At 62.5% G+C, this 112,121-nt stretch carries 106 protein-coding genes, 2 tRNA genes and 1 CRISPR repeat array (2 of these 109 running past the window's edge); of the genes, 58 read left to right on the forward strand and 50 right to left on the reverse strand.

The annotated features are described in order from the left end of the window. From Q7P63_02150 to Q7P63_02160, 3 genes are all read right to left on the reverse strand, one after another. Positions 1–2,385 carry the 5' portion of a hypothetical protein gene (locus Q7P63_02150; protein ID MDP0498878.1) on the reverse strand. 1,254 nt of this gene lie to the left of the window's left edge, so the window shows 2,385 of its 3,639 coding nt (coding positions 1–2,385); the start codon lies at positions 2,383–2,385; its stop codon lies beyond the left edge, outside the window. Between the two features lie 639 nt (positions 2,386–3,024). Further along, a complete protein-coding gene (locus Q7P63_02155; protein MDP0498879.1) occupies positions 3,025–3,294 on the reverse strand; it encodes an HPr family phosphocarrier protein in 270 nt (89 codons plus the stop codon). A 93-nt stretch (positions 3,295–3,387) separates the two neighbouring features. Next, on the reverse strand, positions 3,388–5,172 hold the full coding sequence (locus Q7P63_02160; GenBank protein ID MDP0498880.1) for an ABC transporter ATP-binding protein: 1,785 nt from the start codon (positions 5,170–5,172) through the stop codon (positions 3,388–3,390). A 136-nt stretch (positions 5,173–5,308) separates the two neighbouring features. Between Q7P63_02160 and Q7P63_02165 the strand changes: the two genes are divergently transcribed. Further along, the gene (locus Q7P63_02165; protein ID MDP0498881.1) at positions 5,309–5,668 is read left to right on the forward strand and encodes a hypothetical protein; all 360 of its coding nucleotides are present in this window, start codon (positions 5,309–5,311) and stop codon (positions 5,666–5,668) included. Between the two features lie 219 nt (positions 5,669–5,887). On the opposite strand, the gene Q7P63_02170 is transcribed toward Q7P63_02165, so the two are convergent. The 5 genes from Q7P63_02170 to Q7P63_02190 form a co-directional block, all read right to left on the reverse strand. Then, positions 5,888–6,760 carry a tetratricopeptide repeat protein gene (locus tag Q7P63_02170; protein ID MDP0498882.1) on the reverse strand — a complete coding sequence of 291 codons (873 nt, stop codon included), beginning with the start codon at positions 6,758–6,760 and terminating at the stop codon, positions 5,888–5,890. Between the two features lie 97 nt (positions 6,761–6,857). Beyond that, positions 6,858–8,051: an AAA family ATPase gene (locus Q7P63_02175; GenBank protein ID MDP0498883.1), complete on the reverse strand. Its 1,194-nt coding sequence runs from the start codon at positions 8,049–8,051 to the stop codon at positions 6,858–6,860. Positions 8,052–8,104: 53 nt separating this feature from the next. After that, the gene (locus tag Q7P63_02180; GenBank protein ID MDP0498884.1) at positions 8,105–9,169 is read right to left on the reverse strand and encodes a phosphate acyltransferase; all 1,065 of its coding nucleotides are present in this window, start codon (positions 9,167–9,169) and stop codon (positions 8,105–8,107) included. A 147-nt stretch (positions 9,170–9,316) separates the two neighbouring features. Then, positions 9,317–9,517, reverse strand: coding sequence for a hypothetical protein (locus Q7P63_02185; GenBank protein MDP0498885.1), 201 nt, complete (start codon positions 9,515–9,517; stop codon positions 9,317–9,319). An 82-nt stretch (positions 9,518–9,599) separates the two neighbouring features. Continuing rightward, complete coding sequence (locus tag Q7P63_02190; protein ID MDP0498886.1) at positions 9,600–9,959, reverse strand: hypothetical protein; 360 nt, start codon at positions 9,957–9,959, stop codon at positions 9,600–9,602. A gap of 326 nt (positions 9,960–10,285) precedes the next feature. Between Q7P63_02190 and Q7P63_02195 the strand changes: the two genes are divergently transcribed. Together Q7P63_02195 and murJ are read left to right on the forward strand one after the other, a co-directional pair. Next, positions 10,286–12,463: a carbohydrate-binding protein gene (locus tag Q7P63_02195; protein ID MDP0498887.1), complete on the forward strand. Its 2,178-nt coding sequence runs from the start codon at positions 10,286–10,288 to the stop codon at positions 12,461–12,463. A gap of 105 nt (positions 12,464–12,568) precedes the next feature. Continuing rightward, positions 12,569–14,152, forward strand: coding sequence for a murein biosynthesis integral membrane protein MurJ (gene murJ / locus Q7P63_02200; GenBank protein MDP0498888.1), 1,584 nt, complete (start codon positions 12,569–12,571; stop codon positions 14,150–14,152). 11 nt (positions 14,153–14,163) lie between these two features. On the opposite strand, the gene msrA is transcribed toward murJ, so the two are convergent. Then, positions 14,164–14,718, reverse strand: coding sequence for a peptide-methionine (S)-S-oxide reductase MsrA (gene msrA / locus Q7P63_02205; GenBank protein MDP0498889.1), 555 nt, complete (start codon positions 14,716–14,718; stop codon positions 14,164–14,166). 289 nt (positions 14,719–15,007) lie between these two features. Here msrA and Q7P63_02210 point away from each other — a divergent pair, with 289 nt between their 5' ends. Continuing rightward, positions 15,008–15,901 (forward strand): methylated-DNA--[protein]-cysteine S-methyltransferase, encoded by an 894-nt coding sequence (locus Q7P63_02210; GenBank protein ID MDP0498890.1) that lies wholly within the window; start codon positions 15,008–15,010, stop codon positions 15,899–15,901. A gap of 3 nt (positions 15,902–15,904) precedes the next feature. On the opposite strand, the gene Q7P63_02215 is transcribed toward Q7P63_02210, so the two are convergent. After that, entirely contained in the window at positions 15,905–16,948 is a 1,044-nt protein-coding gene (locus tag Q7P63_02215) for a tetratricopeptide repeat protein (protein ID MDP0498891.1), read from the reverse strand. Positions 16,949–17,348: 400 nt separating this feature from the next. Between Q7P63_02215 and Q7P63_02220 the strand changes: the two genes are divergently transcribed. The 4 genes from Q7P63_02220 to Q7P63_02235 all read left to right on the forward strand — a co-directional run bounded on the left by Q7P63_02220 (position 17,349) and on the right by Q7P63_02235 (position 22,681). Next, positions 17,349–19,277 carry a hypothetical protein gene (locus Q7P63_02220; GenBank protein ID MDP0498892.1) on the forward strand — a complete coding sequence of 643 codons (1,929 nt, stop codon included), beginning with the start codon at positions 17,349–17,351 and terminating at the stop codon, positions 19,275–19,277. 89 nt (positions 19,278–19,366) lie between these two features. After that, positions 19,367–20,611 carry a beta-ketoacyl-[acyl-carrier-protein] synthase family protein gene (locus Q7P63_02225; protein ID MDP0498893.1) on the forward strand — a complete coding sequence of 415 codons (1,245 nt, stop codon included), beginning with the start codon at positions 19,367–19,369 and terminating at the stop codon, positions 20,609–20,611. A 108-nt stretch (positions 20,612–20,719) separates the two neighbouring features. Then, a complete protein-coding gene (locus tag Q7P63_02230; protein ID MDP0498894.1) occupies positions 20,720–21,172 on the forward strand; it encodes a hypothetical protein in 453 nt (150 codons plus the stop codon). Positions 21,173–21,445: 273 nt separating this feature from the next. Continuing rightward, positions 21,446–22,681: a DNA methyltransferase gene (locus Q7P63_02235; protein MDP0498895.1), complete on the forward strand. Its 1,236-nt coding sequence runs from the start codon at positions 21,446–21,448 to the stop codon at positions 22,679–22,681. Positions 22,682–22,691: 10 nt separating this feature from the next. Here Q7P63_02235 and Q7P63_02240 read toward each other — a convergent pair whose 3' ends face one another. Beyond that, entirely contained in the window at positions 22,692–22,982 is a 291-nt protein-coding gene (locus Q7P63_02240; GenBank protein MDP0498896.1) for a type II toxin-antitoxin system RelE/ParE family toxin, read from the reverse strand. A 2-nt stretch (positions 22,983–22,984) separates the two neighbouring features. Here Q7P63_02240 and Q7P63_02245 point away from each other — a divergent pair, with 2 nt between their 5' ends. Beyond that, complete coding sequence (locus Q7P63_02245) at positions 22,985–23,176, forward strand: hypothetical protein (GenBank protein MDP0498897.1); 192 nt, start codon at positions 22,985–22,987, stop codon at positions 23,174–23,176. A gap of 157 nt (positions 23,177–23,333) precedes the next feature. Here Q7P63_02245 and Q7P63_02250 read toward each other — a convergent pair whose 3' ends face one another. The 4 genes from Q7P63_02250 to Q7P63_02265 form a co-directional block, all read right to left on the reverse strand. Further along, on the reverse strand, positions 23,334–23,933 hold the full coding sequence (locus tag Q7P63_02250; protein ID MDP0498898.1) for a hypothetical protein: 600 nt from the start codon (positions 23,931–23,933) through the stop codon (positions 23,334–23,336). A gap of 193 nt (positions 23,934–24,126) precedes the next feature. After that, a complete protein-coding gene (locus tag Q7P63_02255) occupies positions 24,127–24,819 on the reverse strand; it encodes a hypothetical protein (GenBank protein MDP0498899.1) in 693 nt (230 codons plus the stop codon). A gap of 118 nt (positions 24,820–24,937) precedes the next feature. Then, positions 24,938–25,147, reverse strand: a complete 210-nt coding sequence (locus Q7P63_02260; GenBank protein MDP0498900.1) for a hypothetical protein — start codon at positions 25,145–25,147, stop codon at positions 24,938–24,940. Positions 25,148–25,228: 81 nt separating this feature from the next. Continuing rightward, positions 25,229–25,612: an Hpt domain-containing protein gene (locus tag Q7P63_02265; GenBank protein MDP0498901.1), complete on the reverse strand. Its 384-nt coding sequence runs from the start codon at positions 25,610–25,612 to the stop codon at positions 25,229–25,231. A 108-nt stretch (positions 25,613–25,720) separates the two neighbouring features. Between Q7P63_02265 and Q7P63_02270 the strand changes: the two genes are divergently transcribed. Then, positions 25,721–26,734 carry an acetylxylan esterase gene (locus Q7P63_02270; GenBank protein ID MDP0498902.1) on the forward strand — a complete coding sequence of 338 codons (1,014 nt, stop codon included), beginning with the start codon at positions 25,721–25,723 and terminating at the stop codon, positions 26,732–26,734. A 77-nt stretch (positions 26,735–26,811) separates the two neighbouring features. Here the strand turns inward: Q7P63_02270 and Q7P63_02275 are convergent, their stop codons facing one another. Then, positions 26,812–27,630 carry an MBL fold metallo-hydrolase gene (locus tag Q7P63_02275; GenBank protein ID MDP0498903.1) on the reverse strand — a complete coding sequence of 273 codons (819 nt, stop codon included), beginning with the start codon at positions 27,628–27,630 and terminating at the stop codon, positions 26,812–26,814. Between the two features lie 118 nt (positions 27,631–27,748). Between Q7P63_02275 and Q7P63_02280 the strand changes: the two genes are divergently transcribed. The 3 genes from Q7P63_02280 to Q7P63_02290 are packed head-to-tail and all read left to right on the forward strand — an operon-like array spanning position 27,749 to position 30,706. Continuing rightward, positions 27,749–28,474 (forward strand): ComF family protein, encoded by a 726-nt coding sequence (locus tag Q7P63_02280; GenBank protein MDP0498904.1) that lies wholly within the window; start codon positions 27,749–27,751, stop codon positions 28,472–28,474. Between the two features lie 41 nt (positions 28,475–28,515). Continuing rightward, positions 28,516–29,382 carry an acetyl-CoA carboxylase, carboxyltransferase subunit beta gene (gene accD / locus Q7P63_02285; protein ID MDP0498905.1) on the forward strand — a complete coding sequence of 289 codons (867 nt, stop codon included), beginning with the start codon at positions 28,516–28,518 and terminating at the stop codon, positions 29,380–29,382. A gap of 22 nt (positions 29,383–29,404) precedes the next feature. After that, positions 29,405–30,706: a folylpolyglutamate synthase/dihydrofolate synthase family protein gene (locus tag Q7P63_02290; GenBank protein MDP0498906.1), complete on the forward strand. Its 1,302-nt coding sequence runs from the start codon at positions 29,405–29,407 to the stop codon at positions 30,704–30,706. Positions 30,707–30,711: 5 nt separating this feature from the next. Here Q7P63_02290 and Q7P63_02295 read toward each other — a convergent pair whose 3' ends face one another. The 3 genes from Q7P63_02295 to Q7P63_02305 are packed head-to-tail and all read right to left on the reverse strand — an operon-like array spanning position 30,712 to position 33,764. Beyond that, the gene (locus Q7P63_02295) at positions 30,712–31,356 is read right to left on the reverse strand and encodes a PEP-CTERM sorting domain-containing protein (GenBank protein MDP0498907.1); all 645 of its coding nucleotides are present in this window, start codon (positions 31,354–31,356) and stop codon (positions 30,712–30,714) included. A 41-nt stretch (positions 31,357–31,397) separates the two neighbouring features. Continuing rightward, on the reverse strand, positions 31,398–31,991 hold the full coding sequence (locus tag Q7P63_02300; protein MDP0498908.1) for a GNAT family N-acetyltransferase: 594 nt from the start codon (positions 31,989–31,991) through the stop codon (positions 31,398–31,400). Between the two features lie 15 nt (positions 31,992–32,006). Continuing rightward, positions 32,007–33,764, reverse strand: a complete 1,758-nt coding sequence (locus Q7P63_02305) for a hypothetical protein (GenBank protein MDP0498909.1) — start codon at positions 33,762–33,764, stop codon at positions 32,007–32,009. Positions 33,765–34,048: 284 nt separating this feature from the next. Here Q7P63_02305 and Q7P63_02310 point away from each other — a divergent pair. Beyond that, positions 34,049–34,133 (forward strand) — tRNA-Leu (locus Q7P63_02310). Positions 34,134–34,299: 166 nt separating this feature from the next. Here Q7P63_02310 and Q7P63_02315 read toward each other — a convergent pair. The 7 genes from Q7P63_02315 to Q7P63_02345 form a co-directional block, all read right to left on the reverse strand. Further along, the gene (locus Q7P63_02315) at positions 34,300–35,070 is read right to left on the reverse strand and encodes a PEP-CTERM sorting domain-containing protein (protein MDP0498910.1); all 771 of its coding nucleotides are present in this window, start codon (positions 35,068–35,070) and stop codon (positions 34,300–34,302) included. 189 nt (positions 35,071–35,259) lie between these two features. Further along, positions 35,260–35,967 carry a PEP-CTERM sorting domain-containing protein gene (locus Q7P63_02320; protein ID MDP0498911.1) on the reverse strand — a complete coding sequence of 236 codons (708 nt, stop codon included), beginning with the start codon at positions 35,965–35,967 and terminating at the stop codon, positions 35,260–35,262. An 85-nt stretch (positions 35,968–36,052) separates the two neighbouring features. After that, positions 36,053–38,599, reverse strand: a complete 2,547-nt coding sequence (gene mprF, locus Q7P63_02325; GenBank protein MDP0498912.1) for a bifunctional lysylphosphatidylglycerol flippase/synthetase MprF — start codon at positions 38,597–38,599, stop codon at positions 36,053–36,055. Positions 38,600–39,169: 570 nt separating this feature from the next. Next, positions 39,170–40,162, reverse strand: a complete 993-nt coding sequence (locus Q7P63_02330; GenBank protein MDP0498913.1) for an acetyl-CoA carboxylase carboxyltransferase subunit alpha — start codon at positions 40,160–40,162, stop codon at positions 39,170–39,172. A 44-nt stretch (positions 40,163–40,206) separates the two neighbouring features. Further along, complete coding sequence (locus tag Q7P63_02335; GenBank protein ID MDP0498914.1) at positions 40,207–41,148, reverse strand: hypothetical protein; 942 nt, start codon at positions 41,146–41,148, stop codon at positions 40,207–40,209. 57 nt (positions 41,149–41,205) lie between these two features. After that, positions 41,206–41,553 carry a tetratricopeptide repeat protein gene (locus tag Q7P63_02340; GenBank protein MDP0498915.1) on the reverse strand — a complete coding sequence of 116 codons (348 nt, stop codon included), beginning with the start codon at positions 41,551–41,553 and terminating at the stop codon, positions 41,206–41,208. 68 nt (positions 41,554–41,621) lie between these two features. Then, positions 41,622–43,094 (reverse strand): sigma 54-interacting transcriptional regulator, encoded by a 1,473-nt coding sequence (locus tag Q7P63_02345; GenBank protein ID MDP0498916.1) that lies wholly within the window; start codon positions 43,092–43,094, stop codon positions 41,622–41,624. 374 nt (positions 43,095–43,468) lie between these two features. Between Q7P63_02345 and Q7P63_02350 the strand changes: the two genes are divergently transcribed. From Q7P63_02350 to Q7P63_02380, 7 genes are all read left to right on the forward strand, one after another. Further along, complete coding sequence (locus Q7P63_02350; GenBank protein ID MDP0498917.1) at positions 43,469–44,095, forward strand: SET domain-containing protein-lysine N-methyltransferase; 627 nt, start codon at positions 43,469–43,471, stop codon at positions 44,093–44,095. Next, positions 44,092–44,856, forward strand: coding sequence for an exodeoxyribonuclease III (locus Q7P63_02355; GenBank protein MDP0498918.1), 765 nt, complete (start codon positions 44,092–44,094; stop codon positions 44,854–44,856). Before Q7P63_02350 ends, Q7P63_02355 begins: the two co-directional genes overlap by 4 nt. Before the next feature lie 40 nt (positions 44,857–44,896). Beyond that, positions 44,897–45,781 carry a PIG-L family deacetylase gene (locus Q7P63_02360; GenBank protein MDP0498919.1) on the forward strand — a complete coding sequence of 295 codons (885 nt, stop codon included), beginning with the start codon at positions 44,897–44,899 and terminating at the stop codon, positions 45,779–45,781. 182 nt (positions 45,782–45,963) lie between these two features. Continuing rightward, positions 45,964–46,380, forward strand: a complete 417-nt coding sequence (locus Q7P63_02365) for a hypothetical protein (GenBank protein MDP0498920.1) — start codon at positions 45,964–45,966, stop codon at positions 46,378–46,380. A 108-nt stretch (positions 46,381–46,488) separates the two neighbouring features. Continuing rightward, complete coding sequence (locus Q7P63_02370) at positions 46,489–47,742, forward strand: M48 family metallopeptidase (protein MDP0498921.1); 1,254 nt, start codon at positions 46,489–46,491, stop codon at positions 47,740–47,742. 6 nt (positions 47,743–47,748) lie between these two features. Continuing rightward, on the forward strand, positions 47,749–48,678 hold the full coding sequence (locus tag Q7P63_02375; GenBank protein MDP0498922.1) for an endonuclease/exonuclease/phosphatase family protein: 930 nt from the start codon (positions 47,749–47,751) through the stop codon (positions 48,676–48,678). Positions 48,679–48,682: 4 nt separating this feature from the next. Next, complete coding sequence (locus Q7P63_02380; protein MDP0498923.1) at positions 48,683–49,153, forward strand: diacylglycerol kinase; 471 nt, start codon at positions 48,683–48,685, stop codon at positions 49,151–49,153. On the opposite strand, the gene Q7P63_02385 is transcribed toward Q7P63_02380, so the two are convergent. Continuing rightward, on the reverse strand, positions 49,154–49,741 hold the full coding sequence (locus Q7P63_02385; GenBank protein MDP0498924.1) for a PEP-CTERM sorting domain-containing protein: 588 nt from the start codon (positions 49,739–49,741) through the stop codon (positions 49,154–49,156). It lies immediately after the preceding gene. Between the two features lie 197 nt (positions 49,742–49,938). Between Q7P63_02385 and tilS the strand changes: the two genes are divergently transcribed. Continuing rightward, on the forward strand, positions 49,939–51,459 hold the full coding sequence (gene tilS, locus Q7P63_02390) for a tRNA lysidine(34) synthetase TilS (GenBank protein ID MDP0498925.1): 1,521 nt from the start codon (positions 49,939–49,941) through the stop codon (positions 51,457–51,459). Then, positions 51,428–53,425, forward strand: a complete 1,998-nt coding sequence (ftsH, locus tag Q7P63_02395) for an ATP-dependent zinc metalloprotease FtsH (protein MDP0498926.1) — start codon at positions 51,428–51,430, stop codon at positions 53,423–53,425. The genes tilS and ftsH overlap by 32 nt, the downstream gene beginning before the upstream one ends. Positions 53,426–53,476: 51 nt before the next feature. Here the strand turns inward: ftsH and Q7P63_02400 are convergent, their stop codons facing one another. From Q7P63_02400 to Q7P63_02430, 7 genes are all read right to left on the reverse strand, one after another. Continuing rightward, entirely contained in the window at positions 53,477–55,123 is a 1,647-nt protein-coding gene (locus Q7P63_02400; GenBank protein ID MDP0498927.1) for an AarF/UbiB family protein, read from the reverse strand. A 12-nt stretch (positions 55,124–55,135) separates the two neighbouring features. Then, positions 55,136–55,561 (reverse strand): hypothetical protein, encoded by a 426-nt coding sequence (locus tag Q7P63_02405; GenBank protein MDP0498928.1) that lies wholly within the window; start codon positions 55,559–55,561, stop codon positions 55,136–55,138. A gap of 93 nt (positions 55,562–55,654) precedes the next feature. Then, positions 55,655–56,488, reverse strand: coding sequence for a ChbG/HpnK family deacetylase (locus Q7P63_02410; GenBank protein ID MDP0498929.1), 834 nt, complete (start codon positions 56,486–56,488; stop codon positions 55,655–55,657). 25 nt (positions 56,489–56,513) lie between these two features. Then, positions 56,514–57,671, reverse strand: a complete 1,158-nt coding sequence (thiH, locus tag Q7P63_02415) for a 2-iminoacetate synthase ThiH (protein ID MDP0498930.1) — start codon at positions 57,669–57,671, stop codon at positions 56,514–56,516. A gap of 128 nt (positions 57,672–57,799) precedes the next feature. Next, positions 57,800–58,591 carry a thiazole synthase gene (locus tag Q7P63_02420; GenBank protein ID MDP0498931.1) on the reverse strand — a complete coding sequence of 264 codons (792 nt, stop codon included), beginning with the start codon at positions 58,589–58,591 and terminating at the stop codon, positions 57,800–57,802. 82 nt (positions 58,592–58,673) lie between these two features. Continuing rightward, complete coding sequence (locus Q7P63_02425; GenBank protein MDP0498932.1) at positions 58,674–59,150, reverse strand: hypothetical protein; 477 nt, start codon at positions 59,148–59,150, stop codon at positions 58,674–58,676. A gap of 124 nt (positions 59,151–59,274) precedes the next feature. After that, the gene (locus Q7P63_02430; GenBank protein MDP0498933.1) at positions 59,275–59,589 is read right to left on the reverse strand and encodes an iron-sulfur cluster assembly accessory protein; all 315 of its coding nucleotides are present in this window, start codon (positions 59,587–59,589) and stop codon (positions 59,275–59,277) included. Positions 59,590–59,713: 124 nt separating this feature from the next. Here Q7P63_02430 and Q7P63_02435 point away from each other — a divergent pair, with 124 nt between their 5' ends. The 7 genes from Q7P63_02435 to Q7P63_02465 all read left to right on the forward strand — a co-directional run bounded on the left by Q7P63_02435 (position 59,714) and on the right by Q7P63_02465 (position 67,301). Next, entirely contained in the window at positions 59,714–60,715 is a 1,002-nt protein-coding gene (locus tag Q7P63_02435; protein ID MDP0498934.1) for a serine/threonine-protein kinase, read from the forward strand. Between the two features lie 22 nt (positions 60,716–60,737). Then, positions 60,738–62,222, forward strand: coding sequence for an RNA polymerase factor sigma-54 (gene rpoN / locus Q7P63_02440; GenBank protein ID MDP0498935.1), 1,485 nt, complete (start codon positions 60,738–60,740; stop codon positions 62,220–62,222). Positions 62,223–62,353: 131 nt separating this feature from the next. Next, positions 62,354–63,034: a hypothetical protein gene (locus Q7P63_02445; GenBank protein MDP0498936.1), complete on the forward strand. Its 681-nt coding sequence runs from the start codon at positions 62,354–62,356 to the stop codon at positions 63,032–63,034. 112 nt (positions 63,035–63,146) lie between these two features. Further along, entirely contained in the window at positions 63,147–64,349 is a 1,203-nt protein-coding gene (locus tag Q7P63_02450; GenBank protein MDP0498937.1) for a hypothetical protein, read from the forward strand. Positions 64,350–64,365: 16 nt separating this feature from the next. Further along, positions 64,366–64,788, forward strand: a complete 423-nt coding sequence (locus tag Q7P63_02455; protein MDP0498938.1) for a hypothetical protein — start codon at positions 64,366–64,368, stop codon at positions 64,786–64,788. Between the two features lie 172 nt (positions 64,789–64,960). Further along, positions 64,961–66,109, forward strand: coding sequence for an alanine racemase (gene alr / locus Q7P63_02460; GenBank protein MDP0498939.1), 1,149 nt, complete (start codon positions 64,961–64,963; stop codon positions 66,107–66,109). Positions 66,110–66,206: 97 nt separating this feature from the next. Further along, on the forward strand, positions 66,207–67,301 hold the full coding sequence (locus Q7P63_02465) for an HDOD domain-containing protein (protein ID MDP0498940.1): 1,095 nt from the start codon (positions 66,207–66,209) through the stop codon (positions 67,299–67,301). A gap of 6 nt (positions 67,302–67,307) precedes the next feature. On the opposite strand, the gene Q7P63_02470 is transcribed toward Q7P63_02465, so the two are convergent. Next, on the reverse strand, positions 67,308–67,994 hold the full coding sequence (locus Q7P63_02470; GenBank protein MDP0498941.1) for an SDR family NAD(P)-dependent oxidoreductase: 687 nt from the start codon (positions 67,992–67,994) through the stop codon (positions 67,308–67,310). A gap of 113 nt (positions 67,995–68,107) precedes the next feature. Here Q7P63_02470 and Q7P63_02475 point away from each other — a divergent pair, with 113 nt between their 5' ends. Continuing rightward, a complete protein-coding gene (locus Q7P63_02475) occupies positions 68,108–68,878 on the forward strand; it encodes an inositol monophosphatase family protein (protein MDP0498942.1) in 771 nt (256 codons plus the stop codon). A 50-nt stretch (positions 68,879–68,928) separates the two neighbouring features. Next, positions 68,929–69,834, forward strand: a complete 906-nt coding sequence (locus tag Q7P63_02480; GenBank protein MDP0498943.1) for a DUF4328 domain-containing protein — start codon at positions 68,929–68,931, stop codon at positions 69,832–69,834. A gap of 43 nt (positions 69,835–69,877) precedes the next feature. On the opposite strand, the gene Q7P63_02485 is transcribed toward Q7P63_02480, so the two are convergent. The 3 genes from Q7P63_02485 to Q7P63_02495 form a co-directional block, all read right to left on the reverse strand. Continuing rightward, on the reverse strand, positions 69,878–71,323 hold the full coding sequence (locus Q7P63_02485) for an FAD-dependent oxidoreductase (protein ID MDP0498944.1): 1,446 nt from the start codon (positions 71,321–71,323) through the stop codon (positions 69,878–69,880). A 104-nt stretch (positions 71,324–71,427) separates the two neighbouring features. Then, on the reverse strand, positions 71,428–71,817 hold the full coding sequence (locus Q7P63_02490; protein ID MDP0498945.1) for a hypothetical protein: 390 nt from the start codon (positions 71,815–71,817) through the stop codon (positions 71,428–71,430). A 261-nt stretch (positions 71,818–72,078) separates the two neighbouring features. Next, positions 72,079–72,345: a phosphopantetheine-binding protein gene (locus Q7P63_02495; GenBank protein MDP0498946.1), complete on the reverse strand. Its 267-nt coding sequence runs from the start codon at positions 72,343–72,345 to the stop codon at positions 72,079–72,081. A 193-nt stretch (positions 72,346–72,538) separates the two neighbouring features. Between Q7P63_02495 and Q7P63_02500 the strand changes: the two genes are divergently transcribed. Together Q7P63_02500 and Q7P63_02505 are read left to right on the forward strand one after the other, a co-directional pair. Beyond that, the gene (locus Q7P63_02500) at positions 72,539–72,838 is read left to right on the forward strand and encodes a hypothetical protein (protein MDP0498947.1); all 300 of its coding nucleotides are present in this window, start codon (positions 72,539–72,541) and stop codon (positions 72,836–72,838) included. Further along, on the forward strand, positions 72,828–73,337 hold the full coding sequence (locus Q7P63_02505; GenBank protein ID MDP0498948.1) for a GAF domain-containing protein: 510 nt from the start codon (positions 72,828–72,830) through the stop codon (positions 73,335–73,337). Before Q7P63_02500 ends, Q7P63_02505 begins: the two co-directional genes overlap by 11 nt. 345 nt (positions 73,338–73,682) lie before the next feature. Here Q7P63_02505 and Q7P63_02510 read toward each other — a convergent pair whose 3' ends face one another. Continuing rightward, positions 73,683–73,907, reverse strand: coding sequence for a DUF433 domain-containing protein (locus tag Q7P63_02510; GenBank protein MDP0498949.1), 225 nt, complete (start codon positions 73,905–73,907; stop codon positions 73,683–73,685). 47 nt (positions 73,908–73,954) lie between these two features. Continuing rightward, on the reverse strand, positions 73,955–75,154 hold the full coding sequence (locus Q7P63_02515; protein MDP0498950.1) for an AI-2E family transporter: 1,200 nt from the start codon (positions 75,152–75,154) through the stop codon (positions 73,955–73,957). A 208-nt stretch (positions 75,155–75,362) separates the two neighbouring features. On the opposite strand from Q7P63_02515, the gene mtaB reads away from it, so the two are divergent. From mtaB to Q7P63_02535, 4 genes are all read left to right on the forward strand, one after another. Next, on the forward strand, positions 75,363–76,718 hold the full coding sequence (gene mtaB, locus Q7P63_02520; GenBank protein ID MDP0498951.1) for a tRNA (N(6)-L-threonylcarbamoyladenosine(37)-C(2))-methylthiotransferase MtaB: 1,356 nt from the start codon (positions 75,363–75,365) through the stop codon (positions 76,716–76,718). Positions 76,719–77,196: 478 nt separating this feature from the next. Continuing rightward, positions 77,197–78,972, forward strand: coding sequence for a sodium-dependent transporter (locus Q7P63_02525; GenBank protein ID MDP0498952.1), 1,776 nt, complete (start codon positions 77,197–77,199; stop codon positions 78,970–78,972). Positions 78,973–78,997: 25 nt separating this feature from the next. Next, the gene (locus Q7P63_02530) at positions 78,998–79,171 is read left to right on the forward strand and encodes a hypothetical protein (protein MDP0498953.1); all 174 of its coding nucleotides are present in this window, start codon (positions 78,998–79,000) and stop codon (positions 79,169–79,171) included. Beyond that, positions 79,158–79,640 (forward strand): hypothetical protein, encoded by a 483-nt coding sequence (locus Q7P63_02535; GenBank protein MDP0498954.1) that lies wholly within the window; start codon positions 79,158–79,160, stop codon positions 79,638–79,640. The genes Q7P63_02530 and Q7P63_02535 overlap by 14 nt, the downstream gene beginning before the upstream one ends. Here the strand turns inward: Q7P63_02535 and Q7P63_02540 are convergent. Then, positions 79,625–80,005, reverse strand: a complete 381-nt coding sequence (locus Q7P63_02540; GenBank protein MDP0498955.1) for a transcriptional repressor — start codon at positions 80,003–80,005, stop codon at positions 79,625–79,627. The genes Q7P63_02535 and Q7P63_02540 overlap by 16 nt on opposite strands. Beyond that, on the reverse strand, positions 80,002–80,592 hold the full coding sequence (def, locus tag Q7P63_02545) for a peptide deformylase (GenBank protein MDP0498956.1): 591 nt from the start codon (positions 80,590–80,592) through the stop codon (positions 80,002–80,004). Before def ends, Q7P63_02540 begins: the two co-directional genes overlap by 4 nt. An 85-nt stretch (positions 80,593–80,677) precedes the next feature. On the opposite strand from def, the gene Q7P63_02550 reads away from it, so the two are divergent. From Q7P63_02550 to Q7P63_02565, 4 genes are all read left to right on the forward strand, one after another. After that, positions 80,678–82,369 (forward strand): hypothetical protein, encoded by a 1,692-nt coding sequence (locus Q7P63_02550; protein MDP0498957.1) that lies wholly within the window; start codon positions 80,678–80,680, stop codon positions 82,367–82,369. A 25-nt stretch (positions 82,370–82,394) separates the two neighbouring features. Then, a complete protein-coding gene (locus Q7P63_02555) occupies positions 82,395–83,819 on the forward strand; it encodes a hypothetical protein (protein ID MDP0498958.1) in 1,425 nt (474 codons plus the stop codon). 58 nt (positions 83,820–83,877) lie between these two features. Beyond that, complete coding sequence (locus tag Q7P63_02560) at positions 83,878–84,486, forward strand: GNAT family protein (GenBank protein ID MDP0498959.1); 609 nt, start codon at positions 83,878–83,880, stop codon at positions 84,484–84,486. A gap of 97 nt (positions 84,487–84,583) precedes the next feature. Further along, the gene (locus Q7P63_02565) at positions 84,584–85,765 is read left to right on the forward strand and encodes a glycosyltransferase family 2 protein (protein ID MDP0498960.1); all 1,182 of its coding nucleotides are present in this window, start codon (positions 84,584–84,586) and stop codon (positions 85,763–85,765) included. Here the strand turns inward: Q7P63_02565 and Q7P63_02570 are convergent. The 5 genes from Q7P63_02570 to Q7P63_02590 form a co-directional block, all read right to left on the reverse strand. Beyond that, complete coding sequence (locus tag Q7P63_02570) at positions 85,667–87,229, reverse strand: hypothetical protein (protein MDP0498961.1); 1,563 nt, start codon at positions 87,227–87,229, stop codon at positions 85,667–85,669. The genes Q7P63_02565 and Q7P63_02570 overlap by 99 nt on opposite strands. Before the next feature lie 92 nt (positions 87,230–87,321). Beyond that, a complete protein-coding gene (locus Q7P63_02575; protein ID MDP0498962.1) occupies positions 87,322–88,005 on the reverse strand; it encodes a class I SAM-dependent methyltransferase in 684 nt (227 codons plus the stop codon). A gap of 207 nt (positions 88,006–88,212) precedes the next feature. Further along, the gene (locus Q7P63_02580; protein MDP0498963.1) at positions 88,213–89,157 is read right to left on the reverse strand and encodes a LysR family transcriptional regulator; all 945 of its coding nucleotides are present in this window, start codon (positions 89,155–89,157) and stop codon (positions 88,213–88,215) included. Then, entirely contained in the window at positions 89,139–89,417 is a 279-nt protein-coding gene (locus Q7P63_02585) for a hypothetical protein (protein MDP0498964.1), read from the reverse strand. The genes Q7P63_02580 and Q7P63_02585 overlap by 19 nt, the downstream gene beginning before the upstream one ends. A gap of 347 nt (positions 89,418–89,764) precedes the next feature. Then, positions 89,765–90,568, reverse strand: a complete 804-nt coding sequence (locus Q7P63_02590; protein ID MDP0498965.1) for a VC0807 family protein — start codon at positions 90,566–90,568, stop codon at positions 89,765–89,767. Between Q7P63_02590 and Q7P63_02595 the strand changes: the two genes are divergently transcribed. The 7 genes from Q7P63_02595 (at position 90,567) to Q7P63_02625 (ending at position 97,335) form a co-directional block, all read left to right on the forward strand. Next, entirely contained in the window at positions 90,567–91,220 is a 654-nt protein-coding gene (locus Q7P63_02595; GenBank protein MDP0498966.1) for a phosphopantothenoylcysteine decarboxylase, read from the forward strand. The two genes, Q7P63_02590 and Q7P63_02595, sit on opposite strands and share 2 nt — an antisense overlap. A gap of 65 nt (positions 91,221–91,285) precedes the next feature. Beyond that, positions 91,286–91,933: a hypothetical protein gene (locus tag Q7P63_02600; GenBank protein ID MDP0498967.1), complete on the forward strand. Its 648-nt coding sequence runs from the start codon at positions 91,286–91,288 to the stop codon at positions 91,931–91,933. Between the two features lie 31 nt (positions 91,934–91,964). Next, positions 91,965–92,270, forward strand: a complete 306-nt coding sequence (locus Q7P63_02605; protein MDP0498968.1) for a nucleotidyltransferase domain-containing protein — start codon at positions 91,965–91,967, stop codon at positions 92,268–92,270. Then, on the forward strand, positions 92,254–92,589 hold the full coding sequence (locus Q7P63_02610) for a DUF86 domain-containing protein (protein MDP0498969.1): 336 nt from the start codon (positions 92,254–92,256) through the stop codon (positions 92,587–92,589). The genes Q7P63_02605 and Q7P63_02610 overlap by 17 nt, the downstream gene beginning before the upstream one ends. A gap of 322 nt (positions 92,590–92,911) precedes the next feature. After that, a complete protein-coding gene (ppk1, locus tag Q7P63_02615; protein MDP0498970.1) occupies positions 92,912–95,047 on the forward strand; it encodes a polyphosphate kinase 1 in 2,136 nt (711 codons plus the stop codon). Between the two features lie 61 nt (positions 95,048–95,108). Further along, on the forward strand, positions 95,109–96,566 hold the full coding sequence (locus tag Q7P63_02620) for a hypothetical protein (protein MDP0498971.1): 1,458 nt from the start codon (positions 95,109–95,111) through the stop codon (positions 96,564–96,566). Positions 96,567–96,657: 91 nt separating this feature from the next. Further along, complete coding sequence (locus Q7P63_02625) at positions 96,658–97,335, forward strand: hypothetical protein (GenBank protein MDP0498972.1); 678 nt, start codon at positions 96,658–96,660, stop codon at positions 97,333–97,335. Between the two features lie 147 nt (positions 97,336–97,482). Here Q7P63_02625 and Q7P63_02630 read toward each other — a convergent pair whose 3' ends face one another. Then, positions 97,483–98,055: a hypothetical protein gene (locus Q7P63_02630; GenBank protein ID MDP0498973.1), complete on the reverse strand. Its 573-nt coding sequence runs from the start codon at positions 98,053–98,055 to the stop codon at positions 97,483–97,485. Between the two features lie 193 nt (positions 98,056–98,248). Here Q7P63_02630 and Q7P63_02635 point away from each other — a divergent pair, with 193 nt between their 5' ends. The 4 genes from Q7P63_02635 (at position 98,249) to lpdA (ending at position 102,422) form a co-directional block, all read left to right on the forward strand. Then, positions 98,249–98,809, forward strand: coding sequence for a hypothetical protein (locus Q7P63_02635; protein MDP0498974.1), 561 nt, complete (start codon positions 98,249–98,251; stop codon positions 98,807–98,809). Then, entirely contained in the window at positions 98,806–99,090 is a 285-nt protein-coding gene (locus tag Q7P63_02640) for a YrhB domain-containing protein (protein MDP0498975.1), read from the forward strand. The genes Q7P63_02635 and Q7P63_02640 overlap by 4 nt, the downstream gene beginning before the upstream one ends. A gap of 184 nt (positions 99,091–99,274) precedes the next feature. Then, on the forward strand, positions 99,275–100,588 hold the full coding sequence (eno, locus tag Q7P63_02645; GenBank protein MDP0498976.1) for a phosphopyruvate hydratase: 1,314 nt from the start codon (positions 99,275–99,277) through the stop codon (positions 100,586–100,588). 436 nt (positions 100,589–101,024) lie between these two features. Beyond that, positions 101,025–102,422, forward strand: a complete 1,398-nt coding sequence (lpdA, locus tag Q7P63_02650; protein ID MDP0498977.1) for a dihydrolipoyl dehydrogenase — start codon at positions 101,025–101,027, stop codon at positions 102,420–102,422. Between the two features lie 79 nt (positions 102,423–102,501). Continuing rightward, positions 102,502–103,628: a CRISPR direct-repeat array (repeat unit 29 nt; unit sequence CGGTCCATCCCCACGCGGGTGGGGAATAC). Between the two features lie 263 nt (positions 103,629–103,891). On the opposite strand, the gene Q7P63_02655 is transcribed toward lpdA, so the two are convergent. Beyond that, a tRNA-Pro gene (locus Q7P63_02655) sits at positions 103,892–103,969 on the reverse strand. A 133-nt stretch (positions 103,970–104,102) separates the two neighbouring features. Between Q7P63_02655 and Q7P63_02660 the strand changes: the two genes are divergently transcribed. The 5 genes from Q7P63_02660 to Q7P63_02680 all read left to right on the forward strand — a co-directional run bounded on the left by Q7P63_02660 (position 104,103) and on the right by Q7P63_02680 (position 111,347). Then, positions 104,103–106,640, forward strand: coding sequence for a circularly permuted type 2 ATP-grasp protein (locus Q7P63_02660; protein ID MDP0498978.1), 2,538 nt, complete (start codon positions 104,103–104,105; stop codon positions 106,638–106,640). Next, a complete protein-coding gene (locus tag Q7P63_02665; GenBank protein ID MDP0498979.1) occupies positions 106,630–107,505 on the forward strand; it encodes a transglutaminase family protein in 876 nt (291 codons plus the stop codon). The genes Q7P63_02660 and Q7P63_02665 overlap by 11 nt, the downstream gene beginning before the upstream one ends. Before the next feature lie 396 nt (positions 107,506–107,901). Next, positions 107,902–108,366 carry an IS200/IS605 family transposase gene (tnpA, locus tag Q7P63_02670; GenBank protein ID MDP0498980.1) on the forward strand — a complete coding sequence of 155 codons (465 nt, stop codon included), beginning with the start codon at positions 107,902–107,904 and terminating at the stop codon, positions 108,364–108,366. Positions 108,367–108,794: 428 nt separating this feature from the next. Then, complete coding sequence (locus tag Q7P63_02675; GenBank protein ID MDP0498981.1) at positions 108,795–110,279, forward strand: circularly permuted type 2 ATP-grasp protein; 1,485 nt, start codon at positions 108,795–108,797, stop codon at positions 110,277–110,279. Between the two features lie 12 nt (positions 110,280–110,291). Then, positions 110,292–111,347, forward strand: a complete 1,056-nt coding sequence (locus Q7P63_02680; protein ID MDP0498982.1) for an alpha-E domain-containing protein — start codon at positions 110,292–110,294, stop codon at positions 111,345–111,347. Positions 111,348–111,440: 93 nt separating this feature from the next. Here Q7P63_02680 and Q7P63_02685 read toward each other — a convergent pair whose 3' ends face one another. Then, on the reverse strand, positions 111,441–112,121 hold the 3' portion of the coding sequence (locus Q7P63_02685; protein MDP0498983.1) for a hypothetical protein. The gene runs 1,212 nt beyond the window's last position; 681 of the gene's 1,893 nt are visible here — the last part of the coding sequence; its start codon lies beyond the right edge, outside the window; it ends in the stop codon at positions 111,441–111,443.

Consider the following 112,121-nt stretch of genomic DNA (forward strand, 5'->3'; position numbering starts at 1 on the left):
CACAAACTGGAACAGGGCGGAGTTCTTGTGGCCATACTTGCGAGCGCTGTAGCGCATGTCTGCCATGTGGCCGTTGTAGAAGACCGGGTCGTTTTCGCCGCCACCGCCGGTGCGATACCAGAACTCGAGCCAGTCGGCGCCTTCGGGGGCGAATTCGACCGTCATCTCCACTTCCGGGAAGTGCTGGTCGATCGCTTCGCCCAAGGCCTTGTGGATGGGCTGATAGCCGCCGTGGCGCTTCCACCACAGCCAGGTGCGGTAGTGCAGGTTGTTGGCCGAGATCAGGCCCTTGGCCGGCTTTTCCACCGAGGGGTGGTTGAGGTCGAGCTCGGGCACATCGCTGGTGGTAAAGCCAGCGGGGAAGTTCTCATTGGCCTTCAGGTATCCGCGAGCGCGGGCGTCGGCCAAGGCTTCGGGGTTGTAGGCGAGAGGGCCTTCCTTCTTCTCGGTATTGACGAGCAGGTTGTTGAAGGCTTGGTGATCGCCCACGTTGCCCAACTGGTCGAGCACGTAGTTGACGATCACGTCGTGGTAGGTCTGCGAAAAGGGGTTGATGCGGTCCAGCTCCTGACCGTTGACGCCGAGCGTCTGGAATTGCTCATGGGTGCGCAGCTGCGCGACTTCTTCCTTGAAGAGCCCGGTGGTCGAGCCGAGGTGGCCGCCGTGCATGAAGCCCTTGGCCAAGTGCAGGTCGAGCTGCTCGGTCGTGGGGAGCGAAAGGGTGCTCGACCACATCTTGTTCTGGTTGAAGCCCCAGCTGGCGGTCAAGTCGAGCTGGTCGACCTCGAAGCGGTTCCAGGTCTCGTAGGGCAGCTGGGTGATGTGGCGGCTGGGGGCGACGGTCAAGGGCAGCTTGAGCGTCTCGGTGGCGCCGTCATTGAGCTGCATGACCAGCTCCAGCTCGTATTCGCCGGGCTTGAAGTCGGCGGGCTCGAAGGGCAGCTCCACTTGGGTCGTGCTGAGGGCTGCCGCGTCAAAGGCTTGCTTGCCGAGCTGCACCCCGTCGAGCATGGCCGTCATCTGGCCGCTGCGGCGGGAGAGGGAAAGGTTGTCGTAGCTCAGCTTGAGCGTCTGGGCCTGCTCGTCGCGGGCAAAAATGTGGCGGCTCTTCCAGTTGGTGCCGAAGGTGACCTTGGTGCCGTTTTCGCGTTGGATCTTGCGGACTTCCACCCGGGTGAGGCCGTCGCCGGTGGTGGCGGCGGAATTGAAGTTGCCGACCTGGATCACGCCCTGGCCGCGCCAGTCTTCGATGCCGGTGCCTTGGCGGTAGGGCATCACGAAGGGGTTGCAGAGGGCTTGGCCATTGGCGTCGGTGTAGCCGATCTCGATGCGGTCGCCGTAGAAGCTGAGGTTGATGCGGTACCATACGCCCGGCTTGAAGGGCACGCCCCCGAAGTGGGAGCCATCGGTGCCGCCCCATTGGATGCGTTGGCCGTCGCCCGTGAAGCGCACCCAGATGTAGCGCGAGCCAAAGCGGGCGAGCAGGCCGGGGCCTTGGGTGCGGCTGTTCAGCGTGACGGGGTGGGAGAGGCGGAACTCGGCGCTGAAGCTCTTTACGGCGCTGCCGTCGACCGGCACTTCGAAGAAGCTGGTGGCGTAGGCCGGGTTGTAGAGGCCGATGACGCCGTCGGCGGCGTCGAAAGTCGTGCGGCTGAGCTGCTTGCCGAAGTCGATGAATTCGTGGACCATGCCGTCGACCCCCACCAGATCGGGGTGAGCGTAGGCGATCTCGTTGATTTCTTCGGCGGCGGGCACGGGCTCGAGCCCTTCCAGCTTGTAATTGCGAACCTGGACCGTCGTTTCGCCGGCGTTGCAGCTGGCGAGGTGGTTGAAGGCACCGAGGCGCACTTCACCCTGGCCCATCCAGCGGGCAGCTTGCTCGGCATCCTTGAAGGCCAGCTTTTGCGGGCTGTTCAGCGCCATGCCGGTTTCGTTGAAATACTGCAGCTCCAGGCCGTCGTTTTGCCAGGTGATGGCGACCTTGTACCACTGGCCGGGCACAAAGCCGGGGCCACCGTAGTTTTGGCCGAGAGCGCCGGCGTGTTGGATGCGCTGGCCGTCGGGCGAGAAGGCCACGATCAGCTCGTCGTTGCCGAACTTGAGGCGCAGGCCGGGGGAAGTGCCGCGGTAGGGCACGTTCACCGCTTCAGAGAAGCGGAATTCGGCGGAAAGCTGACGGGCCTTGCGGCCGTCGATTTGCGTGGAAAGGTAGTTGGTGCCAAAGTCGCTGGACCGGAGCGCGTAGCCGTTGCCGGAGAGGGGGAGCACTTCGGGCTCGCAAGTCCCAACCGGCGTAGAAGTCCAGGTCACCTGAGTGGAGGCGGTATCAAGCTGCGGTGCTTCCAACCCAACGGTGGCCCCCTGCACGGGCAGGGCGATTAGCATTAAGGTGGTCAGTGACGCTGCAATGCGCGGGATCATGATGATAGTATGTCGCGGAGGAGGAGGAGGAATCTGTCCGTCCCACACTTCAGCCGAAAGGGTCTGTCGTGGGGAACTGTGGTGGCGGTGTCAAAGCCGCTCTCCCTTTCTTTCGGATTCACCTCATTCCCTTAAAGCGCATCGAATCGAGCATTCTAAAATCTCAAAAAGCAACAACTTGCATGCTGCAATGGGGATTTGTTAATAAATTGTAAGCAAAATCCAAAATACGTAGAAGGACTTACGCCTTGTCGGTGTTTGTTTCAGGCTGAACGCATGAATCTGTTCGGAATAAAATCTCAACTGATGCAGTTTGCATTTGACCCTAGCATAGGGCTGATCTCCTAGCTGCACCTTGCGAATCGCCTAAAAAATGCAAAAAAATCGTTCTTGCACGAAAAATGGGCGTGGTGGGTGACAAAGTAACGTTCCAGGGCCTTCGAGAATGATTGATCGGTCTCATCTGGGTGCTGAAAGGCCGCCGGTTTGGGGTGGTCGGTTGCAGGCCGGTGGGCGGGTGACCCGTTTAAAACGACGCAGCGCCGGTGGGTAGACCGGCGCTGCGTCATTGGGAAAATTTAACGATGGAAGGGCAGGAGGCGCTCAGGCTTCCTCGAACTTGCGGTCGAAGAGGTCTGCCAGATCGGCCAACATTTGCTCCGCGCCTTCCCCGCTGGTGGTGAAGCGCAGGTTGGAGCCTTGGCCGGCGGCGAGCATCATCAAGCCCATGATGCTCTTGCCGTTCACCTGCTCGTCGTCCTTCTCCACATACACTTCGGCCGGGTACTTGTTGGCGATCCGGACGATCATCGCGGCGGGGCGGGCGTGAATGCCCATCTTGTTCTTAACCGTTAGTGTAATGGTATGTTCCATGGCTGTCACCGAGGCGAGACGACTTTCGAGGCTACAGCGTGCATGCATGCCGCGCTTTAGCAACGTCAAATTATTGTACAGAGGCTGCAGCCTTCATTCATTGTAGGCGGGTTCGGCCTCAGGGATGAGATCCCTTTGGTAGGACCAGAGGCGCGCGTAGTGGCCGCCGAAGGCGCACAGCTCGTCGTGCGTGCCGCGCTCGATCATGCGGCCACGCTCGAGCACCACAATCTGGTCGGCCTTGCGCACGGTGGAGAGGCGGTGGGCGATCACAAGCACGGTGCGGTCGGCCATGAGGTTTTCGAGGGCCTCCTGGATCAGGCGCTCCGTCAGCGTGTCGACCGAGGCGGTGGCCTCGTCGAGGATGACGAAGGGCGGGTTCTTGAGCAGCACGCGCGCGATGGTCAGGCGCTGCTTCTCCCCCTGCGAGAGGCGGATGCCCTTTTCGCCGATGTTGGTGTCGAGCCCCTCGGGCAGGCGTTCCACAAAATCCCACGCCGCTGCGCCTTCGAGTGCCGCGCGCATCTGGGCCTCGGTCGCCTCCGGGCGGGCCAACAGCAGGTTGTCCTTCACCGTGCCCTCAAAAAGGAAGGGGTCTTGCGCCACGTGGCCGATCTGCCCGTGGATGTCCTTCAGCGACAAGTCGCGGATGTCGACGCCATTGAGCAAAATCCGGCCGCTCGTCACGTCGTAGGCGCGCATGGAGAGGTTGGCCACGGTGCTCTTGCCCGCGCCGGTGTGGCCGACGAGGGCCGTCACCTTGCCGGCGGGGATGGTCAGCTCAAAGCTGTCCAGCACGTCCGGGCGGCCCGGATAGGCAAAGGAGACGTTGTCGTAATGCACTTCCACCTTGCCGCTGGGGAAAGGCTTGGGCTCGGCCGGCTCCTGCACCTCAATCGGCGCATCGAGGATCTCGAACACGCGCTCGCCGCTCGCCTTGCCCGCTGCCAGCAGGTGGTTGATGCCGTGCAGCTGGCCGAGGGGCTGGTAAATCATGTTGGCATACATGAGGAAGCTGACCAGCTGCGGCATGCCAAAGCTGCCGTCGCCGCTGATCATGAGGTAGCCGCCGACCGCGATCACGCTGCCGGTGCCGAGCTTCGTCATGATGTTGGTAAAGGGGCTGTACTTCGCCCAACGGTACATCGCGCGCAGGGTGGCGTCGCGCAGGCTCTCGGCCTTGTCGTTGAAGCGGCGACTCTCGCGGTCTTGCAGGGCGAAGGTCTGGATCAGGCGATTGCCCTGGATGTCTTCGACCAGCAGGCTGTTGAGGTCGCCCGACGACTCGCGCACCTGCTTCCACACCTTGCGGGAGTTGCGCGCGTAGAAAATGCCGATCACCAGCAGCAGCGGCACCGGCAGGAAGACGAACCACGCCAGAAACGCATTGGTGTAAAAGAGCATCGCCGTGACGCCGATCAACATCACGATCGCCTGGCTGCCCTGTTCGGTGCCATCCAGCAACGCGCGCTCGACCGAGGCCACGTCTTCGATCACGCGGCTGGAGATCTCGCCGCTCTTGCGCTGGTCGTAAAACGAGACCGGCAGGTGCAACAGCTTCTGGTGCAGATCGCTCCGCATATCCAGCAACACCTTCTGCTCCAGCGTATTGTTGATCGCGATGCGCAGGCCGTTGAAGATTTCGCTGCCCACATAGAGCGCGACGATAATAACGGTTCCCGTGATCAACCCGCTATAGTCCTGCGTGTCCGCAATGTTCTGCAGGATCGCCTCGACCACCTTGGGCACGGCGATCATCAGCCCGACCATGCCCACGGCCAGCGCCATGGTGCCCCAAAACAGCCCGGGATAGCGAAAAAGGTATTTGGAAACCCGCCAGATTACCTTGCCGGATTTCTTCTGCTCAGCCTCGTCCATCCTTTAACCTCAAACACTTGTTCGGCCCCATGGCAAGAATCGGTCTCAATTTGCTCCAACTCCGGGCCGCGATCGGTAAAATAGTCTGCGCTTCCCGGTTGCGTGCGACGGGCAAGGCCACAAAATACGTGGGGTTATGGACGTGCCCTATCACACGACGGATGTCTTTGGCGTATCGCACATGGCCCCGGATGAGGACCAGATGCGCGAGGTGCTGGAGTCGCTGGAGGATGCCGATTTTGGCGAACACCCCTACGTCAGCCTTACCCATTCGACCGGCTGGACGCTCAGCTACTACGAAAGCGGCGTCCTGCTCTGGGAAAACCTCTCCGACGACGAAGACGACGACACCCCGAGCCAGCCCCAGCGCTACCTGCGCAACGTCTCCCCCGAAGCCGCCTTGCGCTACTGGACCCAACTGGCCGAAGGCCGCCTCCGCGACCTGCAACGCCTCCAATGGCAACGCCATGCCCCCAGCGAAGAAGAAGAAGAGTAGGGAAGCGGAAGGGGATATTTTACCAGAAAAGGCAGAGAAGAGGGTCAGGAAAGCGATGGAAGCTCCCCCGTTCTCTGGTGTCTCCCCTTCTTATAGAATTGGGCATAATCCCAAACCCCTTTATAGAGTTTTAATGAGAATCCAGAATCATCTCGATTGTCGCCTGCTTTCCTGACCCTCTTCTCTGCCTTTTCTGGTCAGAATTTCCGCCCCATTCGCCTACCCGCGCAGCTTTTTGAGTTCGCGTTCGACGCTGTCGCTGAGGGCGGGTTCGAGTTCGCGGGCCTGCACGAGACTGGCGCGGGCGGCTTCATGCTGGTCGAGAGCGGAGAGAATCTGTCCAAGGCGCCAATGGGCGGCGCCTTCGCTCGGCATCATCAGGGCGATGGGCAGTTGCAAACCCAGGTAGTGCTCCAGGTGCTGGCGGCCCTTGTCGAGCTCCTGGCCGGAGAGGGCGCTGAGGCGGCCCGATTGATACAAGGCCAGCGGGTTGTCCGGCGAGGCGGCGATGACCTCGTCCAGGTTTTGGCGCGCCTCGTCGAAGCGCTTCTGCTCGATGGCAGTGAGGCCGCTCATCAGCTTGGCCTCCAGCGGATCAAGCTCCTGCAGGCGCTCCATCGTGCTGGCGGCCTTGTCCTTGCTGCCGCCGGCGATGCCCGGCGCGAGCAGGTAAAACTGCTGCAGCCCGCGCAATGCATCCTGATTCTTCGGGTCGAGCGCGAGCGTCTGCTGAAAGGCTGCCTGCAAGCCGCGCGCGACCCCCATCTTTTGCATCATGCCCACCTCGTCGACCCGCTCCACGTAGGCGTAGCCGAGGGTGGCAAAATATTGGGCCTTCGATGCGTCCAGCTCGGTTGCGAGCTTGGCGTTGTCGACGGCGGCTTCGCCGTCGCCCCGGGCCAGAGCCATCAGGGCCAGCCAATAGCACGCTTCTGCATCCTGCTGCTCCGCCAGTTCCTGCACGGCCGGCTCGGCTTCGCGCCATTGCGGCGAATTGAGCACCGGGTGCAGCTGTTCCCAGGTCGGCAAGTCTTTGGCGAGGAGGGGGCAGACGCCGGCCAGGGCGAGCAGAAGGGTAAAAACGATCTTCATACGGGCAAGCTAGCAGCAACAACGCCAGATTCCCCTCGCGCGTCAAGGGCGAGGCGCGACAGGGAAGGCGAGGGTAGCTGTATAAACGCCAGTGCGCCTACGGACGTTGCAGGCGGGGGATCAACTCGTCGATGCGCACGTGGTCGTGGATCAAGTCCTTGATGATCGGGATCTTGTCGGCGTCTTCCGGCTGCGTCTTGACCGTCATCGAGTGAATCTTGGAGGCCACGGCGTAGCTTTCCTCACTGCTGATCACCAGCGGCACCTCCGTCTGCGAGAACATCTCCATCAGCTTGGGGTGGGGCAGCAGGTTGCGCGTCAGGATGACGCCCGAGACCGGGCGGCGACCGGAAATGCCAGCGGCGGCGATGGTCGCGAGCAGGATGTCGTCGCGGTCGCCCGGGGTGATGATCAGCGTGCCGGGGCGCAGGTAATCGACTACGCCCTTGGCCGCCATCGCGCCCACGACGACTTGCTTGATGCGCTCGTGGCGGCCCGTGTCGCGTGCATTGAGCCAGCGGCCATTCACCTCTTCCACGATCTGGCTGAGGTTGGGCGCGGCCAACTGCGGCTGGGTGGGGATGACGCCGAGCAGGGGCACGCCGATGCGCTCCAGCGCCTTGCGGGTGTAGTGCTCGATCACGTCCAGCTTGTCGGGCAGCACCTTGTTGATGATCGCGCCGACCACCTCCACGCCGTAGCGGTCGAAAAGGCTCTTGTTCAGCGCGATCTCGTCGACCGGCTTGCCGATGCCGCCCCGGCTTACGATCACGGCCTTGGCCCCGAGCAGTCGGGCCACCTGGGCGTTGGAAAGGTCGCAGATGGCACCCACGCCGGCGTGGCCCGAGCCCTCGATGATCACGGCATCCTTCTCATACGTCGCACGGTCGAAGGCGCGTACAATGCGGTCGACGAGCTGCGGGTGGATGTTCTCCGGATCGTCGAGGTAGCGGCGGGTAAAAGTCGTGTCGATGGCGACCGGGCTCATGGCCTCGATCGGCACCTCCACGCGGTAGATGTGGTTGAGCAGAAACGAGTCTTCGTCGATCTTCAGGCCTTCGACCTCGATGAAGCGCTGGCCGATGGGCTTGATGTAGGCCACGCGCTTGAAGTGCTGCTCCAGTGCGTTGAAGAGGCCGAGGCAGGTCGTGGTCTTGCCGTCGTTCTGGCGGGTGGCGGCCACGAAGAGCCGGGGGATCTCGCGATTGAGCGGGGTGAGCTGCAGCGCCTGGCTAGGCTGGCGCGGAAACCCGCCGTCCGGCGAGTAATAGCTGAGTCGAGCGGTGTCCACGGAGGTGGTGGGACTGGGTTTCTTGGGATCGCGGGCCGTTTCGCCGGAAGACATCATGAACCTTCAGTAAGGACGGTTTCAGAATCGTTGGAATAAAGCAGGCGTCGGTCGATGGACTGGCACGCGGCCACCACCGCCGTCCCGAAGATGTCGTAGGCGTGGGCGCCCCGGCTGATCTCGGCGCAAGGCTTGTCCAGGCCGATGATGAGCTGCCCGTAGGTGCGGGCGCCCGCCACCAGCTGGATCATCTTGGAGGCGATGTTGCCAGAGTTGAGGTCGGGGAACACCAGCACATTGGCGCGCCCCGCCACCGGGTCGTCCGGCAGGCCCTTTTGGCCCGCCACGAGCGGGCTCAGGGCGGCGTCGAGCTGCAGCTCGCCCTCGATCTGGCAGCGCAGGCCCAGCGCGTCGGCCCGCTTGCGCGCGATGTCCCGCGCCTCCCGGATCTTGGAAATCGACGGGTGCACGATCTTTTGCGCATGGGTGGCAAAGCTCAGCATGGCCACCCGAGGCTCCTCGTTGGTCAAGTGGTGGGCGATGCGCGCGGTGGAGACGGCGATGTCGGCCAGTTGCTCGACCGTCGGCTCCGGGATCACGCCGCAGTCCGCGAGGAAGAGCAGCCCGTTGAGCCCGAAATTCGGGTTTTCCTGGTCGAGGATCAGCATCGAGGAGGCGCTCTTGACGCCCTTTTGCGTCGGGATAAACCGGAAGAGCGAGCGCAGGCCGCTGGAGGCCGACATGGTGGCGCCGGCCACGAGTGCGTCGACGCGGTGGTTTTCCAGCATCAGCGCGGCAAAGTTGTGCCGGTCGAGCAGGATGCTCCGCTTCTCATCCTCCGTGGCCTCCGCATACTTGGGATGCTGGTCGATCATCGGGCGGAAGATCTCGAAGTCTTCGCTCCGGTCGGGCTCCAGGATGCGGATGCCGTCGAGGCGGATGTCGAGACGCCGTGCGCGCTCCTTGATCTCGGCCCGGTCGCCGAGGAGGACGGGTACGCCGCAACGCCGCGTCACAAACTGGCGCGCGGTCTGGATGATCCGGGGGTCGTGCCCTTCCGGGAAGACCACACGCTTGGGGTGACGCTGCAGCTTGCCGAGGAGTTGGTCTATGAGGCCCATCGGTAATTGGCGGCAGACAAAATGGTGAGGTGAGCCTGTGGGCTAAGGCCCTCGGTCTCAAGTGGAAAGTCGTACATGGGAGAATCTTCGAGATGTAAAAAGCCCCTGTCCGAAGACCGGCGCAGGGGCTAGCGAACGAAGGGCCGCTTATGCGCGGCAGGGCTGGGCGAGACCACGCTGGAACACCTCGGCGCGCCAGATTTCGCGCGCGTCGCGGCTCAGCCCTTCGACTTCGACGGCCAGGAGTTGGCGGTCGCTCAAGTGGCGGTAGAGCAGGCGCAGGTATTCCTTGTCGATGGGGGTCTCGCGCAGGTTCTCCCAGATGGATTTTACAAAATGCAGCATCATGATGACGAATATTCTAACGTTTGAGGGCGCCGGTTTCAGTGAGGCGCCCTATGCACTGCAGCCGGGCGGGGCTGCGCCGTCGTCATGCTGCGTGCGGCGGCCCCACTATCGGGCAGGCGCGCTTGTGCCAATCGGTCAGCCAGCGATGGCTGCCATCCAAAAAGGTGCTCGGCTGGGCGGGCAGGGCCGCCCAGGTAGGGCGTTGGGCAGGCGATACATCGTCGCCTCCCGCGACAAACCAGTCGTCTTCGGCCGTTTTGCTGCTGGCGGTGCCCAGCTCGCTGCAAGTCGCCTGCCGGGCCACGCAGGCCGCCGTGTCGGAGGCTCCCGGCAACAGGATAGGCCCTTGCGCAGAGGAAAGCTCCGCATGAGCTGCTTCCGGCCCCAGCAGGAGCAGCGTCCACCACAACCAGACTTGAAGTAGGGTGCCGATGGGGACCATTGTCGCCGAAACCGCCCGGGAGTCAATCGCCGCCGCTCCAGGCCGGGCATTTTGCGCAATAATGACCGTGTTTAGCGTCCCTGCCACGCTTTCTCCCTTGTTTCAGGGATTCTGTGCGAGCTGCAGATGCGTTATTATTAGCAGGCCTCATGCAGGTTGTTAGGTGCGGCCCGCCAGTGCCCCCCCATTACGCTGGCCAGCCCGACCCCGGCTCATCCGCACCCCATCCCCCAAAAGAGCTTCCGCCCCCCCCGGAAGAACGGCCCGGCGCGCCCAAATCTGCGTATCCGGCCCGTTTCGTTACCGAACACTCCCAAACCCCACCTATGAACTCCAAAAAACTACTGCCCAGCCTCCTCGCCCTCTCCTTGCTCCCGCTCGGGCTGCAAGGGCAAAGAGAGATGGAGAAGCTGGATCGTGGCGTCGTGGCCGTCCGCACCGGCTCCAGCGCCACCTTTATCAGCTGGCGCGTGCTCGGCCTGGATGCCTCCAGCACCCAGTACAACCTCTACCGCTCGACCAACGGCGGCCCGGCGGTGAAGCTCAACGGCTCGCCCCTGCAGGTCAGCAATTATACCGACACCTCGGCCCCCACCAGCTCGGCCTACACCTATACCGTGCGGCCCGTCGTCGGCGGGGTGGAGCAGGCTTCGAGCGTGCCGTTTACCCTCTCGGCCAACGGCCCCTACGAGCCGGCGGTGCGCATCCCCGTGCGCAACCTGCCGGGCTACACCGTGCACTTCGTATGGGTGGGCGACCTCGACGGCGATGGCGAATACGATTACATCCTCGACCGCCTGCCGTCCGACACGGTCAACAGCCAGAAGCTCGAAGCCTACACCCGAACCGGCGAACTGCTGTGGGTCGTCGACCTCGGGCCCGGCAGCGTCGCCCCCAATAACATCGAGCCCGGCCCCTCCGCCATCGACGTGGGCCACTGGGACGGGGTGACAGTCTACGACCTCGATGGCGACGGGCGGGCGGAAGTCGCGCTGCGCACCGCCAATGGCGTCGTTTTTGGCGACGGCAGCACGCTCTCCGGCCTCGGCAACAACGTGCAGGCCCTCTCGATCCTCAACGGCCTGACCGGCGCCGAGCGGGCGCGCGCCACCCTGCCGCAAGACTACCTCAGCGATGGCCCGCTGGCGGCACACCTAGGCATCGGCTACCTCGACGGCAACGCCCCCAGCGTGGTGGCCAAGCTCAAGAACCGCATCGGCTCCGGCGCCTTCAACCTCATGGTGGTGGCCTATGACTTCGAGGCCGACAACAGCCTCTCGCAGCGCTGGAAGTGGAACCGGGGCTCGACAGACGCCCCCGACTTCCACCAGATCCGCCTCTTCGACGTGAATGGCGACGGCACGGATGAGTTTTCCGACGGCGGCTACGTGCTCAACGCCAACGGTACCTTCCGCTACAAGACGGGCGGCTCCAGCGCCGGGGTCGTCCATGGCGATCGCTTCCACTTTGGCGACCTCAACCCCAACCGGCCCGGCCTCGAAGGGTTCGCCATCCAGCAAGACAACGCCAACGGCCTGCACTACCTCGTATTCGATGCCTCTTCCGGCTCCCCCATCCACCTGCACTGGGGCTCGCCCGAAGACACCGCGCGCGGCGTAGTGGCCGACATCGACCCAAACTACCCCGGCTACGAATACTGGTCGTTCCACGGCTACCACCGCATCGACACCGGAGCGACCGTCCACGCCACCACTCCGTGGCCCAACTTCCGCATCTGGTGGGATGGCGACTTGCTCAGCGAGACCCTCAACGACGGCAAGGTGGAGAAATACAACGCCTCGAACCACACCATCTCGCGCCTCTTCACCGTGGGCAGCACCTCCAGCGGGGTGGGCGGGCAGACGAGCCACCGCGGCGCGCCCTTCTTCTACGGCGACATCCTGGGCGACTGGCGGGAGGAGATTGTGTCGTTCAACAGCAATTACACGCAGCTGATCATCTGCACCACGCCGACCCCCACCAGCACGCGCCTCTATACGCTCGCCCACAACCCGGCCTACCGGGTCGACATGACGGTGAAGGGCTACATGCAGTCGCACCAGCCCGACTATTACCTCGGCACGGGCATGAGCACCCCGCCCACGCCCAACATCGCCTACGTCCCGCTGACCTTGCAGGCCGAGCTGAACACGAGTGTCGGCGGTGGGGCTGTCGTCACCAACAACCGCAACCACTACACCGGCACGGGCTTCGTCGATTTCAATAGCTCGGGCGGCAGCGTGCAGTGGGCTCGCGTCAACGGTAGCGGCGGGGGCACTAAGACCCTGCGCTTCCGCTATGCCAATGGCAGCGCCGGCACCCGCACAGGCCAGCTCACGGTCAACGGCAGCACTCAGTCGATCAGCTTCCCTTCCACCGGCGGCTGGACGAATTGGGCGACGCTCGACGTGGCGGTGCCGCTCAACCCAGGGGCGGTCAACACCGTGCGCGTGCAGTCCACCGGGCAAGACCTCGCCAATATCGACTACCTCGCCATCCCCTGATCGGCGGGTAACGGATCTGCACGGCCCTGTCGCGAGGCAGGGCCGTTTTTTTGTTTCGCATTTTCCGCTGGGCGAGGGAGCGCGCGTCGCGTATCACCAGCGTTTGTGTGTGCGCGCCTTCGTAGCATCTCGATTGTCAGCCTCGCCACCTCGGCCAGCCGCGTGCTGGGCCTGCTGCGCGACGTCTGCCTGTTTGCCTTCCTCGGCACGGGGCCGGTCAGCTCGGCCTTCATCCTGGCCTTTACGCTGCCCAACCTCTTCCGCCGGTTGCTGGGCGAGGGCGCGCTGACCTCCGCCGTGGTGCCCGTGCTCTCCCGCAAGCTGGAGCAGGACGGGCCCGCCGCGCAGGACGCCTTGCTCAATGCCGTCCTGCGGCGGCTGGCGGTGGTGTTGTGCGGGCTCTCGGTGCTGATGGCGCTCGGTTGGCTGGCGTTGCCGCTGATTCCGGGGCTGGCGGAGCGCTGGTACCTCAGCAGCGGCTATGGTGTCGTGCTGACGCCCTACCTGATCCTGATCTGTCTGGCGGCCATCCTCAGCGCGGCCCTCAATGTGCGGGAGCGTTTTTTCGTGCCCGCGATGTCGCAGGTATGGCTCAACCTCAGCATGATTGCGGCGCTGGGCGGCCTCGGCTGGGCCTTTGGCGACACGCCGGAGCAGCGCGCGTGGTGGCTCAGCGGCGGGGTGCTGGTCGGCGGCATCCTCCAGTGGCTGACTCCTTGGCTCGACCTGCAAAAGGCGGGCTGGGATCGCACGGCAGGGCGCGGTGAAAAGACCGACTTGCGCCCGGTGTGGAACCTCTTCCTGCCGGGGGTCTTCGGCGCGGCCATCTTTCAGGTCAACGTGCTGGTTTCGCGGCTGCTCGCGTTCAGCCTCAACGACCAGGCCACGGGCATTCTCTACCTCGCCAACCGGCTGATCGAGCTGCCGCTGGGCGTGTTTGCGGTCGCGGTCAGCACCGTGCTCTTCCCGGAGCTGGCGCGCTACGCCGCCCGCGAAGACGGTCAGGAAGCCTTTGCGGAGGGCTACCACCACGGGTGGCGGCTCATCATGCTCATCACGGTGCCGGCCGCACTAGGCCTGGCGGTGCTGGCCGAGCCGATCCTCAGCGCCCTGTTTGCCTGGGGCCTCTTCGGTGCCGACGACGTGGCCGCAACGGTGCTGCCCCTGCAGATTTTCGCCATCGCGGTGCCGTTTTACTCCTGGGCCACGCTGGCGACCCGTGCGTTCCACGCCCAGCAAGACATGCGGACGCCCGTGCGGCTGGCGGTGCTCAACCTCGTGCTCAACCTCGGCCTCAGCCTCGCGTTGATGGGGCCGCTCGGCACCCCCGGCCTTGCGCTGGCCAACCTGCTGACGAGTGTCGTGCACTGCCTGCTGCTCGCCTGGCTGCTGCGTCGCTACCGGGTGGCGCTCGTCACCCCCGCCACCGGCTGGGCCGCCGTGAAGATCATGGCCGCCGGCGCGGTGATGGTTGCGGCGATCTACTTTGCCGAACCCATCGGCACGGGCCTGGTGGGTGGCCTGCTGCAGGCGCTGAAGCTCGGGACCGAGCCCAAGCTGCTCGACGCCGGCCTCATCGCACTACTCATCCCGCTGGGCATGGCCCTTTATTTCGCCACGCTCTTCCTCCTCCGCGAGACGGAGCTACACGCGCTCTTTGCCGCCGTGCGCAAAAAGCTTGGGCGATAGCGCAGGGCCCGCTACTTCCCCGCTTGTGCCTTCGCCATCTTCTCCAGCTTGGGCTTGATGACGTAGACGCTGTAGGGGTGGTTCGGGTTGTTGGCGTAAAAGTCCTGGTGGTAGTCTTCAGCCGGGTAGAAGTCCGTCATCGGCTTGATCTCGGTGACGATCTTGCTCTTGAAGCTGGCCTGCGCGTCTTTGAGCGACTTTTCCGCGATTTCCTTCTGCTGATCGTTGTGGTAGAGGATGATCGAGCGGTATTGCGGGCCCACGTCGGCCCCTTGGCGGTTGAGCGTCGTCGGGTCGTGCGCCTGCCAGAAGAGGTGAAGGATCTCTTCGTAGGAAATCGTTTCGGGGTCGAAGGTGATCTGCGTCACTTCGGCGTGGCCGGTGGTGCCGGAAGTCACTTGCTTGTAGGTGGGGTGGTCGACATGGCCGCCGGCATAGCCGCTGACGACCGAGGTGACGCCCTTGATCGGCTGATAGACGGCCTCGGTGCACCAGAAGCAGCCGCCGCCGATGGTGGCGACTTCGTAGCGGGAGAGATCGGGTTCGGTCTGGTCGGAAGGTTTCATCTGCGCGTTGAGTTCCGGGCTGGAAAACGCAGGATAGACCAAAACTCCGATCAGCGCGACCAGCGTCACGATTTCGAGCGGCAATCTCCAACTGGGCAACTTCATGATGCTACGATACAACCCCATTCTTTGGAATTCGTCTCAACTTCGGAGCAGCGGCGCAAAGGCAGGATGGGTTGCAGCTTGTCGGGGTTTTCGGCAGCACCGAATTTTGAACGCAGCCCTGGGCACAATTCGGGTGGGCGGGAGCCCCCAAAGGCGTATAATGACACCGTAATCCGAACGACCCATGCCTTCCCACTACCACATGATGGCCCGCGCCATCGAGCGCCTGGCCGAGACCGACGCGGAGCAGCTGCCGATGGAGACGGTGGCCGCAGAGCTGGGCCTGAGCCGCGCCCATTTTCAACGGCTGTTTGTCGACTACGTGGGCCTCAGCCCGCACCGCTACCGCCAGTATCTGCATCTGGAGGGCGCGAAAGCCGACTTGCGGGCAGGTGGCAGCGTGTTGGAGGCGGCGCTGGCGAACGGCTTTTCCGGCCCCGGTCGCCTGCACGATACGCTGGTTCAGTTCGAGAGCATGACGCCGGGCGAGTTCAAGCAAGGCGGGCTGCCGCTGGTCTGGGGCGTGCACGAGTCGATCTTTGGCGCGTATCTGCTGGCCCTGTCGCCGCGCGGGATTTCGGCGCTGTTCTTCCTGGAAAACGCGGAAGCAGTGGAAGCCGCTCTGGCTGCCTTGAGTCGCCAATACCCGGAGGCAGCCCTGCGCCATGCGCCTGCCGAGACCGCGCCCGTAGCGGCCCGACTCTTCTGCCTCGCTGAGGGTGGCGACCCGGCCCCGCTGCGCTTGTGGGTGCGGGGGACCAATTTTCAGGTGCAAGTGTGGCGGGCACTCTTGCGCATCCCTACCGGCAGCTGCGTCAGCTACCGGCAACTGGCCGCGAGCTTGGGGCGCCCCAGTGCCAGCCGTGCGGTGGGGCAGGCGGTGGGGGCCAATCCCATCTCGTGGCTCATCCCCTGCCACCGGGTATTGCGAGGCACCGGCGGGCTCAGTGGGTATCGCTGGGGCCCCGAGCGCAAGCGTCGCCTGCTGGCCTGGGAGCTGGCCCAAGAAAACGTCGCCCAACTGAAGCCAGCGGGCGACGACGAAATCTTCGCAGGTGCGAAAAGGATGCTGCCGTAGTCTTTAGTTCAGGCTGGCCTGGCGGGAGGACAGTTGCTGGAGGCGCTGCTGAGCGTGGGTGGAGCCTTCGCGGGAGGCGCGGCGATACCACGACTGGGCTTCGGAGAGGCTGCGGTCGACGCCCTGGCCCAGCTCGTAGAGGCGGCCGATGCAATACATCGCACCCTCGTGGCCCTTGTCGGCTGCTTCGCGGTAGAGCTTCATGGCGCGCTTCACATCGCGCTGCACGCCCTGACCGTTTTCGTAGCGGTAGGCGAGGTTGAAGAGGCTGGTCGAGTGGCCGAGCTTGGCGGCCTTCTCATAATATTCCACTGCCTTGGCCTCGTCCTTCTCCACCCCAAAACCGGCGGAGTAGGCGTAGCCGAGGTTGTTCAGCGCGTTGGCCTGGTCTTGCTCGGCGGCGCGTTGATACCAGTAGACGGCGGTCTTGGCGTTTTGCTCCACGCCGTCGCCCATCTGATACATCACGCCCAGGTTGTATTGGGCGTCGCCAAAGTCCTGATCCGCCGCACGCACAAACCAGTCGAAGGCGCGCTTCGGCTCCGGCAACACGTCGCCGAGGCCGTGGTAATAAATCTCACCCACGCGGTTCTGGGCGATCGCGCTGCCCGCGTCGGCCAGCTCGCGGTTGGTGGCAAGGCCGAGCAGGGAGTAGGCGATGCGGTAATCGAAATCCCCTTCCTCATTGGGGCGGAAGTAGACGATCTTGCGCACTTCGCGGTCATTGCGCTGGGCTTCTTCGAAGCGGTTGCGCTCCTGCGTGGCGGCTTCGACGGCGGAGGGGGTCAGCTTGGCGTCGGTGCTGTGGAGCACGTGCACCATGCCCTTCACCTTGCCCTGGTCGTCCACATCGTAGGAGAGGAGGACGAATTCCTGGCCTTCGGAGGGCGGCTGAAAGCCGAGGCGTTCGAAGGTGGCGTCGCTCCAGTTGGCTTTGGCTGCGGTCTGCGGGGCCTCCTGCGCGTCGCTTTGCGTGGTGGCCGGGGCGGCGTAGCCGCAGCTGAGGGCCAGAAGGAGGGAACCGAGTAGACTGAGTCGTTGCTTCATGAGAAAGGTTGAATCGTTTCTTTGCGACTGGCGGGGCCCGTCGCGGGTGGCAGGATAGGGGCGGGAGGAAGTCCCGCGAGCGTTGCGATCCCCTAGAGAGGATCCGTGTAGTTGTCCTTATCGGTAAGCAGCCCCGGGTTTTTAATCTAACCAAGGCACTTTTGTTTCCTCGGGGGCTGAGGGAAGACAGGCCCTGCTTGTGGAAAGGAATCCCCACCCAAAGGTGAAGAGCCTGCATTGCAGGATGATCGGCTGCTCTTGCAGCGCGCACGACCCCTTTCCTCTTTTCTGGCCTCTTTGGCGGGGTGAGCTTGCAGGATTACCCCTGTGTGCTGAGATGTTTGGCCTTAATTTGGGTAGGCATTTATCGTTGGGAATAGGATCTGCGAAGGAGAGCGCGATGCGCTCTATTTTTGTCCTGCTGACCTTGATTTTTGCAGCCCCCTTCCTGTCGAGTCGCCTTGCGGCCCAACCGGAAGATGCGGAGGTGTTGCCTGCCGTGGCCGACGACTCCACGCTGGAGCTCGACTTTGCTTCCGCGCCGACGGTAGACGACCGCAAAATCGTCTGGTACCGCGCCGACATGATCCTCGGGGCCTACCGTTTTACGGGCGACTTCTTCAGCCCCAACGTGGCAATCGAAATTGCGCTCTACGACTTCAACACCGAGGGCATCGGCACCCGCCTCTGGAGCGGCGAACTCAACGCGAGCGACCCGCTGACCGATATTGTGAGCGACGACGTGCTGCCAAAGGGCGACCTCTTTCTTCGCTTTTCGGTGCCCGAGGCCGATGCCCCGACGGCAGCCGTCCAGATCTTTTACGACTTCTGGTACCCTTGGTACGACCAGCAGTGGCAGACGCTGAACATCCGCGATTTTCGCGAGGGTAACCTCGACCGCATCGAGCAGCGCTCCACCGCCAACCCTTACCAGACGATCTGGGAAGCGCCGCAGGATGGCTACATCGCCTTTCGCCTCGACGAGCAGACCTACCCGGGCGACACCATCGTGCTGGTCGAGATCGACTACGACCGCGCGACCAAGGAAATCTCCGAAGTGCGCGAAGTCGCCCGCGCCAAGACCTACCGCTGCTTTTATGCCGAGTGGACGGCCCACAACGAGCGCGGCTTCGTCGAAGAGGGTAAGTGGTATGCCGCCCGCGTGGTGCAGGAAGAGCAGCAATACGATGTGACGGTCGGTGCCTTTATCGAATGGACTTCCGGGCCGGAAGCCCATGCCGACCCCGCCGACGCCTTGCCCCTCCCGGCTGCCGGTGCAGTCGAAGCCTTTAACGACATCAGCGAGCCGGCCCGCTACTACCAATGGGTGGCAAGCGCCGACGGTCAGGTGCTGCTGGCCGGCAACGTCTTGCCCGGCGATTACGACCCGGCCTACGAATACGGCCAAGTGGGCGTCAGCTTGGTGGAGGGAGACGCAGCCAGCACGGCTGCCGCCACGTTTCCCGCCTACGGCGACACCGTCCTGACGGTGCACGCGGGCGATGTCTACCAGATCGCGCTGCAGGCTCCCGGTTATCTCTTTTGCGCCGAGACGGTTGACCAGGTCGGCGTGGCGCTCGCCTATCTGGAGGCTCCCGCCAACACGGCCCCGGCCACCGCTGCCGAAGTCGTGCTCCCCAACGGCACCTTTACCGTCTATGACTACCAACCCTCCGAGCCCGAAGCCGCGCTCTGGTTTCTCTACACCGCGCCCGAAGACGGTGCGGTCGACATCTGGGCCGAAGGCGTTGCCCTGCAGACGGTGGCCGATTCCGAGCCGCTGACCCCCTCACTGGCCGAAGAGGGCACGCCTGGCCTGCCGCATTACCAGTTTTCCCTGACCGCCGGTGCCGCCTATTACATTTCGCTGAGCCCCCGCACCGATTACCGGGGCTTCGATCAGCACTTTTACGAGGTCGAGCTGGCCTTCAGCTTTACCGATGTGGATGGCGACGGCTTGGCCGACAGCTGGGAAATGCGCCACTTTGGCGGACTGGCCATGACCAACGGCTCCGGCGATGCGGACCGTGATGGCCGGATCGATGCCGCCGAGTTCTTCCTCGCCTCCGACCCGCGCGATCCGGCGCTGAAGAATTGCATCCAGATCGAACTGGTCGAGGGGCAGGTGCAGTTGCAGGCGGTGGTTAACCGCAGCGCCGCCCACCGTATCAGCTGGCAGACTTTCGACCAGATGCAGGACCAGTGGCAGACCGTGGCGCTCAACCAGAGCGCTTCCCTCCGGGACGACCCGAGCGAGCTGCTGCTCACCGCCACTGGCGAAGGGCTGCTCGACGGCAACGGCAGCCTCTTCCGCCTCCGCTACGAGTAATGTTTCGGATCACCCCGTTGCCCAAAATACACCCTTCCGGTTTGACAGCTTCCGGGCCTGTGCCCGTAGTAGGGTGAGTTTTCCCCGAGATGCACGACACGCGGATTGTCATTACCGGAGTGGGCCTGACCTCGCCCATCGGCAACACCCTGGCGGAGATGCGAGCCAACCTGCTCGCCGGCCGGGCCAATATCGTCAACATCGACATGCGCTACATGGGCACCGTCCATGCTGGCGTGTGCGACTACGACGCACGCAAATACCAGAGCCGGCGCGAGCTGCGCCACAGCACCAGAGCTGGCAGCGTGGCGATCTTCTGCAGCCGCGAGGCGGTGCAGGACTGCGGCGTGGCCTGGGAGGGGCTCGACAAGGCACGCGTCGGCGTCTACATCGGCACGACCGAGCACGGCAACGTCGAAACCGAAAACGAGGTGTATAACATCTCGAAGTTCGAATACGACGTGCGCTACTGGAGCCACCACCACAACCCCCGCACCGTGGCCAACAACCCGGCGGGCGAGGTGACGCTCAACCTCGGCATCACCGGGCCGCACTACACGATCGGCGCCGCCTGTGCCGCCGGTAACGCGGGCCTGATCCAGGCCGTGCAGATGCTCCGCCTCGGCGAAGTCGACTTTGCCCTCGCCGGCGGCGTCAGCGAGTCGATCCACACTTTCGGTATCTTCGCCGGCTTCAAGAGCCAGGGCGCGCTCGGCCATCACGAAGACCCCAACCAGGCGAGCCGCCCGTTTGACAAGGGCCGCAACGGCATCGTCGTCAGCGAGGGTGGGGCCATTTACACCGTCGAGCGCCTCGACGACGCCCTCGCCCGCGGTGCCAAGATCTACGCCGAGATCGTGGGCTACCACATGAATTCCGACGCTACCGACGCCGTGCTGCCCAATGCCGAGCGTCAGGTGGAGTGCATGCAGGCTGCGCTGAAGAAGGCCAAGCTGCAGGCCTGCGACATCGACATCGTCAGCACCCACGCCACCAGCACCCCCGCTGGCGACTTGCAGGAGTGTCAGGCGATCAAGACGCTTTTCCCGGTCGATACCTGCCCGAATACCCGCGTCAACAACGCCAAGAGCTACATCGGCCACGCGATGGGCGCGGCAGGTGCGCTCGAGCTGGCGGCGAACCTGCCATCGTTCGAAGACAGCCAGATCCACCCCACGATCAACGTCGTCGACCTCGACCCCGGCTGCGACACCGGCAATCTCGTGCTCAACACCCCCGAGACGCGCCCCGACGGCATCCGCACCATCCTCAACAACTCCTTCGGCATGCTCGGCATCAACTCCTGCCTGATCGTGAAGAAGTGGGAGGCGTAAGGGGCGGGGTGGGCGTTTAGCTTGCGCTAGCAGCGGTTAACGGATAAAGAATGAGTATCTTCTCTCGCGGAGATGCTCTCTTTCCCTTTCACCTCCGTTACTAGCCCCATGAAAGTCCAGAGGTTCCTTTGGTTGTTCGTTTGCGCATTTGCGTTCTCCAACGCTCTCGCGGAAATGTGCGAGTGCTGTTGGGGCGGCCGCCGCGTGGATGCCCTCTACGAGTATCGCACCTTGGATGAGGCGTTCGAGAACCTCCGGAGGCGGGATCACTTGGTCGAAATCACCGAAGCGATAATCCTGATGGGGGAGGAAGGTCTAGGTGCGCTGGTCGTTTCCTCAAATAAATCCCAACACCGTGATCGGAGGATTCATCTTTATACCTACCGGGAATCGCTACACCGTAAGTTGATCGAATATTCAGGATATAAGGTGAGAATCTGGGGCGATCTCTCTGGGATCTGGGCGGGTAACCCAGAGACCTCACAACTCTTTATGGAGGCAGACGGATTTGCGCTGATTGAATGTGGAGACTCAGGCAATTCGGAGGAGCTGGAGCCGTAATCCCGTTTGGCACTTGAGCACTCGTTTTGCTCTCTTGATCCTGCGCCAATCCCCGATTTTCCGCACTTCCGGCTGTACAAATCACTGAACTTGAGCCATGATACATGGCATGGCTTACTTCGCGGAAGTTGTACCTGTACGACCCAGGGACGGAGAAGCTTCACTATCGGGCTTCTTCCAATGCGGCCTTCTACCTCCCATGGGCGGTGCCTGATGCGCAAATTCCCTGAAATTCAGCTTGTACAGGTACCGAAACTGGTCCACCGTACTGGGATGGCTTATCCCGCGGAAGTTGTACCGTTTCTTGAAGAGCTGGCGCAATTTCGTCTGCGGCCGGAGGGCGGGCAGGTAGAAACCCGTCCGTATGGCGATGACGAGAGCGCTTTCCTCGTGCCCACCTACTTCAACGAATTCTGGACCGCCCAGCAGCGCCAGGCGGCCGCGATCCACGAGATACCATACCGCGCGTGCTTCAAGCCGCAGCTGCCCCGGTTCTTTATCGACCGGCTCTCGTCCCCCGGCGACCTGATCTACGACCCCTTCATGGGGCGCGGCACTACGGTGATCGAGGCGGCGTTGCTCGGGCGTCGCGTGGCGGGGTGCGACCTCAACCTGCTGTCGCGCTGCTTCACCGAGCCGCGGCTCAACCCGCCGACCGTCGAAGCGGTGCAGGAGCGCCTCGACAGTCTCGACCTGGAGAAGCGCACCACGGTGCGAAACGACCTACGCGCCTTCTACCACCCGGCGACCTTGCGCGAGATCACGCACCTGCGCCGCTACCTGCACGAGCGTGGCAAGGAGGCCGATGCGGTCGACAACTGGCTGCGGCTGGTCGCGCTGACTCGCCTCACGGGGCACTCCAGCGGCTTCCTTTCGGTTTACACCCTGCCGCCCAACCAGGCCGTCAGCATCGCCGCGCAGCGCCGAATCAACGAGCGTCGCGACCAGACGCCGCCGCGTCGCGAACTGCGCCCGATCCTCGTCAAAAAGACGCAGGCCCTCTTGCGTGGCATGCAGCCCGAGGCGCTCGACGCCCTGCGCCAGGCCGGCCGCGATGCGCTGATCATGACCCAGGATGCGCGCCATACCGTGCAGGTCCCGGATAATTCGGTGCAGCTCACCGTCACCTCTCCCCCCTTCCTCGATGTGGTGGACTACCAGGGCGACAACTGGCTGCGCCTGTGGTTCGCCGGGGTGCCGGGTAAGCTGCAGGGCCTCATCACGCCGCGCACGCCCCAGGCTTGGGCGACGGCGATGGCGCAAGTCTTTGCCGAAACGCTCCGTATCACTCGCCCGGGCGGTTACCTCGTGTGCGAGGTGGGCGAAGTGCGCCACGGTCAGGTGCAGCTCGAGCAATACTTGATCCCTGCCGTCGCCAAGGTCGGCTGGCAACCGGTCGCCGTACTCCAGCACCAGCAGGAATTTACCAAGACGGCCCACTGCTGGGGCGTCTCCAATAATTCCGGCGGCACCAACTCCCACCGCATCGCCGTCTTCCGTAAGGGGTGAGGTGAGGGGGCTAGTCCTTACGCCAGTGGTGTGGTCGCCGTTTTAGATGCGGCAAATATTCAACTAGAATTTCTTTGTCCGTAGCTGTGTAGGCGAGAGCATAGGGAAAGCCAGCAACGAGCGCCAAACGGTAACGCCCTGCTAGTCGCGAGTGTCCGCTCTCAGGAAATTGCAGGAGCCGGTCTCGCAGCTTTTCCACTTCGCGTAAGAAGCGGATAGCGAGGACCGGATCTATGGTGTGATAGTAGTCGAGGATCTGATTGAGTTCGGCTTCAGCCTCAGAAGTAAACCGTAGCTTCATGATTGGAGCCGTTGCCAAGCGCGCTGAAGGACCTCATCTCCATCTACGATAGAGACATCGCCTTTCTCGCGTGCAGCCATTCTACGCTCCATTTCGCGGTCTATCTCATCCCACTGATGCGGATCGCGATCCAGTTGCAAGCTTTCCAACAGGATGTCCGCGAGACGAGCGCGATCAGCAAGTCCGAGCTCTAATGCGTCTTGAGCTACTTCAGTAAGAACACGCATACGTCTTATCTAGACCAGTCGTGGTTGCCGCGCAAGAAGGTACCTTGGCAAGGCACCAAAAGAAAACGGGCCCTTCGCTTGGAAGGAGCCCGTCTCGCAATGAAGTAAAAGTGCTTGCTAGAAACTAGAAGCGGAAGAGCACACCAGCGGTGTAGGTGTCGTAGTCGTCGGCATCCTGGATGTTGGTGTGGTCGAAGCCCACGTTGAGGCCCACGACTTCGGTCAGCCAGTAGTTGGCGCTCACGCCGACGGAGTAGGCGGTGGCGTTGGCTTCTTCGTTGCGGGCCGCACCGGTATTGACGATGAACGAAAGCTGGTCGTTGGCGGACAGCTCGAGGCCGATGGTGCCGCCGAACACGAAGTCGGATTCGTCACCGGCGTTTTGCCAGTCGTTGCCAATCTGGACGCCGACGAAGGGCGTGACCACGTTGTTGAGCGGGAAGTAGGCCACGACACCGCCGTTGAGGCTGACGAGGTCGTCGTCACCCCAGTAGCGACCGTAGTCGATATTGGCGTACTGCACACCCACGGTGGCATCGATACCGAAGCGCTCTTGCTGCACGACCGGCAGGTTGTAGGCGATCGCGGCACCATTGCCGTCGAAGCCGTCGCCGTCGACATAAGCGCCTTGCACGCCGATGTACTGTTGGCCAAAGGTACCAGCGTTAGCAGCAACTGCCAGCAGGGGGAGGCTGGCCAAGATAGTCAGTTTGTTCAGATTCATGTGCTTACGAGTTCTAACAGTCAGTTTCCAATTAAGGGGAAGCGGCACATGTTCCACTCTTTGCCCAGTGGGTCAAGAAGCCGACGGCCTATGAAATACATTCATAGCTAACGCTAATGGGTGTTATTAGCGCTTCCGATATCTTGCTAATTCGCTTGGTGGGCCGGCCGGAAAGCGGGGGAGATGAGCGAATTTAATAGCGGAAAAACAGCGACAACGTGCAGAGGTGGGCGTTGCGACGGTCCCCGTCGTAGTTGTAGTAACGATACCCGATTTGGGTGCCGAGCACCTCTGTTACCCAAAAATGGGCACCGGCGAACCATTGGTAAGCTTCCTCCTGCCGATGGTCGTCTTTTTCAATTCCAGCCCCGCCCAGAAGGGAAAATTTGTCGTTGAACGCGAATTCGAGCCCCAGATCTGCCCCGTACGTGAAGTAATTGTAGTCCGCCGTTTCGACTTCGCCGTACGGCGCTCTGAGGTCGAATTCGAAGCGATCTGCCCAGGTGGTGATGGCGTGGGCGCGGGCGAACAGCTTGAGGCGCTCGTGCACCGGGAGGTAAGCCGTCAGATCGAGGCCGAGCGAGCGGTGCTCGTTTTCACCCGCAAAGAGCATCACGCGTTGCCCGGTGGAGCCGGTGTAATAGAGCTGCGCTTCCTGAGTCTCGTAGCGTCCAAAGAAGCCCACATCCAGGCCCCATTGCTCCTGCTCGATCAAGGGCAGGTTATAGCGCAGCCCCAGCCGCTCCGCATCGGTGCGCTTTTGGGCGATATAGCCGGCGTCGATGCTGATGTATTGCTCGCCCAAGGTGCTGGCGTAGCTGGTGCCGGCGAGGGCGGCAAAAACGGAGAAGACGGTCAGGTGCTTCAGGATCATAGGCTTGGACATAGTCGCTGCAGAAAAAAGCAGCCTATGTTTGACGCACGTTTGTGTCCGTCAAGCCTGTATATTTACCTGACTGAGGTATACATGCCGGGCGTTGCATATTCGCCCGGCTCTGTATCCCTTAAGACTCCAGCCAATAGGCCATGCCATCGGCCTGCGCGCCGGCAAGGCTGGCGGCGAGGCGCTCCTGCTCTTCGCGACAGGTGGCCTCGTGATGGCAGACGGCTTCGGCCACCCGTTGAAGGCGGCTCGTCAGGCGCTCTGCGAGGGCGGCTTGGGCGGCCAGGGGCAGTGAATAGACGGAAGTAACGATATGCGGGGGTACTGGCATAGTGCCAGCGAATCGCCGCAAATCACGGATCGCAACGGTTACAGCCCGGGCTTTGCCCGTTAACACCTCGGCTGATAAGCCCTAGGACTTGAGCTGTTCGATCTCGACTTCGAACTGCTGCACGGCGCGGTCATACTCCGCGCGGATGTGGCGGGCGATTTCGGGCAGCGCGGCCAGGTTGCCCGCGTTCGTTTCGGTTTCGAGCTTGCGGCACAGCTTGGAGAGGCGCAATGCACCCAGGTTGGCGCTGGCTCCGGCCAAGGAGTGGGCGTGTTTGCCGATCGCTACGGTATCGTTTTGGCCCAGAGAGGCTTGCAGCGCGTCGAGGCGGGGGCCCGACTCTTCTCGAAAGAGGTCGAGCAGTTCCTGAATCAGTTCGGCGGCCGCATCTTCACCAGTCTCGACCAACATGTCGAACTGTTCGCGGTCCACGACCGGCTCGGCTAGGATATGGGACAATTCCATGGTCAAAACAAGTGGGGACTCGTGAGGGCAGAGAACAGCTTGTGCCGTTGAAGCGCAAGGTGAAAGCTTGATCTCAGTTAAAAGTGCGGCACCTTGAAAGATCGACCGATGCCGCACGTTCTCTATCGCCCCGCCCACTTTTTCCAGCCGAAGACGACGTTGGGTTTCGATCCCACCTACGGTTACGGCCTCGAAGCCCTCCAGCAGATCGCGCCCCCCCGCCCACCGGCGGGTTTCGCGGCTTTCTGGCAGCGCCGTTATGAGGAAGCCCGCAATATCGAGCCGGCGGCCACGACCGAGACTTCTCCCTTCAGCACGCGCGAGCGCGAGGTGCTCAAGGTCTACTTCAACAGTGCGGGTGGTCGTCGCATCGGGGGCTGGCTCAGCCTGCCGCGCAAAAAGGAGATCCGGCTCGGCCTCGTCGTGGGCCACGGCTACGGTGGCCGCAACGCGCCCGACGCCGAAGAGCTGCTGCCCGAGGCGGCCACGCTCTACTTCTGCGCCCGCGGCTTCCACCTCAGCCGCTTTCCCGACATCCCGGAGTCGAGCGTCTTTCACGTGATCCAGGGCCTGCGCGACCGTGAGCAATACGTGCATGCGGGCTGCGTGCAAGACATCTGGTGCGCTGCCAACGCGCTGGAAAGCCTCTGCACGGAGGTCGACGGCAATATCTTTTACGACGGCGTCAGCTTCGGTGGCGGCATCGGCGCCTTGGCCTTGCCCTGGGACGACCGCTTCTGCGGCGGCCACCTCGGCCTGCCCAGCTTTGGCCACCACCCACTGCGCTTGCGCATGCCCTGCCAAGGCTCCGGCGAGGCCGTCCGCAAAGTCCACCAGCACTACCCCCAGGAGGTCGAAGACACGCTGGCCTACCACGATGCCGCCTCCGCCGCCCAGTTTGCAGACAAGCCGGTGCTCGTCTCTGCCGCTCGTTGGGACCCCTCGGTGCCGCCGCCCGGCCAATTCGCGATCTACAACGCCTGGCAAGGCCCCAAACACCTCTTTGTGCTCAACGCCGGCCACTGGTCTTACCCGGGCGAGCACGACGAGCAACACCGCCTCCGCCACGCCATCCGCGACTTCATCCGCGCTCGCTCCACCCACGACGCCCCGGCTTCCTGAGGCCGTTTCTGCGATGCCGATACGGTTGGAGCAGCGGGATTTGTCGGTGGCCCGCGATTAAACAAGAGTCGCACCCCTTAGCACCAGATCGGCGGGGCGTCCGTTGTCTCCAGCGTACCGACGTTGACCTTGAGGCCGTCGTAGGCGAGGCGCACGTTGTCGGGCAGCGTCTCGCTGTAGCTCTCATGGTCGACCGCAAAGGTCATGTGGATGAAATAGGTGCGGTGGGCCTGGAGTTCGAGCGCCACCTTGAGCGCGCCGTCGAGGTGCAGGTGGCTGGGGTGGGGGTCGGGCCGGAGGGCGTCGATCACCAGCACCTCGGCGCCTTGGGCCAGCGCCTTGGCGGCAGGCGTCACTTCCTTGCAATCGGTAAAATAGGCGAGGCGCTGGCCGGTCTGCTTTTCGGTAAAGACGAGCCCGAGCGTGTCCGAGCGCCCGTGCGGCAACGGCGTGGCCGAGATGCGACCGCAGGGCAAGTCGAGCGTGGCCGGCATCTCGCGCAGGCTGAAGGCCGGGTAGCCGGGCACGGGCGCCTCTTCGTGCATGGCGTAGGGGAAGACCTGTTGCAGGCGGTCAAGCGTCTCGCGGTTACCATAGACGGGCAGGGCTTTGCCGCCGCGCAAGTCCACATGACGGCGCAAGTCGTCCATCCCCATGATGTGGTCGGCATGGGCATGGGTCATCAACACGTAGTCCACCTGGTCGATGCCGTTACGCAGGCACTGCAGGCGAAACTCCGGCCCCACGTCGATCTGGATCCGCTGGCCGCCCATCCAGATGTGAGCGCTCGTGCGGGTGCGCCAGTTGCGCGCGTCCTGCACGTCGAGCCCGTGGGAATGGTGGGCGATCATGGGGACGCCTTGCGACGTGCCGGTGCCAAGGAATGCAATGTCCATCGCGTGGGCCATGAGGGCAGAACGACACCCGTAGTGCAAGCCCCTTAACGGAACCTCGCCCACGGGTTACGATCTTGCGCTTGGGGCGGGGGCCAGTTGACTGGGAGACACGTTGCCGATGTTTCGACTGCCCCCGCTACGCACTTTTGTCGACCTCTGTTTCCCACCCAGCTGCGCCTTTTGCGGCGACGTGGTAGAGGAGGGGCCGGTTCGCCATGTCTGCGCGGCCTGTCGGGCGAGCTGGGAATTTATCGAACCGCCCTGCTGCGAAACTTGTGGCTACCCCTACATGGGCGCGGTAGAGGCGGACCGGAAATGCCCGCGCTGTGTGGACCTGCAGCCGGCCTTCGAGCGTGGTCGGGCGATCTTTCGCTATACCGAAACGGGCCGGGCGTGGGTGCACGAGCTGAAATACCACGCTGGGCTTTACCTGCTCCACGATGTGCCCTGGCTGCTCAAGCGACGGCCCGAATTCCTGCACCTCGCCGCCGGAGCGGTGCTCGTGCCAGTGCCGCTCTACCCGCGCAAGGAGCGGGAGCGCGGCTTCAACCAGAGCTACGAGCTGGCGGCGGCCTTTGCCCGTGCCGTCCCGGGGGCTGAAGTTGCTCCGCTGATCCGGCGGGTCCGTGAGACGCCGACGCAGACCGACCTGACCCGCGCCCAGCGGCAGGAAAACGTGCGCGGTGCCTTCGCCTTGGCCAAAGGCGCGCGCCCCGACCCGAAACGCCTGCATGTGGTGGTCGACGATGTGCTGACTACGGGGGCGACGGTCAACGCCTGCGCGAAGGTGCTGGCGAGGGCTGGGGTGGGGCGGGTGCGCGTGTTGACGGCCGCCCATGGCTGACGTGTTGACGTCGCCCGTTCAACTGCGCAATCTTTGTCGTAATGGCCTTCTTTTCCAAGCCACGCTACAGCACCGTCAAGCCGCCGGAACGCAAACGCGACATCCCGCGCGACCTCTATACCCGTTGCCCGAAGTCCGGGGAGCTGATCTATACCAAGCAGCTTGAGGAGAATTTGATGGTGGTGCCGAAGAGCGGTCACCACTTCCGCCTCGACGGCCCCCGCCGCATCGAGAGCCTGATCGACGCCGGCACCTGGCAGGAACTCGACCTGGGCGTCACTGCCGTCGACAGCCTCAAGTTTACCGATACCAAGCCCTACCAGGAGCGCCTCGAAGGCTACATTGCCAAGACGGGCCTCAACGAAGCCGTGCTGTGCGGCCTCGGCCAGATGGACGGCCTGCCCGTGAGCCTCGCGGTGATGGACTTCCGCTTTGCCGGTGCCTCGATGAGTGCGGCGGTGGGCGAAAAGCTGACCCGCACGATTGAGCGCGGCATCGAGCAAAAGCTGCCCGTCATCATCGTTTGCGCCTCCGGTGGTGCGCGGATGCAGGAGGGCATCTTCAGCCTCATGCAGATGGCCAAGACCAGCGCGGCCCTCGCGCGCCTGTCCGACGCCGGGCTGCCCTACATCTCGATCTTGACCGACCCGACCACGGGCGGCGTCACCGCCAGCTTTGCGACCTTGGGGGATTTGATCCTGGCCGAGCCGGAAGCGCTGATCTGCTTCGCCGGCCCGCGCGTGATCAAGGAAGGCACCAACCAGGAGCTGCCCGAAGGCTTCCAGCGCTCGGAGTTCCTGCTTGAGCGGGGCCTGATCGACCAGATTGTGCACCGCCACGAGATGAAGCCGCGCATCGTCAGCTTCCTCCGCGCCTTCCTGCACCAGCCCGCTCCGGCCACCGCCTAGCGCCCAGACAAGGAGGCCCATCTTGCAGACGCCCGATCTTTCCGATTACGGCGCGGTCCAGCGCTACCTCTATGGCCTGCGCCATCACGGCGCCCGCTACGGCATCGACCGCATGCCCCCCATGCTGGCGCGCCTTGGCAACCCGCACCGTCGCTACCCCGTCATCCACGTCGCGGGCACCAACGGCAAGGGCTCGACCTGTGCCATGCTGGAGGCGATCTATCGCAGTGCCGGCAATTGTACGGGGCTCTTTACCTCGCCGCACCTCGTCTACCAAGGCGAGCGTGTGCAGGTAAACCGCCAACGTCTCGGCCACGAAGAGATTGCCGATTACACACGGCAGCTCCAGCCGATTGCCGCTCAAATGGCGGCTGAAGACCCGGAAAGCCACCCGAGCTTCTTCGAGTTCATGACGGCGATGGCCTTTCTGCGCTTCTCGGAAGCTCCCGTCGACGTGGCGCTGATCGAAACCGGCCTCGGCGGCCGCCTCGATGCGACCAACGTCGTGGACCCGGCGTTGTCGATCATCACTTCGGTCAGCTTCGACCATACCGAGATTCTGGGCGACACTTTGGCCAAGATCGCGTTTGAGAAGGCGGGCATCATCAAGGCGGGCAAGCCGGTGGTGATGGGTTGCCTGCCGCCCGAAGCCGAGGCGGTCGTGCGCGCACGGGCCGAGGAACTGGGCTCGCCGCTCTACTCGGTGCGCGAACGCTTTGGGCGTTACGAAGAGCGTTACCCCGAGACGATCCTGCCGGGCGACTTCCAGCGCCTGAACGCGGCCGCCGCCACGCTGGCCGCCGAGGTCTTGCGCGAGCAGTTCCCCGTAACGGACCACCAGATCCGCCAGGCCCTCATGCAGGTGGCTTGGGCCGGCCGTTGGGAACGCCACTCGGCGGGCGACCGCGAGGTGATTCTCGACGCGACGCACAATCCCGAAGGCGCGCGCTTTCTCGATCAGCAACTCGCCCGCCTCGTCCGCCAGACAGGGGTGAAGCCGGTGATCGCGGCGGGCAGCCTGGGCGACCTGCGCGCGAAGGCCCTGCTGGAGGTGATCGCCCGCCACGCCCGCGAGATCGTGCTCATCCGCCCGCACCAGCCGCGCGCCTGCAGCTTTGAGGCGCTCGAAGCGGCAGTGCCCGCCGATTTCCATGGCCGGGTCAGCCGTGGCTCCGTGCGCGAAGTCTTCCCGGTGCCCGGCGTCTGCACCCTCGGCCACCCCGGCGAGACGGTCGTCGTCACCGGCAGCATCTACCTGATTGGCGAGGCGATGGAAGCTCTCTATCACGAGACGCGCATCGGCGAAGAGCTGCTGCAGGACTGATCCCCTTACGCCGCCTTTTGCCGGCGCCAGAGGTAAAAGGCGAGGCCGCCGAGGCCCAAGGCAAAGAGCGCATAGGTCTGCGGCTCGGGCACGGCTTCCACTTCGAGGCCCAGCGTCAGGTCGAGCGTGCCTTGACCAAAAAGCTCACCGTTGAGGAGGGAGGAGGCGAGGCCGTATTGGTCAAAGCGGACATAGACATTGCCGATGGCGTCGCGCGTCAGCAGCTCCGGCGTCGGCAGACCGAAGGCGAGCAGAAATTCCGCCTCCGTAAAGGTGGTGGTGCTGGGAAAGGCGAGCAACTGGTCAAGCGAGTTGTAGAGGTCGACGTGGATCGAGAATTCGAGGTCGTCGCCATTGGTCAGCTCGTTCAGCAGGCCATCGAGGGCGGCGTCGCTCAGGTCGAGCGGCTGGTAATTGCCCAGCGAGAGCGGCATCCGGGGCAAGGTGTAGGTCTCGACGCCGAAATCAAAGGTAAGCCCCACTGCCAGGTTGCTCTGGAAGGCCGCAATCACGGTCGGCGAACCGATGGGGTTCAGCAGTTGCAGGGATTCCTGCGCCGTCAGCATCGGCTCTTCGGCCATGAGCGGGCAGGCGAGGAGCGTGACGAGGGCGAGGTGGGAGCAAATGCGCGGCATGATATCAAAACCCATGCCGCCAATGCCTGGTGGCCGCAACCCAGAATGGTGACGCGCTAGACCAGCTCCTTCAGCCAGAACGACATCGGGTGGGTCGACATGGCGGGCTGGCCGATCTCTTTCCAGTCGAAGTTGGCCTTCAACTCCGGGTGCTTGACGAAACCGAGGCGCTGCCACCACCGGTCGAGCGGGGAGTAGTCTACCGGACGGCGTGGGTGCTCGTCGGGGCGCTCGACTGCGCAAAAACTGGCCCAGCGGAATTTACCCGCCCGGGCTGCCGCCTCGCGCTGCTCAAAAAAGACGCGCCCGGCTCCATACCCTCGGTAATGGGGGTCGAGCACGCTTTCGCCAAAGTAGAAGACCTCCTTGAGGTCGTAGCCGTGGCGTTGAAACGGTTCCTGAAAGTCCGCATCAGCCTCGGCGAGGGGCAGGGCGGTGGAGCAACCCACCACCAAGTCCTTGTCTTTGGCGATGACGAGGAAGCTGCTTTCGCAGCGGGCGAGATGCGAAAGGTATTCGCGCTCGTAGGTCAACCCGCCGTCGTAGAGGTACGGGTATTCCGCGAAAACGCTGATCCGAAGCCGGGCGAGGTCGTCGATATACGGGACCACGCCCTTTCCGGAAACCGTTTCGTAAATCAGCTGCGCCATTAAACCGTGGTGCGGCTAGGCCGTCTGATCGCTCGGCGCGGGCTTCTTCTCTTCCGTTTCGCCGGCCGGTGCTTCCACTTCCTCGGTCGAGGCAGCTTCTTCACTCGGCTGGCTCACTTCGGAGGCGACGCTGACAGAGCTTTCGCTGGCGACGGCGGCTTCTTCGGCCACGGCTTGCTCGGCGACAGGTGCTTCTGCCGTCGGCGCTTCTTCGGCCGGGGTCGGCTCAGGCGCTGCCTCTGCTTCCACCGGGGTAGCGGCGGTCGCTTCCGGAGCGGCCTCAGCGGGCTTCTCCTTCTTCGGGCGGTTGCGCTTGCCGCTCTTGGCCGGAGGCGCGTCGTCATCGTCGTCCGAGCCGTCGATATCGCGCGGCGAGGGGGCGAAGAGCGTGCCGTCGCTGTATTCGATCACGTAGCCTTGGGTGATGAGGTAGCGCAGGTCGCGCTTGAGGGCCATCAGCTGTTCCTTCTCCTCGGCGGAGACATCGGGCTGGGCTTCGGCGGCCTCTTCACCTTCCTTGGCTTCCGGGATCTGCACGCCGAGGTATTCGCGCGGCAGGTCTTTGACGGAGAGCTTCGGGTGGGCTTCGATGAAAGTGATCAGGTCGTTCAGGTTGTCGGCCAGCACTTCGCCGGGCTTGCGGAAGCGGCGCTTGACGGCGCATACGTAGGAGACGCCCTTGCTGCCCTTCTTGTAGACGGCGAAGTTGAGGCGACGCAGGCGGCCGCGCAGGTGATTGGCCGTATCCAGCGGGAAGCGCAGCTGTTGCTCGAGCAGCGTCTCCACCGAGCGGCGGATTGGGTCGCTCGCGGGCAGCAGCGGCAGGTCCTTGCCGAGGAATCGGGCGCTGTAGGCCGGGCGCACCAGCTGTTCCTTACGGTGCGTCACGAGGTAAAAGCGGGCGCTTTCGAGGTCGAGGAAGGTCTTCGGCTCTTCACCCTCGGGCGTACCCTTGAGGGTGTAGCGCTGGGCCTTCTTCATCTGCGCGGTCCACTGCTGGATCGACTCTTCGTCGCGCACCGATTCGATGCGGCTCTTGAAGCGGTCGAAGGGCACGTGGGCCAGCTTGGCCGCGTGGTGCTCCTGGATCAGGGCCGGGTAGCGGTGGTAGTTGGGCGGCCCGAGCAGTTCGCCCGTCATGCCGCACTTGTGGATCACCTGGAAGTTGCCCGAGGGCGCTTCCACTTCCACTTCTTCCACCGAGAAATAGTCGTCGAGGTAGCTCTTGAAGACGTGGCTGAGGGCCTCCTGCTCGCTGAGGAAGGGCAGGCCGTCTTTGACGCAGGCGAAGAGCTGGGCCGGCTCGCCCTGGCGCTGCTCCGGATGCTTCACGAGGCACACAAAGCGCTCGGGCTTTTCCAGGATCAGGCGGGCGATCTCGAACAGCTCGAACGTGCGGTACGAGTTCTTGATCGCGGTCGTCAGCGCCTTGAAGGGGGCGTCATCCGCGTAGAACGTGCACTCGACGATCGGCTGAAACAGCTCGCGTGGCTCCCGGCGACCGCCTCCTTGGCGGCGTTCGCGACGGTCACCGCCCCGTTCACCGCGCTCGCGGCGATCAGGCCGGTCGCCTCGTTCTGCACGCGGGGCCCCACCTTCTTCGCCGCCCTCGCGGGGCGTACGCTCAAAGCGGTCACCACGACGGTCACGACGGGGCGCGCCTTCACGGCGCGGGCCGCCACGACCCTTGCGGCGATCATCCCGGTCACTACGCTCGGTATGGATCGTGACCTTGGGCGTGCTGCCAGAACCCCAGTTAGGGCCCAGCGACAAACTATCCAGTGAGCTCAGATCAAGCGAGCTAGACAGCGACTTTTCCTTCGATTTCCCGGAATCGGACATGGTAAGCACCTCGAAGCGCAAAGCACACGGGGTTTTCTCGGTGAGGTCAAGCATGATAGGGCCAACTTATGGAAGCTTTCTTGCCCACTTGCCGGTGCTGCCCGGCCTCTCAACCGGCCAAAACCTCCAAATGCTTAAAAGTATGAAAAAAGACTTGTCAGCCTTCCTGTGTTATGGATGATCTAGGTTTTTCTCCCAGCGAGAAATCAGTCAATGCTCAGGTGGTGGAATTGGTAGACACGCTATCTTGAGGGGGTAGTGCCGTAAGGTGTATGGGTTCAAGTCCCATCCTGAGCACCATTTTTAGAAAGCACCTCGAAGTAAGCCACTCGATAAACCGGGTGGCTTTTTTCATGCCCGGGCAGGATGGGACACTCTTGATCGCTTCTAGTACATAGAAAGCCCGCAGGTCGCCGGGCGGGCAACTGCGGGCAGTTCGTAAAATGATGCAGAAAACCGTGCGGGGCTAGCGGGTATGCTTGCGACGGCGGATCAGTGCGAGGGCACCGGCGCCGAGGCCGAGCAAGGCTGCGGTGGTGGTAGGCTCGGGCACGGCTACTGTGCCGAGGTCGCCAGCGGTGATGGGCTTGTTCAGCTCGCTCTCGATCGCGTAGGAGTCGACTTTCAGGTAGCCATTGCCGTTCTGGGGCATGCCGTAGGAGCTCCAAGGATAGGTGACGGTAAGGGAGAGCCAGCCATAGTTGTAGTTCCCGCTGTCCCCATCTTCGATGCGGAAACCGATATAGCCGCTTACGTAGCTGGTGGTGTTCCAGTTCGTAGTTCCGCTGTTGCCGCTGAAGTAGCTGGTGGTGGCGGAATTGAAAAGGCTGGCGGCTTCGATGGATGCGCCCTCCGCGAGATAAGCAGGTTGACTGCTGGAAGATGTGTACAAGAATTCCACATTTGCCCCGGTGGTAAAATAGCCCGAGTGGCTGTTGTTGGAGGGCATGTACATCGGTGTGCCGGGGCCGGGCATGCCCGGGTTCGGCATGTAGATGGTCGTGCTGGGGGTATAGGTCCAGCGATGCTCCAGGCTGAAGAGGGTATTCAGCTCGCTGTCGCTCACCGTCAGGGTCGAGCCCACGCTTAGGCCGCTGCTGCTGTCCGTATCCTGGGCGAAAGAATTGACCGGGAAAACGTTGATCGCAGCGTTGGCTTGGGCGACAAGCGCGAAGAGAGAAAAGCCGATGGCAGCGCCAAATGACAGAGAAAAACGTGATTGGGATGAAGTGCTCATGTTGAGCGTAGAGGTATAACCCCTTTTAAATTCGTCAATCGAATTCTCTAACTGGTTAACAGCCTATGGTGTCACCGGCTCGCTAACTCTTTGCCCCCTCATCTCCTGCCCCTGTCGGAAACAGGGGAACTGTCGTTGGTCAAGAGAATGGGAGGCAGAAACAGCCCGAGGCGGCAAAACCGCTGGTGCCTAGCGGGCGCGCTTGCGGCGCAGGAACACGAAGGCACCGGCGCCGAGGCCGAGCAAGGCTGCGGTGGTGGTAGGCTCGGGCACGACTACCCCCATGTCGCCAGCGAGGATCGGCTTGTTCAGCTCGGTTTCGATCGCGTAGGAGTTGATCGTCACGTAGCCATTGCCGTCCAGGGCCGGGTCATATCTGGAGCCCGGGTAGGTGATTGAGATGGATATCCAACCGTAGTTGTAACCACCGCTTTCTACATCCGTGATCCGAAAACCCATGTAGCCGCTGGTGGAACTGGTGGTGTGCCAGGCATTATCCTCCATGTTGCCGGCGAAATAGGTGTCGTTCTTGGAATAGAAAGGGACACCTGTTCCGATGGACGCTCCCTCTTCGAGGAAAGTAGGTGCGCCATACTGGGATGAGGAGATAACTCGCACATTTTGGCCGGTGGTGAAATAGGCCGTGTGGCTGTTTTCGGAATCGCCGTAAATATACCGCCAGGTATGCCGCAGGCTGAAGAGCGTATTCGAGTCGAGGTCGCTTACCGTCTGGCTCGCGCCTGCACTATAGCTGCTACCGCTTAGCGTATCCTGCGCGACGGCATTCACCGGGAAGACCTCGATCGCAGCATTGGCTTGGGCGACGAGCGCGAGGAAAGAAAAGCCGATGGCAGCGCCAAAAGACAGCGAAGAACGTGATTGAGAGAAGATACTCATACCAAGCGCAGGGTATAACCCCTGTGGTATTCGTCAATTAAATTCTCTAACTGTTTAACAGACTATCGCCGCGCCGGATCGCTTACTATTTGCCCACCAAGCCCTTTACTCCGCCGGAGATAAGCGAGCCCACATTAGTCAGAATAATGGGGAGCTGCAGCACGCCGGGGGCCGCGAGGTAGCGCGGCGTCCACTCCGGGTCGAACTTCTCCTTGTAGGCGCGCAGGCCCTGGAAGTGGTAAAAGTGCTCCCCGTGCTCGTAGAGCAGCGCACCCAAACGGTGCCACGTGGGGGCCAGCGCGTGCTTTTCCATCCCCGAGAGCGGGGCCATGCCGAGGCTGAACCAGCTGTAGCCCGCCTTGGCGCCCCAGAGCATCATCTGGATAAAGAGATACTCCATCGTCTCCTTGGGCGCTTCTTCGCCGTAGCGCATCAGGTCGACCGACAGCTCGCCCCCCGCCGCACCGCGCCAGATATTGGCAAACGCCACCACGCGGCCCTCCTTCTTCACCACGCCCAGCGGACAGTGGCTCAGGTAAGCCTCATCAAAGTAGCCGAGTGAAAAGCGCTTCTCCCGCGTCGCCCGCTTGGTCAGCCAGGCATCGGACACGGCCCGCAGCTCCGGTAACAAAGGCGGCACGTCGGCAGGCTCCACCCATTCAAAGACCGCCCCTTCGCGCTCCACCCGGCGGATCGTCTGGCGCAGGCCCTTGCGCGCGCCCCCCTCCAGTGAAAACGTCGTCAGCGGCACGCGGGCCTCTTCGCCCAGCTTGGTCAACGTCAGGCCTGCGTCCAGATACAGGTGCAGATGGCGCGGGCTGACTTCGTAAAACACCGACCACCCACCATGCTGGTCTGCCAGCTCGCGGAACGACCAGATGAGCGCCTCCTTCTCGGCATCGGGCCCCACCGGATCGCCCAAGGCCACCCAACTGCGCCCCTGGACGCCATACATGATAAAGCTCTTGCCCGACGGGCTCCGCAGCAGGGCCTTGTCGCCCAACAGCGCCAGGTGGGCCAACGCTTCGGGGCTGGCGGTGACGACCGGAGTAATTTCCTCGATGGTAGCCGCATCGGCAGGTGTCGTGCGGATCGTACGCCCGCCGAGCAGGCGCCACAGCGCCAGGCCGCCCGCCACCGCCGCAATCGCGACCGAAGCTCGCAGGAAGCGCGGGGCATCGCCGCGGATCGCGAACTGCCACCACAGCTCGTCCCGGTATTGCACATGGCGGTAGGAGAAAAAGCCGAGCCAGATGGCCGCCGCCACCGCCAGCACGATCGCCGCCAGCCAGCCGGGAGAAAATGAAGCGTCGAACAGGGACGAGCGCCGCTGGAAGGCCTCCCGACAAGGCAGCATGAGGCCCAGCATCCCGAGCAGCACGAGCGCTTCTTCCCAATCGAAGCCCTTGAGCAGCGAAAAGAGTGCGCCGCCGGCCAGCAGGCACAGCGTCAAGACGTAGGCCGCATCCATGCGCCGTTGCAGGCCTCGCGCAAGGAAGAGCAGCAGCACGCCGATTACGCTGCCCATCAGGTGAGAAAGCTCCAGCACCGGCAGCGGCAGCACCGAGGTCAGCCACTCTACCCGGCTGCGCACCGAAGGTGTGGCACCCGACGCCAGCAGCACGAGCCCGGCGATAAAAGTCGTCGTGGCAAGAAAACGTGGGGCCACTCGAGGCAGCCAGCGCCCCGCACCCGTCGCCAGCCCGCGCACCCGCTCCTTCTGCCGGTAGAGTTCAAAACCCGAGAGCAGCGCCACCGCGGTCAGCAACGGCAGCAAATAGTAGATGGCGCGAAAGGCGATCAACGCACCCAACACCGCCGGGGCATCCACCGCCTCCGGGCGGCCATACAGCACCACGGTCTCCAACACGCCCACGCCTCCCGGCACGTGACTGATCAGACCGGCAGTCATGCCCAGCACATGCACGCCGATAAAGTCCGGGAACGACCAGCCGGCGGGCATCAGCACCCACGCGACCGACCCCGCCAGCACGACGTCGAGGCTGCCCAGCGCGAGTTGTTGCAGCGCCGTCGGCCACGAAGGCAGGGGCAGTTGCCAACCCCGGATCTTCAAAGGCTCGCGGCGACTCGCGCAGAGGCCCACATAGGCGGCAGCAGACGCCAAAAAGAGCCCGCCGATGGCCTGTAAACTCCCGCCTGTCACCACCCAGTCGGGCGGGAGGTCGACCATGCCGCTGATAAAGAGCCCGCCTGCCACCGCCATCAGGCCGAGCCAGAAGGTGACGCCCGAAAATGTGATCACACGCGCGATCTCGCCCGTGGTAAAGCCCCACGCACCATACATCCGTACCCGCACCGCCGTGCCGCTCACGATCGACAGCCCCAGGTTGTAGCTGAGCACAAAGGCGACAAACGACGTTGCCGCCGTCTTGGGGTAGCCCGGCGACCTGCCGACCTGCCGCAGCGCGAGCACGTCGTAGAGCGTCAAGACGAAGTAGCTTACCCCGGTCAACGCCAGCGCGATGAGCAGCTTGCCCGTGGGGATCGCCTTCAGGTTGGCCACCACCTCCCGGTAATGGTAATGCCGCAGCTCGTGCTGGAGCAGAAACAAAATCGCCACGCCCACCCCCAGGATCACCAGCGAGACCAACCACTTGCGCCAACGCTCCATTGTGTAAGAGTTAATTCGACTTGAAGATGTGGCAAGGGCGAAGGCCGAAGCTTTTGCTGTCCAGAAAGTAAAAGATTGCGTCTGGTGTAGTTGCCCCCGTTTGGCCGACGGCTAGATTTGTAACGCTGAGTAGTTCCTGTTCCTAAGCGCGGTGGGTGGGCTGAGGGCATGAAAAGCTGCTGATCGCCGAGCGATACGGCCACTTTCTCGTCTTGAAGCCGGATAGGCGTAACGAGGGGCGCAGCGGCTGCTTAATAATCCAGGCGACCAATCGGCACACGGTCGACGCCCCTTTCGTGGCCAAAGTAAAGCTGGATAGGAGGTGGCAGCGTATCAACCACGACTCCGTTTCTACCCATTCTTCAACTCGTTCCTCAAGTGGATGGAAACCAGTAGCGGCTACAAGCTCGGCTCGAAACCGTTACGAGAATCGATCGCAATCGACGAATTTACCCCAGTCACGTCCGAGTCGTAGCTGGCTATTTTAGTCTGCCAATCCTCGAATCGGCTCAAAATCAACCCGAAATATGAGCCGATTGCGGGCGCTAATCGGCTCAGGTAGGGCCGGCGCTAGGCCTGGGCGGCGATTTGCTGGACCGCGCGCTCTTCGAATTCGCCCATCTGGCGATACTTCTGGTAGCGCTGCTCGAGCAAGGTCTCGGTGTCGAGGGCCATCAGCTCACCCAAATGCTGGGTGATGGCCTGGCGGACCTGCTGGGTGGCAAAGTCGATATCGCGGTGGGCGCCGCCGAGAGGCTCTTCAATCACCAGGTCGGCGATCTTTTGCTCCATCAGCTCGCGGGCGCCGAGGCGCAGGGCATTGGCGGCCGTCTCCGCAAATTCGCGGCTGCGCCAAAGGATCGCGGCGCAACCTTCGGGCGGGATCACGGAGTAGTAGGCATGTTGCTGCACCAGCAGGCGGTCTACCACCGCGATGCCGAGCGCGCCGCCGGAGCCGCCTTCGCCGATGATCAGGCCGAGCAGCGGCGTCTTGAGGTGGGCCATCTCGCGCAGGTTGCGGGCAATGGCTTCGGACACGTGGCGCTCTTCGGAGCCGACGCCTGCGTAGGCGGCCTTGGTGTCGATAAAGCAAATGACAGGCAACTTGAACTTTTCGGCCATCTGCATCAGGCGCAACGCCTTGCGGTAGCCCTCGGGGTGGGGCATGCCGAAGTTACGCTTGATGTTTTCCTTCACGTCGCGGCCCTTTTGCTGCGCGATGATCATCACCGGCTGCTCGCCAAACCACGCAGTGCCGCCGATCAGGGCCTGGTCGTCGCCAAAGGCACGGTCGCCATGCAACTCCTGAAAATCGCGGAAGATACGGTGGATATAGTCGAGCGCGAAGGGGCGCTTCGGGTGGCGGGCCAGCTGCACACGCTGCCAGGGCGTGAGATTCTGGTAGATATCCCGCTTCGTTTGCTCAATGCGTTGCTCGATCGCGACGACTTCCTTGGAAACATCGAAGTGGTGTTCCTGTCCCGCGGTTTTCAGTTCATCGAGCCGACGCTTCAAATCGCGCAACGGCTTCTCAAACTCCAGAATGAATTCAGGCTGCTCCATGTGCTGCGTAAGGGGAGAACGCTAAACGCTCCACTCCCGCGCTGTCAACCGCTGTGGCGGGGTAGGGGCGATTGGCGAAACGCTTCGGTGGTGTGGGGCGTGCAGAAAAAGGGCAGGATCAACAGTCCGAAGAGGCCGTAGCTCCAGCTTCGGATGGTGTCGTAAAGTTGCACTTCAGGAGGCAACCCTTCCGAATTAGCCAGATCCGCAAACGCCCACATCATCCAGATATAGCCGCCCGCTGCGCCGATCAAAAGCACTCTCGTTGCCCGCAGCGGCAGCAACCCCCCGCGAAGCAGGACGATTCCCCAGGCAGCTGGAAGACTGGCCGCAAGCACCGAAAGAGGTAAAAGCGGGGTTCGTGTTGGATTTGCCAGCGTCGTCAGTGCCTGTGTAGCAACCAAGATAAGCGTGCAGTAGAGGAAAGGAGCTGCCAACAAGGAGCGTGGTTCCGCGCCCAGCCAGGCGAATGCCCGGTCGAGGGTGGACAAGGGCACCCATGGTCTGTCGGGCTTGAGAGGGCTTGAACTCGGACGACCGTTGCGCAAAAACGCTTGTGTGGCAGAGTTGCTATAAAAGAAGGTCAGTAGAAATGGCGGAGGCAGCAAGAGAGCTAAAACTATTGCCGCGCGACCGTTGAGAGCCACGTCTGCTCCTGGGGGGAGGAGGGATATTACCACCGGAAGGTCAGAAAGCGTCGCAATTGCCAGCGCCACTGCACAAACCAAATAGAACCACGCGAGATAACGGAGGTAGCTCAGCGTCATGAAGCTGCCCCGCATAATCAGGATTCCCAACCCGAGATACAGCCCGACATGAAGAGCTGCCATGGGGGCTTGGCTGCCGCCTTCCGGCGCTAGCACGATGAAAGGTGCCCAGTCCGCCAATTCCCAAATTCCATAAGCGGAGACGATGCTGCCAAGTGCAGTGCGCGGGTCTAGGCGCAGCGCCGTGATCAGCCGATCCATAAAGGAGGTAAGTATCATCGGATGGGCGTTGATCAACTAGCAGGCTCACCATTCAACGCTCCGGGGAACGCGCTTCTACTCATCGTCGTCGCGCTGACCGCTGAGTTCGGCTTTCCAGCCTTTGATGCGGGCTTGCGCGCCGTGGTGCTCGGCCTGCTGCTTGTCGCCGCGCTCCATATAAATGCGGGAGAGGGTGGTGTGGATGTGCGCCTGGTCGGGGTCGAGCTTCAGGGCTTCCTGGGCGGCGGCGAGAGCGTCGTCGAGCTGGCGCTGGTCGAAGTGGACCTCGGCCTTGGCCAGCCAGGCATCGAAGCACGCGGGGTCTTGCGCCAGGGCCTGCTCGATGAGCTGGAGGGCCTTGGCGTGGTCCCCCATCGTGAATTCGAAGGTTGCTTCGTCGACCAGTGCGCGCACGTCTGCCATGGGGGAGCACGCTGGGGAAGGCGGAGGCGGGGTGCAAGGCAAACTGTGCCCTGTGGCGCCCATCGGTGCTACTTCCAGCGCTTGATGAATTGGTGGACGGCCTGGGGCGTGATCTTGAGCAGGCGGGCGGCTTCGCTCTGGTTGCCCCGCGACTCGTCGAGCGCTTTGCGGACGATGCGGCTGCGCAGCTCGCTCATGTAGGTTTCGAGCGAGAACTCTTCCGTAAAGTCTGGCAACATGAGCCCGTTGGCTTCGTTGACGTTGGGGGCCCCACCTTCGGTCGAAAGGTCGCGCGGGTGAAGCACTTCGTCGCGGGCGTAGAGGGCGGCGCGCTCGATTGCGGCGTGGAGGTCTTGCAGGTTACGGCTCCACACCTGGTTTTCGAGGAATTCGAGGGCCTCGACGGTCAGGCGCTTGGGGTGGCGCAGCGAGCGGTTGATGCGGGCGAGGAAGTGCAGGGCCAGCTTGGGGATGTCGGTGCGGCGTTCGCGCAGGGCCGGGAGGATGATTTCCCGGTCGGCCACGAGGTCGTGCAGCTCCTGGATCAGCAGCTTGCTGCGCAGGCTGCGGGCGGGTTGCAGCTCGGTGCCGAGGATGAGGCGCACGTTGCGCGGCTGGTCGTCGCTGGATCCTTGGGGGCGCACCACACCATCGCGCAGGTAGTGGACGAGCGCTTCCTGGATGTGGGTGGGCAGGTTTTCGAGGTTGTAAAGGTAGAGCGTGCCGTTGTGGGCGAGGCCCATTTTGCCGTCGTCATCCTGCCGGGCGCCGACGAAGGCACCTTTAATGTGCCCGAAGAGCACGCTGTCGAGGTAGTGTGAGGGCAGGTGGTTGCAGTTGACCCACACAAAGTCGAAGTCGCGACGGTCGCCCATGCGGTGGATGAGGCGGGCGAGGGCTTCGCGTCCGGTGCCCACTTCGCCGCGCAGCAGCAGCACGCCGTCGTGCGCAGCGAGGCTCAGGGCAGCATCGAGGGCCTGGAGGTAGGCTGGGTGATTGCCGATGCAGCCCAGCTCTTCCATCACATACTCCAGCTGCGGCGGCGAAGACTCGCGCAACATGGAGGCGCGCGGGATCGTGTCGAGCCGGAGTTGTTCGATGCGCGGGCCGCTGAGGGGCAGGCGCTGCGAGACGCCTACGCGGAAGACTTCGGCGGGCAGGGAGCCTTCTTCCACCAGCGTCCGCCAGACAGACATGATGGAGTTGCTCTCTTCGTTGCAGGCGATGCGGACGGTGTCGAAAGGGAAGGCGCGGAGTAGCCGGTGCGCCTCCTGGCGCATCTCCTGCAGCAGCTCTTCGCGGTCGGTCGGGTTGCGCAGCGCCAGCGGGCGGATTTCGCAACTAAGCTCAGGGTGGGCCTGATTCAGTGCCGCACGCAGCGTCTCGTCCTGCCCGGCATGGGGGGGCAGCAGGTAGACGATACAGTGGTCGGGCCGTTGGTCGGAGAGAAACGACAGCAATGGACCCGCCTGCTCCTGATGAGCCAGGAGCCCGGGCATATAGGGGTCATGGTGATCTGCGATCGCGAGTACGAGGTCCATGCGGTATCAACTCAGGTTTAAATGCTATAATCTACATTTAAACTGAGCCTCACTTTGCTAGCTATTAGAGGTAGAGTGACGGCTGGCGCGACCGAGGGTGCGTCAAGTTAGTTTTTTCGCAAATCGTTGATTTAGAAGTGGGATGCATGGATAAAGATGAGTGTTTATCTGGCGGATGGAAAGATTGGAGCAAGCTTTTGAGGCGCTGGCATCTCCACCGCGTTCATGTCGCAGGCCATTGTGACCGTGGTGGTTATTGCGTTCGTTATATTGAGTTACGAAGGTCGTTTGGCAAGTCCTGAGAGAGGCTTTCTTCTACCAAATGGATCGGCTTCCAGCTTGCCACCGGCAGGGCCAGTCATCCTCATGGGGAGATGCAGAGTACCGGAGGAGCAAAAACAGCGACGGCCCCCGAGACGGTAGTGGCCGTAAACGAGCTGCTGGAGCTGCGCCGATCGGCCATTCACGGGCAGGGGATCTTTGCCCGGGTGGACATCGCCCAGGGCGCCCGCCTCGTCGAATACGTCGGGGAGAAGATCGACAAGGAAGAGAGCAACCGGCGCGGCCTTGCGCAGTTTGACAAAGCGCAGCAGACCGGCGAGGCCGCTGTTTATATCTTTGACCTCGACGACGAGTGGGACCTCGACGGCGATGTGCCCGATAACTACGCCAAGTTTATCAACCACTCTTGCGAGCCCAACGCCGAGGCCGTCAACGAAGACAACCGCCTCTGGATCTTTGCGCTGGCCGACATCCCCGCTGGCGGCGAAATCGTTTTTGACTACGGCTACGACATCGAGCATTACCTCGACCACCCCTGCCGCTGCGGCACCCCGAGCTGCGTCGGCTACATCGTGAGCCGCGTGCAGTGGCCCAAGCTCCGCCGCATCCTCACCCGCACCCGTGCCGCCCAGAAGCGTGCCGCTGCGGAGAAGGCAGCCCAGAAAACCGCCAAGAAGACGAAAAAGACCAGCCGCAAGGGCACCCGCAAATCCTCATGAAAATCATTTCCTGGAATGTGAACGGCCTGCGCTCCGTGCTCGGCAAGGGTCTGGCCGACTTTATCCACCAAGAGCAGCCCGACATCCTTTGCCTGCAGGAGATCAAGGCCCGGGCGGACAACATCGCCGACCTCGCCTGGTGCGAAGGCTACACGCTGCACTGGAATCCGGCGCAAAAGCCCGGCTACTCCGGCACCCTTACCCTCAGCCGCCAGCCGGTCGAGGGCGTGCAAATGGGGGTCGGCGAGCCGGAGGGCGATGCCGAGGGCCGCGTCGTCACCACCGATCACGGTCGCTTCTACCTCGTCAACGTCTACACGCCCAACTCCAAGAACGAGCTGCTGCGCCTCGACTACCGCACCCAGGTGTGGGATCCGGCCTTCCGCCGCCACCTGCAAAAGCTGGCTGAGGAAAAGCCCGTGCTCTTTTGCGGCGACCTCAACGTAGCGCACCAGGAGATCGACCTCGCCCGCCCACAGGCCAATCGCCGCAACGCCGGCTTTACCGACGAGGAGCGCGCAGAATTCACCCAGCACCTCGACGCGGGCTTTGTCGACAGCTTCCGTCTGCTCCACCCCGACCGTCGCGACGCCTATAGCTGGTGGAGTTTCCGGGCCGGCGCGCGCAAGCGCAACATCGGGTGGCGCATCGACTACGTCTGCATCAGCAACGGCACGCGCGACTGGGTGCAGGAGGCCTTTATCCGCGACCAGACCCTCGGCAGCGACCACGCACCGGTGGGGGTTGTGCTGGGCGCGTGAGCCCACTTGCGGCGCTCGGGCAAATAAGCTACGTTGATGCGTGGCTATAGAATTGCGCGAGTTTGTTGAGCAAATGGGGCAACTGTATCAAGGCGCGCTGGCGCTCTCGGCCGACCGGGACGACGCGCCGGAGCTGACACCGCCGGACTTGCCTGAGCTGAAGGCCGATGCCCCCGTGGCCCTCCTGTTCTCGCCGCACCCCGACGACGAGTGCCTGACGGGTGGCTGGGCCCTGCGCCTGCGCCGCGAAGCCGGATGGCGCGTGATCAACGTTGCCGTGACCCTCGGCAGTCGCGAAGACCGCCGCGATGCGCGTCTGGTCGAGCTGAAGGATGCTTGCACGCACCTCGGGTTCGACTTGTTTCTCGCCGCCGGCAAAGGGCTTGAAAACATCCAGTTGCAGACCCGACGGGATCACCCCGACTACTGGACCTACGCGGTCAACGGCATTGCGCACGTCTTGCGTGAGCTGCAGCCCGACCTCGTTTTCCTGCCCCACACGGCCGACAACCACCCGACGCACATCGGGACGCACGCGCTTGTACGCCACGCGTTGATCCGCTCGCGCGAGGCCGTGCGCTGCTTTGTGGCGGAAACCGAGTTCTGGTCTCCCCAGGAAAATCCCAACGTGATGGTTGAGCTGCCGACCGAAATTGTGGTGCAGCTGGCCGAAGCCCTCTCGTTGCACCACGGAGAAGTGTCGCGCAACCCCTATCACCTGCGCCTCCCCGCCTGGCTGATGGACAACGTACGCCGTGGCGGCGAAATCCTGGCCGGCCCCGGCGGCACCCCGCCTGACATGACCTTTGGCATCCTCTACCACCTGCGCCATTGGGACGGCAAAGCCTACCATTCGCCCAGCGAGCCGGTTTTCATCAGCCAAGGAGCCTCCCCGGAGAGCTGCCTGGCACAGATCGCCGGATAGGGTAGAGGGAGTTCTGTGTTTGGGGCTTTCGTAAGGAAAGCATGGGCGTTAGTTGACGCTTCTGTAGATGATGATCATGATGGCAGAGGTGCCGGAGTGCTGACTCTCCGGCGCGTCTGACGTCAAACCCTGCTTCCTATCACATGAGATCTCTGCTTGTTTCCCTCGCCTGTACGATGCCTATGTTGGCGCAAGCGCGCGGCTTAACCACCGACGCTTACGACTTCGCTGCCCCGCAGTCTATGGCCGCCACCCATGCCGACGGCGGCGTCAACAGCTGGTGGGCCGAGGGCAATATAGGCGTGCCCGAATTTACGGACACGGCCACCTATGGCCAGGCCGGCATCGGCTGGATCAACGACAAGGACTGGCCTACCATCTTTTGCTACACCGATGCCGCCACCGCAGCGCCCAGCAACTACACCACTGGCGGCTACTGGCTGTGGATTGACCGCGCCTCGGGTAACCGCTTTGACGGGTTCTACGCCTACCGTTGGGGTGGTGACTACTACATCTGGGCCGAACCGAACAGCGGCTGGTATTATAGCTACCAAGCCGGCAACGAAGGTTGGTTCCCCTTCGTGCTGCAGCCCTGGTAATGGCCTGAGGCTGGCTCCTGCCTATTCGCCCTCCAAATCGGAGGGCTTTTTTGTGGTCGCCATTCTGGGAGCTTCCCATTGGCAACTGAAACCTTTAACGTCTTCGCGATGGAAACCCTGCTCCTGATCTTTGTGGTGCTGCTGGTCGCGCGTACCAGCGTGCAACTGTGGCTCGACAACCTCAACCGCCAGGAAGTGCGGCGCCACGAGAGCGGGATCCCCGAAGCCTTCGCCGGTGTGATGGATGCCGAGACCTACCAGAAGGCGGTCCGCTACACGCTCGACAAGAGCCGCCTGGGCTCGTGGGAGACGATCTACGATGCGGCGGTGCTGGCCATCGTGGTGCTTAGCGGCCTGCTGCCGTGGCTCTGGGACAGCCTTACGGGCGCGTTCGGGCTCGGCATCTGGGGGCAAAGCGGGGCCCTGCTCGTCATCATGATGCTGCTTTCGCTGCCGGGCCTGCCGTGGGAGTATTACAATCAGTTCAAGCTGGAGGAGCGTTACGGCTTCAACCAGAGCAATGTCGCCCTGTGGCTGACGGACAAGGTAAAGGGCATCGCGCTGAGCCTGATCATCGGCGTGCCGCTGCTGGCGCTGATCCTGTGGCTGGTGGAGCTGTCTCCCCTCTGGTGGCTGTGGGCCTTCATCGCGCTCTTTGCCTTCCAGCTGCTCATGCTGGTGCTCGCGCCGATGGTCATCATGCCGCTCTTCAACAAGTTTACCGACCTGCCCGAGGGCGAGCTGCGCGACCGCCTGATGGCGTTGGCCGACCGCACGGGCTTTGCCGCCAAGACGATCCAGATCATGGACGGCAGCAAGCGCAGTCGCCACTCCAACGCCTTTTTCACTGGGTTTGGCTCTTTCCGCCGCATCGTGCTCTTCGACACCCTGGTCGAACAGCTGCAGCAAGACGAGCTGGAGGCGGTGCTGGCCCACGAGATCGGCCACTATCGTTGCGGCCATATCCCCAAGCGCCTCGTGCTCGCCGCCGTGAGCCTGTTTGGCATGTTTGCCCTGCTCGGCTGGCTGATCGGGGAGGCGTGGTTTGTCGAGGCGTTTGGCTTTACCTATGCCGAGGGTGTACTCGGGCCCACGCTGCTGATGGTCAGCCTGCTCAGCGGCCTCGTCATGTTCTGGTTCAACCCGCTTTCCAACCAGATGTCGCGCAAGCACGAGTACGAGGCCGACGCCTTTGCCCGCCGCGCAATGGACAACCGCCCGGAGCCACTGATCGGCGCCCTGCGTGGCCTGACGAGCAAAAACCTCGGCAACCTGACGCCGCACCCGCTCTACAGCGCCTTCTATTACTCGCACCCCACGCTACTGGAGCGCGAGAAGGCGTTGCGCGAATCTCAGGCGTAACCCTCCATGCTGCGCATCGTGGCCTTGCTGCTTGGGTTGGGAAGTGTCGCAACGCCCGTTCAGGCTGAGCGCGTGCGCGTGGCCAGCTACAACGTGCGTAATTACCTCGTGACCGACCGGCAGGTCGACGGCGAGTGGCGCTTTGCCTACCCCAAACCCGCAGTGGAAGTGGCGGCGCTCCAGCGGGTGATTCTCGAAGTGCGCCCCGATGTGCTGGCGCTGCAGGAGATCGGGCCCGCCTACCTGCGCGAGTTGCAGCGCGACTTGGCGGCGCAGGGGCTCGACTACCCTTATACATTCCAGCTCGTGGCCGACGACGAAGACCGCTGCCTGGCCGTGCTCGCCCGCGTCCCGGTGGTCGAGGCGCGCCTGCACCGCGACTTGCGCTTCCGCTACTTCGAGGGCGAGATCCCGGTCAAACGCGGCCTGCTGGAGGTCGAGTTCCTCGTGCGTGGCGTCTCGTGGCACCTCTTCACCTTCCACCTCAAGTCGCGCCTGACCGAAGACGCGCGCGACCCGGATTCGGTCCTGCGGCGCGGGGGCGAAGCCGAAGCCGTCGCGACCCTCTTGCGGGAGCGCTGGCCGGAGGGGCAGGGGCGCTTCATCCTGCTCGGCGACGCCAACGACGACTACCGCAGCCCTGCGCTTGAGCACCTGCGCGGCCCGGCGCTGGCGCCTCTCGCCCAGCCGATTCCCGCGCGCGACAGCCGGGGCGAGGTGTGGACGTATTTCTCCAACTGGGCCGATCGGTATGAGCGGATCGACTACGCGCTGCTGTCCGCCCGCCTGCAGCCGCACCTCGTAACGCCCGACGCGAGGCTCTTTGACGGCCCGGATAGCATGCTGGCGAGCGACCACCGGCTGCTGTTCCTCGATCTTCAGTTCCCCGAACCATCGGTGGCACTTGAAAAGGAGACGATTCTTACCGATCAGTAGTGCCATGGGTGCCGCCAACCGTCCGCCAGTCGAGCCTACACCTCCACCGCCGAGCGCCGTGCGCCGCACGACCACGCCCGAACCGGCGGTAGACCGGGCCGTCAGCATGCTGCGGATGTCCAAAGCCACCCAATACTCGCTGATGGGATTGGCCGCGGCCTGGCGCGAAGAAGCTTCATTTCGCTTCGAGGTGATCCTCGGCATCATGCTCTTCCCGGCAGCCATCTTCCTGCCCATGGGCCTCGCATTCAAGGGCCTGCTCTGCGCCAGCATGTTTATGGTGCTGGCGATGGAGTGCATCAACAGTGCGGTCGAGGCCTGCGTGGATTATATTTCGGCCGAGCGGCACCCGCTGGCCAAGCGCGCCAAAGACCTTGGCAGCGCCGCCGTGTTTTTTTGCCTGCTCAACTGTGGCAGCCTGTGGGTTATTGCCGTGGTCGAGCACTGGCAGCGCTGGTTTGCGATCTGGCGCTAGTTATTTGCGGCGGCGCCAGAAGGCGAGCCCGAGCACTGCAACGCCCGCGCCCATGGCGTAAGTAGAGGGCTCCGGAATCGCAGCAAAACTGACCTCGGAGAGCATCGTCCACTGGGAGTTTCGGGTGAAGGAGACGCTCAGGGTATCGCTCAGGACGTAAAAACCCGAGAAGGTGGTGGCTACGGTCGAGCCACTTCCACTGGGGTTGGTGACGTTGAAGGTCTGTGAAAAGTCCGCGCCGTCGGAGATGGTGACGGTGCTGGGCATGCCGACCCCGGCCGCATTGTCGCTGTCGGCAAAGAAGGCCGTTACGGAGTAGAAGACCTGCGGTTCGGCAAAGCTGAAGGTGATGGAGGAGTCCGTATTGAGCCAGCCCACGAGGGGTGCGGTCTGGCCCGACATATTGATGCCGTTGCCCCAGGCAAGCGTGATGTCGACGCCGTCCGTCAACTCGGTGCCTCCGGTATCGGGATAGCTGCCAGAGGGGGCAACCGAGTAGGAATAGCTTTCGGGGATGACAACAATAGCCGCCGCGTTGGAGACGAGGGCCAGCAAGGCCGCACCAGTGAGAAGAGAGACTTTTAGCATCGAAAAAGAGATAAGAGACGCTTCTCAAGTAGGATAGATACGCTGTTTCGACAAGCGCGAAGGGGGTGAAAACGTCGTGGGGAGTCGCTTTTACGCCTTACTGACGTTAGCATGCCTCTCAGGCCGCTAAAAGGTTGTCGCAACCTTCCAGCCGGTGGGGCTCGACCTTTGCGCAAATTGTTCTACATTATGTAATCGTGCCCTCTACCCCTCTCTATGACGACGAGCCGATGGACGCGCTGGACTTTGATTGGTGCCAGGCGGCGGAGGCTTTGTTGCGGGAGGTGCCGGTGGGGCAATGGGAGCGGCAGGCGCTGGCTTGGCTCGAACCGCGTCAGGCCGAGCCCTGGGTTGTCGCATGCTCCGGCGGGGCCGATTCTATGGCGCTGCTGTTGCTCACGTGGGCGGCCTTCCCCGAGGCGCGCTCGCAGCTGATGGTCGTCAACTACAACCACGGGCTGCGACCGGAGGCGGAGGAGGAAACGATTTTCGTACGCGGGATCGGTGCGGCGCTCGGCATCAAGGCGCTGACCAACCAGGAGGTGCCGGTGTGGCCGGAGACGCCCTCCGAGGCCCAGTTGCGCAAGGTGCGGTTCGACTTCCTGCGCGCCATCGCCAACAGCCATGGGGCGACCAATATCCTGCAAGGGCACCAGGCCGACGACGTGCTCGAAAGCTTTTTGCTGCGGGCAGGGCGGGGGAGCAGCTTGCGCGCGCTGACCGGGCCGCGCCCGTTGGAGACTTTTGCCGAGCAGCCCGCCCATGTGCGCCCGTTGCTCACCGTGCCGCGCGAGCGCCTGCGCGAAGCCCTGCGCGCGCTCGACATTCCTTGGCGGGAAGACCAGAGCAACCGGGACGCTCGCTATCGCCGCAACCGCGTGCGCGAAGAAGTGATCCCCGTCTGGCGGCAGGCCTTGCCGCACGAGCCTTTGGCCGGGGTGCTGGCAATCCGTGAAGAGCTGGCCGACGCCGAAGCTGTCGTCGAAGCTGCCCTCGACGCGGTGCCGGTCGACTACGATGCGCCGGAGCTGTGCGCGCGCGCCTTTTCGAGCCAGACGGCTCTGCGCCGTTGGGCGCTCCAACGCTGGCTGCACCGTCAGGATCTGGGGGAAACCGTCACCCGTGCTGCCCGGGCTCAACTCCTGGAGGCGTGGATCCGCCCGGTTGACCTGACGCTCAGTTTTGGCCCGACGGTGTTGAAGGCCGGGCACGGCAAGCTGACCCGCCTGACGCCTCGGCTGCCATGCCCTCCCGCTTCGCCCTTTGACGCTTGCCTGGCCAGTGGAGCCGTTTGCTTCCAGCCCGACGGCCGCGTCACCGCCGTCCATGCGCAACGGGTGACGCCTCAACTGTGGGAGCGCTTCCGCCAACGTGGCGTTGAAGTGCAACGCGAAGCCTGGATCCGGGGTTTACCGGATACTGTCGTCCAGGTGCGTAACTGGCAGCCCGGCGACGCCTACCGTCCGCTGGGCGCACCCGGGCGCAAAAAGCTGCAGGACTGGTTTACGGACCGCAAGATCCCGGAGCGCGAGCGCCACCGCCTGCCTGTGTTTCTCAACGCGCAGAACGACCTCCTGTGGGTGCCCGGCCTTCCGCCGGCCCAGGTCGCCTGCCTGCAACCACAAGATGTTTGGGCTCTAAAATTGACTTACTGCCCAAGCTCAGCTGATTATAACCTATTTTCCCATGCCCGAGAATCCGAACAATCAACGGAATAAGCCACTGCGGGGTGGCGGACAGTTCAAGATGCTCACCATCTGGATGATGGTGATCGGGCTGATCGTGATCCTGCTGTACACCACCAGTCAACAGAAGTACGTGGAGACCAAGACCTTGACGATAAATCAGGTCGTGGAAGCCGCTCGCCAGGAAAGCAGCCCCGTCAAATCGGGTGTGCTGCGCCCGGAGCCCTCCAATGGTTACATGTGGCACGAGATCACCGGTACATGGGAGGAGGCTGGTCAAGACCCCCAACAGTTTCGCGCCACCGGCCAGTTGACGGAGAACAACCTCGCCGCCTTGCAGGCCACCAATCTCTTCAAGGAAGAAGCGCCCAACCACCTCTGGAGTTCGGTGCTCGGCTTCTTGCCCTTCCTGCTGATCTTCGCCCTTATCTACATCTTCTTCGTCCGCCAGATCCGTCAGGCCGGGCGCGGAGCGATGAGCTTTGGCAAGAGCCGCGCCCGCATGCTCACCCGCGACCGTGAGAAGATCACGTTCAAGGACGTGGCAGGCTGCGACGAGGCCAAGGAAGAAGTGGCCGAGATCGTCGAATTCCTGAAAGACCCGAAGAAGTTCCAGCGCATTGGCGGTCGCATCCCCAAGGGTGCCCTGCTGGTCGGCCCGCCCGGCACCGGCAAGACGCTGCTGGCCCGCGCCGTGGCCGGTGAAGCCGATGTGCCCTTCTTCAGCATCAGCGGTTCGGACTTTGTCGAAATGTTTGTCGGCGTGGGCGCGGCCCGCGTGCGCGACATGTTCGAGCAAGGTCGCAAGAATGCCCCCTGTATCATTTTCATCGACGAAATCGACGCCGTCGGTCGCCAACGCGGCGCCGGTCTCGGTGGCGGTAACGACGAGCGCGAGCAGACCCTGAACTCGCTGCTGGTCGAGATGGACGGCTTTGACGGCCACGAGGGCGTCATCATCATGGCCGCGACCAACCGCCCCGACGTGCTCGACAACGCGCTGATGCGCCCGGGCCGTTTCGACCGCCAGATCGTGATCGACCTGCCGGACCTGACGGGCCGTGAGGAAATTCTTCGCGTGCACGCCAAGAAGATCAAGCTCTCCAGCTCGGTCAACCTGGCCGAAATCGCGCGCGGCACCCCCGGTTTCTCCGGCGCTGACCTCGCCAACCTGCTCAACGAGAGTGCCCTGTTGGCTGCCCGCCGCAACAAGAGCGAAGTCGACCGCCTCGATATCGACGATGCGCGCGACAAGATCGCCTATGGCCGCGAGCGTCGCAAGCTGATGGACGACGAGGATAAGCGCATCACCGCCTACCACGAGGCCGGTCACGCCCTCGTCCAGGCCCTGCTCGACGACCGCAAGCTCAAGCTGCACAAGGTCACGATCATCCCGCGCGGTCGCGCGCTCGGCCTCACCATCGCCACCCCGGTCAAGGACATCCTGGGCCTCTCCAAGCAGGAGCTGATCAACCAGATCTGCTTCGCCATGGGTGGCCGGATCGGTGAAGAGGTGGAAACGGGCGACTTCTCCAACGGCGCCGCCATGGACATCAAGCAGGCCACCAAGATCGCCCGCCACATGGTGTGCGACTGGGGCATGAGCGACCTTGGCCCCATCGCCTACGGCGAAAATCAGGACCAGGTGTTCCTCGCCCGCGAGATTACCCGCAACCAGAATTACAGCGAGGAGACCGCCAAGCGCATCGACGCCGCGATCGCCGAGATCATCAACGCGCAATTCGAGCGCGCCCGCGAGCTGATCTCGGCCAACAAGGAGGCGCTCGAAAAGGTGGCCGAAGCGCTGCTCAAATACGAGACGGTCGAAGCCGTGCACGTGCATGAGATCATCAAGTATGGTGAGATTCGCACGCCCGTGATGGCCCAGCACAACACGCCGCCGCCCAAGCAGGAAGAGCAGAAGAGCAAGCCGCCGAAGGCCAAGGAGACCGAAAAGGAAGATCCCGACCTGCCCGGTGCCGAGCCCGCGCTCGCCTAAAACGCAGACTTTTTATTCCAGCCCGTCCCGCTTCTTGCGAGGCGGGCTTTTTTATCGCCCGCGCAGGATGCCGATGACGATGTAGATGCCGAGGCCGAAGGAAAAGAGGTAGCCGAGCACGCCGAGCAGGGGGTAGCCGAATAGCTTGGGCTCTACGCCGGTGGTGATGACGAGCGAGCTACCGACGATCAGGGCGGCGATGATCACCGCGACCGAGAGGCGGTTGAAGGCGTGCCCGATCTGGTTGCCCAGTTGGTCGACGTGCTGGTGGTCGAGCTTCACCGCGAGGCGGCCGTCTTCGATCCGGTGGAGCAGGCGCTGGAGGTCGTTGGGTAGCTCTGCCACCGTACCCAGGCGCTCGCGAATCTCCGCCGCGCTATGCCGGAGGATCTTCCATGGGTTCCAGCGTTCCCAGGAGAGCTGCTGGATGTAAGGCTTGCCCACGCTGGCGAGGTTGAAGCCCGGGTCGATCTGCCGCGCCGACTGCTCGATCGAGATCACCGCGCGGGCCAGCAGCGTGTAATCGCGGGCCACGTTGATGCCGTTGGAGCCGAAGATGTAGATCAGGTCGAAGATCAGGTGCCCCAGCTCCTGCATGCGGCTGAGCGTCTGCTGGTGCTTGAATAGCGCCGCCACCACCTGCTTTTCCATCCGCACGCGGTCGATTCGGTGCGTGCCGCGGCCCATTTGCACCGCGATCTGCGTTACCTTCTCCGCGTCCTGCTCCTGGCAGGCGGCAAAGAGGTCGATCAGGTGGTAACGCATCTGGCGGGTCAGTTGACCAGCCAAGCCCCAGTCGATAAAGCATAGACGGCCATCGGGTGTCACCAGCAGGTTGCCGGGGTGGGGGTCGCCGTGGAAAAAGCCCGTCACCGCGATCTGGGCAAAAAACGAACGCCCTCCGATTGTCGCCAGCTCATGCGCCTCCTCCGGCGGCAGGGCCGTCTCGCCAATCGGCGTGCCGGCGATCCATTCCATCACGATCACGCGCGCGCCGCTGTAGTCGCCGAACACCCGCGGGGCGAAGACGTGCTCCGGGTCGCGGTTCAGCTCGTTGAAAAGCGCGGCGTTGCGGGCCTCGCGGGTAAAGTCCAGCTCGTCGAGCAATGCCTGACGCAGTTGCGCGACCACTGTGGGCAGGTCGAAGGGGCGCAGGCGCATGAACGACTGGTGCATGCGCTCGGCAAACCACGCCATGATCTCGAAGTCGGCCGCCACCTCGTCATGCAGATCGGGCCGCTGGATCTTCACGGCCACCTCGACGCCTTCGGCGCGAAGCCGGGCGCGGTAGATCTGACCCAGCGAACCGGCGGCGACAGGCGTGCGGTTGAATTCCGCGAACACCTGTTCCAGCGGCACCCCAAGGGTGTGTTCGAGCTGAGGCAAAAGACGCTCGAAGGGCAGGGGCGTCACGTTATCGCGCAACCGCTGGAATTCTTCGATCAGCTCGCGCGGCAGCACGTCGGGCCGCGTGCTGAGTAGCTGGGCACCTTTGATAAAAGTGGGCCCCAGCTCTTCGGCGGCAAGGCGGATGCGCTGCCAGAGCGTGTAAGGCCCCTTGACGGGCGGGGCAAGGCGACGCAACCAAGTAGCCGGAGCTTCGATACGCTCCAGTAACTCGTCGAATCGATACTTGAGCAGGACGGCGACGATCTCGCGGACCCGCTCGATATCGCGCAGGAGGTGCAGCGAGGCCAAGACCGTGCGGCCCTAGATCTTCGGATCGGTCCCGGCCACCGGCTTTTTCGGAGCGGCTTCCGGGTGGGGTTCGGAGGATGCACCCACGCCCGGCTCAGGGGCGGCGGAGGCGGCTCCCGTGGGCGGCACGGGGTTGTGGGCGGCGTGCACGGCCTGGCCCTCAAGGGCGGCGATGCGGGCCTCCAGCTTGTCGAGGTCGTATTGCGAAACCAGTTTCAGGCGCTTCACCATGTCGCGGAAAAACACGTCGGCTTGCGCGCGAGACTGTTCGTACTCGCCCTTGCTTTCGGTGAACATGTCGTCCATCGCGCGCTGTGCTTCTTCCGAAGACAGCTTACCGCGCTTGACGAGCTCGTTCATCATGTCTTCGACCTTTTCGGCCGTGACTACCGTCGCGCCGATCCCGGCCATTACCGTCTTGCGAAATAAATCCAACATAGCGGAGATAATCTACGGTGAAGCTCGCAAAACAGCAACGACAACCCGCGAATCGTTTCGCGGAGAGGGAAGAGGTGGGGGCGATATCCGAGTCTACCGCGATTGTTCGCTCTTTGCCTGCTGCACTGCGCGTAGTTCTCGATAGCTAATCCGGCGCACCCCGCGCTGATCGAGCAGGGCGGCTACGGTGGGATCGGTTAACGCTGCGGCATCGTGCACACGAATATCTGCGTGGTCGCGATCATAGCCGCGCAGTTCTTCCCCCTCCAAAACCGGATGGGCGAATAGTTCCGTCACGCCGCAAGGTAACACCGGGCACTCTACCAGGATCACATCGCGCGTGCGGCGCGGCCAAGTGTAAATCAGGTGATCGACTGATAGAATTCCCCTCGCCTCTGCCATCTCACGGGCCGGAAAAGCCGGTTGCAGCGGGAGGCGAATCGGAACTTTGAGCTGCTCGGCAAGGTCCAGATAGATCGTAAATAGCTCTGGGCTGGCGTGCAGAACGTCCATGTGCGTGTCGATATGGGTGACATCGACGCCCCACGCCAAAGCTACATCGATCTGAGCATGACATTCTGCGCGGATGTCTTCGATCTTCTGTTGACCAAGAGCAAGTGCAGTCGTTGCGGGGAGAAAGCCCCCGGTGTCGCTTAGTGACGCTGAACCGGTCAGGCTCCGCCAGCGATAGCCCGCGTATTCGCTGGTTAAGGTCAGGTGGACGCCAACCGGCAGGCCCTCGAACATCCTCGCCGCCTCGGCTGCCCAAGGGCAGGGAACCATGAGGGACGCGCTGGTGGCGATGCCGTAGGCCATGGCCCGCCACGCGGCAACGTTGGCGCTGTGGCTCGACCCTACATCATCACAGTTGACGATGAGAAGCCGAGCGTCGGGGGAGTATCCTAGCCGCTGGGCAAGCGAAAGCATCATCAATCCATTTGGATATATTTGACTACGCGCCTCTCGCCAGGCTGAGGTCGTAGTCTTTCCAGACGGGCTCGTATCCTTGTTGGCGGATCATTTCGGCCACGACGTGGGGGGAGCGGGTGTCGGAGATGTGAAACTGCTCACCCTCCTGCGCGGCCTTGGTCTGTACCCATTGCTCTTCGTCGTACGTGCTGTAGCCGCCGGGCTCGGTGCTGCTGCCTGCGCTCATGTGCGTCACGCCCAGGCGCACGAGGCCATTACGCAAGGCCGGGTGCTCGCGCGTGCTCAGCGAGATGGCGGCGTGCGGCAGCAAGAGGCGGAAGGCGGCGATGGCCTGCACGAGGTCGCGGTCGAACATATGGAACTCCGGGTTGGGCGTCCACGTGCCCGCCGCCGGGCGCATCCGGGGCAGGGCCACGCTCAGTTGGGCGCGCCAGCAGTGGCGGAGCAGGTGCAGGCCGTGCGCGGCGGTCGCAAGGGCTTCATAGCGCCAGTTGTGCAGGCCGAAGAGCGGGCCGATGCCGACGCGCTTGAAGCCGGCTTCGTAGCCGCGTTCCGGCGTATCGAGGCGGAAATTGAAGTGCTTCTTGGGGCCGGCGGGGTGCAGGCTGGCGTAAGTCTCGGGATGGTAGCTCTCCTGATAGCAGATCAGGTTTTCCGCGCCCGCGTCGACGATGCTACGGTAGGCCTCCGTCTCCAGCGGCCCCAGTTCGATCCCGATGTTGGGCATGATGGGCAGCAGCTCACGGATCACTTCGGCGACGTAGCCGTTGGAGACATACTTCGGGTGCTCACCCGCCACGAGCAAGAGCGCGCGGAAGCCCTTGCGGGTCAGCTTGCGCGTCTCGTCGACCACCTGGGGCAGGGGCGTGGTGATGCGGGGGATCTGGTTGTGCCGCGAAAACCCGCAATACGTGCAAATGTTGATGCACTCGTTGGACAGGTAGAGCGGCGCAAACATCCGGATCGTCTTGCCGAAGTGCTTTTGCGTCAATCGCATGGAAGCACCGGCGAGGGCTTCGAGGTGCGGCTGTGCGGCCGGGGAGATGAGGGCGGCAAACTCGATGAGGTTCGTCGCCCGCCCGCGCGCGATCACGCGCTGCACGGTCTCCTCGGAGGTGTCGAGCGACTGCTGCACGAGCGCTTCGAGCGGCAAAGTGGGGAGGACGTCGGAAAATCGCATGGGGAAAGGAAAAATGAACAGGAGTTAAAAAGAGTTAAAAAGAGTCAGAATTAGAGAGATCCTAAGATTCCAGTTTCTGAAAACTCCTTTTCACTCTTTTTAACTCCTGTTCCAAAGCATCTTCTATTTTAGCCCAGGAACGCCGTCAGCGGGCTGGTGGCTTCGGCTTTGGCGTGGGCGGTGGGGAGGCCGAGCTCGTAGGCGGTGCGGCCAGCCTGGACGGCGGCGGCGAAGGCGCGGGCCATCTGGGCGGGGTTCGAGGCGACGGCGATGGCGGTGTTGACGAGCACGGCGTCGGCCCCGAGTTCCATCGCCTGGGCTGCGTGGCTGGGGGCACCGATGCCGGCGTCGATCACCACGGGCACGCGGGCCTGCTCGATGATGATGCGTAGCTGGGCGACCGTTTCGAGGCCGCGGTTACTGCCGATGGGGGCGCCGAGCGGCATCACGGTGGCGCAGCCCACGTCTTGCAGGCGGGCGGCGAGGACCGGGTCGGCATTGATGTAGGGCATCACCGTCCAGCCTTCGTTTACCAGCACCTCGGCGGCCTTGAGCGTCTCGATCGGGTCGGGCAGCAGGTAATTCGGGTCGGGGTGGATCTCGAGCTTCACCCACTTGGGCAGACCGGCGGCGGCGGCGAGGCGGGCAATGCGGATGGCTTCCTCCGCATTCATGGCGCCGGCGGTGTTGGGTAGCACCAGATAGCGGTCTTGCTCGAGGTAATCGAGGATGTCGGCAAACTCGTCGGGCCCCTGCAGGGCGGCACGCTTGAGCGCGACCGTTACGAGGCCGGTGCCACTGGCCGCGCAGGCTTCACGCATGAAGTCGCCGGAAGGAAATTTGCCAGTGCCGACGAAGAGGCGGGAGGTGAACTCGCGGTCGCCAATTCGCAGCGGTTGCGTCGTCAACGCATCGATCATATCCCGCTAGTCAATCACGCCCGCCCCGGTTTTGGCAAGGGCGGGCAGCGGTCAATTGATGGCGAGGCAGGAGGGTGGGGCGCTAAAACGCTTCCACGTCGGCATTCGCCTTCTTCTTGATCTCGTCGAACGGGATATCGTTGTTCGTGCGCAAGAGGTAGACGGGCTCCTTCGTCTTGATCCACACCTGTTGCTCCTTGGAGAGGCGGGCGGGGACGGCTTCACAGGCTTCGGCGATCGTCTTTACCGGCATGCGGCGACCCTTGGGGGTCGTATTGAACTCGTAGGCGGCGCGCACCACGCGTTCTTCGGCCGAGAGCGGCGTGTCGTCTTCAGGGATCTGGACGATCCAGCCGGTGAAGTCCTTGCCCTCCAGCTCACCGTTGGGGTCGGACACGATCACGACAAACTGCTTCTTCACCCGTTCCGTCGGCGGTTTCTCGGCATCCATCAGCTTCATCTCTTCTTCAATGTCGCCAATGATCGAGTCCACGCGGCGGGCTTCGATTTCGTTGCGCTGCAAGATATGTTTGACCAGGTCGAGGTCTACTTTCGCCATGAGACTACTGTGCGGTTCGGTGGGGAAGGGAAAAGCAAAAACTGGCGCCCGCCTCAAGAAGTAGGGTTGAGCGCGCCAGGATTGCAGGATGCAGGCATTAGTGAGGCTTTGATTGCAAAATACCCTAGCTGAAAGAGCGCCCGCAGCCGCAGGTGCTTTCTGCATTGGGGTTTTGGATTGAAAAACCTTTGCCCATCAGCCCGTCGTCAAAATCGACGACCGAGCCGCTGAGGCGTTCGAGGCTCTTGCGCTCGACGAAGATGGTGATGCCTTCGCTCGTCACGGCCTCGTCCTTGGGGCCGGCGGCCGCCATCGTCATGCCGTATTCGAAGCCGCTGCAACCGCCGGAGGTGATGAACAGGCGCAGCGATTCGCCGGGGTTGGCCTGGCCTTGCAGCTCCTGCACCTTGCGGGCCGCACGTTGCGTTAAAGTAATCATGCCCTTAATAAATCCTGATCGGGGTGGGCTGTCAATCGGCGCCTGAGCCCTTGCAGCAAGTCGTGTGCTAAGGACGAGAATTGTATCTTGCCAGCAAGGGTTTTCTTTCTGCACAATGCGGGACGTGGGTCATGTGAAACACCTGAAAGACCGTCTCGCTTACCGCCTCGTCCGGCCGCTGGCCGAAGGCGGTATGGGGGTCGTCTATGAGGCAGAGCAGCAGGGCGCGGGCGGCTTTCGCAAGCGCGTTGCGATCAAGATCATCCGCGAGGAATACTCGGCGGTGCCGGAATTCCGGAAAAATTTCGTGGGCGAGGCTCGCCTGGTGGCCAACCTGATCCACACCAACATCGTCCAGACCTACCACCTCGGCGAAATCCTCGGCCAGTATTATATGGTGATGGAATTCGTGGCGGGCATGAACCTGGAGGAGTTCATCCTCCAGCACCGCGCGCTCGGCCAGCAGGTGCCGGTGGATCTGGCGGCGTTCATCGTCTCGCGCGTCTGCCGCGGCCTGCGCTACGCCCATACCAAGACCGATGAGCAGGGCGAAAACCTCGGCATCGTCCACCGCGACGTCAACCCCCGCAACATCCTCATCGCCTACGAGGGCGACGTGAAGCTGACCGACTTCGGGATCGCGAAGGCCGTCAACCTCATGTACAACAAGGAGGGCGACGTGATCGCGGGCAAGGACGAATACCTCTCGCCCGAGCAGGCTCGCCGGGAGGTGACCGACGAGCGCGCCGACATCTTCTCCTGCGGCGTGGTGCTCTTGGAGTTGATCTGCGGCGTCAATATTTTCGAAGCCGAAACAGGGCTGCGCACGCGCCAGAACATCCTGAGCATGTCGCTGCCCCGCATCGCTGATTATAACCGCTATTGCGACCGCCGCCTGGAGGCCATCGTGCAGCGTGCGCTCGCCCGTAAAAGGGAGGAACGCTACCAGACGGCACAGGAAATGCTAACAGCGCTGGAGCTATATCTGTACAGTGATGGTTACGGCCCGACCAACGAAAAGCTGGCGTCTTACCTCCAGCAGATCTTTGCCGACGGCAAGGCCTACGAAGACGATGTCTCTCGGCGGCCCGGCTCGTTCGGCCTGTCGGCTCCGCGCACCCTCTAACACCTCTTCCTCGTAACACCCGATGCCTTCCCAAGGACTCTCCCAAGTCCAGAAACAGACCCAGTCTCTGGTTCTCGCCCCCCAGTTGCGGCAGAGCCTGAAGATCCTGCAAGTGCCCACGCTCGAACTGCGCAACGTCATCCTCGAGGAGCTGCAAACCAACCCGGCCCTCGAAGAGCTGCCGATGGACGAGATGAGCCTCGAAGCCCATGTCGACGACAAGACTGAAAAGGCGGAGCAGAAGGAGACGGAAGAGACCGCGCTGAGCGAAAACGGCACGACCGATGGCGATCTCGATTTCAGCGACGAGTTCAACATCCTGCGCAAGCTCGATGAAGATTGGCAGAACTACTTCCGCGAAGAGGCAGGCGAATACGAATTTACGAGCGACGACGCCAAGCGCCGCCAGCATTTCTTCGACTCCCTTACCGGTGATACCTCGCTCCAGGAAAATCTGATGGAGCAGGCCCGCCTGCAGGAAGCGGACGACGAGACGATGGCTGGCCTCGAATACCTCGTGGGCAGCCTCGACAACAACGGCTTCCTCAACCTCAAGCTCAACGATGTGGCCCTGCTGGCCAACCTGCCGTTGAAGAAGGTCCAGGAGGCCGCCCGCCTGCTCAAGACGCTGGAGCCGGCCGGCATTGGCGCGGAGAACATCCGCGAGTGCCTGCTCATCCAGCTCAAGGCGCAAAACCGCGGCAAGAGCCTCGCCGCCAGTATCATCCGCGACCATTGGGACTTGCTCAAGCGCCGCCGCCTGCCCGACCTCGCCCGCAAGCTCGGCGTCTCGGTCGATATGGTGCAAAGCGCGGTGGAAGAGATCAGCCGCCTCGACCCCGCGCCGGGCCGCCGCTTCAGCGACGACACCAACCGCGTGATCGTGGCCGACGTGACGGTGGAGCAGGACGACAACGGCGAGTGGATCATCCACCTCAACAACGATTACATCCCCCGCCTGCGCATCAGCACCGCCTACAAGCAGATGCTCGCCAAAGGCGTGCTCAAGGGGAAGGAAAAGGAATACATCCAGGACAAGTTCCGTAGCGGCAAGTTCCTGATCAACAGTATCGAGCAGCGCCAGCAGACGATCGAGCGCATCACCCGCGAGCTGCTCAAGTTCCAGTCCGACTTTTTTGAATACGGCACCAGTCAGCTCCGCCCGCTCACCATGAGCCAGGTGGCCGATGCCGTGGGCGTGCACGAGACGACGGTCAGCCGCGCCATCGCCAATAAATACATCCGCACGCCGCAAGGGGTCTTCGAGTTCAAATACTTCTTTACCCCCGGCTATCAGGGGCAAGACGGTCAGGCGGTCTCCAACAAGTCCGTCAAGGAGCGCATCGGCAAGATCATCGAAGGCGAGCCGCCGAACAAGCCCTACAGCGACCAGGCGATCGTCGAGATCCTCAAGGAAGAAGGCGTCAGCATCGCCCGCCGCACCGTGGCCAAATACCGCGAGGAGATGGGCATCCTGCCGACGAATCTGCGCCGCCGCTACGCTTAACGGTTCGCACGCATTTTGTTAGCTTCTAGGGTGTATCGGTGTTAACCTTCGCCGGTTCTGCGTTGCACTCTGCGTTGAGGTTGCTAGACAGTTATTCCTCCCCTTACAGCTCCCTTCTATCCCCTTTTCAGATGTTTGTTGAAGATTCTCCGGATCAGCCTCCCCGGCTGCTCGTAGATGCGTCGTCTCATCGCGTGCAGGTAGGCGTGCTCAATGCCAATGGCACCTGGCGCGCCTTTCAATCGGCCGAGGGCGACGCCCTCGAAACCATTTTTGCCCTCTCCCGGCAGGTCTTGGACGAATCGAGCCTCACGCTCGGCGATGTGCAGGGCTTCGTCCATTGTCAAGGCCCCGGCTCGGTTCTCGGTTTGCGCCTGGCAGCCATGGCGATCGAAGGCTGGCGGGCGGCGGCCAGTGTGGCACCCCTGAGCCTGCACGGCTATTACAGCCTCGCGATGGCGGCGGCTCTTCACCATGCACGCACGCGCGAGCAGGCCTTTACGGTGATCTCGTTTTTCCGCCGCGGGCAATACAACACCCTGCGCGTCGATTGCGGCGAGTTGGGCCCGCTGGAGCTTTCGGACTTGGACGAGCTGCGGCTCGAAAGCGAAGCCGCTCCGCTCCTGCACCTCCCGCAGCGCCGCGTGCGCCACGAATTGCCCGAGAACACGCGCGAGCTGGATTACGACCTGCGCGATTTGCCCAAGGCGCTTGCGCTCTACCACGATCTGGTCGAGCCCCTGGAGCGGGCAGGGGCCTATATGCCGCAGGAGCCGGAGTTTGCCCGATGGTCCGCAGAGCGTCATCGCTAAGGCGTTAGAGCAAGGTTTTTTACAATTTAGGCAGGTGTTTCATAGGTTATAAACCCTATTGGCGAGGTCAAAAGACGGAAGTAGGTGGCGATCTAGGGTGATCGTGACTGATATGCTTCACGCTAATACTCTCTGTTTCACCAGCCTGGGCTTGCTCGCCCTGGCCGCCTCTGCCGTAGAAGGTGCCTACACCTGGAACGACTTCCAATTTGGCGCTTTCGCCAGTCAGGGCTACTTCCAGAGCACGGACAACGACTACTTGGGCGATTCGGAAGACGGCTCGTTCGATTTCCGCGAATACGGGGTCAACGTCTCCTGGTCCAAGGGCAAGTTCCGGGCCGGTGCGCAAGTGTTTGGCCAGAGCCTCGGCTATTATGGCGACGACGAGATCATGCTCGACTGGGCCACGGCGGACTACCAGTTCAGTCAGCAGTTTGGCTTGCGCGCCGGGCGGGTGAAGATGCCGCGTGGCCTCTACAACGAGACGCTCGACCTCGACATGCTGCGCCCCTTCGTCTTCCTGCCCGCCAGCGTCTACGACCCTCGCCTGCGCGACTTCAGCTCGGCCTTCAACGGGGCCATGGCCTACGGCAACGTCGAACTCGGCAAGGCTGGCAGCCTCGATTACAAGATCTTCGGCGGCGACATCCCGATGTCGATCGACTCCGGCGCGGCCAACTACTTCAACAACGACGTTGACTACCCCGTGACTTCGATGGCGATGGACGCCATCTATGGCGGCTCGCTGTTCTGGAACACTCCCGTGGTCGGCCTGCGCTTCGGCTACTCCTACAGCGCCTTCAAGGGCATGGAGTCCACCCGCTTCATCGACGTGCCTCCGCTGAGCTTCTACATTTACAAGGAGTCGGGCACCTACGAGCGCCAGCTGCTCTCGGCCGAATACGCCACGGGCGACTGGGTCTTCGCCTTCGAGGTGGGCCACGATTACACCCGCGCGGGGGTGACGACCACGAGCCCGTTTTATCCGCCTTTTGCCGGCACCAACGAAAGCACCTACGGCTACGTGTCCGCCGCCCGTCGCATCAACGACTGGCTCGAACTGGGCGCCTACTACAGCTACTCGAAGGATACCGCCGAGGTGACCGGGTTCGACCTGACTCTGCCGGATCTGGAGCAGCACGATTTTGCCATCAGCGCCAAGTTCGACGTCACCAGCTACATGATCTTCAAGCTGGAAGCGCACTACATGGACGGCGTGGGCAAGATCTTCAGCTCCTACGAGCATCCGCAGCCCTTCGACCAGCGCGAAGACAACTGGATGTTCTTCGCCGCCAAGGTCTCGTTCTACTATTAAACCTTTGCACCGTCCAATGCACAAGCTAACCCACACCATCCGCCTGCTCTCGCTGCTGGCCGCAGCCTGCTTACCGGTCGGGCTCCTGGCTGAACCCGTCCTGGTGGGCGGCAGCGCTTTCGCCGGGCAAACGTTGTCCGTCGACGAGATCAAGGCCGTGCTCATGGGCAAGAAAGTCACGATCGGCAACACCCGTGTCATCATGCTTATCGCCAAGGAAAGCGCGGCCCAGGACACTTACCTGACAGAGCGCCTCGGGATGAAGACCAGCCAGTTCCAGAACCTCTGGCGGCGCCTCTTCATGACGGGGGGCGGCTCGGCCCCCATGATGGTCGATGACGTTGCTGCCGTGGTGCAGGAGCTCAATACGACCGCCGGCGCGGTAGCGATCATCGACCGCGCAGAAGCCGAAGAGCTGAACGTGCTGCAGGCAAAATAAGCACAAATCTTTGGAGGAAGAGCTGATCGAGGTCGTTCAAGGGGAGCGATTCTTCCCGGTTCTTCTGCTTGGGCCCGTTTCCAGCAAGGGGTGGAAACGGGCCTTCCATTTGGTTGCGAACTGCTACGAAATCGACTGGAGTTCGTGGGGCCCGAGCGGTTAAGCTGCCGGTATGTCACGGGCTCCGGAAAAGTTGCGGGCGTGGGCGGAAATCGACTTGGGTTCGCTGGAGCGCAACCTGGCCAGCATCCGCGCCGCGCTGCCTCCCTATCTCAAGTACATCGCGGTCGTTAAGGCCGACGCCTACGGGCATGGGATGCCGGCGGTGGCGACGCGTCTTATGCGGGGCGGGGCCGACATGTTTGCCGTGGCCAACCTCGCCGAGGCGGCGGCATTGCGCGAGATCGGGACCGGCTGGCCCATCCTGCTGCTCAGCGCCGTGCTGCCCAGCGAAGACCGCGATTTGCTGACCTACCAGGCCACGCCCACCGTCTCCGGCTACGACGAGGTAGAGCGCTTCGGGCGGCTGGGAGAGCTGCAGGGCCGCCCCTTCAAGGTGCACCTCAAGGTGGATACCGGCATGGGGCGCCTCGGCATCTGGCACGAAGAGGCGCGCGGGCTCTACGACGCCATCCTCGCGCATCCCTTCCTCGCGCTGGAGGGGATTTACACGCACTTCTCCAGCGCCGACGTGGACAACGTCTACACGGTGGAGCAGCGCGACTTGTTTGTGCGCACGCTGCAAGGCTTCCCCGGGCTGGACCCGCGTCAGGTGCTCATCCATGCCGACAACAGCGGCGGGCTGGAGACCTTCCCGCGCTCGGGCATCTTTCGCGGCGTACGCATCGGCCTGCTGCAATACGGGGTGGGGCCGTACCCGCGCTCGTTGCTCGGCAGCGCCAAGGTGTACCCGGTGTTCAGCTTCCACGCACGCGTTGGGCTGGTCAAGGAGCTGCCCAACGGGGCCAGTATCAGTTACGGGCGCAGCTACACGCTCAAGCGGCGCTCACGCCTCGCGATCCTCACCGCCGGGTACGGCGACGGCGTGCCTACCACCCTCAGTAACCGTGGCGTGGTGCTTATCTGCGGCCAGCGCTGCCCCATCGTGGGCCGCGTGACGATGGACCAGACGATCGTCGACGTGACGGAGCTGGGCGATGCCGTGCGCCCCGGCGAGCTGGCGACGCTGGTGGGCACACAGGGCGAAGAGCGCATCACGGTGGTAGAGTTTTCGCGCATGTCGGGCCAGGTGCCGTGGGAAGTCTTCTGCGGCGTTACCAAGCGCGTCGAACGCCTCTATAAGACGGACACGGCGGTTTAGGCTCTTTTGCTCATTTGCTGCTTCGCAAGTATTTGAATCTAAACTTTCTGTTGAACGGGCAGATATATAAGATACCCCCAGCTTCGATTCTGCTGTCATGTCGATTTTCCAAAATCTCCTGCGCAATACGGGCCTGATCAAGGACCGACCGGTTTCCAAATCTTCGACCTCGAAGGAGGCCCCCGCGTCGCAACCCGCCAGTCGCATCGATTTTAGCCAGGAGAGGCCGGAACTCGACCCCAAGGAGGGCCTGCGGCAAATCACCTCGCGCTACAACCGCAACGTGGGCGATTGCCTGCCGGTGGGGCGCAGTCAGGTGTTGGAGAGGGTGCGCGTGCTGGAGAGCCTGCCTTCGCTCGCCTCACTTACCCGCACCCTGCAGGAAAACCTCTCCGACAAAGGCGCGGATCTGGAGCGGGTGACGAGCGTGATCGAAAAAGACACCGCCCTTACCAGTCGCATCCTCCGCCTGGCCAATAGCGCCTACTTTACGCAGGGCGAGCAGCTCACCTCCGTCTTTGAGGCCGTCGCCCGCCTCGGGATGACGCAGATCCGCAACATGGTGACGACCCACCGTGTGTTGCAGGACGCCCAGCACCTCGCCCCTAACTTCAACTGGCGCGTGCTCTGGATGCACAACGTGGCCGTCAGCATGGCCTCCGAGGACTTGTGCGACATTCTGGGCCTGGAGACGCCGCCCTTCCTCGCCGCTGGCGGCCTCGTGCACGACCTGGGCAAGGTTATCCTTTCCGATCTCTACCCCGACCACTACCTGCGGGTGCTCACACGCGCCTACGAGACGGCGCGCCCGCTGGTGATCGAAGAGCGCTCGCTTTTCAGCACCGACCACGAGGAAGTGGGCGCGGTCTTTGCCCGCGAGAGTGGCTTCCCGGAGAATTTGACGGCCATCATCGCCTTCCACCGTGCCCCGGAAAACGGCGGCGACTACGCGGTGCAGGCCTCGGTGGTGCAGCTCGCGAATTACTTTGTGAAGGTCTTCGGCCTCGGCTTCAGCGGCGACCGTACCTTCGCGGTCGATCACTACTCGCAGCTCAGCGGCTGGAAGGTGATCCGCGAGCAGTCGCATGCCTCCAACCTCCGCTACATCGAGCAGATGGACTCGCTGCTCAAGGTGAGCCTCGACACCTCCCGCTCCAAAATCCAGCGCGCGCTGCGCACCTGGTTCCAGTAGGGGGCGTCATGCCGGTACCGTCAGGCTCTGGCCGTTGTCTTCGGCGGAGAGACTGAGGATGTAGGGCACGGCCGTCGCGACCCAATCGGCCGGGGTGGGGCGGTCTTCGGCCGCGCGGCCCCAGATCGTGCGCAGCATCTCGGTATTGACCGTGCCCGGGCTCAGCGGGATTACTGCCATGCCGGCAGGCACCTCCTGCGCCACGGCTTTGCTCAAGCCCTCGATCGCCCATTTGCTCGCGCAATACGGGGCCATCTCCGCAATGCCCATGCGGCCGGAGCCCGAGCTGAGGTTGATCACGATGCCGCTGGCGAGGGCGATCATCGCTGGCAGGAAGGCTCGCATCACGCGCGTTACGCCCAGCACGTTGACCTCGAACAGTTGCGCCAGCTCTTCTTCCGAGATCTCCCAGAGCGGTTGCTTGCGCAGGATCACCGCAGCGTTGTTGATCAACAGGTCGGGCGGCCCGCCCTCGGCCAGCACACCCTCTGTCCAGGCCGCAACCGCTGCCGGGTCGGCCACATCGACGCGGGCCCATTGGTGGGGCGCGCCGTGGGCAGCTTGCAGCTCGGCCACGGCCTCGGCGTTGCGCCCGCAGCCGTAGACGGTGTGCCCTGCGGCGATGAAGCCCTCCGCCAGCGCACGGCCGATGCCCTTCGTCGCGCCGGTGATCACGATTCTACGTTCCGCCATGCTGCGACTTTAGCCCGAGTCGGGGCGGAGGTAAAGGCACGCGTGGCAGCTTTGCGCAGGGTGGCGACGCTTTCCGGTTGTGCTGATCGCGCGCGTGCGGCAGCTTTGGGCGCATGGACCTCGTCAATAACTTGTCGATCGCGGAAGAAGTGGCGCGCAAGGCCGGTCGCCTGTTGCAGGAAGGGCGGGCGCAGCTCAACCGCGTGAAGGTGGAAGAAGGCCACGACGTAAAACTGGCCGCCGACATGGCTGCCGAAGAGCTGATCCGCAAGGAGCTGGGCGGCACGGGCTTCCCCATTATCGGCGAGGAGCAGGGCGGTGACGGCGACCTCGTGGACGGCGATGCCTTTTACTGGATCGTCGACCCGCTCGACGGCACCCACAATTACCAGCGCGGCCTGCCGCTCTATTGCGTGAGCATCGCCCTGATGCAGGGCCTGCAGCCCGTGATCGGCGTGATCTACGACGTGGAGCACGACGAGATGTTTACCGGCGGGCCGGAGCTGCCGCTGCTGCGCAACGGCGAGCCGGTGGAGCCCCAGTGGGCGGAGTCGCGCAAAAAGGCCTCCATGTCGACCGGCTTCCCCAGCGTCTACGACCACGGCACGGAGTCGGTCCAGGCCTTTATCGCTCATGTGGGCGGCTACAAGAAGGTGCGCATGATCGGCACCGCCGCCATCGCGGTGGCGTGGGTGGCGTGCGGCCATTTCGACGTCTATTACGAGCCCTGCGTGCGCTTGTGGGACGTGGCAGCGGGCTTGGCCCTGGTCGAGGCCGCTGGCGGCGTCACCATCATCCGCCGGAGCGACACCAGCCACTTCCTCGCCTTCGACGTGTGGGCTGCCGGTCGCGACGATCTTTTGCCCGACGGCGTGAGCCTTTAGCCGCCGCTGCGATGCAATAAAAGGCGCTTTACCGCCTCCGACGCCAAGGAATGATTTATCTGATTCGCCAAGACGGGCAGCAGGAAGGCCCCTACCCAGACGAGGCCGTGCAGGGTATGTACCAGCGCGGCCAGCTGCCGGCCGGTACGCTCTACTGGAAGCAGGGCATGGCCGATTGGGCCCCCGTGCACGATCTCTTCGACGCACCTCCGCCGCTGCCCGAAGATCGTCCTCCGCCCGTGCCGGACTTGCCGGAGCCGGAGCCAAACCCCATCTACGAGCGCTCGCCGGAGCCGCAATGGCGCGCGCGCCGATCTGTCGGCCCTCGCCGCTGGGTGCGCGATGTGCCCGACATGGCCAAGGCGACCTTGATCACCCTTTCGATCATGTTCGGGCTGGGCCTGGTCATCGCAGGGTTCAACTTCGTGGCGTGGCTGCAGCTTAGCGCCGCGCGCGATCTGGAGCTGGCGCAGGGGCTGCAAAGCGTCGGGCTGTTCTTCGACCTGTTTCGCACCGTCTGCTTCCTCGTGTCGCTGACGTGCTTCCTCTTCTGGTTTTACCGCTCGCAGGTCAACCTGCGGGCCTGGGGGGCAGACGACTTGAGCGGCAGCCCGACGAGCACCGTGCTGTGGTTCTTCGTGCCCTTCGCCAACCTCTTCTTTATCTACAAGCACGTCTGCGAGCTGTGGAGGGCAAGCGGCGCGCCGCTGGACTGGCGCGACCAGCCGCTGAGCCGGATCGTGCCGTATTGGTGGATGCTGTGGGTGAGCGCCTATTTCGTCGGCGCCATGTCGGCCCAATTCATTACCAAGGTGGATCCATCGGTCGACGACCACCTGATGTTCTACCTCCTGGCGGCGCTTGCGGAACTGATCCGGGTCGGAGCCGCCTGGTTTGCCATCCAGCTCGTGAAGGGCATCACCGCCCGGCAACAGGCACTGGTGGAAGCGGAGTAAGAATTCCCGCTCCCCAGTGGGCCATTTGCTTTCGCCTTCAGGTCTACTCTTGCAGGCCGTGGAGGTTGGCCATGGAGATGCCGCTGAGCATGGAGCCGATGATGCCGAGGAAGCCTTGGTCGGTGCCGGCCAGCACGAGGTTGTCGAGGTGGGTGCGGCCGTCCTTTTGCTTGTGGGGCGCACCGTAGATGGCGCCGCCGAGGTGGCCGGTAAACTTCGTCACCGTGCGCGGGGTAAACATATCGGTCGCGAGCGTGTGGGCCGCCAGATCGACGCCGGCAGGCAGGGGCGGGAGGAAGCGTAAGGCACTCTTTTGCAGCTCCGCATACCAGTGCTGCTTGCGGGCGCGGTAGGCCGCCTCTTCCAGGCTGGTCCAGCGGCTGTAATTCGCCAGCGCGGTGACGCGCAGGAGGCCTTCGGGCAGCTCCTGGCCATCATCGTAGCGGTAGTTGTTGGGCAGGCAGATGACGCCGCTGCGCGGGTCGACTTCGTCCGCCGGGGCCTCGTAGCGGAAGCGCTCGCTGTCGTTGAAAAAGATGATCGTTTCGTCCCAGCCCAGCTCACGCGGCTGACGGTCGAGCACGGTAATGGTTTCGCAATAGCTGAGGGGCCCGATGTTGTCCTGGCCCGCGTCGGCGGGTCGGTCGTCGCAGAGGCGCTGGGTCTCGACCAAACCGGCGGTGGAAATGACGAGATCGGCCGTGAGGGTTGTGCCATCGTCCAGCTCGACGCCCGTCACGCGCTGGCCGTCGCTATGGAGCTGCCGCACGCCGCACTTCATCTTGCGTTGCCCGCCCACCTCGCGGAAGCGTTGCAAGAGGGCCCGGATGATCACGCGCACGCCGTCGAAGGGCCGCGCGAAGCCCTCCTCGAAGAGCGCCTTCCACATGATGACGAACTGATCCCAGTCCATATCGTTTTCGCGGGCGCTGCCGTAGTAGCACAGGGGGCAGAGCAGCATGTCGACCAACAGCGGGCTGAGGCCATGCTGGGCCAGCACCTCGCGCGAGGAACCGGCCTTGGCCCCGTAGTCGAACTCGTTGTGCTCCAGCACCGCCTGGCGGAGGGCGCGGAAGCGGTCGATCTCGGCGGGGAAGGCGCGGGCCACTTCGGCCTCGAGCACGGCAAAGTCGTTGGTGAAGCGGAGGTCGTGGCCGGGGAAGGCGATGCGGCTGCCCACTTGTTCGCGCAGCTCAAAGGCATCGCGCGGGATGCGGAGCTGGCGGCAGAGCTTGGCCAGCGGTGTGCCCTTGCGGCCCGGCGGCACGTAATTCGTGACCGCGTGCAGGCCTACGTCGTATTTGCGCCCATCGAGCGCGTAAAAGCTGTTCAGGCCGCCCGGGGCGTTGTGGCGCTCGACGATCAACACCCGGCGGTCATACATCGCGAGGCGGATGCCGGCGGCGAGGCCGGCCATGCCGCAGCCAATGATGATGGCGTCGTAGTGGCGGTCGGGGGTGGGGGCGGTGGTGTCGGTCGAGGCGGCCAAGGCAGTCAAAGCGGGCGTGAAGGGTTTGGTTGCAACGGTTGCAACCGCCAATCTTGCGCTTCAGTGCGTGGGGGCAAGCCGGAACCGCCGCCTACGCGCCAGCCTTAGTTCATCGTGCGCTGCAGCTCCAGCTTGGCGCCGCCCGCATCGGTGAGGGATTGGCTGAGCTTTTCTTCGATGCCGCTCAGCACGTCGCCCTTGTCGTCGCCCGACTGGTTGATCAGGGAGACCATGGCCATGGTGCCGCCGGGAGGCACGGCGAGCGAGACGCGCACGTTGGCGCCGCCGCCCTTTTTCTCCCAGATGGTGGTGGGAGGGCGCGCAGGGATGCGCTCGAAGCCCTGCTGCTTCATCACCGCCTCAAATGATTGCATGACCTTGTCGCTGGTCAGGTCGGCGTTGAGCTTTACCGGCTTGTATACACCAAACCAGGAGGCCGATACTTGGGTGGCCAGGGCGGCCAGAAGGGCAAGCAGCAAAAAGGGCTTCATCATGGATGCGGAAGGGAAGGGTGGAATCCGGCCAAGGATTACAACGCCAAAATCGACCGGAAGTAGCGCCACTACAGCGTTTTTTGAGAATTAGGGGTAGGAGAGAAAGTTAGGGGCAGTGCTGACCCCTTTCTAAGGTCGTGATCACGTTGTTCAAGCGATAAGCGCAACGAACTTACAGACTTACGGCGCAGGCGGCAAATCGGGGCACAAAAAAGCCCGGGCGGGCCGGGCGAAAAGGAAAGGGACGGTGCAGACGCCGGGTTAGGCGCCAGCGGCTTCCTTGGCGTTGAACTTGGGCGTCAGATACTCCGCGCAGCTGTCCAGGGAAGCCAGTTGGGGGTAGTCTTCTTCCGGGACTTCGATGCCGTGCTGCTTGCGCAGCTCCATCACGATGTCGAGAAAGTCCATGGAGTCGAGGTCGAGCTGGTCGCGCAAGCGCACATCGGGCTTCACCTCGCTCAGGTCCTCATCGGGGGCAATTTCGGCGATGATGTCGAGGACCACCTGTTTGCACTCTTCTTTGGTCATAATTTCTCCGACGATTATGCATCACCCCACTGCGTGCAACCTTTTTCACTTTTCGGGCGTTGATCCATGCAGGCACCCGGAAGCGTATGGAAAAATCGCTACGGGGGTTAGGGATCGGGCGGCGCCGCCGATTAAAAATGGAGTTGTTCCCGCGCCGGATACCCCATAAAAGAACTGCCACACACGCTTTGCCATGAAATCCGAGCTCTCCAACCTCTACCAGATGGACCGCCCTCGCGAACAGGAAGCGGTCGGCTCGCTGGTAAAGATCTTTGGCCCGCGCAAAGCCGCCGAGGTCTGGGCTCAAGCTTGTGAAGCCCAAGGATTTCATCAGCCGCGAGCCGAGTTGAGCCCCCCGGAATTGATGTCGGTGGCAGAGCAGTTGTGTCGTGAGGCGAGTCTGGTCGGGCTGGTCGGCCAGTCGCTGCGTATCCGCCTCATGGTTTACGATCAAGTGACCCGCCACCATCCCGCCGCGCCGTATGAAAACTGACCCTTTGCACGACGCCGACCGCCTGAGCGAGATCGCCCGCCTCGATATTTTTGCCCCCGAGGTGCGCACGATGTTGCAGGCCTATACCGAAGAGGCCGCCCTGCGGCTGGGCCTGCCCTTGGGCCTCGTGACGGTGGTGTTCAACGAGGTGCAGTATTTTGCCGCCAGCCACGGGCTCCCCGACGGCTGGATGAAGGAAGTGCAAGGCACGCCCGTCGAGTGGTCGTTCTGTCGCTTTGCCGTCGAAGGCAATTGCTCTCTCGTGATCGAAGACGCGACTCGCGACCGGCGCACGCAGAACAACCCGCTGGTGGCGATCGACCACGTGCGGTGTTACGCGGGCGCTCCTCTACGCACTAGCGCCGGCCACACGCTCGGCACCCTCTGCGTGGCCGGGGTCGACGTGCACGAATTCCAGCAGGATGATATCGAGGTCTTGCAAAGCCTGGCCCGCGAAGTCGTGGAAAAGCTCGAAGCCCGCGCCGCTAGCGAGGCCTAGGGGGAATCAAGAGAGATTTAGTAGAGGACGAGAACCCAAGGCTGGCCTTCAATGCCAAGCTGGCGGATTTTGTCCGCTTCCGCCCTCAACCTGGTGATAATAGTACGCGTATTGCAGTTTCCCATCTTAACCAGAACGACCGCTGGTGGGTAGCCATGCAGTTGAGCCCAATCGCCAAAGTCGGTATCTTTGGAAACGATGCAGAAGCCGTTTTCTTTGGCATACTTCCACACTAGGCTGTCTTGACGGCATCCAGTCCAAGTGACGCCACATGCATGGAACCGGGAAAGTCGTGCGTCAGAATTTCCGCGATTCGCGGCGCTAGGTTCTGGTCTAGCAGCAGCTTCATGCCGATGCTAGCAACTGCGTGCGTTCACGGTCCGCCGCATATTCAAGGCAGGCTAGAATGTCATCCTTTTCCAGATAAGGGAAGTCAGACAGAATTTCATCAGTTGACATGCCAGAGGCCAGATAGCTGAGAATATCGTAAACGGTAATTCGCATGCCGCGAATACAGGGGCGCCCGCCACACTTTTCAGGCTCAATGGTAATCCGTCCCCGATAATTCATGGAAGGAGCGTAGCAGGGACCTTGAAAATTGGCAAGAGTCTCCCGACCTACGGCTGCACGATCTCTTCGGGTGGGGGGCGGTTGGTTGGGGCTTGATGGTGGGGCTGGAGGTATTTGCGCTTTATCAGGCGCCAGGCGACGACGAAGAAGGCCGTCAGCGGGATGGCGAGGACCATGCCCAGCAGGCCGTTGAGCGCCACGCCCCAGAAGAAGATCGCGATGATGATCGTGAGCGGGTGGAGCCCTGTTGTTTCGCCCATGATGCGCGGAGTCAGCACGTAGCCTTCGAGCATTTGCACCGCGACGAAGATCCCGAGGGCGATGCCGACAAGCGCGATCCCGCCATCGGGCTGGAAGAACGCGGTGGGCAATACGGTGCCCAAGCCGATGATCGTGCCGAAGTAGGGGATGATGTTGAGGATCCCGGCCAGCAGGCCCAACACGAGGCCGAATTTGACGCCCGCGATGGAAAAGCCCGTGCCCATCAGCACGCCCATGATCAGGCCGATCACCAGCTGCCCGCGGAAGAACGCGACCATGCTGTTGGCAAACTCGCGCAGGAGGAAGATCGCGTCTTCGCGCCAGTCCTGCCGGATGAAGCTGAGTTGGTCGTCGAGGTCGGCCCCGGGGTCGCGGTCGGTCTTGAGGAAAAAGAAGAGGTAGACGGGAATGATCGCGATGCCCGCCAGCAGGCCGAAGATCGAGCCCAGCCACGTGCCCAGTTGGTTGACCGCCGGGAAGGTGAGGCGGGCGAGCTGCCCGGCGTAGTCGCCCAAGCTCGTGGCCAGCTTGGTCGCCAGCTCACGGTCCACATTTTCCTGCAGGAAGGCCGACACCTGCGGGTAGTGGCGGGCGAGAAAGGCGCGGGCGTTGTCGAGAATCTGCGGCAGGAAGTCTGCAAATGCCACCGTCTGCCGAATGATTTCGGGCAACACCAGCCCGATGAGGGCGGAAGTCAGCAGCAGGATCAGCAGGTAGATGATGACGATCACCGTGATGCGGCCCGCCTTGAGTCGCCTTTGCAGGCTCAGCGCGAGGGGCCGTAGCACGAGGGCGAGGATGCCGGCGGCGGCCAGCGGCCAGAGCACGCTGGAAAAAGTCTGCACAAACGCGCGCAGCAACAGGAAGATGCCGGTGAAGAAGGTCGCGATCAGCGCCACGGCCAGGAGGGCCAGCGCGATGCCGACAAGGCGGCGTTGCCAGGGCGAGAGCAGGGGCGGGCGAGGGATCGCAGGCTCAGACGACATACTGCCCTAACATGCGCACCGCGCGGCCTTTGTCGACTCGAAGGCGCGGCAGGAGGACTATAAACCACACCGAGAATTAGAACAGCAGTTAAAAGAGTGAAAAGGAGTAAGAGCCGGAATCCCGCTCCTTTTCCTCCATTCGGGAACGCTCCGATGGCCAGATTACGCTTTTCAACTCCTTTTCACTCCTGTTCTAATACCTGTTCCGATGTCCTCTTCCTCCCAACCGCGTGCCACGGTGCACACGCTCGGCTGCCGCCTCAATCAGGCGGAGAGTCAGGTGTTGCGCGACCGGCTGGAGCGCGACGGCTATCAGGTGGTGCCGTGGGGCGAGCGGGCCGATCTCGGGATCATCAACACCTGCACCGTTACGCGCGAGGCCGACGCGAAGTGCCGCAAGACGATCCGCCAGTTTATCCAGCGCAACCCGCAGGCCTTTACCGCCGTCATCGGTTGCTACTCGCAGATGGGGGCCAAGGCCATCGCCAGCATCGAAGGCGTCGACCTGATTGTGGGCAACCAGGATAAGCTGAGCGTGCTCGATCACGCCCGCCTGGGCAAAAACGAGCGCCCCGTGATCTTGCGCGAGCGCATCAGCGGCGAAGACTTCGCCGTCACCTTTGTCGGCGATCTGCCGTCGACCCTGCGGGCCAACCTCAAGATCCAGGACGGGTGCGACTTTTACTGCAGCTTTTGCATCATCCCCACTGCCCGGGGCCGTGCCCGGTCGCGCGATTGGGACAATACCCTCGCCGAGGCCCGCCAACTGGCTGAAAACGGCGTGCGCGAGGTCGTGCTGACGGGCGTCAATCTGGGCACCTACGCCTCACAGGGGCACGATCTAGTGGCGCTGGTCGATGCGCTTGACGAGCTGCCGGGGCTGGAGCGCATTCGTATCTCCAGCATTGAGCCGACCACCGTCGACCTCGCCTTGCTCGACCGTATGGCCGATCCGGCACATGCCCTCGTGCCCTACCTGCACCTGCCGCTGCAGAGCGGCAGCGATCCCATTCTCCAACGGATGCGCCGCAAATATACGGTGGCCGACTACGCTGCCTTTGTGGCCGAAGCTCAGCGGCGCGTGCCGGGCCTGTGCCTGGGCACGGACATCCTGGTCGGCTCCGATGGCGAAACAGAGGCGCACTTTCAGGAGACCTGCGACTTCTTTCTGGCGCAGCCCTTCACCTACTGCCACGTCTTCCCTTACTCGGAGCGCAAAGGCACGCTGGCGGTCAAGCGGCAGGAGCACGACCCGGCCTGCGTCGTGCCGGTGGAAGAGCGCCAGCAGCGGGTCGCTCGCCTGCGCCGCCTCAGCGAGGCCAAGCGCCACGACTTTTACGCCCGCTACCTTGGGCAAGAGGTGGAAATCCTCGTCGAGCAGCCCCGCGAAGACCGTTGGCCCGGCTACACCGCCAACTACGTCCGCGTCTTGGCCGAAGCCGATACGTCCTTCGGCGACCTGCGCAACCAGCTCGTGCGCGTCCGCCTCGACCGGATCAGCGCCGACTTCGCCGAAGGCGAGGTCGTAGGCGTGGCGGAGAGGGCGCTTGCAGGGGCTGTCTAACGAACCGCTCATCCTGGCACCACAAGGGTGCTGTTTCTGGGCAAGCTCGGTAACCGGAAGTCTCCGCTACGCTTCGAAATCCGGCTAGTTGCTGGCATCCTACGGATGCAGAGCGCGAGACCAGCATCTACGTTGGCCTTCGCATCGAAAGTCGCAGACTGATCAACACGGACGAGCAATGGCTGGGCCTCCTCGCTGGGCCGCGCCACACCCGCCAGCGGGATACGCTGAAACGAGATATTCTGGCGATGTTGGCTGACTGGGCCAAAGCATCCGCAGGATGCCAGCTGCTAGCCGTGATGTCGCCGCAGGCGACTTCCGGGAGATGACGCAGTACGACCTGCACCCCGAAGCGGGTGCCAGCGCCAATCCCCCTGCCCAAAAATAACCAATCGTTGGGTTTCTTTGGGGTAGGTATCAGGAATTCTGATTTTGAACTGGATTTTGGCTTCCGCGGGTTTACGCTCCCGCTGCAAGCATGGCAGTAAAGGAATCCTGGAACTCGAGGCTCGGCGTCATCCTGGCGGTGGCGGGCAGTGCTGTTGGCATTGGCAATTTCCTGCGTTTTCCCGGAAACGTAGCCCAGTATGGGGGCGGTGCCTTCATGTTGGCCTACGTCATTTCCTTCCTGATCATCGGGTTGCCGCTGTCGTGGGCAGAATGGACGATGGCCCGTTACGGCGGGCAGCGCGGCTTTCACTCCCCGGTAGGGGTCTTCCACGCCGTCACCCGGCGGCCGTGGGGCAAGTTTGTGGGCGTCATCGGCATCGTCATCCCCGTGTGCATCTATATGTATTATGTGGTGGTTGAGTCGTGGTGCCTGGGCTACGCCTGCAACTTCCTCTTCAACCCCGAAGTCTTCAGCACCTCGGAGGGGGTGGGGAACTTCTTTGGCGCCTTTACCGGCATTGGGGCCGACGGCTCGGCCTGGGGCATGGGGATGGACCACCTCGGCACGTTCCTGATCGTCTGCTTTGCGCTCAATTTCTTCCTGATCTACCGGGGCATCTCCAAAGGCATCGAGATGTTTTGCAACTACGCCATGCCCGCCCTGCTGATCCTCGCGCTGATCGTGCTGGTGCGGGTGCTGACCCTCGGCACGCCCAACCCCGAGATCCCGAGCCAGAACATCACCAACGGCCTCGGCTTCATGTGGAACCCGAACAAGGTCGAGCTGGTCGAGACCACCCAAAATGAGGCGGGCGACTCGGTGGAAAAGCGCACGCAGCTCTTTGGCCGCCAGGTGGAGGTGGTCAAGCAGCAGCTGGGCCTCGAAGGCGGTGAGGGCGAGCCGTTGCCGGTTTCGGCCGCGTGGCTGGAGCAGGTAGGCATCGCGACGCCCAACCCGGAGGCAAGCTTCCGGGTGGACGAGATCAGCGCGGTCAGCCAGTTGGCCAAGCCCGATGTGTGGCTCGCGGCGGCAGGGCAGATCTTCTTCTCCCTCTCCGTCGGCTTCGGTGTGATCCTGACTTATGCGTCTTACCTGAAGAAGGACGACGACGTGATCCTGAGCGGCCTGACTGCCGTCTCTGCCAACGAATTTTCCGAAGTGGGCCTGGGCGGCCTGATCACGGTGCCGGCGGCGTTTGCCTTCTTCGGCGTCACGGCGAGCGTGGGCAGCACTTTCGGCCTCGGCTTCGTCACTCTGCCCAACGTGTTCGGCCTCATGCCAGCGGGGAACATCTTCGGCTTCCTGTTTTTCTTCCTGCTCTTCCTAGCGGCAGTCACCAGCTCGCTCTCGATGCTCCAACCGGGCATCGCGTTTCTGGAAGGGGCGCTGGGCATCGGTCGCAAGCTGTCGGTGGCGATTCTCGGCCTCATTACGGCGGTGGGGGCCATTGCGGTGGTCTCCTTCAGCAAAGACGTGAAGATGCTCGACCACCTCGACTTCTGGGGCGGCACCTTCCTGATCTTCGTCTTCGCCACGATCCAGATCTCGGCCTTTGCCTGGCTCTTCGGGATCAAGAACGGCATGAAGGAGGCGCACACGGGGTCGGCCATCCGCATCCCCAAAATCTTCCAATGGACGATGGCGACGGTTACGCCGCTCTTCCTCATCACGATCTTCGTCTTCTGGATGAAGGACAACGTCTTCGGTCAGGGCTCCAGCTATGTGACGGACTTGATCCGCGAGCCCAAGATGGGGGCGTGGGCCGCCGTCGTCGCGCTGGGGCTCTTCGGGCTGTTCTCGTTGATCGTTACGCTCAACAGCCCGCGTTACAAGAGCTACGACCACGGCCCCGACCAAGAATAATCACTCCCCACAAAACGATTTTCCCATGGATACTGGCGGCTGGATCATCATGACGCTCTCCGTTACGGCGGCGACCACGCTCTTTCTCTGGTGCATGTTCAAAGTCCTCACCACGCCCGGCGAGACGGAGCACGTGCATGGCTTTGAGCAGGAAACGCCCGACGTGGCCGAACAACGCCGTCGCGATGCGCAACGCTAGCCTGCTCTTGCTGCTGGGCCTCGCGCTGGGGGGCTGTGTGCACGTGCAGGAGCACCGCGCCCGGCACCTTCGCGATGCCTACGGCTCCTACGATACGGCCAAGCAAACGCGGCTGCTGGAGGCGACGATTGCGCGTGGCGACCAGCCGGAGGCGGTATACGTTGCGCTCGGGCCGCCCACGGTGCGTTTCCCGCGGGGGGAGGGCGAGGCTTGGCTCTACGTGGGCCATGCGGGTGAAAGCACGGGCGACACGCTTACTTTCGGCTCCCGAGCCGCCAACGACTGGGGTGGGGACCAACAGGAGCTGATCGTGCTTTTCCGCGACGAGGCGGCGGTCGACTGGCTGCTGCAGCCGCTGAGCGACACCGGCATGGGCCTGACCAACGAGGCGCAGCGCCAGCGCGATGCCGGGGAGCTGGTGACGTGGCGCGGCCCCCGGATCAACCGCGACCCCTATTTGCCGCGCTGAGCGCAGTTGGGGCAGACGCCGTAAAAGATGGTTTCCTGCCCGGTGATCTTGAAGCCTTCCGGCTCCTCGATGTGCACCTCGGGCACTTCGACCTGCAGGTAATACACCCGGTCGCAGTCGCGGCAGATGAAGTGGCCGATATGGCCGTCCATCGCCAGCTCGTAGCGCACAGGCTGGCCGGGGTAGTCGACGCCCAGCAGCAGGTGCGCCTCGCTCAGGTCCTTGATCTGCCGGTAAACGGTGCGCAGGCCGAGCCCGGGCAGGAGCTTCACGGCCATTTCGTGAATCTCGTTGGGCGAGAGGGGGCGGCCTGCCTCCCGCAGGACTTGCTCGATGGCAGCGCGCTGGCGGGTTTGGCGGATCATGCTTCGGCCTCGGGGCTCTCCTCCTTCAGGCGGTTACGGGCAGCGCGCTTGAGCTGCTTGAGGCGCGTTTCCGCATTGCGCAGCTGGCGGCTGGAAAAGTGGTCGATAAAGAGCACTCCCTGAGTGTGGTCGTACTCGTGTTGCAACACGCGGGCAAACCAGCCGGCGGCGCGCAGCACGTGGGGCGTGCCGTCGAGGTCCTGGTAATTGACTTCAACCGCGAGGGGGCGGGTTACGTCGCCGCGCACGCCGGGGAAGGAGAGGCAGCCCTCTTCGCCGGTCGCCGTGCGGCCGGGCAACACCTTCACCTGCGCATTGACGAGCGTCAGCGGCATGATGAGATCGATCGGGGGGCGTTTGCCATCCAGTTCGTAATCAAGATCCTGCGGCTCCAGCATGCTGACGTCGACGACGAAGAGCAGGAGGGCGCGGCCGATCTGCTGGGCGGCCAAGCCCACACCGTCTTCCTCGCGCATGGTTTCGACCATGTCGGCGGCGAGTTGCTTCAACTCATCATCGAAGCGCTCGATCCGCTTCCCGGTCTGCCGTAAAACCGGCTCACCGTAATGCGTGACCCGTAAAATCATGCTCGAAATGCTTGTACGGCAAGTAGGGATGACAAGCTAAATCCGTTGCGAAAATCGCGGGGGCGTGTTTGTTAGCCCTGTTGGCATGAAGTGGCGCTCAATCATAATGGCCCTCGGCAGCCTTGTTTTGGCTGTGCTTTTGCTCTGGGTGGGCATGAGTATCCCGCGGCATTTCCGAGCCGTTTCGCCCCTCGTGCTGCAGGAGGCGGGCAAGGACACGCTCACCTTGCCAGAGCAAGCCGAGAATGCACTGGCGCGTGGGCAGGTCGGCATGGCGCAGCTTTACTGGCGCGCCGTGCCCGACGGGATCCGCGAGGGCGCCCGCGAGCGTTACCGCCGCCTCATGCGCGAAAACCCGCTCAATGACCTGACGGGTGGCCCGTCTCCTTATCTGGAGCAGCTCTGGGCACGGCACGACGTGAGCCAGTGGAAGGAGCAGCCCATCGTGCCGCTGATGCTGCCCAAGGCGCGGCGCGACGAGCTGCGGGCGTTTTTGCAGCAGTCGAGCAACGCGACCGTGCACGCGCTGCTCGAAACCGGTGAGCTGCCCGGTTGGCAGAGCTTCATGCCCGTCTACAGCGCGGGCGGCCAGCCGCTCGATGCCACTATACTCCTCGCCGGACTGCTGGAGCAGTCGCAGGTGTGGAGCCCCGAATTTTCCCGTGAACTGCGCGATGTCACCCAAAGGGCCCTGCTCGAAGACGAGGAGGCACAGGCGGAGCTGGAGGAGACGTATTTCGCCATCCTGACTCTGGGGATGCGCCTCAAGTGGGTGCCGCTGAAGGAGCTGATGCAGCGCGCGCCCGACCTGGAGACGCTGCAGCGCCTCGCCGTGCTCATGCACCAGCAGCAGAGCGACGTGGCCCTACTCGTCTCCGCCATCATGCTTTCCGACGACTTAGGCGGCGTGGTCGACTACCTGGAGGCCAATCCGGAACAAGGCCCCCCTGCCATCGCCACCGCCCTCCCTTGGGGCCAGGGCGCGGTGCAGACGCTCTTGCGCTTCGACCACGGGCTCTACGACCCCCCGGGCTGGGTGGAGCGGTTTTCAGCCCTGCGCCTCGGCGCCCGCCAGTTCAAGGGCTTTGCCGAGGCTAGCCCCGGCGGCGCGTTGGCGGCCAAGCTGCTGGCCCTCTTCGGCGGCGGGTATTTCCTGGCCATGCTGCTGACCCGGCCAATCGAAGGCGGCATGGGGCGTCGCCGCACCACCATGGGCAAAATCATCCTCGAAGGCGCCCACCTGACCATCGGCTTGCTCACTGCCGTGCTGCTCGCCGTCGCCGCCGAGCCCGCGCTGCTTGACTTCGAGGCCAACGAGGGAGCCTCCTTGACGCTCGACCTTTCCCGCATCACGCCTTCACCCGCCGGAGCCGTCACCACCCCCGAAAACGGATTCATCATGTTCGACCAAGTCACCACCATCGTGCTGCTGCTCTTCTTCGTGCTGCAGCTCGCCACGTTTATCTACTGCGTGCTGAAGATCCGGGAGATCCGCAACCGCACGGTGCCCCCTGCCGTCAAGATCCGCCTGCTCGACAACGAGGAGACGCTCTTCGACCTCGGGCTCTACATCGGTATCGGCGGCACCGTCTCGGCCCTCATCCTCGTCGTGCTCAAGCTCGTGGACGCCTCGCTGATGGCCGCCTACGCTTCGACCCTCTTCGGCATCATCTTTGTCGCCGTGCTCAAGATCTTCGTGCTGCGCCCCTTCCGCCGGCAGATGATCATCGCCTCCGAAAACACCGACCCGCACAGCACGCCGGTCGAGCGCGTGTAACTGCGCCCCAGCCCCCCGATTTGCCATGAACAAGAGCCTGCTGGTAATGATCTGCGACTTTCTGCTCATCAGCATCCTCGCGCTGGTGAGATTCGACGATCCACCGGAAGACGAGCCGGCTCCGCAGGCACAGGCCCAGGCGGCGGCCCAGCAGGGGCAGGAGCAAGACATGGTGGAAGTCTTGCGCATGTCGCTTGAAGAAGAGGAGGCCCGGCGCCAAGCCCTCGCCCAGAACCTCGAACAGCGCGAAGCCCAGCTCCAGGAGCGCGAGCAGGCCCTGCAACAAACTTCCGAAGAATTGACCATGACCCGCGAAGAGCGCGAGCGCCTCGCCGCCGAACGCGAACGCCTGGCGCAGGAGCGCGAACAGCTGGCCAGCTCCGTCGAACAGCTGGAGCAGACGCGCGCCGAGCGTGAGCAGGAGCTGCAGCGCCAGCAAGAGCAGGCCCGCCAGCTTCAGGCTGAGCTGAAGGCCCAGCAGGATGCCCTGGCCGAATCCCGCGCCGCCGCCGAACGGCTCGCCCAGGCCCAGGCGGAGGCCGAGCAGCGCGCCCAGCTGCTCCAGACCAATTTGCAGGTGTCGCAGACCGAGAGCCGCATCCTCCGCGAGAATCTAGACTCCGCCCGCGCGGAAGTCGAAACTGCCCGCGTGCAGGCCGAGCAGGCCGCTGATCGAGCCGAGCGCCTTTCGACCAATGTGGCCCAGCTGGCGCAGACGCAGCAGCAGAGCACCCAGCAGATTCAGAAACAGATCGAAGAAGCCCAGCCGATCAACCAGAACGAGATCTTCAAACGATTCGAGGCCAACCGCGTGCGTCTCGCCTTCAGCTTCCAGCGCCCGCAGCTGCTCGGCGGCTGGAGCAGTGAGACAAGCCAGGCCCCGGCGGTGTTGGTGCAAGACGCTAGCGGCCAGACCTACGCGCTCGTCGAGGCCTCGATGACGCCCTTTGACCCGACTACGCTGGACAACCTGCGCGCCGTCCGCGCCCAGATGCGCATTGGCGACCGCACGCTGTCGATCACCGAGATCGGTTTCCTGCGCGAAGACCCACGCGTCATCTCCATCGCGCTGCCCGATCGCTTCGTCCAGGCCGCCGAAAAAACGCCCTTTATGCTGGCCCGAGAGCCCCTGCGCTTCCCACAAGCCGTGCTCGTCGGCCAGCAGCAGGACCGCTACGGCGAAGTTGGCTTCCGGGTCAGCTCGGGCGCGAACGACTACATCAACCTCGACAGCCGCGTGCTCAGCCGACTCTTCGGCGACTTTGCCCCCGTGCGCGGCGACTTCGTCTTCGCCAAGACAGGGCACCTGATGGGCGTCATGGTCAGCAACGGCCAAGGCGTGGTGCTCCAGAGCCTGGAAAGCCAGGCCTACCTGCCCCTCGGCGACAACTTCCAGCTCGAACAGGCCCGCCGCCTCAAGACCCAGCTCACTCCGCAGGTGACGCCGTAGGATCGCGCGGCGCCACGCTTGCCAAGGGGTAGATCAAAGGGTATAGCATCTGCCCAACATGGCGTTACGGCTGAAAGTCGACCGTGAAGTGCAGCTCCGCCTGCTCAACCCCGATGAGTCCGGGACTGTGTTCGAAGAAGTCGAGCGGTCGCGCGAGCACCTGCGGACTTGGATGCCCTGGCTCGATCGCACGCGACACGCCGAAGACAGCCGCCCGTTTCTCGAACAGTCGTGGCGCAGCTACCACAACGGCGGCGGCTTCTCGCTCGGCATCTTTTACCACGGGGAATTTGCCGGGATGGCTGGTTTCCACGCCTTCGACGTGGCCAACCGCATCACCAGCCTCGGATATTGGCTGGGGCAGGGCTTTGAGGGCAAGGGCGTCATGCACCGCAGTGTCGAGCGCCTGCTTACCTATGCTTTCAATACGCGCCAGATGAACCGCGTCTACCTGCGCTGCGCCACCGGCAACCTCCGTAGCCGGGCGATCCCGGAGCGCATGGGCTTTGTCCACGAAGGCTGCCAGCGCGAAGCCGAATGGCTCTACGACCATTATGTCGACCTCGAGATCTACAGCCTGCTGCGCCGCGAATGGGAAGCCCGGCAGGCTCAGGCCGAACCGGAAACCGCCAAGCCCAGCCCCTGGACGCTGTTACGGATGGGGTAGGCAAACGTAAGTAGCTGGATACCAGCTACTGTTAGGAATTGCCGGCAGGGCGGAAAGCTTGACTATCAGGTGATAGATAGGTTTCCTCGGCGGCCTGATGAGCGCTGTCGAAGTTGGTCAAGAGGCTGTGGAGCTGTCGGTGGTCATTCCGTGCCTCAATGAGGCCGAAACGATCGGGATTTGCCTGGACAAGATCAATCGCGTCTTTGCCGAGCACGGCATCCGTGGAGAGGCTGTTGTGGGCGATAACGGAAGCACGGATGGATCCATCGAGATCGCTCGTGAAAAGGGCGCCCGCGTGATCAATGTGACGCAGAAGGGCTACGGTAACGCCTTGCGAGGCGGGATCGCTGCCGCCCGTGCCCCTTACATCATCATGGGGGATGCCGACGACAGCTACGACTTTCTGGAGATCCCCAAGTTTCTGAAGCAACTGCGCGCCGGGCACCAGTTTGTCTACGGCTGTCGCCTGCCCACCGGGGGCGGTACGGTCATGCCGGGCGCGATGCCCTGGTCGCACCGGCACATTGGCAATCCACTTTTCTCCCTGCTGGCTCGCCTGTGGTTCCACGCGCCGATTCACGACGTGTATTGCGGCATGCGCGGCTTTCGCAAGGATGCTTACGAAGAGCTCAACCAGCAGTGCACGGGCATGGAGTTCGCGACGGAGATGGTGATCAAGTCGAGCCTCTTCCGGCGCGACATCGTGGAGGTGCCCATTACCTTGCATCCTGATGGGCGTAAGTCGCGCAAGCCTCACCTGCGAACGATGCGGGATGGTTGGCGCACGCTCCGGTTTTTCCTGCTCTACAGCCCCCGCTGGCTGTTTCTCCTGCCGGGGTTGGTGCTGGGGCTGGTCGGCTTCGTCATCGCTCTGCTGGGCGGGTTCAAGGCCTCGATCGGTAATGCAGTGCTGGGAGTGCACTCTTTGACGGCTGGGCTGCTCATGGCCTACATCGGGCTGCAGACGGTCTTCTTTGGAGTGATTGCCAAGACCTTTGCCACCAATGAATCGCTGTCGCCCGCAGATGCCTTGCTGAAGCGGCTGCAGAAGTTTGTGACGCTGGAGAAGGGCATCCTGCTGAGCGTGGCCGCGATTCTGGGCGGCGTCGCGCTGTTTGCCATCGTGCTAGCCCTCTGGTGGCAGTCCGGTTTCGGGCCGCTGGATTACGCACAGACGCTACGGCTGGTTGTCCCCGGCACCTTCCTCATTGCCACCGGCTGGCAGACGCTTTTCTTCGCCTTTACCGTCAGTCTGCTCAGCATTCGCCGCCGGTAACGGATCGCCAGGGCGGTAGAGCAGCTGGATGCGAATACCCTGCCCTGTGATTCGCAAGCGCCAGAAGAGCCGATCCGGGAAGGCCCGGATCAGTTCCACATTTCGTGCCCCCAGGTCGTGGGCTCGCAGAACGGTCGCATTTTGCCAGTCCGCCTCGTTGTATATCAGAGGCAGGTGGGTAAAAGAAGGGTGTTCGATGCTGATCAGTGCTACGCTCTTTTGGCCCACATCCTCCATTTGATCAAGAGCTTCGTAGAATGCTGAGACTATGGGGGAGTCAAACTTGTACCACTGCCATCGCTGAGGTAGCTTTACACAGACGAGGGCTACTGCAATTGCCCCCACGCCCCACCAGGCTAGCCTAAGGCGCTTCGTTGAAAGGCGCTGTAACGCGATAGCATGGCCGCTGACAATGGCCACGATCCCCATGCCCGCAATCGGACCGTAATAATGGGGATAATTGTAAAATGACAACAGGCTTGCGCCCAAAACGATCAGCGCCGTCACGGCAGCAAGCCTCGCCTGCTTGTGCAAGAGGGCTAGCAGCAGGTATGGAATCATGCTCCAAGCAAAGAGCTTTATGAAGGTGGAGACTGCGGTGGGAAGGCCCCGTGACATGAAGGTGAAATTCTTAACCATCGGGTAGATCTGATCGTTGTAGAAAAGATCTAGAATCGGCTGAGTATAATTTCTCGATTCTGCGATGGGCTGAAACCAGAAGAGAGGCGTGAAGGAATAACGCTCTTCATAAAGTATGTATGGACTCTGAAGCGGATTGCCGGTTACAGCACTATTCAGTACCAGTTGAAATACAACCGTTGCCGCGAAGAGGACCCCAGCTGGCATCAACGGCTTCCAGAAATGCCAACGGTGGTGCGCGACCAGATTTATCATCAACCACGTCGCGATTGGCAAACAGGCAACGGCTCCTTCAAACGGGCGCCCCAGCAAAAGATGGCTGACTCCTGCGCCCATCAAAAGGGAATCTCTCCAAGATCCACCTCTACAGGTTCTCCAAGCTCCACCTATGGTCAGGGCACCACCAATCGCGGCTACATTGCCGCCCCAATAGGAGTAGTTCCAATAGAAGACGCTCCCGAACAGCAGTATTGTTAGTAAACCTCCAATGAACGCGTGCGTTGGGGTGACAATTGCGCGTGCTGCATAGTAGACAGATAGGACAAGAAGGAGCGATGAGAGCCAAATTCCTACAATTGGATGGGAAAGTAACTCTCCTACCGCCAGGTAAAGAGCTTGGCCTGGCGGGTACTTCGCCTGATAGCTGGGCTCAACCAATACGTGCAGGGTTTCAAAGAACTCGGCGGGCTGGGGGGACGAGTTGGTCAATCTGCCACTCGCAAAAGTCTCTGCCGCCAAGAGATTTGCCGCCTCATCGTGAATACGAATCTGAGGTGCGCCGTGAATGATGAAGGGCAGTATGGAAGTCGCCAGTGACAGGATCATCAGCAACAGGACGGCATGCTTGTCCTCAAACGGTGAGAGCTGTCTCTTAAATCGCCTTTCCATCGATAGCACTTGCTTGGGTCATTATTCTATTACTTGCGTCGGGCGAGGAGGAATAGTTTCCCCATCTCCTCCTGAAGTATCTCTGGATGGAAGCGGTCCTTGATCAGCGCGAGGCTCTCTTCACGACGTCCCAGCCAGTTGAAATAGGTGGTGGCCTCTTGATCTGTCATCGTTTGAAATGCATCGAGTTTTCCCCACATTTTCCTAGTCCACGAACAACTACTCAGACCATGCACGAAAAACAAAAAAGGGGTCATCCATGGCTCAACCAGGCATAGGCGACCCGTTTCCGGCTTGAGGATGCGCACGACTTCGTCAAGCGTTTGCTCCAGATCTCCCGGCAGAGCCGGAAGGTGGTGGACCCCGCCCTGGATCACTATAAGGTCAAATTGGCCATTTTTGAAGCGTGTGTTCCGGCAGTCCGCGACGTAAAGGTTACAGTCGACGGTGGCTTGCTTCAACAACGCTGGGGAAAGGTCGGCACCGCAGATATTCGTAAAACCTAGTTCCTGAAGCGCAAGCAATCCGTTGCCCCGACCACAGAACAGTTCTGCGATCGCGATTCCTCGAGGCATTCCGGTGATTCCCAGACGCTTAAGCCTCTTTTTGAACTTGGTTCGTTCCTGTTCAGGCGTTTCGAAACGGCTGTAGGCGTCCTCCCAGACAGGATTCTCGCACAACGCTCCCTCGTGCCAATAAGTTAAGTTTCCCATTATTGATACAGGTTCCAATCAGACGACAACGACTCGTTTACGCTGCCGCCCCGGCGGGCATAGCACAAGACATTTAACCGCGAGCGACCGTGCTCGATACGCTCATCGCTACCTTGGTAGCCATCAGCATGAAGCCGACCAGTGCACCCGGTCGGCTTCGTTATTCATGCTAAGGTATAACAGAGAAAAAAGAGCACCCCGGCCCCTTTAGGCCGGGATCTCCTGGAATCGTGCGATTTCGGTGGTCATGGGGCCGGCGGTGAGGGACAAGGGCTTGTCCCAGGCGCGGCTGGCGGCCTTGAGGAAGGCGTTGATCGCGGGCTCGTCGCAGCGGCTGCGCAGGGCGCCGATGCAGAGCGGCATCGAGAAGCTGAAATGCGGCCACACAAACAGCTTGTCGCGCAGGTGCGAGCGTTCCACTACCTGCCGGGGCACGAGGCTGAGGGCCATCTGCGAGGCGATGAAGAAGCTGACGGTCACGTCGTTGTCGTCGAGTTCGTAACGGCGCTGCAGCTTGAGCTTCTTCACTTCGGTGATGTGCTCCATCAGCCGGTAATATGAGCAGTTGGGGGAGGTGAAGACCCATGGGTAGCGGCTCAACACTTCCCAGTCGGGCCGGGCCAATTCCTCTTCCCAGGCGCGGGGGCCCACGACACAGATCTCTAGATCCGTCACGTGGGCGCTGGCGACTTCCGGGTGCTCGCAGGGGCCTTCGTAGAAGACGACGTCGAGCTCGCGGGCGAGGAGGCGGTCGAGCATGATGCCGCTGCTGCCATACTTCACCTGGAAGCCCAGCTTCGGGTAGGCATCGGACAGGACTCGGACGATCTGGTCGGCCCGGACGATTTCGGCTTCGTTGTTGATGCCCACGTGCAGGCGCCCGCTCAACTCGCCTTTCAGCGAGCCGGCTTTTACCTGCAAATCGAGGCAGGCCTTGAGGATGCGGTCGGCCTGGTCCCAGATCTCATGACCTGCAGGGGTCAGCGCCATGCCGCGTGGGCTGCGGATAAACAGCTTGAGGCCCAGCTCTTCTTCGAGCGTCTTGATGTGGCTGCTGACGGCGGGCTGGCTCATGGAAAGACGCTCGGCCGCCCGCGTGAGATTTTCTTCTTCCGCGACGGTAACAAACGTTTTCAGGTGGTAGAGTTCCATGAGTCGCCTCCTCTCGGCCGCTGATAGGTGCTAGTGCAGATGATTTTGCCGTTGATGTAGAGGCGAGGCGAGGGCTTTTTGCCCTTTTCTGTCTCGATCCTCCCACCGTTCCATACGCGCATGACGACTCGGGCCGGTGCATGATTCAGTTTCAGGACCATGGCGGTGCGCAGCCACGAGAGCCAAGCCTTTACAGGGTTGTGCTCATGAGTGGCGGCGGGTGCGGCGAACGGGATCGTCGTAGCTTTGAGCGTCTTCATGATGGGAGGTCGTTCAGTATTCGGTAAGCAGGCGGCGCCGTGAGAATAAACGAAACCGGCGCTGCTGGGCACCCGAATTGTGCTCCAGCGTAACAGATCATAGCAGAACAGGGCGCGTTCGGATATTTTGAGTTCCTGATGCAGCCCTCAGGAATTCTGATGGTACAGGGGTGCCCCTTTATCCTGGACGCGATGAATTGCGGTGCTCCGCGCCGATCTGGTTTTGGAACCGGTGATGATGACGGTCCAAGATCTCGGGCGAAGCCGACACGCTTGAGAAATGAAATCGGTGCAGAGCACCGCAGTCCCAGAGCGTCTTCAGTCCATCGAAAGCCTGTCCGGCTCCTCTATTTGCGCTTGGCGGCTCTCCGGGCGGCTTCTTTGGCCTGTTGCTCTGCGGCCTTCTCGCGGTGGTGGGAGGCGAGCATGTTTTCGAACGACAGGCCCGTCAGGCTCTCCAGTCGCTTGACGAGGTAGATGAGGATGCCGACGGTGATGATGAGGTTGGGTACAGCGATGATGGCGTAGCTCCAGCCCGTCATGGCGCCAACTTCGGCGTTGTATTGGGCGAGGTCGACGCTGGGCTCGGTCTTGATGAAGTAGCTGGCTACGAGGAAGTTGAGCAGGGCGCTGAAGAAAAAGCTGAGGCCGAGCAGGATCGTCGTGCGGCGCAGCAGGGCGTCGAAGTGCGGGGTGTTGTTGCGCTCGGCGAGGCGGGTCTTGATCGCCTCCACGTCAAAGAGCTCCGGCGTGTAGAGGATCTTGCGGATCAGCGGGAAAGGCGTAAAGAGGCTGCCGATCACCACCAGACCGATGATGGCGGGGATGGCCGTCTCCTTCAGGATAAACCAGTCGCGCGAGAGCTGCAGCAGGCCGATACCGCCGGTCAGCAGAATGCTGATAAAGCCGAGGATGCTGATGAAGTTGTACTTCTTGCGTTTGTTGAGATCGTAAAAGAAGTAGACGACAGGGAAGGCGAGGGCGATGAGCAACACCGTTACGGGGTTATCGATCCAGCGGTCGCCTTGGCCGAGGATGATGACCGGCAGGGCGATGTTGAGCAGGAGGTTCATGAACGGATCTTCCTGCTGCCGCGGCGAGGTGGTGTTTTCGCTTCCCATGTAGGCGGCTATGCTTAATTTACCGGCCATGAACGCAAGCCCGATCCGCTGCCTTGTTTCCGCAGGGCCCACCCGGGAGTATTTCGACCCCGTCCGCTTCTTGAGCAACCCCTCGAGCGGCAAGATGGGCTATGCCATCGCCCGCGCGGCTCAGGAGGCCGGCTGGCAGACCGAGCTGGTCAGCGGCCCGGTGGCGCTGGAGGCCCCGGAGGGCGTGGCGGTGACGCGGGTGGAAACGGGGCAGCAGATGTTTGACGCACTGGCCCCGCGCTTCGAGCACTGCGACGTGTTGATCATGACGGCGGCGATCATGGACTACCGCCCGGCGGAAAAGGCCACCCAAAAGGTGAAGAAAGACCAGCTCGACTTCACGGTGCGTATGGAGCCGGTCGTCGACGTGCTCAAGACGCTGGCCGCGCGCCGTCGCCCCGGCCAATACATCGTGGGCTTTGCCGCCGAGACGAACGACCTCGAAACGTATGCGCGTGGCAAGCTGCTGAAGAAGAACTGCGACCTGATCGTGGGCAACTACATCGGACGCCCCGACACGGGCTTCCAGGGCGACGAGAACACCGTTTTTCTCTTCGCGCCCGAACAGCGAGTCCGGCAGGTGGGCCCTGCGAGCAAGCTCGAAATCGCCCGCGAGCTGGTGCGTCTGGTGGGTGAGGCGAGGGTGGTATAAGGAATGCTTGCCGCAAAATCAGGCTTGGCGTCGGCTTGATAAGGGATAGGCTTCAGGCCTCTCTTATGGTCGACGCCTTTGTTTCTTTCGTTCTTGGCTTGGCGCTGCTGGGGTTCAGCTTCCGCAAATCACCGCAACTGCAGACGGGGGCTCAGCGAAGGTTGATCCTGCTGCGCGTGGGCGCGGCGTTGGTGATTTTGTTTGCGGTCGTGCGCCTTGCCACCGCCGGAGCCGCGCCCGAGGCAACGACCGGGGGCACTTCGTGGCAGCGTTTCGAGCTGCCGAGCGGCAAGGCATCGGCGTCGTTTCCGGCCCAGCCCAAGCCGATCTCTTTCAAGACCTGGGGCGAGGAAAACGTCGGCTTTGTGTTGGAACTGCCGGGAGAAGTGAGCCTGCGCCTCGGTGAAGCCCCCGTGCGCCCTCATGCGGTCCGCGAGACGAAGGTGGCGCAGCTCCGGCTCTTCTTGGAGGAAATGGGCGAGCTGCAGCACTTTGAAGACGATGGCACATTTGTCTTCTGTCGAGTCAAGGTCGGCCCCGACGCGGGTACCTATTACATCATGGAAGCCCAGATCTACCCGGGCGACCAGATGCGCCGCATCATCGCCGTCTACCCGGAAGGTTACGCGGGCGACATGCTCCCCATCCGCCGCTTCCTCAACTCCGGCCGGTTTGCGCTCTCGGGAGAGTCGGAGGGGATGGAGCAGCCTTGAAATCCGGGCCCGGTTGTATTAGCTTCTTCTCATGCAGATCGAGGAGTTAAAGCGCAAGGTGCAGCCTCTTTGCGAACGGCAGAAAGTCCGCCGCCTTGATCTGTTTGGCTCGCGGGCGCGCGCAGATGGGTCGGAAGCAAGCGATTTCGATTTTGTCGCCGAGTTTGAGGCGGTAGATCCAGAGAAGCTAGGTCGCTACTATTTCAATCTCTTGCACGAGTTGGAAGATACCCTGCACAAGCCCGTCGACCTACTGACATATGATGCTGTGGCCAAGCCGCGCTTGCGTCGGAATATCGAAGCCGATCGTGTGAATCTATATGCGCGCACAGATTAAGGATTTGATCGATGATGTGCTGGAGGCACACGAGCGCATCTCTAGCTTTGTCTCAGGGTATTCGTTTGCCGATTATGTGGCTGATGAAAAGACTCGCTTGGCGGTGGAGCGTTGTCTGGAGATCATGAGCGAGGCGCTTACGCGTATGGCACGCATAGATCCTGGGGTTGAAGTGGCGGTGAGGGATTATCGCGATATGCGGTCGTTCCGTAATATTCTGGTCCACGATTATGGGCGAGTTGACGACCGAATCGTCTGGACGGTGTTGCATGACCACCTTCCTCGCCTTGTGGAAGACGTGAAAAGCCTGCGCTCTTAGCCTCGGCTTCTGAAAAAGAACCCGGTGTTTTTTTTTCGTGTGGAGACAGAATTCTAGCCGCAGATGAAACGCAGATTTACGCGGATGAAAGAAGGCAGATAGAGATTCTTACATCCGGCATCCTGTCGTTCATGCGTTAGCCTGGGGCCGCGTCATTCTCCAATTCTCCTTATCCGCGTCAATCTGCGTTTCATCCGCGGCTAAAACACCGGATTGGGCGACAACCTGCCGCAGGCGCCTGGCCTTCGGCAGAGCCCGCCGTCACGTGTTCGTAACCCCGTTCTCGCTTGATAAAAGGGCGGACATTGCCGAACATACGCCCATGCCCGGACGTAACGGTAATAAAGGCAAGATCGCGTACTTCAACCGAGAATTGAGCTGGTTGGCGTTCAACCGCCGCGTGCTCGAACAGGCTGAAGACGAACGCTATCCCTTGGCCGAACGTGTCCGTTTCCTCACCTTCGTCGGCTCCAACCTCGACGAGTTTTTCGAGATCCGGGTCAGCGGTTTGATCCAACAAGTGGAGTCGGGCAGCACCAACACCGGGCTCGACGGACTGGGGCCCAAGGAGCAGCTGCGCCGCATCCGGCAGGTCGTCGCCGCACTGGTCAAGGACGCTTATGCGTGCTGGCAGGATCAACTGGTGCCCGCGCTGGCCAAGTCCAAGATCGTCTTCAAGAGCCGCGACCAGCTGACCAAGCGCGAGGTCAACTGGCTGAAGGAATACTTCGAGACGGAAGTGCAGCCGGTGCTCACGCCGCTGGCGATCGACCCGACGCACCCCTTCCCGCAGTTTGGCAACAAGAGCCTCAACCTCCTCCTCTGGCTCGACGACCCCGATACGCCGCAGACGGAGCTGATGCTGGCCTTCATCCCCGTGCCGCGCATCCTGCCGCGCGTCGTGCGCATCCCCGGCACCTCCCGCACGCCGCCGACCTACATCTTTCTCAACGACGTGATCAAGCACTTCGCGCAGCAGCTCTTCCCGGGCTACAACCTGCGCGCGGCCCACGCCTTCCGCATCACGCGCAATTCCGACCTCTACATCGACGAGGAGGAAGTCGAAAACCTCCTCCAATACATCGAGGAAGAGCTCTACAACCTGCGCAAGGGAGCGGCGGTACGTCTGGAGATCGAAGACGGCGTGGAAGACGAGCTGCTCCAGCAGTTGCTCGACGCGATCAAGCTGCCCAAGCAGTACGTCTACCGCATCCACGGGCCGATCAACCTCATGCGCCTCAGCACGCTGGTCGACCTGATCGAAGACAGCTCGCTCAAATTCAAGCCCTTCCACCCCTACACGCCGCCCAGCCTGCGCAACCCCAGCGGCATCTTCGACGCGATCCGCCAGAAAGACCAGATCCTGCACCACCCTTACGACGCTTTCGACCCGGTGGTGGAGCTGGTGCGCCAGGCCTCGCGCGACCCCAAGGTGCTGGCGATCAAGATCACGCTTTACCGCACGTCCAGCGATTCGCCCATCGTCAAGGCCCTGATGGAGGCCGCCCGCAACAACAAGCAGGTGACGGTGCTGATCGAGCTGAAGGCCCGCTTCGACGAGGCCAACAACATCACCTGGGCCAAGCAGATGGAAGAGGCTGGCGTGCACGTGGTCTACGGCTTCGTGGGCCTCAAGACGCACTGCAAGTGCATGCTCATCGTGCGCCGCGAAGAGAAGGGCCTGCGCCGCTACGCCCACCTCGGCACCGGCAATTACCACCCCAAGACGGCCAAGCTCTACACCGACGTCAGCTTTATGACCTGTCGCGAAGAGCTGACCGAGGAAGTGGCGGAAGTCTTCAACACCCTCACCGGCTTTGCCAAGAGCCCGCAGTTCCGCCACCTGCTCGTCGCGCCCTACAGCCTGCACCGGCGCATGAACCAGCACATCCTGCAGGAGGCGCGCAACGCCAAGAAGGGCCTCAAGGCGCGCATCATCGTGAAGTGCAACAGCCTCATCAACGAGGAGACCATCGCCAACCTCTACAAGGCCAGTCAGGCCGGCGTAAAGATCGACTGCGTGGTGCGGGGCATCTGCGGCCTCGTGCCCGGCGTCAAAGGCATGAGCGAAAACATCACTGTGCGCTCCATCCTCGGCCGCTTCCTCGAGCACAGCCGCATCTACTACTTCGAGAACGCCGAAGAGGGCCGCCCGCTCATCTTTGCCGGCAGTGCCGACTGGATGGACCGCAACTTCTACCGCCGCATCGAAGTCGTCTTCCCCATCGAAGACGACAACATCCGCCACTGCATCCTCGAAGGCATCCTTGAGCCCTCGCTACGCGACAACGCCTTCGCCAAGTTCCTCCAGCCCAACGGCGCCTACCTGCCCGACGAAAACAACAAGGCCCCCGACGCCTTCTCCAGCCAGCACTATTTCGTCGAAGACGCCGAACGCAAAGCCCGCGTCGTCGAAGTCGAAAAAGCTGAAGACGACGTGGAAGAGGGGGAGGAGTAGGGGTTATAGTTAGGTAAGGTTATGCTCGCAACCCCTGCTTTGCGTCGTTTACCTATCGGGCATGCCGCTGAGCGATTTGCGCCCGACTTCCCTGCCTCGAGTTTACGATTTGGTTAAGTCCGCTGGGCTTGATGTTCGCGATTGGAGTAACTATAAACATCCTGATAAGCCGGCTGGAAATCCTAAATACTGCTACGAGTGGGCTTTCTGGAGTGATTATCGCGTTGTATTGCTGCTTTGGATTCAGGACTTTGAGGAAGATCACAGGGGAATTTATCAAGACCTTGACTACAAAGAGAAAGAGGAAAACGGGAGTTGGAATTCGGTTCAGTTGAGAAGGGTGAAAAGGATGCAGGAAGCACTTCAGATCGCTTGGGATCAGAAGCTGCCTGTTTCAGTAATCATAAATGAAGGCCAACGAAAAGAAGACAGTGAATCAGGAGCATCTGTTGTCGACGCAAGGAAACTAGATGACCGAGACTGGTTTCTTGAGAGCTACAATGGCCATGGAGTGTATCGCCTGCGCAGAATTGAGGCGGAGCAGCGCGCCGTTAAATTAACCCGGCTTGTTTATAATTCCCTTGATTGGCGTTGTCCCTCCGGGGATGATAAACGAGAGTCATCCACGACGTATAGCGGTAAGAACGGGTTTGGCCATGAGGAATGGCTGTTTCGCGATGAATGGCTAATTGATGGATGGCGCTACGCCTTCATTCAGGGTTTCCATAAAGGAAACTACCAGCGCAAGGTGTTTGATGTAGGCTTGTATACCATTGAGCCTTCTCGGACCAGGCGTTTGGTGGCTGTTATCTACGAGGTTGAAGGATTGGATCAAGATGAGTCTGCGAAGGCACTTGGAATCTTTCAGGAAAAGGGCTGGTTGGCCAAGATGAAGGCCGAAGTAGATGAGATTAATGGGAACTCCTCGGCGATTCATCCTCATGCGGCCGCAAGAGATATTATCAATGTTCGTTTTAGGCGCGAGAAGGTGGAGAGAATGAGTTTTGAAATGGAGGACACCGATTGGATTCGGGGCCGCCATCGCTATATGCTCTATGATATCGAAGGATCAGATAAGATCTTGGTTGAACGATCGGTGAAGCGCCGAGCAGGCTCTCATGATGCTCCAGAGGGCAAGGCCGTTTTTCGGAAAGGTGGGAAACCTGTAGAATACACCCCGGAGCATTTTGAAATACAGAGAAAGTTGGTTGATGAATTAAGAGAGGAATTTGGGTTCAAGGCGGTGATGTGCGAGCAAGATTTTGTAGATGTCCGAGTTGAAACCCCCGAGAGGCGAATCTTTTTTGAAATAAAAACAGACCTGCTGGTGAAATCCGTCATCAGGCAGGCTATAGGTCAACTGCTTGAATATGGCTATCACCCCGGTAGCCCCTGTGGCAGGGCCGATGAGCTTGTGATCGTAGGAAGGGGAGCGCCTGATCGCACCGATGCGCTATATCTTGAAATGCTGCAAAAGCAGTTCCGCCTGCCGATTTCCTATCGACAGGTGAAAATATAGTTTCGGCGGTTAGCTTCCCTGCTCTCCAATTTCTTTTCTCCCGCAATTTTTGCAGTTGCTTTGCTTCATTCAAACGCTCATGTCAGCATGAATGAAGCATCTTCTGCATCCTGCCGTTATCAAGCTGTCACTGTTGGTCGTGTTCGCGGGCGTCTCGTTGTTCCAGACGGGCTGCGTGGTCGGTCGCCGCACGGTCGATTTGCCGCTGCCTGAGGTCGCGGTGTCGGGCGCTGCGCCGACTGCGCAAGTGGGCCTGGTGAGCGTCGAAGACCAGCGCGTGTTCGTCGACAAACCCGAAAGCCCCTCCACCCCGTCCATTGACGGCAAGGTGGCCACCCTTACGCCCGAGCAACAGGCGCGCATGATCGGCCGCCAGCGCAACGGCTACGGTATGGCCGTGGGCGATGTGGCCTTGCCGGAGGGCATCACCGTGCAGCAGAAGGTGGAAGACTTGGCCGCCCGTGCCTTTGCCGAGGTGGGCTATGAACTGGTCGACGGTAGCGGACCGCAAACGACGCTCGAGATCGACGTAAAGAAGTTCTGGGGCTGGTTCACGCCGGGCTTTGTCGCGGTGAAGTTTGAGGCCGAAATCGAAGTCGACCTGGTTCTGACCAGTGCCGGGCGCACCCAAACCATTCCCGTACGCGGCTATGGCATCAACAAGGCCCAAATCGCCAGCGATGCCAACTGGCAGCTCGCCTACCGCCGCGCCTTCGAAGACCTGACGAAGAACATGGTCGAGGCGCTCGAATCGGCGAACGCGTTTTAGCGCCCAGCCACGATAGACTTCTCAAGGCTCCCGGTGAATCGCGCCGGGAGCTTTTTTGTGTTGAGACAGTCTCAACAGAGGTAGAGGCACATGAAAAAGGACAGGATGTAAAGTCCTGTCCTGTCGATCGTGTCGTGGTTAGCTAACCTAGGAGCGATCCCAGACCCAGGTGCTGTTGGTGGAGTCGTAGACCCACGGGTAGTAGCCGCGAGTCGTCCAATACCAGGAGGCGTTATTGGAGCTCCAGATCCAGTAGGCGTTCCAGTCGTCGGGGCCGATGCCAGCTTCCTCGACCCACCACCAGTCCTGCTTTTCATTCAGCCACAACCAAGGGTAGTTGCGCTGGAAGAACCAGCCAAACGGGGCCGACTTGGCCCAGCCATCGCCGAGCGTGGGGTCGTAGCTGACGGTTTCTTCGTTCAGCAAGTACGAATAGAGCTTGCGGGCGTTGTCGTAATCGAAGGGCTCTGTGCGCTCGTCGATCTCGTGCCTTACAAGGATGGTGGGGCCGTCAAACTCAATTGGGTCCGATGTAACAAGCGAGGAATTGGGAAGCCAATCGTTGGACACATAGCCAACATAAATGCTGCTATCCAGTTGATACATCGTCCAAATCGAAGCACTACCGGCCTCTTCGGGGAGGTAGAACTTCCACTGGAAGGGCGTGGCGGCGAGCGGAGCGGCGGCGCAGAGGGCGAGAAGGGCGAGGGTCGGTTTCATCGTTTGGTAAAGGGTAATCTATGATTCATGCGGTTTGGCATAGTCAATCCTTTGCTACCGGGCCAACGGGTTTATCGCCGTCGCTGATAGGGCGGAGGGGGATCACTTGTGGTGCAGGGGCACGGTGGTGGGCTATTTATACGGCTTTGAAAAGTTTTGCCTGGGCGGGACCTTTCGGGTTCAGGTATCGCGTATGGCTTGTTCTTATCTCTCCAGACTTGCCGCTGTAGCCGGGGTATACGCTATCTCCGCCGTTGCTTGCGCCGGTGAAGAGCTGGATCTCTCCCGCAACACGTTGATGGAGAAGACCGACTTGGGAGGCAGACGCTACGTGCAGACGATTTCCTTGATCTCAGGCTTTCCCATCCGGGTTGAGACTCAAGTAAGCAGCAAAGGCAACGGCGTGGTGACCATCGAGAACCTGCAGCTCCGCCTCTACGATGCCCATGGTGATGGCGCTCATTTTGAGCCTTCGCTGCTAAAAACTGAGTTCCTGGACCTCAATGGCGATGGCTATACCGATATTCGGATCTCGGGCACCGTGGTCTACGATCAGCATGAGAAGGCTGACCTCGAGCCAGAAAAGAATTGGCAGATCTGGGAGCCGGTGCGGTTTGTTTATCATTACGATCCTGCCCGCGACGGCTTCTTTTTGCAGACGCAGTCGGCGAGCTTTGGCCTCGACCCCTCAGAAGGCCCGATAACGAGTAAGAATTTCTTAAATAACCTTTCTCCAGATAAGGCCATACCATGATCACCTTCAAATCGGCGAAAGCCATCGCAGAAGCTCAAATCCGGAGGATTGCTCAAGAAAGCAACCTGCTGCTGGTATTGAATCCCCACGTTATAGAGGAGTTTGAAGCAGGTTGGGTCTTTTTCTATAACACGAAGCCTTATTTCGAAGGCGACCGCTCCAGCACCAGTCTACTGGCGGGAAACGGTCCCCTGCTGGTCTTGCGCCAGACGGGTGAGCTTAAGATCCTACCGGCCAGTATGAACGTTGGAAAAGGAGTGCAGTGGGCCTTGGACGGGTGAGAACCGGATAAAGTGGCTGTTTGTCGCACTGCATCACCGTGCTAAATCCGTCCGATGTCCCTCCGCCACCCTATTAGCCGCCTTTTTCTCCCGCGCTCATTGACATTACTGGAACTGGGTGCCAAACCAGAGACGCAAGCGGCAATTTCTCGCCCCCCGCAACCTTTCAACCTGAGAAAAGTCCATGACCACGATTGTAGACATCAACGCCCGCGAAATCATCGACTCCCGCGGTAACCCGACCGTCGAAGTCGACGTTGAACTCGAGTCCGGCGTGATCGGCCGTGCCGCCGTGCCCTCCGGTGCCTCCACCGGCGAGCATGAAGCCCTCGAGCTGCGCGACGGCGCCCTGAAGAGCAAGAAGGCTGAAGGCCTCGACACCGACCGCTATTTCGGCAAGGGCGTGCTCAAGGCTGTGAGCAACGTCAACACCGCCATCGCCGAAGCCCTGCTGGGTATGGACGCCCTCGACCAGGTGGCCGTGGACCGCGCGATGCTCGAGCTGGACGGCACCGACAACAAGAAGAAGCTGGGCGCCAACGCCATCCTCGGCGTCTCCCTCGCCACCGCGAAGGCCGCTGCCCAAGCCCTCGACATGCCGCTCTACCGCTACATCGGCGGTGTGAACGCCAAGGTGCTGCCCGTGCCGATGATGAACATCATGAACGGTGGCGCGCACTCCGATGCCCCCATCGACATCCAGGAGTTCATGATCATGCCGGTCGGCGCTCCCAGCTTCACCAAGGCCCTGCAAATGGGCGCCGAAGTGTTCCACACCCTCAAGAAGCTGCTCAAGGCCAAGGGCCTCTCGACCGCCGTGGGTGACGAAGGTGGCTTTGCCCCCAACATCGAGAGCAACTACGCCGCCCTCGAGGTGATCGCCAAGGCAGTCGGCGAAGCCGGTTACAAGCTCGGCCAAGACATTTACATCGCCCTCGACGTCGCCTCCTCCGAGTTCTTCAACAAGGAAAAGAGCAAGTACGTCTTCAGCAAGAGCGACAAGTCCGAGCGCAGCAGCGCCGAGATGGTCGACTTCCTGGCCGACCTCTGCAACAAGTTCCCGATCATCTCGATCGAAGACGGTTGCGCCGAGAACGACTGGGACGGCTGGAAGATGCTGACCGACAAGATCGGCAACAAGACCCAGCTCGTGGGTGACGACTTGTTCGTGACCAACACCAGCTTCCTCTCCAAGGGCATCGAGCGCGGCGTCGCCAACTCCATCCTCGTGAAGGTGAACCAGATCGGCTCCCTCACCGAGACCCTCGACGCCGTCGAAATGGCCAAGGAAGCCAAGTACACCGCCGTGCTCTCGCACCGCTCCGGCGAAACCGAAGACACCACGATCGCCGACATCGCCGTCGCGACCAACTGCGGCCAGATCAAGACCGGCTCCATGAGCCGCTCCGACCGTATCGCGAAGTACAACCAGCTCCTCCGCATCGAGGAAATGCTCGGCAAGAACGCGGTCTACGGCGGCAAGCTCATCGCTCGCTAAGCCTCGCGCCATTCGCGTTTCTATTTGAAAACGGCCGCACTCCTTCGAGGGTGCGGCCGTTTTCTTTTTGGATGGGGTGGGGCTGGCATCCTGACGGATGCGTTGTTTTTTCGCGGCGTGACCGGAAGTCGTCGCTACGCTCCGAAATCCGGCTAGCTGCTGGCACCCTGCGGGTGCTTTGATCAGATCTTTTCCTTTTGCAGACCGCCCAGCACCCCTTGGGGATGCCAGCGATTAGCCGTGACGTCGCCGCAGGCGACTTCCGGTAACGTGTCCCGGCCACAATGCACCCTTGGGGTGCCAGCCCCCCGTGATCGCGCCTCTCGCCGCTTCGGTGGCAACAAATGTCCTTTGCTGTTGTCAGGCGGACGGGTTCGGGCCTATGGTGGCTGTTTTCCGACCGCCCCTGAGGGTCTGGTCACACTCCTTTTGCATCATGGCTAACGATACTTACGATTTGGTGGTGATTGGCGGCGGCCCCGCCGGTTACGCAGCAGCAATCCGCGCCGGTCAGCTGGGCAAGAAAGTCGCCTGCATCGAGATCGAGCGCGCGGGCGGCACGTGCCTCAACTGGGGCTGTATCCCCTCCAAAGCCCTGCTCAAGGCGGCCGAGACCTTCGAGAGCATCCACGGTGCGGAAGAATTTGGCGTGACGGTGGGCGACGTGAAGGTCGATTTCGCCAAGGTCATGCAACGCTCCCGCGGCGTGTCCGACCGGATGGCGCGCGGCATCGAGTTCCTCTTCAAGAAGAACAAGGTCGACTACTTCCTCGGTCGCGGCCACGTGCCCACCCCCGGCATCGTTCAGATCACCGAAGGCCCCGATGAGGGGAAATCCTTCCAGACGAAGAACACCCTCATCGCCACCGGCTGCCGCTCCCGCCGTCTGCCGGGCCTCGAGGTCGACGGCGAGCGCGTGATGACCTCCCGCGAAGCCCTCGTGATGAAGAAGCAGCCCAAGAGCATCGCCATTCTCGGTGCGGGCGCCATCGGGGTGGAGTTTGCCTACTTCCTCAATACCCTCGGCACCGAAGTGCACCTCGTCGAGATGATGGACCGCATCGTGCCGGTCGAAGACGAAGAAATTTCCCAGGCCCTCGCCCGCTCCTTCAAAAAGCAGGGCATCAAGGTTTACACCGGCACCAAGGTCGAAAACCCGGAAGTGACGGAAAACGGTGCCAAGATGCAGCTCGTGAAGGGGGACAAGACGGAGACCCTCGAAGTCGACACCCTCCTGCTCTCCATCGGCGTCGTGCCCCTGCTCGAAGGTGCCCTCGGCGACCGCGTGAAGCTCGACCTCGACCAGCGCGGCTACATCAAGGTCAACGACCGCTACGAGACCAACGTGAAAGGCATCTACGCCGCCGGCGACATCATTGGGCCGCCCTGGCTGGCCCACGTGGCCACCTACGAGGCCGTGCAAGCCGTCAACGGCATGTTCAAGCACAGCGAGCCCAAGCGCGTGACGACCTACCCCGGCTGCACCTACTGCCACCCGCAGATCGCCAGCGTGGGCCTCACCGAGCAAAAGGCCAAGGAGCTGAAGCTGGACTACAAGGTCGGCAAGTTCCCCTTCACCGCGCTCGGCAAGGCCGTCGCCGTCAACATGCCCGACGGCTTTGTGAAGCTGATCACCGACGCCAAATACGGCGAGATCCTCGGCGCCCACATCATCGGCAACGACGCGACGGAGCTGATCACCGAATACGTGCTCGCGATGAAGAGTGAGATCACGGTCGACGAGATCCACGCCACGATCCACGCCCACCCCACGATGTCCGAAGCCCTCGGCGAAGCCGCTGCGGCCACCCACAACGAGGCCATCCACATCTAAGGGCCGCGGCCTTTTTAGTTACATCCTTTCCGTCCTCGACCGTTTGCAACGGTCGAGGCTTTTTTGTCCCCGGTTGGAGCAGTCCATCCCCACGCGGGTGGGGAATACGCCGGCTACCATTGGCAAGACGCTGCAGCGGCCGGTCCATCCCCACGCGGGTGGGGAATACAATCAGCGAATGGAAACCCATCTGATCGAGCGCGGTCCATCCCCACGCGGGTGGGGAATACAGCTACGAACAAAGCAATACCCAGCCCGGACCCGGTCCATCCCCACGCGGGTGGGGAATACTCGCCCCGGACGACGTAAATCACTGCCGCCATCGGTCCATCCCCACGCGGGTGGGGAATACACGGAAGGCGGCTGGCTGACGGTCAGCGAAGCCGGTCCATCCCCACGCGGGTGGGGAATACCACGGGCAGGAAGAAATCCATCCACCAGATGGCGGTCCATCCCCACGCGGGTGGGGAATACCGGTCGGGCTGCCGCACCCTCTGGAATTTGTCCGGTCCATCCCCACGCGGGTGGGGAATACGAAGCGCTTCACCTCCTTGGTGACCATGTCCACGGTCCATCCCCACGCGGGTGGGGAATACCGAAGAAGGGAGACGCTTTAGGCGCGGGCCTTCGGTCCATCCCCACGCGGGTGGGGAATACTTGGCGGGCTGCATCCTCATACACCCACGGCGCGGTCCATCCCCACGCGGGTGGGGAATACTCGGTGAAAAGCTCGCGGGCGGCGAGGATGTGCGGTCCATCCCCACGCGGGTGGGGAATACGGCGAGGTTGCTGTTGCGGTAGAAAAATCCAGCGGTCCATCCCCACGCGGGTGGGGAATACACCAGACCGCAAAAAACACGGCCCGACCTCCACGGTCCATCCCCACGCGGGTGGGGAATACTCCGTCGTGAGCACGCCAGACCGCCCGTTTGGCGGTCCATCCCCACGCGGGTGGGGAATACTGTCAGGTGCTCCATGTCTTCAGGCTCAGGGCCGGTCCATCCCCACGCGGGTGGGGAATACCTGGGCAAGACTGAACTGGATGATGAGTTCCACGGTCCATCCCCACGCGGGTGGGGAATACGCAACACATTCGACCGAGTATCTGTCGATCGACGGTCCATCCCCACGCGGGTGGGGAATACCCGTGGGAGCGCCTGGTCGGCGTGCCTGCGGCCGGTCCATCCCCACGCGGGTGGGGAATACTCTTGATAAATCAACGACTTAGAGAGGCTAAAAGCAAGAAAATCCGGCTTTTGGTAGGGTGGAATGGTCGTCGGGAGGGCGACTACGAATCCGCGTGCTGGCTGGCTGACAGGGGAGGCGATGCCCAACGCGCTATGGGAGTGCTGCGCTCTGCGCAGATCTGGTTTTTGGAACCCTATAGGTGGCCATGTGCCTCCGGATTCTCACCAAGGCACAAAAAAGCCCGCTTCGGTGAAAAAGCGGGCCTAACAGGTTTGGGAAAATGGTCGGGGTGACAGGATTTGAACCTGCGACTTCTACGACCCGAACGTAGCGCTCTAGCCAGGCTGAGCTACACCCCGGAAAAGCAATCAGTAGATCGAAAGCGGAAAGGCCCCGCAAGGAAAATCTGAGCCGGCGCGCAGATTCCTCCGGGTGGGGAGGGGGCAGAGGGATGCGTTCGGCACGTCTCTCGACCATTGGGCAGAATCGGGCTTGCGCCAATCTACCGTTGAGACGTTAATCAAGGGCGTTTTTACCCAGGTGATCGACGCGCAAACCAACCCAAACCTCCTGCCTTGGTCGGCGTGCGGCGAAGTGGCCGCCGCGCCGGGGCTGTATCGCCCGTTGCTGGCGGGCCTGGAGCAGTTTACGCCCCGCACACTGCGTATGCGGCAGACGGAGCTGGACGCCGCCACGTCGGAGCTGGAGGCCTACGCCGCGCTCCACCTCGATGAGGGCGAATCGGTGCCCGCGCTGCATGGGCGGCTCGACTTGATGCCGCGCCTGATCGGCCGGGCCGAGTGGGAGCGGCTGGAGCGGGGCATCGTCCAGCGCCTGCAAGCTTTTCGCCTCTTCACGCAAGATTTGCTGGGGCCGCAGCGCTTCCTGCAGGACCGCGTGCTCTCGGTCGACGCAATCTGGAGCGACCCTGCCTTCCGCGTCGAATGGCTGGGCCTGCCGCTGCCGCACAACGGCCCGCTGACCCTTTCCGCCATCGACTTGCTGCCCACCGGCAACGGCAACTGGGCGGTGTGCGATCACTGGTTTTCGCGCCCCATCGGCCTCGGGGCGATCTTGCAACACCGGCGGCTGTTGACTCAGGCGGTGCCGGAGCTGTTCGATACGGTGCGGGTGGCTTCGGTCCAGCCATTTGCCGACCTCCTGAGCGAGACGCTGGCGGGGCTGGCGGAAGCCACTCCAGGGCGCGAGGCGGGCGTCATCCTGCTGGGCGAGGGCAATCACCCGGTGATGCAATACGAAGACAGCTTTCTGGCTCGCCACCTTGGCCTCCCGCTTGTCCAGCCGGGCGACCTGTTGGTGCGCGACGGCGAGGTGTTTTGGCGCACCGTGCAGGGCCTCAAGCCCGTGCAGGTGATCTGGCGGCGCCTGCAGAGCGGCTCGATCGACCCCGTCGCGCTCGGGACGGATGTGGCGGCGGGCCGGGGCGTCGCGGGCCTGCTCCATGCGGTGCGCCAAGGCTCGGTGCAGATTGTCAATGCGCCCGGCGCGGGGTCTTCGGAAAGCCGTGCCCTTTTGCGCTACGCCTCGCGGCTGGTGCGTTATTATCTGCAGGAAGACCCGCTGCTGGAGACGGTCGAGTCGTTCAACCTTTCCGACCCCGACCAGGCGCTGCAGGTGCTCGACGACCCGGACGCGTGGCTGATCCAGCCCTTGCATGATCGCGTGCGCCCATTGGAATGGCCCGAAGGCGGGCCGCACTCCGAGGAGGTGCGCCAGTGGATCGCCGAAATGGGGCGCTCGCTCGTGGCCCAACGCCGCCCGCAAATGCCCTCGCTGCCCTGCTTCGACGGGCGCGACTGGAACGCCCGCCACCTTGCGCTGCGCGTTTTTGCCCTTTGGACTCCCAACGGCCCGCAGCTCTTGCCCGGCGGCCTCTCGTGGGAACCTGATGGCTACAAGAACCCGGGCCGCCCCGTCGTGAAAGATACTTGGGTCGAAGCGCCGCCCGAAGGCCTCTTCCCGTGGCGCGACGAAGGGATCGACGTGAGCACGCCCATTTTCAACGCCCTGGGCAGCCGCCCGGCGGAGGCGATGTATTGGATCGGGCGTTACCTGGAGCGCTCGGAGAATACCGCCCGGATGGTGCGCACGCTTTACGAGATCCCGGTAGGGGAGCGCGGCCTTACCGCCAACAAGGCCGAATCGCCCGAGTTGTTGCGCCTCATCGCCCGCCTGGTCAGCCTCCCGGCCGACCTCGACCAGGAGGTGCTGCTCTCGAATCTGTTGATCGACCTGCAATCGCCGCCCTCGGTCAGTAGCTGCCTGCTGGCCGCCCAAGGCAGCGCGCGCGGCATCCGCGAGCGGCTCAGCCCGGAGTTCTGGCGCGCCCTCACGGCCCAAGTGGCCATGCTGGATCGCTTCCAGGACCGCAAGCGCCTCACGCCCAAGGTAGCGGGCGACATCTGCTCCAGCGTGGTGGCCGGCATCAGCCGCGTTTTCGGCACCGCCCGGCGCACGCTCGTCCACGATGTGTCGTGGCACTTCTTCAGTTTTGGCGCGCTGCTGGAGCGCACGATCACCAACTCCCTCCTACTGGAGACGATCCTGCTGCCTTGGCTCGACGGTTCGCGCGCCGACCAAAGCCACGATCGTTCGGAACTGGTGGTGCTGCTGCGCCTGACCAGCTCGCTCGACGCCTACCACCGCGAAAACCGGGTCCGCGCTTTACCCCGCCGCGTTTCCCGCCTGCTCTGGCAGAGCGAAGTGCTGCCCCACGCCGTCGCCTACGGCCTGCGCGAGATGTTTACGGACCTAGAGGCGATCCAGCGCACTTCGCTCCACGCCCCCGTGCTCTCGGAGAGCCTGCGCTCGCTGCAGGCGGAGGTGGCCGCGCTCGAATGGGGCCGCGGTGCCGGTCAGGGCGTCGAAGAAGTGCCCGTGCCCCCCGAGACGCTCCAGCGCCTGCTCGGCCTGCGTCCGCAGATCGAGGCCCTGCACCAGCAGTTGGAAGACCGCTACTTCAGTCACCAGGCCCCCATGGCCGCCTACCACCCCCGCTATGTGGTTTGAAGTCACCCACCGCACCACCTACCGCTACTCGACTCCCGCCTTTGAGTCGGTGGCAGAGCTGCGCATGGCCCCGCAGAGCAACCCGCACCAGACGGTCGAAGACTTCAGCCTGCAGGTGGAGCCCTCTGCCCCCGTGCGCCATTACTTCGACTACTTCGGCAACCGGGTCGACTACTTTTCGCTGCCCTTTCGCCATCCGGAGCTGCAGATCGTCGCCCGCACGCAGCTCAGCACCCTGCCGCCGCCTGAGCTAGGGGTGGTGCAAGAGGTCACGGTCGACGAGGCCCGCCAGATCCAGCGCAGCCAGTGGACGGAGTTCTTCCCGTATCTGCAGCGCAGCGCCTTCGTGCCCACCGCTCTGGTGGCCGAGTTTGGGGTGCCCAACTTTTTCGCGCCCGGTCGCCCGTTGTCGGAGGCGGCCTGGGAAGCCTGCGAATGGGTCTTCGAGAGCCTCTCTTACGTGCCCGGCAGCACTGTCATCAGCACGCCTCTGCGCGAGGTGTTCGAGAAGCGTATGGGCGTTTGTCAGGACTACGCGCACTTGCTGCTCGCCATCTGCCGCTACCACCGCATCCCCTGCCGTTACGTCAGCGGTTTCATCGAAGCGTTCGACCCTTCCATTGCAGGCGACGAGCCTTGGCGCGGGGCCGTGGCAACGCACGCTTGGATCGAAGTGGCGCTGCCCGGGGGCATCTGGTGGGGCCTCGACCCGACCAACCGTCAAGTCGTGGGCGAGCGCCACGTAATCACGGCGGTGGGCCGCGACTACGCCGACGTCTCCCCCATGCGCGGCACCTTCAACGGCGCCCCGCACCACCAGTTGTTCGTGGACGTCGAAGTCAAGCGCGAGCCGACGACGGTGTAAGGAGGGGCTTTGTTCCCGCGCCGTCTCTGTGGCATCCTGCGGGTGCTGGGTGGTTTCCATGGTGTGACCGGAAGTCGTCGCTGATCGCTCCGACATCGCGGCTAATCGCTGGCATCCTGCGGATGCTTTATACTGCCTTGCGTCTGGGGAGGATGCCAGCCACTAACCGCGATGCCGCCGCAGACGATTTTCGGTAATCGTGGGTATCATGAATCACGCCAGCAAACATCTTAATTCGCTAGACTGCCGCATATCTCCGGTTGATAACCAGATTGGGCTTAAGCGCTCATGTATGCACCCTTAAGGGTGCAAGCAGCTAGCCGGATGTCGGAGCGTTAGCGACGACTTCCGGTAGCTTTCACAAACAAAACGGCACCCTTTGGGTGCCAGCAACGGATGAGATCCACCTACCACAGCCTGTATTACCATCTCGTGTTTAGTACCAAATACCGTCGCCCCAGTATTCGACCGGAATGGCGTGCACGGCTTCATGAATATTTGGGTGGCACCGCCAAAGGTTTGGGTGAAGCCCCACTTGGTGTTGGCGGCACCGAAGACCATGTGCACCTGTTGTTGGGCCTGCGGACGACTTCAGCTCCGGCCCGCTTTGTGCAAGAGTTGAAGAAGGCGTCGACGCGCTGGATGCAGGAAAAGCATGATCCTACCTTTGCCTGGCAGCAGGGCTACGCGATTTTCTCGGTCAGTGTGACACATTTATCGGCTGTGCAGACCTATATTTCCGATCAAGAGGCGCACCACCGTGAGGTGGGGTTCGAGGAGGAGTTTCAAAAATTGCTTCTGAAGCATGGTCTGGAGTATGAGCCGCCTTATCCAGAACGAGGCGACAGTCTGGCATCCTGACGGATGCTGGGTGGTTTCGTAGCCTTACCGGAAGTCGTCGCTGATCGCTCCGACATCGCGGCTAATCGCTGGCATCCTGCGGGTGCGGGAATGCTCTGGCCGCTTCCGGGAGTGTATGGCTCTCGGGGCTGTCTTCAATTCCCTTAAGGATGCCAGCGATTAGCCGCGCTGTCGCCGTAAGCGACTTCCGGTTGCCCCCGTTAACAAGAACCGCACCCTTTGTGTGCCAGCAATAGCTGGCTCGATAGCTCCTGTGTTTCGGGCGGCTTCCGGCTCGCGATTGCCGCCGGCGCGGGTGCCACCGACATCCGCCCGCCCTTCGTTCCCTCATCTTTGCCGTGAGGCGACGGTTGACCTGCTGACTTTTTTCGGGCATATTGCGCGCAACCCCACAAGGCGGCACTCCGGGTGCTTAAATAAGGAGCAGGATGGACTTTACGCGTTATTCGGTCGACCAATTTTTCGACGAGATGTTTGCAGGCGGCGACGAGCCGCGCGCTCACTACCGGCGCCTGTTCGAGGCGTTGAAGAACCTGAGCGAGGAGGAGTATCAGGCCAAGCAAAAGGCCGTGGATCACGCCTTTCTGCGGCAGGGCATCACCTTCACGGTGTATCATGACCAGGAGGGGACGGAGCGGATTTTCCCGTTCGACCTCATCCCCCGGATCATCCCGGCCCGGGAGTGGGCCTACCTCGAAGAAGGCCTCATTCAGCGGGTCACCGCCCTCAACCTCTTCCTCGAAGACCTTTACCACGATCAGAAGATCCTGAAGGATGGCATCATCCCGCGTCATGTGGTGGACAGTGCTGAGCATTTTCGACCAGAGATGAAGGGGGTGAAGGTGCCGCAGGGGATTTACGTCCACATTTGCGGCTCCGACCTCATCCGTGGGGCCGACGGCGGCTGGTATGTGCTCGAAGACAACGCGCGCTGCCCCTCGGGCGTCAGCTACATGCTCGAAAACCGTCAGGCGATCAAGCGTGCGTTCCCTCGCTTTTTCCCGCGCGCCGGCGTGGCCCCGGTCGCCAATTACGGTGACGAGCTGCTGAAGGTGCTGCGCCACATCGCGCCCAACAACAACCCAGACCCGACGGTCGTCATTCTCACGCCGGGGCCGTATAACAGCGCGTATTTCGAGCACTGCTTCCTGGCCCGCCAGATGGGCATCGAGATCGTCGAAGGGCGCGACCTTATCGTGCAGGACGACCGCGTATACATGCGCACCACCCGCGGCCTCCAGCGCGTGCACGTGATCTACCGCCGCCTCAACGACGACTTCCTCGACCCCTGCGTCTTCCGCCGCGACTCCATGCTGGGCGTGCCCGGCATCATGCGCGCCTACCAGGCCGGTAACGTCGCCCTCGCCAACGCCGTCGGCACCGGGGCCTGCGACGACAAGGTGATGTATTACTACGTCCCCCGGATGATCAAATATTACCTCGACCAGGATCCCATCCTCCCCAACGTCGAGACTTACCTCGCCGGGGAAGCCAAGGACCGCCAGTACATCCTCGACAACCTCGACAAGCTCGTGGTCAAGAGCGCCAACGAAGCGGGCGGCTACGGCATGTTGATGGGCCCCAAGGCCACGAAAGAAGAGATCGAGGAGTTTCGCCTCAAGATCATCGACAACCCCCGTAATTTCGTCGCTCAGCCCATGATTTCGCTCAGCCGCGTGCCCACGTGGTCGAAAGAGCACGGGGTGGCCGGTCGCCACGTCGACCTGCGCCCGTTCATCCTCTATGGCGACAAGCCTCGCATCGTGCCCGGTGGCCTCACCCGCGTCGCGCTGCGCCCCGGCAGCATGGTCGTCAACTCCTCGCAGGGTGGGGGCTCCAAAGACACCTGGGTGCTCCGTGAAGACGACGCCCCCGCCGAAGAAGGCTCCGCCGCCCCCAGCCAATCCATTTAAGCCGCTTTACCCATGCTTTCCCGAGTCGCCGACTGCCTTTACTGGATCGGACGCTACATCGAACGCGTCGAAAACACTGCCCGCCTGCTCGAAGTGAATCTCCAGCTGATGCTGGACTTCGATTCCAACGACGAGGGCGCCGAAACCAACTGGCAAGCCGTCCTGCAGACGACCCTCTGCGTGAAGTCGTTTTACGAGGAACACCAGACGGCCAACAACCAGACGGTGACGGACTTCCTCACCTTCAACCGGCAAAACCATACCTCCATCATCAGCAGCATCCATGCGGCCCGCGAAAACGCCCGCATGATCCGCGACCAGATCACGGAGGAGATGTGGGAGGCCATCAACGAGCTTTACCACTTCGTGCGCGAGTCCAACGCGGAAGCCGTGTGGCATGACGACGTGTATACGTTCTTCCGCCGCATCAAGGGCTACGTCTACCGCATGCAAGGGCTCACCCACAGCACCTATGTGCGCAAGGAGGGCTACAAGTTCATGCAAATCGGCCAGTTCCTGGAGCGCGCCGACCAGACGACCCGCATCCTCGACCTCAAGACCTACCTCCCGCTGCCCGAGACGCAAAGCGTGGGCGGGGTGGCCGACGGGGCGGGCTGGGTCGCCGTGCTGAAGTCCAGCAGCGCCCTCGATGCCTACCTGCACGTCTACCCGGCCGACGTCCAGGGCAGCCAGGTGGCCGAATTTCTCATTCTCTCACCCGACTTCCCGCGTAGCCTGCGCTTCTGCCTGCGCCAGATCGACCAGCACCTGCGCGCGCTCAGCGGCACGGGCGAAGGCTTCTTCTCCAACCCGGTGGAAAAGGCAGTGGGCCGCCTGCGGGCCGAAGTCGCCTACACCACCCGCGAAGAAATCGACGAGGAGGGCCTGCACCACTTCGTCGACCGCGTCCAGCGCACGCTCAACGAGATCAACAACGAGATCTTCGAGACTTACTTCGCTCTCCCGGCCTTCGATCTGGAGAAAGAAATCGCGCGCTTCCTGCCCGAGACCCGCCCGATGCAAAGCCAGTCCCAAACGCAAGGCACCCAGTCCCAAAAGCAGGGGTAGGGGAGCGAGCAGATTCACGCAGAGCCGCGAGCCCTGGCGAAGGCTGGCGGTACGCCTTGGTCGATAAGCTCGTCCACCAGAGGCCAGAGTGTCTTATTCCTCTTCAGGCTCCTCAACTTCTTCCGTCGCCTCTGGCGATTTCACACGGCGCAGTAGCTGCCACTCGCCTTCCTGCGCCATCACTTCGAAGGCGGGCGGGTTGGCTTCTTGGACGCGGAGCTTGTTGCCATTGGGGTTGCCGATCTCACGCAGGCGATAGGTGTCGTCGAGCGACAGGCCTTCGGGCAGCTCGTTGGTGTTCACAATCCCGTGCATCCAGAGCAAGGCGAGGTCGTGCTGGCGCCCCACCTTTACCATGGGCAGCGTCTGGTGCCAGGTGATCTGGTAGCCGTTGAACGTGATTTCGTAGCCCAAGTGCACGGTTTCCTTGCCCTCGGCCTCCAATTCATCGGCCAGCCGGGCCAGCAACACTTCGATCGAACGCTCCGGGGGGATCGATTGGTTGAAGAAAACCGCTATGTGGATGCGCCCGTAGACGTTGTTCGCGCCCAAGGCCAGCAAGCCCAGCACCGGCAACAAGGCGACATGCCGCCAGCGCTTGCCCTCCAGCTGGCGGGCCAGCCACCACCACGGTAGCACGAGCAAAACGGCCTGCGCGGGCCAGAGGAAGTATAGGCGGCGGTAATTGGCGGAGGCGCTCTCGGCCGAGCTGGCGAGCACCACCATCAACAAGGCGAGGCCGGCCCCCGTGGTCCACAGCAGGTAAAGCCAGGC

The sequence above is a fragment of the Verrucomicrobiota bacterium JB022 genome, assembly GCA_030673845.1.
Classification (GTDB): domain Bacteria; phylum Verrucomicrobiota; class Verrucomicrobiia; order Opitutales; family Oceanipulchritudinaceae; genus WOUP01.

Excerpts from the sequence above, each read along its gene's own strand:
- Q7P63_02155 (MDP0498879.1), bottom strand. The coding sequence starts at position 3,294 with ATGGAACATACCATTACACTAACGGTTAAGAACAAGATGGGCATTCAC.
- Q7P63_02160 (MDP0498880.1), bottom strand. The coding sequence starts at position 5,172 with ATGGACGAGGCTGAGCAGAAGAAATCCGGCAAGGTAATCTGGCGGGTT.
- Q7P63_02165 (MDP0498881.1), top strand. The coding sequence starts at position 5,309 with ATGGACGTGCCCTATCACACGACGGATGTCTTTGGCGTATCGCACATG.
- Q7P63_02170 (MDP0498882.1), bottom strand. The coding sequence starts at position 6,760 with ATGAAGATCGTTTTTACCCTTCTGCTCGCCCTGGCCGGCGTCTGCCCC.
- Q7P63_02180 (MDP0498884.1), bottom strand. The coding sequence starts at position 9,169 with ATGGGCCTCATAGACCAACTCCTCGGCAAGCTGCAGCGTCACCCCAAG.
- Q7P63_02185 (MDP0498885.1), bottom strand. The coding sequence starts at position 9,517 with ATGATGCTGCATTTTGTAAAATCCATCTGGGAGAACCTGCGCGAGACC.
- Q7P63_02190 (MDP0498886.1), bottom strand. The coding sequence starts at position 9,959 with ATGGTCCCCATCGGCACCCTACTTCAAGTCTGGTTGTGGTGGACGCTG.
- Q7P63_02195 (MDP0498887.1), top strand. The coding sequence starts at position 10,286 with ATGAACTCCAAAAAACTACTGCCCAGCCTCCTCGCCCTCTCCTTGCTC.
- msrA (MDP0498889.1), bottom strand. The coding sequence starts at position 14,718 with ATGAAACCTTCCGACCAGACCGAACCCGATCTCTCCCGCTACGAAGTC.
- Q7P63_02210 (MDP0498890.1), top strand. The coding sequence starts at position 15,008 with ATGCCTTCCCACTACCACATGATGGCCCGCGCCATCGAGCGCCTGGCC.
- Q7P63_02215 (MDP0498891.1), bottom strand. The coding sequence starts at position 16,948 with ATGAAGCAACGACTCAGTCTACTCGGTTCCCTCCTTCTGGCCCTCAGC.
- Q7P63_02220 (MDP0498892.1), top strand. The coding sequence starts at position 17,349 with ATGCGCTCTATTTTTGTCCTGCTGACCTTGATTTTTGCAGCCCCCTTC.
- Q7P63_02225 (MDP0498893.1), top strand. The coding sequence starts at position 19,367 with ATGCACGACACGCGGATTGTCATTACCGGAGTGGGCCTGACCTCGCCC.
- Q7P63_02230 (MDP0498894.1), top strand. The coding sequence starts at position 20,720 with ATGAAAGTCCAGAGGTTCCTTTGGTTGTTCGTTTGCGCATTTGCGTTC.
- Q7P63_02235 (MDP0498895.1), top strand. The coding sequence starts at position 21,446 with ATGGCTTATCCCGCGGAAGTTGTACCGTTTCTTGAAGAGCTGGCGCAA.
- Q7P63_02240 (MDP0498896.1), bottom strand. The coding sequence starts at position 22,982 with ATGAAGCTACGGTTTACTTCTGAGGCTGAAGCCGAACTCAATCAGATC.
- Q7P63_02250 (MDP0498898.1), bottom strand. The coding sequence starts at position 23,933 with ATGAATCTGAACAAACTGACTATCTTGGCCAGCCTCCCCCTGCTGGCA.
- Q7P63_02255 (MDP0498899.1), bottom strand. The coding sequence starts at position 24,819 with ATGTCCAAGCCTATGATCCTGAAGCACCTGACCGTCTTCTCCGTTTTT.
- Q7P63_02260 (MDP0498900.1), bottom strand. The coding sequence starts at position 25,147 with ATGCCAGTACCCCCGCATATCGTTACTTCCGTCTATTCACTGCCCCTG.
- Q7P63_02265 (MDP0498901.1), bottom strand. The coding sequence starts at position 25,612 with ATGGAATTGTCCCATATCCTAGCCGAGCCGGTCGTGGACCGCGAACAG.
- Q7P63_02270 (MDP0498902.1), top strand. The coding sequence starts at position 25,721 with ATGCCGCACGTTCTCTATCGCCCCGCCCACTTTTTCCAGCCGAAGACG.
- Q7P63_02275 (MDP0498903.1), bottom strand. The coding sequence starts at position 27,630 with ATGGACATTGCATTCCTTGGCACCGGCACGTCGCAAGGCGTCCCCATG.
- Q7P63_02280 (MDP0498904.1), top strand. The coding sequence starts at position 27,749 with ATGTTTCGACTGCCCCCGCTACGCACTTTTGTCGACCTCTGTTTCCCA.
- accD (MDP0498905.1), top strand. The coding sequence starts at position 28,516 with ATGGCCTTCTTTTCCAAGCCACGCTACAGCACCGTCAAGCCGCCGGAA.
- Q7P63_02295 (MDP0498907.1), bottom strand. The coding sequence starts at position 31,356 with ATGGGTTTTGATATCATGCCGCGCATTTGCTCCCACCTCGCCCTCGTC.
- Q7P63_02300 (MDP0498908.1), bottom strand. The coding sequence starts at position 31,991 with ATGGCGCAGCTGATTTACGAAACGGTTTCCGGAAAGGGCGTGGTCCCG.
- Q7P63_02315 (MDP0498910.1), bottom strand. The coding sequence starts at position 35,070 with ATGAGCACTTCATCCCAATCACGTTTTTCTCTGTCATTTGGCGCTGCC.
- Q7P63_02320 (MDP0498911.1), bottom strand. The coding sequence starts at position 35,967 with ATGAGTATCTTCTCTCAATCACGTTCTTCGCTGTCTTTTGGCGCTGCC.
- mprF (MDP0498912.1), bottom strand. The coding sequence starts at position 38,599 with ATGGAGCGTTGGCGCAAGTGGTTGGTCTCGCTGGTGATCCTGGGGGTG.
- Q7P63_02330 (MDP0498913.1), bottom strand. The coding sequence starts at position 40,162 with ATGGAGCAGCCTGAATTCATTCTGGAGTTTGAGAAGCCGTTGCGCGAT.
- Q7P63_02335 (MDP0498914.1), bottom strand. The coding sequence starts at position 41,148 with ATGATACTTACCTCCTTTATGGATCGGCTGATCACGGCGCTGCGCCTA.
- Q7P63_02340 (MDP0498915.1), bottom strand. The coding sequence starts at position 41,553 with ATGGCAGACGTGCGCGCACTGGTCGACGAAGCAACCTTCGAATTCACG.
- Q7P63_02345 (MDP0498916.1), bottom strand. The coding sequence starts at position 43,094 with ATGGACCTCGTACTCGCGATCGCAGATCACCATGACCCCTATATGCCC.
- Q7P63_02350 (MDP0498917.1), top strand. The coding sequence starts at position 43,469 with ATGCAGAGTACCGGAGGAGCAAAAACAGCGACGGCCCCCGAGACGGTA.
- Q7P63_02355 (MDP0498918.1), top strand. The coding sequence starts at position 44,092 with ATGAAAATCATTTCCTGGAATGTGAACGGCCTGCGCTCCGTGCTCGGC.
- Q7P63_02365 (MDP0498920.1), top strand. The coding sequence starts at position 45,964 with ATGTTGGCGCAAGCGCGCGGCTTAACCACCGACGCTTACGACTTCGCT.
- Q7P63_02370 (MDP0498921.1), top strand. The coding sequence starts at position 46,489 with ATGGAAACCCTGCTCCTGATCTTTGTGGTGCTGCTGGTCGCGCGTACC.
- Q7P63_02375 (MDP0498922.1), top strand. The coding sequence starts at position 47,749 with ATGCTGCGCATCGTGGCCTTGCTGCTTGGGTTGGGAAGTGTCGCAACG.
- Q7P63_02380 (MDP0498923.1), top strand. The coding sequence starts at position 48,683 with ATGGGTGCCGCCAACCGTCCGCCAGTCGAGCCTACACCTCCACCGCCG.
- Q7P63_02385 (MDP0498924.1), bottom strand. The coding sequence starts at position 49,741 with ATGCTAAAAGTCTCTCTTCTCACTGGTGCGGCCTTGCTGGCCCTCGTC.
- ftsH (MDP0498926.1), top strand. The coding sequence starts at position 51,428 with ATGCCCGAGAATCCGAACAATCAACGGAATAAGCCACTGCGGGGTGGC.
- Q7P63_02405 (MDP0498928.1), bottom strand. The coding sequence starts at position 55,561 with ATGTTGGATTTATTTCGCAAGACGGTAATGGCCGGGATCGGCGCGACG.
- Q7P63_02410 (MDP0498929.1), bottom strand. The coding sequence starts at position 56,488 with ATGCTTTCGCTTGCCCAGCGGCTAGGATACTCCCCCGACGCTCGGCTT.
- thiH (MDP0498930.1), bottom strand. The coding sequence starts at position 57,671 with ATGCGATTTTCCGACGTCCTCCCCACTTTGCCGCTCGAAGCGCTCGTG.
- Q7P63_02420 (MDP0498931.1), bottom strand. The coding sequence starts at position 58,591 with ATGATCGATGCGTTGACGACGCAACCGCTGCGAATTGGCGACCGCGAG.
- Q7P63_02425 (MDP0498932.1), bottom strand. The coding sequence starts at position 59,150 with ATGGCGAAAGTAGACCTCGACCTGGTCAAACATATCTTGCAGCGCAAC.
- Q7P63_02430 (MDP0498933.1), bottom strand. The coding sequence starts at position 59,589 with ATGATTACTTTAACGCAACGTGCGGCCCGCAAGGTGCAGGAGCTGCAA.
- rpoN (MDP0498935.1), top strand. The coding sequence starts at position 60,738 with ATGCCTTCCCAAGGACTCTCCCAAGTCCAGAAACAGACCCAGTCTCTG.
- Q7P63_02445 (MDP0498936.1), top strand. The coding sequence starts at position 62,354 with ATGTTTGTTGAAGATTCTCCGGATCAGCCTCCCCGGCTGCTCGTAGAT.
- Q7P63_02450 (MDP0498937.1), top strand. The coding sequence starts at position 63,147 with ATGCTTCACGCTAATACTCTCTGTTTCACCAGCCTGGGCTTGCTCGCC.
- Q7P63_02455 (MDP0498938.1), top strand. The coding sequence starts at position 64,366 with ATGCACAAGCTAACCCACACCATCCGCCTGCTCTCGCTGCTGGCCGCA.
- alr (MDP0498939.1), top strand. The coding sequence starts at position 64,961 with ATGTCACGGGCTCCGGAAAAGTTGCGGGCGTGGGCGGAAATCGACTTG.
- Q7P63_02465 (MDP0498940.1), top strand. The coding sequence starts at position 66,207 with ATGTCGATTTTCCAAAATCTCCTGCGCAATACGGGCCTGATCAAGGAC.
- Q7P63_02470 (MDP0498941.1), bottom strand. The coding sequence starts at position 67,994 with ATGGCGGAACGTAGAATCGTGATCACCGGCGCGACGAAGGGCATCGGC.
- Q7P63_02475 (MDP0498942.1), top strand. The coding sequence starts at position 68,108 with ATGGACCTCGTCAATAACTTGTCGATCGCGGAAGAAGTGGCGCGCAAG.
- Q7P63_02480 (MDP0498943.1), top strand. The coding sequence starts at position 68,929 with ATGATTTATCTGATTCGCCAAGACGGGCAGCAGGAAGGCCCCTACCCA.
- Q7P63_02490 (MDP0498945.1), bottom strand. The coding sequence starts at position 71,817 with ATGATGAAGCCCTTTTTGCTGCTTGCCCTTCTGGCCGCCCTGGCCACC.
- Q7P63_02495 (MDP0498946.1), bottom strand. The coding sequence starts at position 72,345 with ATGACCAAAGAAGAGTGCAAACAGGTGGTCCTCGACATCATCGCCGAA.
- Q7P63_02500 (MDP0498947.1), top strand. The coding sequence starts at position 72,539 with ATGAAATCCGAGCTCTCCAACCTCTACCAGATGGACCGCCCTCGCGAA.
- Q7P63_02505 (MDP0498948.1), top strand. The coding sequence starts at position 72,828 with ATGAAAACTGACCCTTTGCACGACGCCGACCGCCTGAGCGAGATCGCC.
- Q7P63_02510 (MDP0498949.1), bottom strand. The coding sequence starts at position 73,907 with ATGAATTATCGGGGACGGATTACCATTGAGCCTGAAAAGTGTGGCGGG.
- Q7P63_02515 (MDP0498950.1), bottom strand. The coding sequence starts at position 75,154 with ATGTCGTCTGAGCCTGCGATCCCTCGCCCGCCCCTGCTCTCGCCCTGG.
- mtaB (MDP0498951.1), top strand. The coding sequence starts at position 75,363 with ATGTCCTCTTCCTCCCAACCGCGTGCCACGGTGCACACGCTCGGCTGC.
- Q7P63_02525 (MDP0498952.1), top strand. The coding sequence starts at position 77,197 with ATGGCAGTAAAGGAATCCTGGAACTCGAGGCTCGGCGTCATCCTGGCG.
- Q7P63_02530 (MDP0498953.1), top strand. The coding sequence starts at position 78,998 with ATGGATACTGGCGGCTGGATCATCATGACGCTCTCCGTTACGGCGGCG.
- Q7P63_02535 (MDP0498954.1), top strand. The coding sequence starts at position 79,158 with ATGCGCAACGCTAGCCTGCTCTTGCTGCTGGGCCTCGCGCTGGGGGGC.
- Q7P63_02540 (MDP0498955.1), bottom strand. The coding sequence starts at position 80,005 with ATGATCCGCCAAACCCGCCAGCGCGCTGCCATCGAGCAAGTCCTGCGG.
- def (MDP0498956.1), bottom strand. The coding sequence starts at position 80,592 with ATGATTTTACGGGTCACGCATTACGGTGAGCCGGTTTTACGGCAGACC.
- Q7P63_02550 (MDP0498957.1), top strand. The coding sequence starts at position 80,678 with ATGAAGTGGCGCTCAATCATAATGGCCCTCGGCAGCCTTGTTTTGGCT.
- Q7P63_02555 (MDP0498958.1), top strand. The coding sequence starts at position 82,395 with ATGAACAAGAGCCTGCTGGTAATGATCTGCGACTTTCTGCTCATCAGC.
- Q7P63_02560 (MDP0498959.1), top strand. The coding sequence starts at position 83,878 with ATGGCGTTACGGCTGAAAGTCGACCGTGAAGTGCAGCTCCGCCTGCTC.
- Q7P63_02565 (MDP0498960.1), top strand. The coding sequence starts at position 84,584 with ATGAGCGCTGTCGAAGTTGGTCAAGAGGCTGTGGAGCTGTCGGTGGTC.
- Q7P63_02570 (MDP0498961.1), bottom strand. The coding sequence starts at position 87,229 with ATGATCCTGTCACTGGCGACTTCCATACTGCCCTTCATCATTCACGGC.
- Q7P63_02575 (MDP0498962.1), bottom strand. The coding sequence starts at position 88,005 with ATGGGAAACTTAACTTATTGGCACGAGGGAGCGTTGTGCGAGAATCCT.
- Q7P63_02580 (MDP0498963.1), bottom strand. The coding sequence starts at position 89,157 with ATGGAACTCTACCACCTGAAAACGTTTGTTACCGTCGCGGAAGAAGAA.
- Q7P63_02585 (MDP0498964.1), bottom strand. The coding sequence starts at position 89,417 with ATGAAGACGCTCAAAGCTACGACGATCCCGTTCGCCGCACCCGCCGCC.
- Q7P63_02595 (MDP0498966.1), top strand. The coding sequence starts at position 90,567 with ATGAACGCAAGCCCGATCCGCTGCCTTGTTTCCGCAGGGCCCACCCGG.
- Q7P63_02590 (MDP0498965.1), bottom strand. The coding sequence starts at position 90,568 with ATGGCCGGTAAATTAAGCATAGCCGCCTACATGGGAAGCGAAAACACC.
- Q7P63_02600 (MDP0498967.1), top strand. The coding sequence starts at position 91,286 with ATGGTCGACGCCTTTGTTTCTTTCGTTCTTGGCTTGGCGCTGCTGGGG.
- Q7P63_02605 (MDP0498968.1), top strand. The coding sequence starts at position 91,965 with ATGCAGATCGAGGAGTTAAAGCGCAAGGTGCAGCCTCTTTGCGAACGG.
- Q7P63_02610 (MDP0498969.1), top strand. The coding sequence starts at position 92,254 with ATGCGCGCACAGATTAAGGATTTGATCGATGATGTGCTGGAGGCACAC.
- ppk1 (MDP0498970.1), top strand. The coding sequence starts at position 92,912 with ATGCCCGGACGTAACGGTAATAAAGGCAAGATCGCGTACTTCAACCGA.
- Q7P63_02620 (MDP0498971.1), top strand. The coding sequence starts at position 95,109 with ATGCCGCTGAGCGATTTGCGCCCGACTTCCCTGCCTCGAGTTTACGAT.
- Q7P63_02625 (MDP0498972.1), top strand. The coding sequence starts at position 96,658 with ATGAAGCATCTTCTGCATCCTGCCGTTATCAAGCTGTCACTGTTGGTC.
- Q7P63_02630 (MDP0498973.1), bottom strand. The coding sequence starts at position 98,055 with ATGAAACCGACCCTCGCCCTTCTCGCCCTCTGCGCCGCCGCTCCGCTC.
- Q7P63_02635 (MDP0498974.1), top strand. The coding sequence starts at position 98,249 with ATGGCTTGTTCTTATCTCTCCAGACTTGCCGCTGTAGCCGGGGTATAC.
- Q7P63_02640 (MDP0498975.1), top strand. The coding sequence starts at position 98,806 with ATGATCACCTTCAAATCGGCGAAAGCCATCGCAGAAGCTCAAATCCGG.
- eno (MDP0498976.1), top strand. The coding sequence starts at position 99,275 with ATGACCACGATTGTAGACATCAACGCCCGCGAAATCATCGACTCCCGC.
- lpdA (MDP0498977.1), top strand. The coding sequence starts at position 101,025 with ATGGCTAACGATACTTACGATTTGGTGGTGATTGGCGGCGGCCCCGCC.
- Q7P63_02665 (MDP0498979.1), top strand. The coding sequence starts at position 106,630 with ATGTGGTTTGAAGTCACCCACCGCACCACCTACCGCTACTCGACTCCC.
- tnpA (MDP0498980.1), top strand. The coding sequence starts at position 107,902 with ATGAGATCCACCTACCACAGCCTGTATTACCATCTCGTGTTTAGTACC.
- Q7P63_02675 (MDP0498981.1), top strand. The coding sequence starts at position 108,795 with ATGGACTTTACGCGTTATTCGGTCGACCAATTTTTCGACGAGATGTTT.
- Q7P63_02680 (MDP0498982.1), top strand. The coding sequence starts at position 110,292 with ATGCTTTCCCGAGTCGCCGACTGCCTTTACTGGATCGGACGCTACATC.